Source organism: Pedobacter jejuensis, from assembly GCF_003725795.1.
GTDB lineage: Bacteria > Bacteroidota > Bacteroidia > Sphingobacteriales > Sphingobacteriaceae > Pedobacter > Pedobacter jejuensis.
The window spans coordinates 288,358-403,700 of sequence record NZ_RBEE01000023.1 but is presented as its reverse complement, the minus strand read 5'-3'; the positions used below and the strand labels follow the sequence as shown (position 1 = coordinate 403,700).

At 34.9% G+C, this 115,343-nt stretch carries 113 protein-coding genes, 1 tRNA gene and 1 riboswitch (2 of these 115 only partly in view); of the genes, 49 read left to right on the top strand and 65 right to left on the bottom strand.

Features of this window, described 5'->3' with window-relative positions; genetic code table 11:
- The 5 genes from D7004_RS12545 to D7004_RS12525 all read right to left on the bottom strand — a co-directional run.
- On the bottom strand, positions 1-133 hold the 5' end (the start) of the coding sequence (locus D7004_RS12545; protein WP_148042794.1) for a transporter family protein. It extends 818 nt beyond the left edge of the window; only the first 133 of its 951 coding nucleotides appear in the window; its start codon is at positions 131-133; its stop codon lies beyond the left edge, outside the window.
- Positions 123-1,160, bottom strand: coding sequence for a cytochrome-c peroxidase (locus tag D7004_RS12540; RefSeq protein WP_244214327.1), 1,038 nt, complete (start codon positions 1,158-1,160; stop codon positions 123-125). The genes D7004_RS12545 and D7004_RS12540 overlap by 11 nt, the downstream gene beginning before the upstream one ends.
- Positions 1,161-1,931 carry an MbnP family protein gene (locus D7004_RS12535; RefSeq protein WP_123206188.1) on the bottom strand — a complete coding sequence of 257 codons (771 nt, stop codon included), beginning with the start codon at positions 1,929-1,931 and terminating at the stop codon, positions 1,161-1,163.
- Positions 1,932-2,069: 138 nt separating this feature from the next.
- A complete protein-coding gene (locus D7004_RS12530) occupies positions 2,070-2,384 on the bottom strand; it encodes a hypothetical protein (RefSeq protein WP_123206187.1) in 315 nt (104 codons plus the stop codon).
- A 286-nt stretch (positions 2,385-2,670) separates the two neighbouring features.
- On the bottom strand, positions 2,671-4,407 hold the full coding sequence (locus tag D7004_RS12525; RefSeq protein WP_123206186.1) for a phospho-sugar mutase: 1,737 nt from the start codon (positions 4,405-4,407) through the stop codon (positions 2,671-2,673).
- A 333-nt stretch (positions 4,408-4,740) separates the two neighbouring features.
- Here D7004_RS12525 and D7004_RS12520 point away from each other — a divergent pair, with 333 nt between their 5' ends.
- Complete coding sequence (locus D7004_RS12520; protein WP_123206185.1) at positions 4,741-6,054, top strand: aspartate kinase; 1,314 nt, start codon at positions 4,741-4,743, stop codon at positions 6,052-6,054.
- Here the strand turns inward: D7004_RS12520 and D7004_RS20685 are convergent.
- The gene (locus D7004_RS20685) at positions 6,043-6,207 is read right to left on the bottom strand and encodes a hypothetical protein (protein WP_167459486.1); all 165 of its coding nucleotides are present in this window, start codon (positions 6,205-6,207) and stop codon (positions 6,043-6,045) included. The two genes, D7004_RS12520 and D7004_RS20685, sit on opposite strands and share 12 nt — an antisense overlap.
- Positions 6,208-6,372: 165 nt before the next feature.
- On the opposite strand from D7004_RS20685, the gene lysA reads away from it, so the two are divergent.
- Positions 6,373-7,539, top strand: coding sequence for a diaminopimelate decarboxylase (gene lysA, locus D7004_RS12515; RefSeq protein ID WP_123206184.1), 1,167 nt, complete (start codon positions 6,373-6,375; stop codon positions 7,537-7,539).
- A gap of 83 nt (positions 7,540-7,622) precedes the next feature.
- Here lysA and D7004_RS12510 read toward each other — a convergent pair whose 3' ends face one another.
- Genes D7004_RS12510 through D7004_RS12500 form a run of 3 tightly spaced genes read right to left on the bottom strand, consistent with a single transcriptional unit; the run spans position 7,623 to position 9,499 of the window.
- The gene (locus tag D7004_RS12510) at positions 7,623-7,835 is read right to left on the bottom strand and encodes a hypothetical protein (protein WP_123206183.1); all 213 of its coding nucleotides are present in this window, start codon (positions 7,833-7,835) and stop codon (positions 7,623-7,625) included.
- Between the two features lie 48 nt (positions 7,836-7,883).
- Positions 7,884-8,264, bottom strand: coding sequence for an SRPBCC domain-containing protein (locus D7004_RS12505; protein ID WP_123206182.1), 381 nt, complete (start codon positions 8,262-8,264; stop codon positions 7,884-7,886).
- Positions 8,265-8,308: 44 nt separating this feature from the next.
- Positions 8,309-9,499, bottom strand: a complete 1,191-nt coding sequence (locus D7004_RS12500; protein WP_123206181.1) for an acyl-CoA dehydrogenase family protein — start codon at positions 9,497-9,499, stop codon at positions 8,309-8,311.
- 113 nt (positions 9,500-9,612) lie between these two features.
- Between D7004_RS12500 and folB the strand changes: the two genes are divergently transcribed.
- The gene (folB, locus tag D7004_RS12495) at positions 9,613-9,981 is read left to right on the top strand and encodes a dihydroneopterin aldolase (RefSeq protein WP_123206180.1); all 369 of its coding nucleotides are present in this window, start codon (positions 9,613-9,615) and stop codon (positions 9,979-9,981) included.
- Positions 9,982-9,983: 2 nt separating this feature from the next.
- Entirely contained in the window at positions 9,984-11,387 is a 1,404-nt protein-coding gene (locus D7004_RS12490) for an FAD-binding oxidoreductase (protein ID WP_123206179.1), read from the top strand.
- A 227-nt stretch (positions 11,388-11,614) separates the two neighbouring features.
- Here the strand turns inward: D7004_RS12490 and D7004_RS12485 are convergent, their stop codons facing one another.
- Positions 11,615-12,100, bottom strand: a complete 486-nt coding sequence (locus D7004_RS12485) for an acyl-CoA thioesterase (RefSeq protein WP_123206178.1) — start codon at positions 12,098-12,100, stop codon at positions 11,615-11,617.
- A gap of 68 nt (positions 12,101-12,168) precedes the next feature.
- On the opposite strand from D7004_RS12485, the gene D7004_RS12480 reads away from it, so the two are divergent.
- Positions 12,169-12,603 carry an Hsp20/alpha crystallin family protein gene (locus tag D7004_RS12480; protein WP_123206177.1) on the top strand — a complete coding sequence of 145 codons (435 nt, stop codon included), beginning with the start codon at positions 12,169-12,171 and terminating at the stop codon, positions 12,601-12,603.
- A 171-nt stretch (positions 12,604-12,774) separates the two neighbouring features.
- On the top strand, positions 12,775-14,091 hold the full coding sequence (locus D7004_RS12475) for a nicotinamide mononucleotide adenylyltransferase (RefSeq protein ID WP_123206176.1): 1,317 nt from the start codon (positions 12,775-12,777) through the stop codon (positions 14,089-14,091).
- Positions 14,092-14,094: 3 nt separating this feature from the next.
- Here the strand turns inward: D7004_RS12475 and D7004_RS12470 are convergent, their stop codons facing one another.
- The 4 genes from D7004_RS12470 to D7004_RS20680 form a co-directional block, all read right to left on the bottom strand.
- The gene (locus D7004_RS12470) at positions 14,095-14,376 is read right to left on the bottom strand and encodes a Txe/YoeB family addiction module toxin (protein ID WP_123206175.1); all 282 of its coding nucleotides are present in this window, start codon (positions 14,374-14,376) and stop codon (positions 14,095-14,097) included.
- Positions 14,358-14,567 (bottom strand): DUF2683 family protein, encoded by a 210-nt coding sequence (locus D7004_RS12465; protein WP_123206174.1) that lies wholly within the window; start codon positions 14,565-14,567, stop codon positions 14,358-14,360. Before D7004_RS12465 ends, D7004_RS12470 begins: the two co-directional genes overlap by 19 nt.
- A gap of 123 nt (positions 14,568-14,690) precedes the next feature.
- Complete coding sequence (locus tag D7004_RS12460; protein WP_123206173.1) at positions 14,691-15,713, bottom strand: S66 peptidase family protein; 1,023 nt, start codon at positions 15,711-15,713, stop codon at positions 14,691-14,693.
- 403 nt (positions 15,714-16,116) lie between these two features.
- Positions 16,117-16,188: transfer RNA gene (locus D7004_RS20680), tRNA-Met, on the bottom strand.
- 517 nt (positions 16,189-16,705) lie between these two features.
- Between D7004_RS20680 and D7004_RS12450 the strand changes: the two genes are divergently transcribed.
- Positions 16,706-18,004, top strand: coding sequence for a DEAD/DEAH box helicase (locus D7004_RS12450; RefSeq protein WP_123206171.1), 1,299 nt, complete (start codon positions 16,706-16,708; stop codon positions 18,002-18,004).
- 448 nt (positions 18,005-18,452) lie between these two features.
- On the opposite strand, the gene D7004_RS12445 is transcribed toward D7004_RS12450, so the two are convergent.
- From D7004_RS12445 to D7004_RS12435, 3 genes are all read right to left on the bottom strand, one after another.
- The gene (locus D7004_RS12445; RefSeq protein ID WP_123206170.1) at positions 18,453-19,736 is read right to left on the bottom strand and encodes an OmpA family protein; all 1,284 of its coding nucleotides are present in this window, start codon (positions 19,734-19,736) and stop codon (positions 18,453-18,455) included.
- A 240-nt stretch (positions 19,737-19,976) separates the two neighbouring features.
- Positions 19,977-20,507, bottom strand: a complete 531-nt coding sequence (locus D7004_RS12440) for an RNA methyltransferase (RefSeq protein WP_123206169.1) — start codon at positions 20,505-20,507, stop codon at positions 19,977-19,979.
- 93 nt (positions 20,508-20,600) lie between these two features.
- Positions 20,601-21,752 (bottom strand): galactokinase, encoded by a 1,152-nt coding sequence (locus tag D7004_RS12435; protein ID WP_123206168.1) that lies wholly within the window; start codon positions 21,750-21,752, stop codon positions 20,601-20,603.
- Positions 21,753-21,816: 64 nt separating this feature from the next.
- Here D7004_RS12435 and D7004_RS12430 point away from each other — a divergent pair, with 64 nt between their 5' ends.
- Positions 21,817-22,857: an aldose epimerase family protein gene (locus tag D7004_RS12430; protein ID WP_123206167.1), complete on the top strand. Its 1,041-nt coding sequence runs from the start codon at positions 21,817-21,819 to the stop codon at positions 22,855-22,857.
- 2 nt (positions 22,858-22,859) lie between these two features.
- Entirely contained in the window at positions 22,860-23,276 is a 417-nt protein-coding gene (locus D7004_RS12425) for a DUF1398 domain-containing protein (RefSeq protein WP_123206166.1), read from the top strand.
- Here the strand turns inward: D7004_RS12425 and D7004_RS12420 are convergent.
- Genes D7004_RS12420 through ribD form a run of 4 tightly spaced genes read right to left on the bottom strand, consistent with a single transcriptional unit; the run spans position 23,251 to position 26,645 of the window.
- Complete coding sequence (locus tag D7004_RS12420; RefSeq protein ID WP_123206165.1) at positions 23,251-24,111, bottom strand: nucleoside phosphorylase; 861 nt, start codon at positions 24,109-24,111, stop codon at positions 23,251-23,253. The genes D7004_RS12425 and D7004_RS12420 overlap by 26 nt on opposite strands.
- 11 nt (positions 24,112-24,122) lie before the next feature.
- Positions 24,123-24,737, bottom strand: coding sequence for an IMPACT family protein (locus D7004_RS12415; RefSeq protein ID WP_123206164.1), 615 nt, complete (start codon positions 24,735-24,737; stop codon positions 24,123-24,125).
- A complete protein-coding gene (locus tag D7004_RS12410) occupies positions 24,727-25,596 on the bottom strand; it encodes a DMT family transporter (protein ID WP_123206163.1) in 870 nt (289 codons plus the stop codon). The genes D7004_RS12415 and D7004_RS12410 overlap by 11 nt, the downstream gene beginning before the upstream one ends.
- Complete coding sequence (gene ribD / locus D7004_RS12405) at positions 25,593-26,645, bottom strand: bifunctional diaminohydroxyphosphoribosylaminopyrimidine deaminase/5-amino-6-(5-phosphoribosylamino)uracil reductase RibD (RefSeq protein WP_123206162.1); 1,053 nt, start codon at positions 26,643-26,645, stop codon at positions 25,593-25,595. Before ribD ends, D7004_RS12410 begins: the two co-directional genes overlap by 4 nt.
- 61 nt (positions 26,646-26,706) lie before the next feature.
- Here ribD and prmC point away from each other — a divergent pair, with 61 nt between their 5' ends.
- Complete coding sequence (gene prmC / locus D7004_RS12400; RefSeq protein WP_123206161.1) at positions 26,707-27,552, top strand: peptide chain release factor N(5)-glutamine methyltransferase; 846 nt, start codon at positions 26,707-26,709, stop codon at positions 27,550-27,552.
- Here prmC and xerD read toward each other — a convergent pair.
- Complete coding sequence (gene xerD / locus D7004_RS12395) at positions 27,549-28,448, bottom strand: site-specific tyrosine recombinase XerD (RefSeq protein WP_123206160.1); 900 nt, start codon at positions 28,446-28,448, stop codon at positions 27,549-27,551. The genes prmC and xerD overlap by 4 nt on opposite strands.
- A 130-nt stretch (positions 28,449-28,578) precedes the next feature.
- Between xerD and aroQ the strand changes: the two genes are divergently transcribed.
- Entirely contained in the window at positions 28,579-29,004 is a 426-nt protein-coding gene (aroQ, locus tag D7004_RS12390) for a type II 3-dehydroquinate dehydratase (RefSeq protein WP_123206159.1), read from the top strand.
- Between the two features lie 77 nt (positions 29,005-29,081).
- The gene (locus tag D7004_RS12385) at positions 29,082-29,807 is read left to right on the top strand and encodes a TlpA family protein disulfide reductase (RefSeq protein WP_123206158.1); all 726 of its coding nucleotides are present in this window, start codon (positions 29,082-29,084) and stop codon (positions 29,805-29,807) included.
- Here D7004_RS12385 and D7004_RS12380 read toward each other — a convergent pair.
- Positions 29,804-30,814, bottom strand: coding sequence for a glycosyltransferase family 2 protein (locus D7004_RS12380; RefSeq protein ID WP_123206157.1), 1,011 nt, complete (start codon positions 30,812-30,814; stop codon positions 29,804-29,806). The genes D7004_RS12385 and D7004_RS12380 overlap by 4 nt on opposite strands.
- Positions 30,811-31,695: a lysophospholipid acyltransferase family protein gene (locus tag D7004_RS12375; RefSeq protein WP_123206156.1), complete on the bottom strand. Its 885-nt coding sequence runs from the start codon at positions 31,693-31,695 to the stop codon at positions 30,811-30,813. Before D7004_RS12375 ends, D7004_RS12380 begins: the two co-directional genes overlap by 4 nt.
- 39 nt (positions 31,696-31,734) lie before the next feature.
- Between D7004_RS12375 and D7004_RS12370 the strand changes: the two genes are divergently transcribed.
- The 6 genes from D7004_RS12370 to bioB all read left to right on the top strand — a co-directional run bounded on the left by D7004_RS12370 (position 31,735) and on the right by bioB (position 36,602).
- Positions 31,735-32,346, top strand: coding sequence for a WbqC family protein (locus D7004_RS12370; protein WP_123206155.1), 612 nt, complete (start codon positions 31,735-31,737; stop codon positions 32,344-32,346).
- Positions 32,347-32,349: 3 nt separating this feature from the next.
- Complete coding sequence (corA, locus tag D7004_RS12365; protein ID WP_167459485.1) at positions 32,350-33,471, top strand: magnesium/cobalt transporter CorA; 1,122 nt, start codon at positions 32,350-32,352, stop codon at positions 33,469-33,471.
- Between the two features lie 53 nt (positions 33,472-33,524).
- A complete protein-coding gene (locus D7004_RS12360) occupies positions 33,525-33,776 on the top strand; it encodes a type II toxin-antitoxin system ParD family antitoxin (RefSeq protein ID WP_123206423.1) in 252 nt (83 codons plus the stop codon).
- A complete protein-coding gene (locus D7004_RS12355) occupies positions 33,769-34,068 on the top strand; it encodes a type II toxin-antitoxin system RelE/ParE family toxin (protein ID WP_123206154.1) in 300 nt (99 codons plus the stop codon). The genes D7004_RS12360 and D7004_RS12355 overlap by 8 nt, the downstream gene beginning before the upstream one ends.
- A gap of 72 nt (positions 34,069-34,140) precedes the next feature.
- On the top strand, positions 34,141-35,490 hold the full coding sequence (mgtE, locus tag D7004_RS12350) for a magnesium transporter (protein ID WP_123206153.1): 1,350 nt from the start codon (positions 34,141-34,143) through the stop codon (positions 35,488-35,490).
- A gap of 107 nt (positions 35,491-35,597) precedes the next feature.
- Complete coding sequence (gene bioB, locus D7004_RS12345; RefSeq protein ID WP_123206152.1) at positions 35,598-36,602, top strand: biotin synthase BioB; 1,005 nt, start codon at positions 35,598-35,600, stop codon at positions 36,600-36,602.
- A 99-nt stretch (positions 36,603-36,701) separates the two neighbouring features.
- Here the strand turns inward: bioB and D7004_RS12340 are convergent, their stop codons facing one another.
- Positions 36,702-37,112, bottom strand: coding sequence for an organic hydroperoxide resistance protein (locus D7004_RS12340; protein ID WP_123206151.1), 411 nt, complete (start codon positions 37,110-37,112; stop codon positions 36,702-36,704).
- 107 nt (positions 37,113-37,219) lie between these two features.
- Positions 37,220-39,379: an FUSC family protein gene (locus D7004_RS12335; protein ID WP_123206150.1), complete on the bottom strand. Its 2,160-nt coding sequence runs from the start codon at positions 39,377-39,379 to the stop codon at positions 37,220-37,222.
- Positions 39,380-39,809: 430 nt separating this feature from the next.
- Here D7004_RS12335 and D7004_RS21155 point away from each other — a divergent pair, with 430 nt between their 5' ends.
- The 4 genes from D7004_RS21155 (at position 39,810) to D7004_RS12320 (ending at position 42,847) form a co-directional block, all read left to right on the top strand.
- Complete coding sequence (locus D7004_RS21155; protein WP_279634753.1) at positions 39,810-39,944, top strand: hypothetical protein; 135 nt, start codon at positions 39,810-39,812, stop codon at positions 39,942-39,944.
- 161 nt (positions 39,945-40,105) lie between these two features.
- Positions 40,106-40,483 carry a GxxExxY protein gene (locus D7004_RS12330; protein WP_123206149.1) on the top strand — a complete coding sequence of 126 codons (378 nt, stop codon included), beginning with the start codon at positions 40,106-40,108 and terminating at the stop codon, positions 40,481-40,483.
- A 213-nt stretch (positions 40,484-40,696) separates the two neighbouring features.
- The gene (locus D7004_RS12325) at positions 40,697-42,049 is read left to right on the top strand and encodes a PhoH family protein (protein ID WP_123206148.1); all 1,353 of its coding nucleotides are present in this window, start codon (positions 40,697-40,699) and stop codon (positions 42,047-42,049) included.
- A 33-nt stretch (positions 42,050-42,082) separates the two neighbouring features.
- Positions 42,083-42,847, top strand: a complete 765-nt coding sequence (locus tag D7004_RS12320) for a hypothetical protein (RefSeq protein WP_123206147.1) — start codon at positions 42,083-42,085, stop codon at positions 42,845-42,847.
- Here D7004_RS12320 and D7004_RS12315 read toward each other — a convergent pair.
- A complete protein-coding gene (locus D7004_RS12315) occupies positions 42,844-44,055 on the bottom strand; it encodes a TCR/Tet family MFS transporter (protein ID WP_123206146.1) in 1,212 nt (403 codons plus the stop codon). The genes D7004_RS12320 and D7004_RS12315 overlap by 4 nt on opposite strands.
- Positions 44,056-44,332: 277 nt before the next feature.
- On the opposite strand from D7004_RS12315, the gene gyrA reads away from it, so the two are divergent.
- The 4 genes from gyrA to D7004_RS12295 all read left to right on the top strand — a co-directional run bounded on the left by gyrA (position 44,333) and on the right by D7004_RS12295 (position 50,104).
- Complete coding sequence (gene gyrA / locus D7004_RS12310; protein WP_123206145.1) at positions 44,333-46,927, top strand: DNA gyrase subunit A; 2,595 nt, start codon at positions 44,333-44,335, stop codon at positions 46,925-46,927.
- Between the two features lie 30 nt (positions 46,928-46,957).
- Positions 46,958-48,046 (top strand): tetratricopeptide repeat protein, encoded by a 1,089-nt coding sequence (locus tag D7004_RS12305; protein ID WP_123206144.1) that lies wholly within the window; start codon positions 46,958-46,960, stop codon positions 48,044-48,046.
- A 159-nt stretch (positions 48,047-48,205) separates the two neighbouring features.
- Positions 48,206-49,276, top strand: coding sequence for a tetratricopeptide repeat protein (locus D7004_RS12300; RefSeq protein WP_244214326.1), 1,071 nt, complete (start codon positions 48,206-48,208; stop codon positions 49,274-49,276).
- Positions 49,277-49,405: 129 nt separating this feature from the next.
- The gene (locus tag D7004_RS12295) at positions 49,406-50,104 is read left to right on the top strand and encodes an endonuclease V (protein ID WP_123206142.1); all 699 of its coding nucleotides are present in this window, start codon (positions 49,406-49,408) and stop codon (positions 50,102-50,104) included.
- Here the strand turns inward: D7004_RS12295 and hemF are convergent.
- From hemF to D7004_RS12280, 3 genes are all read right to left on the bottom strand, one after another.
- Positions 50,101-50,994, bottom strand: coding sequence for an oxygen-dependent coproporphyrinogen oxidase (gene hemF, locus D7004_RS12290; protein ID WP_123206141.1), 894 nt, complete (start codon positions 50,992-50,994; stop codon positions 50,101-50,103). The two genes, D7004_RS12295 and hemF, sit on opposite strands and share 4 nt — an antisense overlap.
- Before the next feature lie 115 nt (positions 50,995-51,109).
- On the bottom strand, positions 51,110-52,342 hold the full coding sequence (locus tag D7004_RS12285) for an MFS transporter (RefSeq protein ID WP_123206140.1): 1,233 nt from the start codon (positions 52,340-52,342) through the stop codon (positions 51,110-51,112).
- A 102-nt stretch (positions 52,343-52,444) separates the two neighbouring features.
- The gene (locus D7004_RS12280) at positions 52,445-52,669 is read right to left on the bottom strand and encodes a coproporphyrinogen III oxidase (RefSeq protein ID WP_123206139.1); all 225 of its coding nucleotides are present in this window, start codon (positions 52,667-52,669) and stop codon (positions 52,445-52,447) included.
- A gap of 313 nt (positions 52,670-52,982) precedes the next feature.
- Between D7004_RS12280 and D7004_RS12275 the strand changes: the two genes are divergently transcribed.
- From D7004_RS12275 to D7004_RS12265, 3 genes are all read left to right on the top strand, one after another.
- The gene (locus D7004_RS12275; protein ID WP_123206138.1) at positions 52,983-53,468 is read left to right on the top strand and encodes a PaaI family thioesterase; all 486 of its coding nucleotides are present in this window, start codon (positions 52,983-52,985) and stop codon (positions 53,466-53,468) included.
- An 8-nt stretch (positions 53,469-53,476) separates the two neighbouring features.
- On the top strand, positions 53,477-54,106 hold the full coding sequence (locus D7004_RS12270) for an AlbA family DNA-binding domain-containing protein (protein WP_123206137.1): 630 nt from the start codon (positions 53,477-53,479) through the stop codon (positions 54,104-54,106).
- A 122-nt stretch (positions 54,107-54,228) separates the two neighbouring features.
- Positions 54,229-55,608, top strand: coding sequence for an MATE family efflux transporter (locus tag D7004_RS12265; RefSeq protein ID WP_123206136.1), 1,380 nt, complete (start codon positions 54,229-54,231; stop codon positions 55,606-55,608).
- A 23-nt stretch (positions 55,609-55,631) separates the two neighbouring features.
- On the opposite strand, the gene D7004_RS12260 is transcribed toward D7004_RS12265, so the two are convergent.
- The 8 genes from D7004_RS12260 to D7004_RS12225 all read right to left on the bottom strand — a co-directional run bounded on the left by D7004_RS12260 (position 55,632) and on the right by D7004_RS12225 (position 61,891).
- On the bottom strand, positions 55,632-56,366 hold the full coding sequence (locus D7004_RS12260) for a hypothetical protein (RefSeq protein ID WP_123206135.1): 735 nt from the start codon (positions 56,364-56,366) through the stop codon (positions 55,632-55,634).
- 38 nt (positions 56,367-56,404) lie between these two features.
- Positions 56,405-57,088, bottom strand: a complete 684-nt coding sequence (locus D7004_RS12255; protein WP_123206134.1) for a pseudouridine synthase — start codon at positions 57,086-57,088, stop codon at positions 56,405-56,407.
- Between the two features lie 34 nt (positions 57,089-57,122).
- Positions 57,123-58,025: a histone deacetylase family protein gene (locus D7004_RS12250; RefSeq protein ID WP_123206133.1), complete on the bottom strand. Its 903-nt coding sequence runs from the start codon at positions 58,023-58,025 to the stop codon at positions 57,123-57,125.
- A complete protein-coding gene (locus D7004_RS12245; protein ID WP_244214325.1) occupies positions 58,025-58,810 on the bottom strand; it encodes a bestrophin family protein in 786 nt (261 codons plus the stop codon). Before D7004_RS12245 ends, D7004_RS12250 begins: the two co-directional genes overlap by 1 nt.
- Before the next feature lie 88 nt (positions 58,811-58,898).
- Complete coding sequence (kynU, locus tag D7004_RS12240) at positions 58,899-60,185, bottom strand: kynureninase (RefSeq protein ID WP_123206132.1); 1,287 nt, start codon at positions 60,183-60,185, stop codon at positions 58,899-58,901.
- A 65-nt stretch (positions 60,186-60,250) separates the two neighbouring features.
- A complete protein-coding gene (locus D7004_RS12235) occupies positions 60,251-60,739 on the bottom strand; it encodes a pyridoxamine 5'-phosphate oxidase family protein (protein ID WP_123206131.1) in 489 nt (162 codons plus the stop codon).
- A gap of 53 nt (positions 60,740-60,792) precedes the next feature.
- Positions 60,793-61,398, bottom strand: a complete 606-nt coding sequence (locus D7004_RS12230; RefSeq protein WP_123206130.1) for a DNA-3-methyladenine glycosylase — start codon at positions 61,396-61,398, stop codon at positions 60,793-60,795.
- 13 nt (positions 61,399-61,411) lie between these two features.
- Complete coding sequence (locus D7004_RS12225; protein ID WP_123206129.1) at positions 61,412-61,891, bottom strand: GAF domain-containing protein; 480 nt, start codon at positions 61,889-61,891, stop codon at positions 61,412-61,414.
- A gap of 176 nt (positions 61,892-62,067) precedes the next feature.
- Between D7004_RS12225 and D7004_RS12220 the strand changes: the two genes are divergently transcribed.
- Together D7004_RS12220 and D7004_RS12215 are read left to right on the top strand one after the other, a co-directional pair.
- Positions 62,068-62,802, top strand: a complete 735-nt coding sequence (locus tag D7004_RS12220; RefSeq protein WP_244214324.1) for a DUF3291 domain-containing protein — start codon at positions 62,068-62,070, stop codon at positions 62,800-62,802.
- A gap of 24 nt (positions 62,803-62,826) precedes the next feature.
- Entirely contained in the window at positions 62,827-63,078 is a 252-nt protein-coding gene (locus tag D7004_RS12215; protein ID WP_123206128.1) for a hypothetical protein, read from the top strand.
- A 297-nt stretch (positions 63,079-63,375) separates the two neighbouring features.
- Here D7004_RS12215 and D7004_RS12210 read toward each other — a convergent pair whose 3' ends face one another.
- The 7 genes from D7004_RS12210 to D7004_RS12180 form a co-directional block, all read right to left on the bottom strand.
- Complete coding sequence (locus D7004_RS12210) at positions 63,376-63,723, bottom strand: Dabb family protein (RefSeq protein WP_123206127.1); 348 nt, start codon at positions 63,721-63,723, stop codon at positions 63,376-63,378.
- Positions 63,724-63,815: 92 nt separating this feature from the next.
- Positions 63,816-64,316 carry a YMGG-like glycine zipper-containing protein gene (locus D7004_RS12205; protein WP_123206126.1) on the bottom strand — a complete coding sequence of 167 codons (501 nt, stop codon included), beginning with the start codon at positions 64,314-64,316 and terminating at the stop codon, positions 63,816-63,818.
- 131 nt (positions 64,317-64,447) lie between these two features.
- Positions 64,448-65,167: an adenine nucleotide alpha hydrolase gene (locus tag D7004_RS12200; protein WP_123206125.1), complete on the bottom strand. Its 720-nt coding sequence runs from the start codon at positions 65,165-65,167 to the stop codon at positions 64,448-64,450.
- A complete protein-coding gene (locus D7004_RS12195) occupies positions 65,157-65,846 on the bottom strand; it encodes an SIR2 family NAD-dependent protein deacylase (RefSeq protein WP_208646833.1) in 690 nt (229 codons plus the stop codon). The genes D7004_RS12200 and D7004_RS12195 overlap by 11 nt, the downstream gene beginning before the upstream one ends.
- Complete coding sequence (locus D7004_RS12190) at positions 65,846-66,778, bottom strand: ABC transporter substrate-binding protein (protein ID WP_123206124.1); 933 nt, start codon at positions 66,776-66,778, stop codon at positions 65,846-65,848. The genes D7004_RS12195 and D7004_RS12190 overlap by 1 nt, the downstream gene beginning before the upstream one ends.
- A gap of 153 nt (positions 66,779-66,931) precedes the next feature.
- Entirely contained in the window at positions 66,932-67,522 is a 591-nt protein-coding gene (locus D7004_RS12185) for a DUF6580 family putative transport protein (protein WP_123206123.1), read from the bottom strand.
- 37 nt (positions 67,523-67,559) lie between these two features.
- A complete protein-coding gene (locus D7004_RS12180; RefSeq protein WP_148042793.1) occupies positions 67,560-69,422 on the bottom strand; it encodes a TonB-dependent receptor plug domain-containing protein in 1,863 nt (620 codons plus the stop codon).
- A gap of 97 nt (positions 69,423-69,519) precedes the next feature.
- Positions 69,520-69,707: riboswitch (cobalamin riboswitch) on the bottom strand.
- Between the two features lie 84 nt (positions 69,708-69,791).
- Here D7004_RS12180 and D7004_RS12175 point away from each other — a divergent pair.
- A complete protein-coding gene (locus D7004_RS12175) occupies positions 69,792-71,042 on the top strand; it encodes a serine hydrolase (RefSeq protein ID WP_167459484.1) in 1,251 nt (416 codons plus the stop codon).
- 68 nt (positions 71,043-71,110) lie between these two features.
- Here D7004_RS12175 and rplT read toward each other — a convergent pair whose 3' ends face one another.
- The 9 genes from rplT to D7004_RS12130 form a co-directional block, all read right to left on the bottom strand.
- Entirely contained in the window at positions 71,111-71,455 is a 345-nt protein-coding gene (rplT, locus tag D7004_RS12170) for a 50S ribosomal protein L20 (RefSeq protein ID WP_123206121.1), read from the bottom strand.
- A 77-nt stretch (positions 71,456-71,532) separates the two neighbouring features.
- Positions 71,533-71,733 carry a 50S ribosomal protein L35 gene (gene rpmI / locus D7004_RS12165; protein WP_123206120.1) on the bottom strand — a complete coding sequence of 67 codons (201 nt, stop codon included), beginning with the start codon at positions 71,731-71,733 and terminating at the stop codon, positions 71,533-71,535.
- 29 nt (positions 71,734-71,762) lie between these two features.
- The gene (gene infC / locus D7004_RS12160; protein ID WP_123206119.1) at positions 71,763-72,332 is read right to left on the bottom strand and encodes a translation initiation factor IF-3; all 570 of its coding nucleotides are present in this window, start codon (positions 72,330-72,332) and stop codon (positions 71,763-71,765) included.
- A gap of 15 nt (positions 72,333-72,347) precedes the next feature.
- On the bottom strand, positions 72,348-74,273 hold the full coding sequence (thrS, locus tag D7004_RS12155) for a threonine--tRNA ligase (RefSeq protein WP_123206118.1): 1,926 nt from the start codon (positions 74,271-74,273) through the stop codon (positions 72,348-72,350).
- A 173-nt stretch (positions 74,274-74,446) separates the two neighbouring features.
- On the bottom strand, positions 74,447-75,577 hold the full coding sequence (locus D7004_RS12150) for an acyltransferase family protein (RefSeq protein WP_123206117.1): 1,131 nt from the start codon (positions 75,575-75,577) through the stop codon (positions 74,447-74,449).
- Positions 75,578-75,689: 112 nt separating this feature from the next.
- Positions 75,690-76,589, bottom strand: a complete 900-nt coding sequence (locus D7004_RS12145; RefSeq protein ID WP_123206116.1) for a hypothetical protein — start codon at positions 76,587-76,589, stop codon at positions 75,690-75,692.
- Positions 76,590-76,809: 220 nt separating this feature from the next.
- Positions 76,810-77,547, bottom strand: coding sequence for a (Fe-S)-binding protein (locus tag D7004_RS12140; RefSeq protein WP_123206115.1), 738 nt, complete (start codon positions 77,545-77,547; stop codon positions 76,810-76,812).
- 21 nt (positions 77,548-77,568) lie between these two features.
- Positions 77,569-78,876 (bottom strand): MFS transporter, encoded by a 1,308-nt coding sequence (locus tag D7004_RS12135; protein WP_123206114.1) that lies wholly within the window; start codon positions 78,874-78,876, stop codon positions 77,569-77,571.
- A gap of 194 nt (positions 78,877-79,070) precedes the next feature.
- The gene (locus tag D7004_RS12130; RefSeq protein WP_123206113.1) at positions 79,071-80,963 is read right to left on the bottom strand and encodes a RecQ family ATP-dependent DNA helicase; all 1,893 of its coding nucleotides are present in this window, start codon (positions 80,961-80,963) and stop codon (positions 79,071-79,073) included.
- 72 nt (positions 80,964-81,035) lie between these two features.
- Between D7004_RS12130 and D7004_RS12125 the strand changes: the two genes are divergently transcribed.
- Positions 81,036-84,263 (top strand): amidohydrolase family protein, encoded by a 3,228-nt coding sequence (locus D7004_RS12125; protein ID WP_167459483.1) that lies wholly within the window; start codon positions 81,036-81,038, stop codon positions 84,261-84,263.
- 127 nt (positions 84,264-84,390) lie between these two features.
- Here D7004_RS12125 and D7004_RS12120 read toward each other — a convergent pair whose 3' ends face one another.
- On the bottom strand, positions 84,391-86,586 hold the full coding sequence (locus D7004_RS12120; protein ID WP_123206112.1) for a B12-binding domain-containing radical SAM protein: 2,196 nt from the start codon (positions 86,584-86,586) through the stop codon (positions 84,391-84,393).
- A gap of 136 nt (positions 86,587-86,722) precedes the next feature.
- Between D7004_RS12120 and D7004_RS12115 the strand changes: the two genes are divergently transcribed.
- On the top strand, positions 86,723-87,439 hold the full coding sequence (locus D7004_RS12115; protein WP_123206111.1) for a hypothetical protein: 717 nt from the start codon (positions 86,723-86,725) through the stop codon (positions 87,437-87,439).
- A gap of 110 nt (positions 87,440-87,549) precedes the next feature.
- Here D7004_RS12115 and D7004_RS12110 read toward each other — a convergent pair whose 3' ends face one another.
- The 3 genes from D7004_RS12110 to gatB all read right to left on the bottom strand — a co-directional run bounded on the left by D7004_RS12110 (position 87,550) and on the right by gatB (position 90,912).
- Entirely contained in the window at positions 87,550-88,239 is a 690-nt protein-coding gene (locus tag D7004_RS12110; protein ID WP_123206110.1) for a response regulator transcription factor, read from the bottom strand.
- Between the two features lie 103 nt (positions 88,240-88,342).
- Positions 88,343-89,455, bottom strand: a complete 1,113-nt coding sequence (locus D7004_RS12105; protein ID WP_123206109.1) for a TlpA disulfide reductase family protein — start codon at positions 89,453-89,455, stop codon at positions 88,343-88,345.
- Positions 89,455-90,912: an Asp-tRNA(Asn)/Glu-tRNA(Gln) amidotransferase subunit GatB gene (gatB, locus tag D7004_RS12100; protein WP_123206108.1), complete on the bottom strand. Its 1,458-nt coding sequence runs from the start codon at positions 90,910-90,912 to the stop codon at positions 89,455-89,457. Before gatB ends, D7004_RS12105 begins: the two co-directional genes overlap by 1 nt.
- Positions 90,913-91,135: 223 nt before the next feature.
- On the opposite strand from gatB, the gene D7004_RS12095 reads away from it, so the two are divergent.
- The 3 genes from D7004_RS12095 (at position 91,136) to D7004_RS12085 (ending at position 93,014) form a co-directional block, all read left to right on the top strand.
- A complete protein-coding gene (locus D7004_RS12095) occupies positions 91,136-91,765 on the top strand; it encodes a hypothetical protein (RefSeq protein ID WP_123206107.1) in 630 nt (209 codons plus the stop codon).
- Positions 91,766-91,876: 111 nt separating this feature from the next.
- Complete coding sequence (locus D7004_RS12090) at positions 91,877-92,389, top strand: hypothetical protein (RefSeq protein WP_123206106.1); 513 nt, start codon at positions 91,877-91,879, stop codon at positions 92,387-92,389.
- A 121-nt stretch (positions 92,390-92,510) separates the two neighbouring features.
- Positions 92,511-93,014: a hypothetical protein gene (locus D7004_RS12085; protein WP_123206105.1), complete on the top strand. Its 504-nt coding sequence runs from the start codon at positions 92,511-92,513 to the stop codon at positions 93,012-93,014.
- A 75-nt stretch (positions 93,015-93,089) separates the two neighbouring features.
- On the opposite strand, the gene alaS is transcribed toward D7004_RS12085, so the two are convergent.
- The gene (gene alaS, locus D7004_RS12080) at positions 93,090-95,705 is read right to left on the bottom strand and encodes an alanine--tRNA ligase (RefSeq protein WP_123206104.1); all 2,616 of its coding nucleotides are present in this window, start codon (positions 95,703-95,705) and stop codon (positions 93,090-93,092) included.
- Between the two features lie 114 nt (positions 95,706-95,819).
- On the opposite strand from alaS, the gene D7004_RS12075 reads away from it, so the two are divergent.
- Positions 95,820-96,155 (top strand): MerR family transcriptional regulator, encoded by a 336-nt coding sequence (locus D7004_RS12075; protein WP_123206103.1) that lies wholly within the window; start codon positions 95,820-95,822, stop codon positions 96,153-96,155.
- On the opposite strand, the gene D7004_RS12070 is transcribed toward D7004_RS12075, so the two are convergent.
- A complete protein-coding gene (locus D7004_RS12070; RefSeq protein ID WP_123206102.1) occupies positions 96,150-96,542 on the bottom strand; it encodes a type II toxin-antitoxin system VapC family toxin in 393 nt (130 codons plus the stop codon). The genes D7004_RS12075 and D7004_RS12070 overlap by 6 nt on opposite strands.
- Positions 96,527-96,754, bottom strand: coding sequence for a hypothetical protein (locus D7004_RS12065; protein ID WP_123206101.1), 228 nt, complete (start codon positions 96,752-96,754; stop codon positions 96,527-96,529). Before D7004_RS12065 ends, D7004_RS12070 begins: the two co-directional genes overlap by 16 nt.
- Before the next feature lie 138 nt (positions 96,755-96,892).
- On the opposite strand from D7004_RS12065, the gene D7004_RS12060 reads away from it, so the two are divergent.
- The 6 genes from D7004_RS12060 to D7004_RS12035 all read left to right on the top strand — a co-directional run bounded on the left by D7004_RS12060 (position 96,893) and on the right by D7004_RS12035 (position 105,523).
- Positions 96,893-97,693 (top strand): PorV/PorQ family protein, encoded by an 801-nt coding sequence (locus D7004_RS12060; protein ID WP_148042792.1) that lies wholly within the window; start codon positions 96,893-96,895, stop codon positions 97,691-97,693.
- Positions 97,683-99,713, top strand: coding sequence for a ComEA family DNA-binding protein (locus D7004_RS12055; RefSeq protein ID WP_123206099.1), 2,031 nt, complete (start codon positions 97,683-97,685; stop codon positions 99,711-99,713). Before D7004_RS12060 ends, D7004_RS12055 begins: the two co-directional genes overlap by 11 nt.
- A gap of 37 nt (positions 99,714-99,750) precedes the next feature.
- Complete coding sequence (locus D7004_RS12050; RefSeq protein WP_123206098.1) at positions 99,751-101,802, top strand: ComEC/Rec2 family competence protein; 2,052 nt, start codon at positions 99,751-99,753, stop codon at positions 101,800-101,802.
- 1 nt (position 101,803) lies between these two features.
- Positions 101,804-102,580: an enoyl-CoA hydratase/isomerase family protein gene (locus D7004_RS12045; RefSeq protein ID WP_123206097.1), complete on the top strand. Its 777-nt coding sequence runs from the start codon at positions 101,804-101,806 to the stop codon at positions 102,578-102,580.
- Between the two features lie 22 nt (positions 102,581-102,602).
- On the top strand, positions 102,603-103,259 hold the full coding sequence (locus D7004_RS12040; RefSeq protein ID WP_123206096.1) for a DUF4412 domain-containing protein: 657 nt from the start codon (positions 102,603-102,605) through the stop codon (positions 103,257-103,259).
- A 95-nt stretch (positions 103,260-103,354) separates the two neighbouring features.
- Positions 103,355-105,523, top strand: coding sequence for a S9 family peptidase (locus D7004_RS12035; RefSeq protein ID WP_123206095.1), 2,169 nt, complete (start codon positions 103,355-103,357; stop codon positions 105,521-105,523).
- A gap of 269 nt (positions 105,524-105,792) precedes the next feature.
- Here the strand turns inward: D7004_RS12035 and D7004_RS12030 are convergent, their stop codons facing one another.
- Positions 105,793-106,503, bottom strand: a complete 711-nt coding sequence (locus D7004_RS12030; RefSeq protein ID WP_123206094.1) for a DUF3307 domain-containing protein — start codon at positions 106,501-106,503, stop codon at positions 105,793-105,795.
- On the bottom strand, positions 106,503-107,114 hold the full coding sequence (locus D7004_RS12025; protein ID WP_123206093.1) for a SatD family protein: 612 nt from the start codon (positions 107,112-107,114) through the stop codon (positions 106,503-106,505). The genes D7004_RS12030 and D7004_RS12025 overlap by 1 nt, the downstream gene beginning before the upstream one ends.
- 153 nt (positions 107,115-107,267) lie before the next feature.
- Between D7004_RS12025 and D7004_RS12020 the strand changes: the two genes are divergently transcribed.
- The 5 genes from D7004_RS12020 to pdeM all read left to right on the top strand — a co-directional run bounded on the left by D7004_RS12020 (position 107,268) and on the right by pdeM (position 113,526).
- Positions 107,268-108,323: a ligase-associated DNA damage response exonuclease gene (locus D7004_RS12020; protein WP_123206092.1), complete on the top strand. Its 1,056-nt coding sequence runs from the start codon at positions 107,268-107,270 to the stop codon at positions 108,321-108,323.
- Entirely contained in the window at positions 108,320-109,909 is a 1,590-nt protein-coding gene (locus D7004_RS12015; protein ID WP_123206091.1) for an ATP-dependent DNA ligase, read from the top strand. Before D7004_RS12020 ends, D7004_RS12015 begins: the two co-directional genes overlap by 4 nt.
- A gap of 160 nt (positions 109,910-110,069) precedes the next feature.
- Entirely contained in the window at positions 110,070-110,225 is a 156-nt protein-coding gene (locus tag D7004_RS20675; RefSeq protein WP_167459482.1) for a hypothetical protein, read from the top strand.
- On the top strand, positions 110,206-112,683 hold the full coding sequence (locus tag D7004_RS12010; protein ID WP_123206090.1) for a ligase-associated DNA damage response DEXH box helicase: 2,478 nt from the start codon (positions 110,206-110,208) through the stop codon (positions 112,681-112,683). Before D7004_RS20675 ends, D7004_RS12010 begins: the two co-directional genes overlap by 20 nt.
- Before the next feature lie 204 nt (positions 112,684-112,887).
- Entirely contained in the window at positions 112,888-113,526 is a 639-nt protein-coding gene (gene pdeM / locus D7004_RS12005) for a ligase-associated DNA damage response endonuclease PdeM (RefSeq protein WP_123206089.1), read from the top strand.
- 201 nt (positions 113,527-113,727) lie between these two features.
- On the opposite strand, the gene D7004_RS12000 is transcribed toward pdeM, so the two are convergent.
- Together D7004_RS12000 and D7004_RS11995 are read right to left on the bottom strand one after the other, a co-directional pair.
- Positions 113,728-114,342, bottom strand: coding sequence for a hypothetical protein (locus D7004_RS12000; RefSeq protein ID WP_123206088.1), 615 nt, complete (start codon positions 114,340-114,342; stop codon positions 113,728-113,730).
- A 48-nt stretch (positions 114,343-114,390) separates the two neighbouring features.
- A protein-coding gene (locus D7004_RS11995; RefSeq protein ID WP_123206087.1) for a dihydrolipoamide acetyltransferase family protein crosses the window boundary here: on the bottom strand, positions 114,391-115,343 show its 3' portion. Its footprint extends 391 nt past the window's final position; 953 of the gene's 1,344 nt are visible here — the last part of the coding sequence; its start codon lies off the right edge, out of view; the stop codon is at positions 114,391-114,393.

Below are 115,343 nucleotides of genomic sequence, written 5' to 3'. Positions count from 1 at the left end.
GATAACGGTATAAGAGACTGATGCTGTTGCGATTATAGTATGGCGTAATCCCCATAAAACAACCGCAAATATCGCAGGCAAAAACATTGCTACTTACTAAAAGCAAAGCTAAAACCAATAATTTACGATTCACTATATAATGTATTTTTGATAAATTCATTGTCTGTTAAAGTTTTTAAAAATGCCTTGATTTGTGATTTTTCTAAGCTGTTTAATTGGATACCACTTTTTAATTCAGCATCTAAGTTCTCAGCTGCTTTTACGCCAGAATTGTAGTGTTCCAAAACTTCATCTAAACTGTAAAAACGCCCATCATGCATGTATGGACTAGTATATTCAATGTTTCTTAAGCTTGGTACGCGAAATTTTCCGAAATCAGTTTGAACGCCTGTAATGTGCGAACGTCCTTCATCTATAGTAACCAAATCCAAACCATTATTACGATAAGAGAAATCGGTAAAGAAAGGCTCTGCGTGGCAAGAAGTACATTTTTGCTTAAATAATGTGTAACCGGCTAGTTCGTCTGAAGTGAATGAAATCCCACCTTCTTTACGCATTACTTTATCATATTTAGAATTGCCAGAAACCAGCACTCCCAAAAACTGGGTAATAGATTTTAAAATGAATTGTGAGTTAATTTCTGTAGAGCCGTAGGCTTTTTTAAACATTTCGGGATAAGGTGTAGTGTTTTTCAGAGTGGTGATAATGGTTTCGATATTCGTTCCCATTTCGCAAGCATCTGTAATTGCGTTTAGTGGTGATGTTTCGATATTCTTCACGCCACCATCCCAAAAGAAAGCCTTCTGCCACACCAAATTGAAAAGGGGCGGAGCATTTCTTTTACCCTGGCAATTGTTTACGCCGTGACTAACCTTATGGTCGAGGTTTGCAAAGGCAGCGAATTGTTGGTGACAACTGCCGCATGATACACTTTTATCAGCCGACAAACGAGCACCATAAAAAAGCTTTTTGCCCAAGGCGAACCCTGCGTTGCTAAGTTTATTTTGTTCAAAATTATATACCGGAGCAGGGAAATTTGACGGAACAGAAAAAGTTATTGCTTTTTCTTCTGGCATAATTTCATCTTCATTTTTACTACAGGCATACATCAACGCGATGCTTATAAAAAGCACTGCGAAGACGGTTAATTTCCTTATCATTTAATTGTGAATATGGTCTAAACGGAATAAACCTTTCGCGTAATTATTGGCCACGATTACTGAATTCGCTCCACCCATCGTGAAATTTAACGTTGCAAAACTCACATCGGTTGTACCTGTAAATAAAGATGCTGCATTTACCATAAAGTGCATATCCGGTTTAGAATCCATTCTGATTCTCAATGGATTAGCTGCATTAATTTCAGTAGAATAGGTTCTGATGGTGTTATTTGGGTCGACAACGCCGCCAATATGGAAAGTTAAAAGGTTATTGGCTGCTGTAGATTGTGGCGAAGTTCCCTCGAGTTTAACAAAAATATAACCACTATTCCACGTCCAAAACATGCCGTTTATGGGGTCTAGAGCACCTGTTTGGGCACCAGCAAAATTCCTGGCGTAATCTACACCAATGGTATACTCAATTTTTGTATAATCCCCTGTTGGTACATCATTTACTGTAATTAATTTCGATGCTGGTTTTGATTCATCAATTAAAAAGTAACTCTCTGGCAACAAATAAGTTGTACCATCGGCCTTGCTTAATTTAATATTACTAACGTAATATTTAAATACGTTGATTTTAAAATCTTCGCCTTTAGCATTTTTGTAAGTTGTTGTATTTAAAGCTAATGGCGAACCATTTACTTGGTGCTCGAATTCTAAAGTGAAACTTGATTTTGTATCTGTTGCAACATCGTCATCGCTTTTGTTACACGATGATAAAAGGATAATAGGGCATAGCAATGCCAATAAGTATTGTGATATTTTCATTTTTTGAAAATTGGATAAGTGAAATAAGAAGAATAGGGTCGCCATGCTGAATTTATTTCAGCATCTTCAATGTAAAGCCAAATAGCCATTGATACCTTGAAATGAGCTCAAGGTGACGAACCGTAAAATAAAATTTGCTTAAACCGTTTTCGGTGGATGAAAAATAGAAATCGAAAGGTTTTTGATTGGTTTTTCTAAATAACCACTTTCTGATTTAATAATAAAGTAAGGTACGTTATAGTTGATTGCAATAACCTTAAATTGAGGTTCTACCTCAATAATTCTTTTTAAATTATCTTGAGTTTGTTTGTTTCTACCATCCAAATCTTTTAGCTTCTTAGCTAAGAAACATTGCCCATCGCAATGCAATTCTGGATGTGCCTTATTTATACAAAATACAGAGGTAATGTATTCCTTATTCATTTGATAACCCGAAAACACAATTAATTGCATGTAGCAATTTGAAATTGTACAGATTACGAGAAAAAATATAAGGGCTCTTTTTAACATTGTATTTCGCTGCAAATGTACAAACGAAATTGAGGTTGGCAAGTAATATGTATAAATATAATAGTCTGTGATTGAAATAAATGACAATGCAATTTGTCGATTGGAATTAATATCTACTATAGAAATGCTCTCCTTAATATTGGGGAATTGCCGTCATTTTCAATTTACTATAAAAAAAGCACAGATAAAATTCTTCATCTGTGCTATCTAAAATATGCAATTTAAAAATCTAAGCCTGCAAATCGGCCATTACCTTTTTAATTTTATCACCAAGTTCTCCGTTTACTTTAGCAAAATCTGCTCTATCAGCTAATGGTGCGTTAACACTGCAATAGAATTTAATTTTTGGCTCCGTACCACTCGGACGGGCAGAAACTATACTTCCATCTTCAGTGATAAATTGCAGCACATCCGATGCCGGATAATCCAATTTAGTTACTTTTCCACTTGCTAAATTAGTTTCCTGACTCAATTCGTAATCCTTCAATATCGAGACTTTAGAACCACCTAAAGATACTGGCGGATTGTTTCTAAACTTCTCCATCATGGCTTTAATTTCTTCAGCACCTGTTTTTCCTTTTTTTGTTAACGAAACTAAATCCTCCTTGTACAAACCATATTCCACATACATATCCAACATAGCATTGTACAAACTCGCACCTTTATCTTTGTAATAAGCCGTCATTTCAGAAATGAAAGCAGCAGAAACCACAGCATCCTTATCGCGAACTAAATCACCAATTAAGTAACCGTAACTCTCTTCACCACCTGCAATAAAAGTTTTTTTGCCCTGTAAATTGGTAATCACTTGCCCAATCCATTTAAAACCTGTCAAAGTATTGAAGTATTCCACGTTTTTAGCATCGCAAATTGCTTTAATTAAGCTTGTAGTTACAATGGTAGAAACCACATATTCTTTACCAGTCAGTTTACCTTTTTCTTCCCAAGCCGAAACAATGTAATTGATTAATAAACTTCCGGTTTGGTTACCGTTGAGTAAAACCCACTCGCCATCATTATCTTTAACTGCAATACCAACACGGTCTGCATCAGGGTCAGTTGCCAGAACCAAATCAGCATCAATTTCTTTTGCTTTATTAATGGCTAAAGTCAACGCATCTTTTTCCTCCGGGTTTGGATACACAACTGTAGGAAAATTACCATCAGGCGTACTTTGTTCTTCAACTAAAGTAACGTTTGTAAAACCGAATTGCTCAAGAGCTTTTGGTACCAACGTAATTCCGGTCCCGTGGATAGGAGAGTATACAATTTTCAAATCGTGTTGCCTTTTGATGGCATCAGGCGATATTGAAAGTGCAGTAATTCCATCTAAATACAGTTTATCAACAGCCTCACCAATCAACTCCACATTTGCATCAACTCTGTCAAATTTCACTTCGTCAATGCTTTGAATTTTATTCACTTCATCAATTACCAATTTATCATCTGGCGAAGTAAACTGACCACCATCTGCACCGTAGGCTTTATAGCCATTATATTCTTTCGGATTGTGAGATGCGGTTAACATTACGCCACTTTTACAACCGAAATGGCGCACCGCGAATGATAATTCTGGCGTTGGTCTTAAAGCCTCGAAGAAATAAACATGTATTCCATTCGCTGAAAAAACGTCAGCTGTAATTTTCGCAAAATAATCAGAATTGTTTCTGCTATCATGCGCTATGGCTACGCTAATTTTTTCTCCCGGGTATTTGTTATTCAGGTAATTTGCTAAACCTTGAGTTGCCGTTCCGATGGTGTATTTATTGATTCGGTTTGAACCTGCACCCATAATCCCACGTAAACCACCTGTTCCAAATTCTAAACTTTTATAAAATGAATCGGTAAGTTCGGTGGTTGCATCCTGGTCGACAAGGGCTTGAATTTCTGCCTTGGTTTTTTCGTCGTAATTGCCGCTTAACCATTGGTTAATGGTAGCTTGTGTTGATTGGTCAATTGCTTGCATTGAGCTTTATTTTAATTTAATATCTGGTGTTGAACAAAAATTACTAGGTGGAAGTTTGCTTGTTATCAAAATAAATTAAACTTTCCCAAATTTTATTTTGTTGAGGTTGTTGCTTTTAAGCTTGTTTTGCTTATTTTCACGCCCCGATACAATAATAAAGAAAATCCGGTATTAATGATGATACCATCCTAACTTTTTCAATATCGCATTAAATAATGAAAAGTTGAGGTCGTCTTTAAATCGGGTAGGGCAAAAATTAGCAATTGCAAGCATCATATTTATTCGAACCAATAGTATGATTTTGCACAAGCATTAAATTTCAATAAACACTAAATGAAAATATTAAAATTTGGGGGTACTTCAGTAGGTAGTCCCGAGCGAATGACGAAGTTATTGGATATCATTAATCCAAATGAAGAACAGATTGTAGTTTTATCAGCCGTATCTGGTACTACAAATAGTTTGGTAGAAATTTCTAATTATTTTTTGGCTGGCGATAAGAAAAAGGGCAGCGAATGTGTTGAAAATTTATACCAAAAATATAAGGATTTTGTTATCGAACTTTTACCTGCTGCTGATTTTCAGGAGATGGGAAACGAAGTAATTGATTATCATTTCAGCTTTTTAGCGGTTTTAACCAATGATATTTTTACTTCAATTGAAGAAAAAGTGGTTTTGGCGCAAGGCGAATTATTATCAACAACCTTATATCACATTTATTTAAAATCTATCGGAGTAGAATCTGTTTTACTGCCGGCTTTAGATTTTATGAAAACCGATGAGGATAACGAGCCTGATATTCCATTTACAACCAAGCATTTAACGCCATTGCTAGAAGCAAACAAAGGCAATAAATTATTCATCACACAAGGATTTATTTGTAGAAATAGCTTTGGTGAAGTTGATAATTTGCGCCGCGGAGGTAGTGATTATACTGCGTCTTTATTGGGTGCTGCAATTATGGCCGAAGAAGTTCAAATATGGACAGATATTGATGGCATGCACAACAACGACCCTCGTATTGTGAAAGGAACAAAACCAATTGCACAATTATCTTTCGATGAGGCGGCAGAATTGGCTTATTTTGGTGCGAAAATTTTGCATCCGCAATCGGTTTTTCCGGCACAGAAATATAAAATTCCGGTTCGGTTATTAAACACCATGGAGCCGAGCGCTGCCGGAACTTTAATTACCCATGATAGCGAAAAAGGCAAAATAAAATCCATTGCTGCGAAAGATGGCATTACGGCAATCCGCATTCAATCGAGCAGAATGTTGCTGGCTTATGGTTTTTTACGCCGTGTTTTCGAAGTTTTTGAGCGTTATAAAACACCAATCGATATGATTACTACTTCGGAAGTTGCGGTATCGTTAACGATTGATGAAACCGGAAATCTTCCAAAAATTATCGAAGAATTGGAAAGTTTTGGTACCGTAGAAGTGGATACCAACCATAGCATTGTTTGTGTAGTTGGCGATTTTGGCTCAGAAAAACATGGTTTTGCAAGTCGTGTTTTAGAAGGCTTAAAACACATTCCTATTCGCATGATTTCTTACGGAGGAAGCAACTACAACGTTTCTTTATTGATTTTAAGCGAGTACAAAACAGAAGCTTTGAGGAGTTTGCACAATAGATTATTCGAATAGAAGATAAAAAGCACCTGTAATTACAAGCAAGCCAATAAGCAGATGAAAAGCTAAAAAGTTTGATGGTAATAATTCGTTTTTATATTTTTTGTAGGAATTAAATAAGCCTAAAGAGATAATGAGAACGATGAATATGGCAGCAATAATCTTCATTTTTTGATAAATATAAGGAACAATAAAATCAGTAATAACACGATAGAAAATCGGATTTTGCCGTTATATTGTTTCTGGGTAATTCTTCCATGCTTTAAATCGAGGTAATTGCCCCAATAAATTAGCCCAAAAAATAAAATTAAAAATATTATAAGGAATTTGAACATGTTCGCCGATAAAGATATATCAAAGTTTAACAATATAGAAACACCATTTTACTATTACGATACCGAATTGTTGCAGAAAACTTTGCACACTTGTGCTGATGCTGCTGCTCCTTTCAAATTTCACATTCATTATGCATTAAAAGCAAACTTTAATTCGGTTTTACTCGAGCAAATTAAAGGCATTGGCTTTGGTGCCGATTGCGTAAGTGCAGGAGAGGTTAGAAGAGCTGTTGAAGTGGGTTTCGACCATAAAAAAATCGTATTTGCTGGCGTTGGTAAATCTGATAAAGAAATAAATGATGCTTTGGATTTGGATATTTTCTGCTTTAATGTAGAATCCATTCAGGAACTGGAAGTTTTGAATGAACTTGCTGCTGCAAAAGGTAAAACTGCCCAGGTAGCCATTCGCATTAACCCAAACGTTGATGCGCATACACATCATAACATCACTACAGGTTTGGATGAAAATAAATTTGGTATCAATTCCTGGGATTTGCCGGAATGTGCCGAAACTTTAAAAGCATCGCAAAACCTTAAATTTATTGGGATACATTTTCATATCGGTTCGCAGATTACCAACCTCGATGTATATAAAAATCTTTGCGTTCGTGTAAACGAATTTGCGAAATGGTTTGAAGATAAAGGCTTTACTTTAGAAGTTTTAAACGTTGGTGGTGGTTTAGGTATCGATTATTATAACCCTGATAATCAAATACCTGACTTTAACGCTTACTTTAATATTTTTAATGAATTTTTAGAGGTTAAACCCAATCAAGAGGTTCATTTTGAGTTGGGAAGAGCGTTAGTTGGTCAATCTGCATCCTTAATTACAAGAGCGTTGTACATTAAAAATGGTAAGAAGAAAAACTTTGTGGTTTTAGATGCAGGCATGACAGAATTAATGCGTCCGGCTTTATATCAAGCTTACCATAAAATCGAAAACTTGAGTCAATCTAAAATCGTACATCTAAAATCTCAAATTAAATATGATATCGTAGGTCCAATTTGTGAAAGCACAGATTGTTTCGGTAAAGAAGTTGAGCAGCCAGAATCTTTCAGAGGTGATATTTTTGCTATCCGTAGCGCAGGCGCTTATGGAGAAGTTATGGCCTCGAAATACAATTTACGAGACGAGATAAGGTCGGTTTATAGCAACGATATATAATAATTACTATAAGTCGTCATTGCTAGGCACGAAGCAATCTTGTGAGAAAATAGATTGCTTCGTGCCTCGCAATGACGTTTTAATTATTTTCTTTTCGATGCTACAAATACAAAAACGCCAGCTACCAAAATTATCCCACCAGCATAAGGCGGCCAATTAACTGATTTTTCTCTGTCGGCAGAGATTTGTATCGGTCCAGCATCTACAATTTTTTCTTTTCGTGTGTATGTAAAGCCGGTCCAAACCAGCATTGCGATTCCAACAAGAATTAATATTAGTCCTATCGTCTTATTCATGATTTTATTTATTGGTTAAAATCTAAACAGCAATAAGAAGTTAATGTTTTATTCGTCAAAAAAATCAACCAATCCACCGATAAAATACTCTTCAATTCCTTCAGTAAAATCTTTATAATCTTCCTCTGGTATGTTGGTTTGCTTAAATTCTAAAGAAGTTCCAGACTTATCTGCATGCAGTTTAATGGTAACGATAGATGGTTCGCCCTCTTCACCAAAATACCACTGTTGAACAATTTTTTTATTGGTTTCAAACTCTATGTTTTTCCCTACGATGTCGCCATCCCAAAAAGAAAATTCGGTATCGGGTTTCTCTTCAAATTCAACTTCTGCACCCGTCCAGAGTTTAATGCTGATGTCTTTTGTAAGCGCTAAATAAACCTCTTCAGGAGTTGCTGGTATGTATGTGTATTTTTTGTAATCTCTCATCAACTGTTTATCTTGAAATTCCTATTATCCTAAAAATCCTATTTTTACTTAAATGCATTCAGTCCCGTCACATCCATTCCTGTAATTAGTAAGTGTATATCGTGCGTTCCTTCGTACGTTACCACAGATTCTAAATTCATCATGTGTCTCATAATTGAATATTCTCCAGTTATCCCCATTCCACCAAGCATTTGGCGGGCATTTCTGGCAATATCTAATGCAATTTCAACACTGTTTCTTTTTGCCATCGAAATTTGTTCTGCTGTAGCACGGTTCTCACTTTTCAGCACACCTAAACGCCATGCCAGTAACTGACCTTTGGTGATTTCGGTAACCATTTCTGCCAATTTCTTCTGTTGCAATTGAAAACCACCAATTGGTTTTCCGAACTGAATTCTTTCCTTTGAATAACGCAGTGCCGTATCATAACAATCCATTGCAGCACCAAGTGCACCCCAAGCAATGCCATATCGTGCCTGGTTTAAACAACCCAACGGACCTTTTAAACCACTAATGTTAGGAAGAATATTTTCTTTAGGGATTTCAACATTATCAAAAACCAATTCTCCGGTTGCCGATGCTCTTAAACTCCATTTATTGTGCGTTTCTGGTGTAGAAAAACCTTTCATTCCACGTTCAACAACCATTCCGCGTATTTTACTTGCTTCATCTTTAGCCCAAACAACTGCAATATCTGCAAAAGGAGCATTGCTAATCCACATTTTAGCACCATTCAAAATGTAATGCGAACCGGCATCTTTTATATTGGTAACCATTCCGCCTGGGTTTGAGCCATGGTCTGGTTCAGTTAAACCAAAGCAGCCCATCATTTCGCCGCTGGCTAATTTTGGTAGATATTTTTTACGTTGTTCTTCACTTCCATAAGCGTAAATAGGATACATAACCAAAGAACCTTGAACTGATGCAGTAGAACGAATGCCAGAATCGCCACGTTCAATTTCCTGCATTAAAATTCCATAAGCCGTGTAATCCAAACCTGCTCCACCATATTCGGCCGGAATCGTGGGACCGAAAGCACCAATATCCGCCAATCCTTTTATTAAATGTTTAGGAAATTCTGCTTTCTGAGCGAAATCTTCAATAATCGGACTCACTTCTTTTTTTACCCATTCGCGTGCTGTAGAACGTATAAGTTTATGTTCATCCGTTAACAATTCATCCAAAAAATAGTAGTCTGGTGCCTCGTACAGGTCTTTTTTTACTGATTTGCTCATGTAATTTCGTATTATCTAGTTAAGAAATCCGTTCAATTTCAAAGGTAACAATTTACGGCAAGGGGCATGATATTCATGAATAAAAATATAATTTTACACCACACAAATTATACATGGGTCAATTTAAACAAACAGTAGCTTTAAAAGATGTAAAATGCTTTGCTTTGCATGGTTATTATCCAGAAGAGCAACTTATTGGAAATCATTTTATTATCGATTTAATAACTGAATTTTCACCTCATGGTTTTGATGATGAACTTGCTCAAACGGTAAATTATGAAGATTTGAATAAAATTATTCGAGAAGAAATGAAAAATACCCAAAAGCTTTTGGAAACCGTTTTGAATAATATGATTACCAAAGTTATTGAGCTATATCCTTTTGTACAAACAATTAATGTCAGTATAAAAAAATTAAATCCACCAATGCCAGGACAAATCGGCCATTCTTTTGTTCAATTATCCTACACATCAGCGAAATAGAAATGAATTTTACCAAAATAAATGCAGCAATTTTAGCAGAAATTAAATCGGCCATTGGCGATGACAAAGTATTTACCGACTCGGAAAGTTTGGATAATTACAGTCATGATGAAACTGAAGATTTGCGTTACCAGCCGGAAGTTGTGGTGAAACCAACTTCGACAGAGGATATATCTGCTTTGCTAAAAATATGTAATGCACACCGTGTTCCGGTAACGCCTCGTGGTGGCGGAACGGGATTAAGCGGGGCAGCTTTACCAATTTACGGTGGGGTTTCTTTATCGATGGAAAAATTCAAATCGATACTTGATATTGATACAGAAAACCTGCAAGCAACTGTTGAACCTGGTGTAATTACCGAAGAATTTATCAATGCTGTTGGCGAAAAAGGATTATTTTATCCTGTTGACCCAAGTAGTAAAGGCTCATGTTTTATTGGTGGGAATGTGGCACATGGTTCTGGCGGTCCAAGAGTTGTGAAATACGGAACCATTCGCGAATACATTTTAAATCTGGAAGTTGTTTTACCAAACGGTGATATTATATGGACTGGTGCAAATACCTTAAAATATGCATCGGGTTATAACTTAACGCAATTGATGATTGGTTCAGAAGGGACGTTGGCTGTGGTAACTAAAATTGTAACCAAGCTTTTGCCAAAACCGAGTCAGTCGGTTTTAATGATGGGTTCTTTTAGCACAAATGAGGATGCTTGTGCCGCTGTTTCAGCAATTTTTAGGGCAGGCGTAACGCCATCAGCTTTAGAATTTATGGAGCGAAAAGGAGTGGAGTGGGTAATTAAATTTGATGATATAAAATTTGATTTGAAAGACGATGTTGCTGCCTTATTGATGATTGAATTTGATGGCGATGATTTAGATGATATTTTTAAGAATTGTGAGAAAACAAATATCGTTTTAGAAGAACACAATTGTACAGAAGTTTTATTTGCGGATACGGCATCGCAAAAGGAAGAACTTTGGAGAATGCGTAGAACAATGGCCGAATCTGTGAAGGCAAATTCAGTTTACAAAGAGGAAGACACTGTGGTTCCTCGGGCTGCTTTGCCGAAATTAATTAATGGCATTAAAGAAATCGGGGCAAAATATGGCTTCGATAGTGTTTGTTATGGTCATGCAGGTGATGGAAACCTTCACGTAAACATCATTAAAGCAGGCATGAGTGATGAAGATTGGAAAAATAAACTCAAATTTGGTATCGCTGAAATTTTCGAATTAACAACAGCTTTAGGTGGAACGTTATCTGGTGAACACGGAATCGGTTTGGTTCAGAAAGAATTTATGCCAATTAAATATTCTGAAATACATTTGAACTTAATGCGTGGAATTAAAAAAGTTTTCGACCCGAATGGAATTCTAAATCCTGGAAAAATTATGCCAGATTAGTTTAGTTAATATAGGCTGTCTCATAAATCAATTTATCTTTAAATCTTCTTACGTTAGGCTAAAAGCCTGTACTGAGCTTGTCGAAGCATCAAATACCCCAAATGGTAGTTTTTGCAGGTTCTTCGACAGGCCCAACATGACGCTTCGTATTTATGATACAGCCTGCTTAATATTTTTATTATATAATTAAGATGCTGAAACAAGTTCAGCATGACGAATCAAATTTGTTAGCTTAATTGCTCGAAACCTAACATTTTTTGTTTCTCTGCCTCTGGAATAGTTGTAGGTCTACTTGTACTATAATCTACTGCTATACAAACCGTTTTTCCCTTACTACAAATTACTTCTTCTGTTCCTTTAATTTTCACAATTTGATAATCTAAATCAAAACTGGTGTTCCCAATTCTTGAAGTTTTAACGTGAATTGCAATTTTATCATTCATCACTATAGGCTGAATGTAGTCCAATTCTGCATGAGCAATCACGATTCCGGTTTTCTTCCAATCCCATTTTATAATTTCCTCCCAATATTTGGTTCTGGCAATTTCTAAATAAGTAAAATAAACCGAATTGTTTACGTGACCCATTAAATCGAAATCAATAAAACGTAGATGAATGTTGGTTTTGTAGTTGAATTTGTCGGAAAAGTTTCTTATTTCTGACAATTTGTCTTTTGATTTAGTAATACTTTGCCATAATGTCTTAAAAATCATAAATATTTGGTTTGGTATATAAGTTGAATAAAGGATAATATCAATTAAAAAAATAAAAAATCAGAGATATGACACTTGTAAATTTTAACAACAGAACCCGTAACACAGCTCCTTATTACAACAACGTTTTCGATTCATTGTTTAGTGATGCTGTAACTAAAAACAAAATGGTAGATAAATCGCCAAATGTTAATATTTACGAAAATGAAACAGCTTATGTTATAGAATTAGCGGCTCCGGGTTTAAAGAAAGAAGATTTTCAAATCAACTTAAAAAAAGATACACTTTCTGTTTGGGTAGAAGTTAAAAAAGATGAAACCCAAGCAGCAAAAGATTTTACCCGCAAAGAATTTGACTATAGCTCATTTGCTAGGTCTTTTAACTTGCCAGATACAGCCGATGCCGATAAAATTACAGCCGAATACAAAGAAGGTATTTTACATATTAGCATCAATAAAAAAGATGATTCGAAATTACAACATAAAGAAATTGTAGTTTCTTAATAAAAAATTTCTCGAGAGAAAGTTTTCATAATAGTTTAAGTTTAGGTTTTATAAGGTCAACGTTGGATAACGTTGACCTTATTTGTTTTTTCAGGTATAGTTTATTTTTTACCCAACTAAACAATAAGTCAATGATACCAATGAACTAATGATTTTTGCTATTTTTGCGCCATGGAAAGAGAAATTTTAGATACTAAACGTAAAGCATTAAAAGTGAATCTCGACCCAAGGATTTATGGCACATTTGCCGAAATTGGAGCGGGACAAGAGGTTTCTAGAAACTTTTTTAATGCTGGTGCAGCATCTGGAACTGTAGCTAAAACCATGTCGGCCTACGATATGACTTTTAGTGATGCCATTTACGGAGCAGAAACCAATGGTAGATATGTTAGCCAGAACAGGCTTTTACAAATGCTCGACCATGAATTCGGTTTATTAAACGAACGTTTATCTGGTGAAAAATACGAGAAGCGAACATTTTTTGCATTTGCTGATACAGTTACTACATTAAATTATAAACGTACCAATGAGCCTCATGGCTGGGTCGGAATTCGTTTTCAAAACGAGCCTGGTGGTTTCCCAAATGAAATATTTTTCCATGTTCGTTTGCTCGATACTGATGTTAATATGCAGCAACGTGTGTTGGGCATTATCGGTGTGAATTTGCTATATGCGGCTTTTTATCATTATCAAGACCCAAAATTAATGGTTGAATCTTTAGCAGATAATTTAACCATTGGTTCCGTAGAAATTGATTTAATTTCGGTTAAAGGTCCGGCTTTTCCCGAAGTTGATAATATCTTGCTTAATCTGTATATGATTATGAAAGATTTTTCGGCAGCGGCAATTTTTGATTCAGACGCACATCCCCGCCAGGCTAAAGATTTGTTGTATAAAAAAGACATTATGATTTTGAGAACCAAATATGGTCAGAAATCATTACCAAACTTTAACTTATTTAACAAAGCAACAGACCAGTTTAAGCGCACCAATAAGGTAGAAGATGGTAATTTGGCCGTGATGATTGAAGTCTTACTAACCAATGTGCTAACCGGCGAACAGGAAACCCCTGATGATATTGATTTGGAAACGGTAGCAAAGAGGGCACAAGAAATGTGTGATACCGGAAACATTGTAATTGTATCTAACTTTACCCGCCATAACCGATTAGCCAAATATTTAGCCCGCTGCAAACCTAAAAGTGTGGGTTTAGCAACAAACATAAACAACTTGAAGTTTGTGTTCAATTCATCAAACTTTAAAGGTGAAAATTATGCCGGGCAGTTATTGAGTTATGTAAACGACATGTTTAATACCAATGTCCGTTTATTTGCATATCCGTTTTTAGATAAGAAAACCAATGAGGTGATTAATACTTCCAATATGCCGGTAACTCCTGAGGCGAAACCGTTGTTCGATTTTCTGTTAATTAATGGCTATATAACTGATATTGAAGATTATGCTGAAAGCGAAGTAAAAACTGTTTAACTTTTATTTATCATCGTAATGACCTAAAGCTGAGATAACTGTAACGGTTACAATATCGTCTTCGATTTGATAAATCATTCTATCTTTCCTGTTTATTTTCCTAGACCAAAGACCTGTTAAATCGTATTTTAATTTTTCTGGCTGACCAATTCCTGTTTCTGGATGTTCTGATAACTCTACAAATATCTGGTCGATGCGTTTTATAGATGCCTTATCACCAGATTTAAATTGAGCTTCTAAGTGTTTTTTAGCTTTCTTTTCAATATCTATAAAATACTTTCCCATATATTATTTGGGTCTTCTATTCGTGTAACATTTCCCTTTTTCACCTCGGCTAAACTTTGTTTCACTTTAGCTACAAACTCAGGATTGTAAGGACTTTTATCTTCCTTATCAAAAGATACATTTAAAGCTTTCAAAACAGCCTCTATGGCAGCCTCTTGCTTTTTATTTTTTGGATGTGCAATTATTGTCATAACCTTTTCTTATTAATCAAAAATACAAAATTATTAATCAACTTTTAATTGTGGTACTCATTCTATTTGCAATAGCTTTGATGGCGCTTAAGGTTATCCTTCGCATCATAAATTTGGACAAACCTATACTTCCGTTAAGGTAGTGCCACTTGCACCAACTTCCAAATTATGACTTACACCGCACTTCAAAGCAAAATTATTTCGTTGATGGCCAACTGGAAAATCAAATGCAATAGGGTAGTTGTATGTTGAAACTTTTTCCAATACAATATCATAGATTGATTTTCCAAATTCTTCACCCACATCATCGAGTTTAACTTTAAAACCACCTACAATTAAGCCTTTTAAATTTTTTAGTTTTCCACTTCGTTTTAAATTCCACAACATCCTGTCGATACTGTAGAGGTATTCGCCTGTATCTTCGATAAACAAAATTTTATTTTTGGTATCCAAATCAGAATCACTTCCGGCCAAAGTTTCAATAATGCTTAAATTACCACCAACTAATACTCCATTTGCCTTACCTATGCGATTGTAAATATTGCTCGGCGCAGAATAAATCATTTGTTCACCAACTAAAGCATTTTTTATCGATAAAATGGTTTCAATTTGTATGGGTTCCGCTTTGCTCCAATCATCTGGAAAACTATTACACATTTTAGAATGTATGGAGGCAATTCTATAATTCTTTGCCAGGTGGCAATGCAAAACGGTAATATCGCTAAAACCAATTATCCATTTCGGATTACGTTTGAAAGCGGTAAAGTCCAGTTGCTCAATAATTCTTACGAAGCCATATCCACCACGAGCACACATTATTGCTTTAATATTAGGATCATCGAGCATCTCCTGAAAATCATTCAATCGCTCTGTATCTGTACCGCCATAGGTAAAGTCTCTTTTGCCAATGGTCGAACCAATCTTAATATTGAAACCCCAATTCTGCATCTGTAAAATCGATGGCTGTACCTGTTCTAATGTAATGTATCCAGCCGGACTGGTAATTCCTATTGTATCTCCTGGGTTTAAATAAGATGGGATTTTAAATGAAAATTGCTCATCTTCGACAGAATGTGCTAAACTTTTAAACGTGGGTAAGACTGTTGCTGCTGCAATAAATGAAGAAAGGAAATGTTTTCTGTTCATCTAAATTTAGAATTTGATGTTGACCAGAACGAATATAGGATTTAAAAACTTGGTGTAAAAGAAAAGGGATTTATATCCATAAATCCCTTTTTTAAACCAAACAAATTAATCTGTAAAAGATTAGTATAATGTGAATTATATAAGTAACCAAGAAGCAAATAAAATGTTTTAAGATTTTTAAGAAAAATATTTTAGAGCTGAAATATTATATCATTTTGATGTTCTTTGCTCCGACATGCCAACATCAATTAATCAATTCTTAGCTAGATATTTGCAAAGGATAGAAAAAGAAAAGGCTATCCATCGCGGATAGCCTTCACTAACAACAAAACAAATATAAGATAACCAAATCTTACCTGATTGAGCAGAATCAGGTTAAGTGCATTTTAAAAAAAACACTTAGCGGCAAAGTAGTGGATTCGAACCACTATGCAAAGGTTTATGAAACCTGAACCTTCCAATCGGTCAACTGGCCAAAATATCAAACAAGCTTTAAGGCTAAAAAATCTTTTAAATTCTTCAATATGTTGCTGATTAATTCTATCTTCAACATCATTGTTTCGCATTTCAGTGTTTTCTGTTTGAATTAAATAAATTAAGTTCTCATACTCATTTATGTTAGGATATTGAAAATAGATTGACATGATTTTAGCACTTATTGGTTGACATATTATTGGTTAATGATAAATGTTGAGCAAATATATAAATAAGTATATAAAATCTATAGATTTAGTAGTTAAATATTTATTTAATATATAATTTTCTGTATTACAGATGATTACTTTTTTTTAGGAGTGTAGTTTTTTCTATGAAAAAATAAACATTGCTAAATAAATCTAATAGAAATGAGCCTGATTTTTATTCGGGCATATTGGGTAGGAGCACTGAAGTATCTAAGAATTGGCGGCACTCGTGTCCAAACCTCAAAATTCAATTTCTTAAAAGCTAATTATTTTGAGGATATTTGCATTTTAAACATTAAAATTTAAGCAGTGTCTTTAGATAAATTAAAACTAAGCAAACCACTTGTTGCGGCAATGACTGAAGCAGGATTTTTAACTCCAAAAGAAATCCAACTCAAAACAATGTCGCGTATTTTAGGTGGTCAGGATGTGATAGCAGTAGGACCAGAGGGTTCAGGAAAAACAACTACTTATGTTTTAGCTACCTTAATGAAGTTGAAATATGCTTTTGAAGAGGCACCTAGGGCTTTGATTTTAGTGCCTGATGCAGAGCATGTTGACCATGTTCTAGAACAATTTAAATTACTAAACCGAAATAATACTTTTAGAATTTTAGGCATTGATAGTCGCGGTGCGGTTGATACGCAGATGAATGAGATTACCGACGGTTGCGATATTATTGTCGCTGTGCCAGATAGAGCCCGTGCACTATACTTAAAATTGGCCCTTAACACCAATAAAATTCAATTGTTTATTGTAGATAACGCCGAACTAATCGTAAAAAAAGGTTTACAACTTCCTGTTGTTGAGTTGGCCAATAGTGCATACAAAGCACAACACGTAGTATTTACAGAGTTGATTCATGAGAAACTGAACTTGATGATTTCGCCTTTTATGAAAGATTCTACCACAACAATTGAGGTTGATGAAATCGGCGAAAAACAAGCAGAAGTTTATCAGCAGATGCTATACCAGGTGCCAAATTTTAGAACTAAGCTTAACCTGCTTACATTATTGATGAATGATATGGAGTTTTTTGATAAGGTTGTGGTTTTCGTAAATACACGTTTAACGGCTCAAACGGTTTATAAAAACTTTAATCATACCAACGAAGAAGAATTTACCATTTACCGCTCTTTGTTTTTTGATGATAAAGGATATGATGATATTGAAGATTTCAAAGCCAACCCTAAATCTAGAGTTTTAATTGTAGCCAATGAGAATCTAGAAGATTTAGATATTCAAGGCATTCCTTTTATTATTCATTTAGAATTACCCGAGCAAAAAGAAACTTTAATTCAACGAATAGTTAAACAAGGTGATGAAGAGGTTGTTGCCATAACTTTTTCTACTGATATTGAGCTGATTGAAGTGAAGAAAATTGAGCAAGCGATTGGGCAAAGAATGGATGTGATGGAATTGCCTGAAGATTTGAAAATTGTTGATGCCGCATCTAAACCAAAGAAAAAGAAAACCGAAGAGGATGAAGATGCATCGGAACGTGGCGCCGCTTTTCATGAAAAGAAGGCCAGTAATTTAAAGAACTATAATTACAGCGCCGGTACTAAAGCTAAAATGACGTATAAAAATAAGAAGGGCTTATCTTAATTTATTGTTACCTGATTTGAAAATCAAGAGTTATTTGTTTGTCAGGAAACAAAATACATTGAAGAGCTGAACATTTGAATTTTACCACGGCATTCTCAAGAGAGATTTATAAAGTAAGCAGAGTTTGGCTATTAATAACCTTGGTTCGATTCATAAATTTAATATTTTGCTCTTCATTGCCGTATTGTTTGTATGACACGTCTTTCTGAATTTATTTCAGCATCTTTCCTGCGAAAAAGACCCTGAAATGAATTCAGGGTGACGTAAATTAAAAAAAACAGCTTATCAATAATGTTGAGGAAAATAATAATCGAACTCAGTTAATAATATGCTTAACTAACATTTCTAATGTTGGGTCAGTAGATTAATTCAACAGCAAAATACTATGACAAAAAAAAGGTTCTCAGAATTAAATCTGAGAACTTTTTTCTAATTAGTTATTTACCTACTAGTATAATGTAAATTCTACACGACGGTTTTCTTGACGACCAGCTGCAGTTTTGTTAGTAGCAATTGGTTGGTCAGGTCCGTAACCTGTAGCTTCAATTCTTGATGCATTTGCACCTTGAGAAACTAAATAAGCTTTTACAGCTTCGGCTCTATCTTTAGATAAACTTAAATTCAATTCTCTACCACCAGTATTATCTGTGTGACCAGCTAATTTTAAGCTAAAGTTTTTCTCTACTAATAAGTTAGCAACTCTATTTAAAGTAGCGTAAGATTTAGCACGTAATGTAGATTTACCTAAATCGAATTCTAAATTAGAAATCGCATCTTTTACTACTTTACGGTCAGCTTCTGTAATTACAGTAGTTTCTTTAATTACTTTAGTAGTTGGAGCAGCTAATGGACAACCAGAACCATCTACAACTGTACCTGATGGAGTACCTGGGCATTTGTCAAATTTATTTGCAACACCGTCGTTATCATCATCAGCTAAGTCTTTAGCATATTGTTCTCTGTCTCTAGCAGCATTTTGCTCAGCAGTAGATAATGCTCTTCTTAATTCAGCACTTTCTTCAGCACTTTGTTTGCGTAAATCTGCAACAGCGCTGTAGTTTTGCAATTGAGAGTTTTCTTTGTTACCCAAAGCAAATTCTAAACCTACGTGAGAATAAGAATATCTGCTTTCTAAATAAGCACTTTTAACAGTTGGAGAAGATTTGATGAAGTTGATATCATAGCCTAAATCGATATTGATTCCTTTAGATACACCAAATTTAAATCCAACTCCAGTTGGGATGTACCAACCTTCTCTGTCTTGGAAAGCCTGAACGTTTCCTACTTGAGAATCAGAAGACATGTAACCAGCACCTGCTTTAATGTATGGAATTAAAACTGCATTTTCAGTATTTAAGCTGAAGTTAGCAATGTTTAAAACTGCTGTTAATGATCCAGCCCAGTTGATGCTGTTAGTTTGTAAAATTGTACTGTTACTGTTTAAAGTTTTGATTTCACCACGTAAGAAATCAGCTTGTAAACCTAAAGCAGGTAAAATTTGCTTTTTAACGAAAGCACCATAACCAATACTTTTAAATTCATCAGCTTTTACGCTTCCACCACCTAAAATAGTGTTTTGGCTGAAGATACCACCTTGAGCACCAATGCTCCAAGTTCTTAATGGTTGTTTACCGAACCTACCAGAAGTGGTAGGAGTTTCTTGTGCAAACAATTGTGTAGATAAGCCTAATAAGGCAACCAACATAGTTGATTTTGTAAATTTCGAATTCATTTTATTATTAATTTGTAATTATATCCATAACAGCTTTTTTTCAAATCTGTTTTGCCTCCCATTAGAAAATATCTTGCCAAAAATATATCTCAGCTTGCAATTGTCATATAATCAATAGATTAGATATTAAAATAAATATTTCAAAAATGTTACCAAAGGGATATTATTACATAATTATGTGTATACTATAGTGTACAAATAACACTATCTATACATAAGATTTCCTAATGTAGGGGATATTTACAGTCTTAGTTTGGCAAAGAAATCCCAGAAAACTATGCCGGCAGAGATTACAATATTGAAAGAATGTTTGGTTCCGAATTGAGGAATTTCGATGCATTCATCTATTTTTGCCATCACTTCATCACTTACTCCGTCAACTTCATTCCCAAATATTAAAGCGTATTTTTTTGTAGCACTTGGTGTAAAAGTGTTTAACATGGTGCTATTTTCAGCTTGTTCTATAGCTACAATTTCATAACCATCAGTCCTCAATTCATCTATAGCCTTTAAGGTGCTTTCATAATGCATCCAATCTACCGATTGTGTTGCACCTAATGCAGTTTTCTCAATTTCCCGATGCGGTGGTTGGGCAGTGATGCCGCATAAAATAACTTTTTCCAAAGCAAATCCATCGGCAGTTCTAAATATCGAACCTACATTGTGCATGCTTCTAACATTATCTAAAACCGCTACAACAGGCAATTTTTCCTGGGCTTTAAATGCTGCAAGATCAGCACGATTCAAATCATCTAAGGTTAATTTTTTCATTATCAGTAACCGAAATGGCTTTCAATTAAATGTTAAAAACACGGAATATTTAGAAAATCTATATATTCCGTGTTTTGCTACTATATATTGTAATTAAAGTTTTATTGGTCCGTTGCCAATTTCGCTAACATAAATTTCTGCGGGATAACCTATTTTATCAACGTAATAATCGGTTAAATGCTTTGCAAAATCTTCTTCATAACCTTTTTCAAGAAGTGCAATTGCACATCCACCAAAGCCTGCGCCTGTCATTCGAGCTCCAATAACATGTTCGTAATCCGAACAAAAATCAACAACAGCATCTAGCTCTTTTCCACTAACTTCGTACAATTCTTTTAGTGATTGATGAGAAGCATACATTAACCGCCCAAATTCTTCTAACTGACCAGCATTTAAGGCTTTCGCTGCTAAGTGAACACGACCATTTTCTTTAACAACGTGTGTGGCACGATTAAGAATGGTTTCATCCTTAATTAAATGATTGTGTAAAGCAAATTTTTCCGCAGTTAATTCGCAAAGATTATTTAATTTTATTTCTTCATTAAGTAAGTTTAAAGCGGTTTTGCATTCTTCAACACGCTCATTATACTTTGAATCTGCAAGTTCTCTAGGTTTTTTTGTGTTGATAATTGCAAGCACATAATTTCCCAAATCAACATCAACCATTTTATATTTTAATGTTTCGCAATCCAGTACAATTGCCTTATCCTTTTCTCCAAAGGCAACAGCAAATTGATCCATTATACCAGAATTTAATCCAATAAAGTCGTTTTCAACTCGTTTGGCAATTTTTACCAATTCCAGATTATCATAACCCAAATTAAGGTAATCGTTCAGCGCAAAAGCAGTTGCAATTTCTATAGATGCTGAAGAAGAAAGCCCCGAACCGATTGGAATATTGCCGAAGTAAAGAAAATCCATTCCAGGTATTTCCTTACCGTCATTAATAAATTCATTAATAACACCAATTGGATAATTAGCCCACAAACTACCATTTTTTGTGTAGATTTGATTGCTCTCTACCTCAGTTTGAGCCTCAAAATTTAAACTTTTAAACCTTAATTTATTTTCGGAATTCGGTGCAATAACAAGCCATGTACCTAATGTAATTGCACAAGGCATAACCAAGCCGCCGTTATAATCAATATGCTCGCCAATTAGGTTAACACGCCCCGGCGTAAAATATACTGCATCAGCATTTTTATGGTATTGCTCGGCAAATTTTTCTTCAAGTTTAATCTTCATTTGGTAGAAAATATTTAAATAATGTTATGTTTGTTTTGGAAACAAAGGTCCTAAGTTACAATTTATGAGCGTTCAGCAAATACCTACAGGAAAAATTATTAATGGCGAAGAAGTTATCGCTATCCATTTAACCAATACTAAAGGCACATTTGTAGAGATATTTACTTATGGTGCGATAATCAATAAATTTATAGTTAAAAATATCAATGGCAATTTACAAGATATTGTTTTAGGCTTTGATGATGTTGAGCAGTATTTGGATGAAGAATATTTGGAAAACAACCCACACATAGGCGCTGTGATTGGCAGATATGCAAACCGAATCAAAAATGCTGCTTTTAATATTGATGATGTAAACTATCAATTGGCAAAAAATAATGGACCGGATTGTTTACATGGTGGTATTATAGGCTTTGATAAGAAGGTTTGGGATATTGTGGAAGAAGGCGATACTTTTGTTACGCTTGAATATGAAAGTGTTGATGGCGAAGAGGGATTTCCTGGAAACTTAATTATTGGTTTGACCTTTGAATTAACAGAAAATGACGAACTGATTTTAAGCTATGAAGGAGAAACCGATAAAGCTACCGCAGTTAATTTAACTCATCATAGCTACTTCAACTTAGCCGCAAACGGTGGAAATATCGGTAAACATGAGCTACAAATTTTTGCATCAAAATATTTGGAACAGGATGAAAATTATTGTGTTACTGGCAAGTTGATAACTGTAAAAGATAGCCCATTAGATTTTACGGAGTTGAAAGAAATTTCACAGGATTGGAACCCTGAAGAAGGTTACGACCAAACTTTTGTACTGGATAAAATTTACGGAGATTTATCATTAGCTAGCAAAACAATCGAAAAAGAAAGCGGACTCGTTTTAAGTGTTTATACAACAGAACCAGTAGCGCACTTATATACCTCGAAATATTTAAAAGTTAAAAACGGAAAAGGAGGAAGGGATTATGGAGCGTTTGAAGCTTTTTGCATTGAAACGCAGCATCATCCAAACGCAATAAATATTGCCGAATTCCCATCAACAATTTTGCGACCAGAAGAATTATATTCGCAAACCACAATTTTTAAAGTTTCCTTAAATAAATAATTATGTTTAGCATAGAAGAGATTAAAAAAGCAGAATCTAAAATTGTAACCGGAGCCGATTTTCCACAATTTATTAAACAAATTAAGACTTTAGGCGTGGTTCGCAATGATGTTTATGTGGCTAACGGATTATCAATTTATTATGGCGATGATGACCAAACTGTACAAGCCAGCCCAACAGAATATCCAGATTTAATCATTAATGACGAATCATCTGAAGATAAGTTGATGCATGCTTTAGAAGTTCATCAAAAGGGAGAAACGGATTATTTTACTTTTTGCAAGCAAGCAGCTGATGCTGGTGTAGAAAAGTGGGTTATCGATTTAAAAGACATGACTTGCACATATTTAAACAATGAGCAAAAAGAATTGGTGCAAGAAAAATTCCGACTGTTTAAATTCTTTCCAAAACCAGTTTAATGGCTTTTTCAACAATTTTATTTGGTTCATTGCTAAATTCAAATTTCACCCTACTGGCCAAAATTGCATTTACAGATAGTGCTTTGTGACCTAAAACTTTTGCTAAGGCATAAATGCCTGCAGTTTCCATTTCCAAATTTGTAATTCTGTTTTGATTGTTGTTGAAGCTGTTAAGTAAATGCACAAAATCAGGAACTGAGTTTTTAGCACGAACTTTTCTACCTTGCGGTGCGTAAAAACCTGGTGCAGTAACGGTTATTCCATGTACCATATCTTTTCCAATGCTATTTAAAAGGTATTCATTAGCGGATGTTAAATATGGATTGATATGCTGCAAATGTCCAAAATGTGTATTTACAGCATCTAATAAATTTCGTTCATCACCGGATAAATCTTGAACATAATAATTCATTAAAGCATCCAAGCCCAATCCATATGATGAAGCTAATATTGTTCCCATAGGGATATCTTCTTGAATTGCGCCAGAGGTGCCAATACGAATAATATTTAAAGATGTTAACTGCTCCTTTATCTCTCTGGTTTCAAAATCGATATTAACCAAAGCATCCAACTCATTAAAAACGATGTCAATATTATCTGTCCCAATGCCGGTAGAAAGTACCGTCACCCTTTTATTTCCAACAAAACCTGTATGCGTTATAAATTCACGCTTACCTTTTTTAAATTCTATACTATCAAAATATTTACTTACTTCACCAACACGGTCAGGGTCGCCAACGGTAATTACAGTATCCGCGATATCGCCTGGCAATAAATTAAGATGATAAATGCTTCCATCCGGATTAATAATTAAATCACTTTCTGCTATTTTCATAAACGAGATATTTAAATGGTGTAAAGATATTTTAGCTTTAATCCTTCGATTTTATCAAACCTACTTAAAACATGATTAAGTTGTGCCTTTCTAACCTCAAATTTCAGCATGCAGCCAATATCAAAATCTTGTGCTAAAACTGCCAAATACTCTTCCTTTATCAGTTTCATAACATCATTCATTTGCAGGTATTCAAAATTAACTTCGTAAATACCGTTAACCGTTTTTGTAATTATTGATGATGCTTTAAGTGCTTCAATACTAGCAGTTTTATAAGCATTAATTAAACCTGGAACACCCAACAAAGTACCACCGAAATATCGCACAACAACTATTAAAATATTGGTTAAATCTTCTGATAAGATGCAATTTAAAATTGGTCGACCAGCTGTACCAGATGGTTCTCCATCATCATTTATTCTGAAAATAGATCTATCAGGCGTTAATCTGTAAGCATAGCAAAAATGCCTGGCTTTTCCATGTTCGGTTTTTAAATTTTGGATTAGCGGTTTTATTTCTTCTTCCGATCGAATAGGATAGGCATAAGCTAAAAACTTACTTCCTTTATCCCTGAAAACCCCTTCTGCATGGCCTGCAATTGTTCTATAAGCATCATCAAATAGCATTTAACTGAGATAAGGTGATTAAAATTACGGCACAAATAGCAAGCAGAATACCAAAATAGTTTACTAAGGTTAGTTTTTCTTTAAAAGCAATTAGTCCAACCAGCGTTCCTAAAACAATAACGCCCAAGTTCATCGCTGCGAAAACAGTAGATGGATTTGATGATAATGCTTTGTGAGCTTTTAGGTAGAAAAGTATGTTTCCAAAATTAAATAAACCCAATATTAGTCCACAACCTAAATTTACCAACTGAATTTTTGTTTCTCTTTTAAAAATCATTAGGCTAACAATAACTAAGGCAACAAAAAAAGAAAGACAGAAGACGACAAAAAGTGAAGTTGTGTACGGAAGTTCTTTGTATAGGGCAATTTGTTTAAAAAGTACATCTATAACACCAAAACCAACAAAAACCATAACTGGATAAAGCCATTTGCTTGAAGTTGATTGTTGTTCTCTTTGTTTCCTAAGAAAAGTTAAGATAATAGCGGCAAAACCGATACCTAGTCCAATAAATTTTAGCTGATTAAAATCTTCTTTAAATATAAAATAAGCTGCTAAAATGGGTATGAATAGCGATAATCTTTGTGCAATATCAGTTTTAACGATTCCTAAATTTTTTACTGACGCAGCAAGGAATAAAAATATGGTGGGCAATAAAATAGCCAAAGCGATGTAAATTGTCCACGGTGCAGATGAATGGATGAGATTTACATCGGGTTTAAAAAATAAATAACATAAAATAAGTGCTGTTAAATAATTTACTGTTACAGCCTGAATAATACTAATTTGGTATCTCTTTGCAAGTTTTAAAAGTATCGCAACTGTAACACTACAAAAAATGCTTAAAACGATGTAAATCATTTATTTATATTATTATAAATGGTAAGTTTATCCTCACCAATATTAATTTGTTCTATCACATTGCCATTTATTATTGGAGATGGCACACCCTCGTCCCAACTATTATGCGAAGTAAAAATTCGTGCTTCGTCCCAAAGGTCGGCTTGTAAAAATTGATTTAAAATGTTAGCGCCACCTTCTATGATTACCGATTGAATGTCCATTAGGTAAAGCTGAAAAGCAATTTTTTGGGCAAGATAGAAGTGCATATCTTCCATTTGGATGTAGTGAACGTGTTCAACAACATCAGTTTTAATCTCATTAAAAATAATCGTTTTGGCTTCCTTATTAAATATGTGGTTACTTGATGGAATTTGTAAACTTTTATCAATAACCAACCGAACTGGATTTTTACCTGGCCATTCTCTGCTGGTAAGTTGTGGATTATCCATAATGGCGGTGTGCTTCCCAATCAAAATTGCATCTTCTTCGGTGCGCCATTGGTGGGCTAAACGTTTGGCCAAGCCTCCACTAATCCATTTTTGGTGACCATCCAAAGTAGCAAAATAACCATTTGCAGTTTCTGCCCACTTTAAAATTATAAAAGGTCGCTGCTTTTCTATCCGGGTAAAAAAACGGCGGTTAAAATATCTACACTCAGTATCTAAAACACCACTAATTACTTCAATTCCAGCGTTTTTTAACTTCTCAATACCTTTTCCGTCAACTCCAGAAAACGGATCCCGATTGCCAATAATTACTTTTTTTATTTGATGCTTGATAAATAAATCTGCACAGGGCGGCGTTTTACCAAAATGGGCGCAAGGTTCCAAATTTACGTATGCAGTAGCTTGTTTCAATAACCGTTCAGCATCTTGGCCATGGTTCTCAAATACAGCTTTTACTGCGTTAGGTTCTGCATGTGCTTCACCAAACTTTTGATGATATCCTTCTCCAATTATCTTGTTATCTGCAACTATAACACAACCAACCATCGGGTTAGGATTTACATTCCCAATAGCTATATTAGCCAATTCTAAACAACGTTTAATATAAAATTCATCGCTCATTAACACAAAAGTAGTTAAATTATGACAAGGATAGTGGTTCGGTTTATTACTTTTGCAATCGATGAATATTAAAGCGTTACAAAAAGAATATATACAAAGTTTAAGTCGTTTTTACGATGCTGATGAAGCTAAGGCCATATTTAATTTATCTGTAACCAGCGTTTTAAAGGTTAATCAAAGCGAATTGCTTCTTCCAACAGATAAGGAATTGGACACCAAAGACTTGGATAAGCTCAACAAAGTTTTAAAAGAACTTAGTACAGGAAAGCCAATACAGCAAATTTTAGGAGAAACGATTTTTTACAAATTGCCATTTAAAATAACTGCTGATGTTCTTATTCCAAGACCAGAAACCGAAGAGCTGGTAGATTGGATAATAACTGAACTTAAGGATAAAAATAAATCGCTTTTGGATGTTGGTACAGGTTCTGGATGTATTCCTATCACATTGAAAAAAAACTTGCCTCAACTGGATGTTTCTGCATTAGATGTATCTGCCAATGCACTTAGTATTGCAAGAGCAAATGCTTCATTAAATAAAGTTGAGGTAAATTTTATCGAGGCCGATATTCTTAATTACACAAGTGATATTAAGTATGATGTTATCGTAAGCAATCCACCTTACATCCGCGAACTGGAAAAGGCTGATATGCATGAAAATGTATTGGCTCATGAACCACATTTAGCCCTATTTGTGAGCGATGAAAATCCATTAATATTTTATGATGCCATTTCTGATTTTGCCTTAAAAAACCTAAATCCTAATGGTTATTTGTTCTTTGAAATTAATGAATATTTATGGGTAGAAACGCTTCAAATATTAATGGATAAACGATTTAAGAACATAGAGTTAAGAAAAGACATGCAAGGAAAAGACCGTATGGTTTTAGCAAGGACTAACCCTTAAGCCCTGGGATGAAATTGAGTAATTACTTCCCGTAGATAATCTCTGTCTATGTGTGTATAAATTTCGGTTGTTGTGATGCTTGAATGTCCAAGCATCTCTTGTACAGCTCGCAAATCTGCACCACCTTCTATTAAATGCGTTGCAAAGGAATGGCGTAAAGTATGCGGACTAATTGCTTTTTTCAGTCCAGTTGAGGCGGCTAAAGTTTTTATTAGGTTAAAAATCGAAATTCTAGAAAGCTTCGTACCTGACCGATTCAGGAAAATAAAATCTTCATTGCCTTTTTTAATTTTAGCATGAACCCTAACTTGTGTAATGTAAATGTCTACAAGTTTTAAAGCGGTGCCGCCGATTGGTATCAATCTCTCTTTATTTCCTTTGCCAATTACTTTTATAAATTCTATTTGTGGAAAAAGGTTAGAAATTTTTAATTCTGTTAATTCACTAACCCTCAAGCCGCAACCATAAAGTACCTCTATAATAGCCTTATTACGCATTCCCTCTGGTTTTGAAGCATCAATCGCATCGATTAAAGCATTAATCTCATGAATATTTAAAGTATCTGGTAATTTTCTAATTAGCTTCGGTGCTTCGATTAAAGCTGTTGGATTGTTTTCAATAACCTCTTCAATCATCAAAAAAGAAAAGAAGGCTTTTAAACCAGAGATTACCCTAGCTTGTGTAGTAGCCAACATTCCAAGATTATGAAGCCAGCTGATAAATGATTTGATGTCACTTATGGTGATATCATTTAGGTTTGGCGTTGCATTAATAGAATTGAAATATTGTCTTAACTTATCAACATCGCTTAAATAGGCATCAACAGAATTACCGGAAAGTGAGCGCTCTAATTTTAAATAAGCTTTAAAACCTTTGGTATATGATTGCCACAGCATGTTTCTATTTAAGTTTTTTTTAATAACATTGCAACGTTACAAATTTAACGTCGAATCATACAAGAAAATTGAAAGCGATTTAGAGAAAGAAAACATTATTATCTTGAAATAAAATTTACCTTAACATAAAATGAAAATACAAATTATAAATGGACCAAATTTAAATCTTCTAGGCGTACGTGAGCCTTCTATTTATGGAAATACGAGCATTGAAGATTATATCAAAGAATTAAAAGACATTTACACCATTGTAGAAATAGAATATTTTCAAAGCAATGTAGAAGGTGAATTGATTAATAAACTTCATGAAGTTGGCTTTAGCTTCGATGGCATTATTTTAAATGCCGGAGGTTATACCCACACTTCGGTAGCTTTGGCGGATGCAATTGCGGCTATCAAAACTCCGGTAATTGAGGTTCACATATCGAACATTTATGCTAGAGAAGAATATCGCCATGTTTCTTTAACGGGTAAAAATTGCAAAGGCGTTTTAACTGGTTTTGGAATGACTGGATATCGATTAGCCTTAGAAAGTATATTGATTAATGCTAAGTAATTATGATATTTCTGTTTTACAACACCTGAAGTTAATTGTCGCGAGATATTAAAAATCAATTCTAACAGCTCCTCAAAATGATAAAATCTACATTATCTATTTTTCTTATTTTCTTCGCTTTGCTTTGTAACGCTCAAAAAAATGCTGGTAAAAAGACATCAATGTTTAACGACAAATCGATAGTTAGGGGTGAAGATGGCATGGTTTACACTACTGATATTTGGAAAAAACTTTTGCGAACGGGAAAGTATTCTATTAAAAGTAGAAATACTGTTGCAGAAAATGGCGAGCCAGAATGGCTTATTTACCAACTTACAGATAAAGATCATCAAATTTTGATGGATAAAATGCCAAAACCAAGAGCTAGTGATTCGTTTGTAGAAGGGTCGAAATTTAATGGTTTTAAAACATCTGATATGAATGGCAATAGATACGATTTAGAAAATGCAACAGGAAAAGTGATTGTACTTAATTTTTGGTTTATCAATTGTCCGCCTTGTAAGGCAGAAATTCCTGAATTAAACAACCTGGTAGATAGTTATAAAACAAATACTGATGTGATATTTTTAGCGATTGCTTTAGATGATAAATATGAATTGCAAGATTTTTTAAAACTGACGCCTTACAAATATAACATCGTAAATAGTGGGCGATATATAGCAGAAAGGTATGGCGTAAAGTCTTACCCAACCCATGTTGTGATAGATAAAACCGGCACTATAAAATTTAGTACTTTGGGTTTAGCACCAAACACAATGACATGGATTAAAAAATCTATTGATGAATCTTTAAATCCCAACTAAAGTTTAGAAAAGTACTGGATTTTTTTTATAAAGAATGCCCATACAACGCTGTTTTTGTAAACTCCCTTATGTTCTGAATATGGCTTTTGATGCTGCTTTCTTTTGGCAGCAGTTTTAGCCAAATCTTTTATAAAGTGCCAGTGGCCTTTGCTAACAGCAAATGTAAATTTCGGTTTTCCAGATAATAGGAAATGCCACCAGGCTATAAAATCTATAAACATCCTTAGGGTAATGCGAAAAATTGCATCGCCGGCTGGAAGATTTTTTTGCATGATGATAAGATTATTCCTAAAATTTAAATAGGTTTTAAAAGGGTTTTCTGTTTGCAAAGTACCTCCACCAACATGGTAAACTTCAGCATCAGGACAATAAACAATTTTATAATCTAAGTTCTTCAACCTCCAGCACAAATCAATTTCTTCCATGTGGGCAAAAAGGTCGGCATCTAAACCACCTGTTTCTTTCCAATATTTACTTTTGATGAAAAATGCCGCACCACTTGCCCAAAAAATTTCTTCAGTTTCGTTGTATTGATTATTATCCATTTCGTAAACGTTAAATAAACGTCCGCGGCAAAAAGGGTAGGCATAAATATCTAAGAAACCACCAGCTGCACCAGCATATTCAAATTGATTTTTATCGAGTTGCCATTTTATTTTTGGTTGTGCAGCAGCAATTTTATCATCGCTTTGCATTAAATCGATAACTGGTCTTATCCAATTCGGCGTAACCTCAACATCCGAATTTAAAAGAATAAAATAGTCAGCTTCAACACGTTCTAAAATTTTGTTATAACCACCAGCAAAGCCATAATTAACATCATTTTTTACAATTTTAACCGTTGGAAAATTCTGCTCAAGAAACTCAACCGAGTCGTCGGTTGAGCCATTATCTCCTACGACAACTTGCAGACTGTCATATTCAGACAGTAATACTCCAGGTAAAAATTCTTTAAGAAATGATTTTCCGTTCCAGTTTAAAATTACAACCGCTACTGATGGGCTCATGTATTATTTAATTCAGGTTTAAATTTCCAGCGTTTGTGGCTCCAAAGCCAAAATTCAGGTTTGTCTTTAATTATTTTTTCTAAGTACTCAAAATGTAAACTGGTAATCTCTCCATCAGCAGTTAGTGATGGATTTGAGCACATCGGCAAAACTTCCACATCGTAATAACCCATTTTTACTGGGGTTACTTTAAAATAATAAATCGGTCGGTTAGTGGACTTGGCAATTTTCTCCACGCCCAATAAAGCTGCAGTTGGTTGATTTAAAAAGTTTACAAAATGTTTATATTCTGAAACGATTGGCGATTGGTCACTAGCGAAGCATAACAAACTTGGCTCAATTTTGTACGTAGCTACAGCTCTTAATGTTTGCTTCATTGCCACAAAGATATTTCCATATTTTGTCCGGAATTTATTAAACCAGGCTTCAAAAATTTTATTATTTATTGGTTTAAAAATAACGATTGTTTTTCCTGTCAAGTTTAGGCCTAACGCTAATGTCCCCAATTCCCAATTTCCATAATGCCCAGTACAGGCTAAAACACTTTCACCTTTTTCAAAGTGTTTTTCAACTTGTTCTAAACCCGTAAAATGTACTCTTTTTAATGTTTCAGTCTCAGTAATGGTTGATAATTCTATAATTTCAAAAATCAGTTGTGCTAAATATTTAAAGTAATTTTTTTCAATCCTTAGAATTTCTGCAGCAGATTTTTCAGGAAAAGAATTTGTTAAGTTAGACCTTACAACTTTTTTTCTATAACCAATTACGTAATAAAGAAGATAATATAGTAATCTTGCAAAAAAGAACAATACCCAAAGAGGAAGCAAAGATACCAGGTATAAAAAAAATACGCCAAGATGCGCAAAACCTCTTTTTATCATTAATTTTAAAACGTTTGAATTACAAACATATATCTTCAAATGCAAAATACCGCTATACTTCCATTATTTTATCTTCCGCCAGTTAGCTATTTCTCTAAAATACAAGAACTTAATCCCGATTTTTTATTAGAGAAATTTGAGAACTTTCCAAAGCAAACCTATCGCAATAGGGCAACTATATTTTCTCCAAATGGAAAATTAGATATAACCGTTCCAGTGGTACGTGGTTCGAAAATGAGAACGCCATTAAAAGATGTTAAAATTAGTTATGATTTTAATTGGCAGCGACTGCATTGGCTAAGTTTAGAAAGCTGCTACAGAAGTTCTGCCTACTTTGAGTTTTATGAGGATGATTTATCTGTTTTCTACACTAAGAAGTACGATTTTTTGTTTGATTACAATTTTGAGATTTTAGAATGGCTGACAAAAAAGCTTAAACTGAGCATTGATTTTAAGTTTACATCAGAATATATTGATGATTTAGAGCCCGAATTAAATTATCGGGAAATGATGAGTCCAAAGAAAAATGATGAATACGTAAACAATAAACCCTATTATCAGGTTTTTGAGGATAGACATCAATTTATGCCAAATTTAAGCATTGTTGATTTATTATTTAATCAAGGTCCGCAGGCCCGATTATACCTATAAAGTATGGCAAAGAATAAACCTAAAAACCGACATAAGCATTATAAAGTTCCTGAACCTGGCACAAGCCCTGGTTTGTACACTATTGATGAAAATGCTTTAAAGCCAAAAATTACGCTTCATACTTATAACGCAAAGACATATAAAAAAGAAGAGTTAGAAAATATAGATAACATTGATAAGCTTACAGAAAATACGGATTTTTACTATTGGTTTGATATTAAAGGTTTAGCCGATCCGAATATCTTTGAAACTTTATATGAAAAATTAAACATCAGTAGGTTAGTTTTAGAAGATATAACAAGTTCATACCAGCGGCCAAAATTGGATGAATATGATAGCGATAACTACGTTTTCGCGGTAAGCAGACATTTGTATTTGAGTGAAGAAAATCAATTATGTAATGATCAGGTATCTTTTATACTTACCTCAAAATGTTTAATCACTTTTCAAGAAAATTATGAAGACTGCTTTAACCCGGTTCGAAAACGATTGGAAGTAGGGAAAGGAAACATTAGAATTGGAGGTGCAAGTTACTTGATGTATGCCATAATGGATGTTATTGTAGATAATTATTTTACACTATTAAACCATTGGGGCGAGGAATTGGATGCAATAGAAGACAGGCTTTTTGATAATCCTGACAAGCGTATAATGTATGATACACAGGGAATTAAGCGCTCATTAATTACGATTAGAAAAGTAACCTGGCCCGAGCGTGATAAATTGAATGACATTCTGCGAACCGATAGCAGCTTAATTACCGATTTAACTAAAACCTATATTAAAGATGCTTACGACCATTGCATTCAAATAATCGATTTTATTGAATCGTTAAAGGAAATTGCATCGGCAAATATTGACATGAACCTTTCTATCATTAGCAACCGCATGAATGAAATTATGAAGGTGTTAACAATCATTTCATCAATTTTTATTCCGCTAACCTTTATTGCCGGTATTTACGGAATGAATTTTAGTAGGGAAGACCCTGTGACCGGAAAAATCTTAAAAGATAACATGCCCGAACTATATGCCGAACATGGTTATTTGTATACGTGGTTGGTTATGTTGGTTATTGCCATTGTTCAGGTGATATACTTTTGGAGACGCGGTTGGTTTAAATAAAACTTTTGCAATTGTACCAAATTTTGGTACCTTTAATTGAAGAGCAAATTACAATGGGAAGAAATACATCTATGGTTTTAGGAAACCATTTTGAAAGTTTTGTTGAAGATAGAATTGCCGAAGGAAGATTTAAAAATGCAAGTGAAGTTATTCGTGCAGGATTGAGGCTGCTGGAAGAAGAAGAACATAGAATCTCAATATTAAAAAATGCAATAAAAGCTGGATTAGATAGTGGTGCAGCACATGATTTTAATCCTGAAGAACATCTTAAAGCTATGAAAGCAATAAAGATAAAGAATGGGTAAATTTTCTTTGTCGAACAAGGCCGTTGAAGATTTAACTGCTATTTGGAATTACACCTATGATAAATGGTCTGAAATTCAAGCTGATAAATACTATCACCAACTTATAGATTGTTGTGATCAACTCTCAATCAAGCCTGAAATTGGCAGAAAATATAACGAAGTAGACAAAGATCTGCTAGGTTTTAAAATATTAGAACATATCATTTTCTATAAAATAATTTCATCGAAAGAAATTTTCGTTGTTAGAATTCTTCATTCAAAAATGGATTTGAAGAATAGGATAATTGATTAAATATTTAATATTCGAATTTTCAAGATGAAATATTTAATATTAGTAGATTAGGGCTTTTAGATCAGGCAATTAATGCAATCATTCGAAATAGATAAAAGCGACGTACTTAAAGTTAAAAATGCAATTTTAGCTGGTGATGAAACCTTAAAAACCGTTTTAGAAGATTACCATGCGTCAGAAATTGCAATTCTATTTGAGCGTTTAGATAAATCTGAGCAGCAATACATTATCAATTTATTACCAGCCGAAATAGCGTCAGAAATTATTTCTGAAATGGATGAGGAATCTCACCCGGAGGATCTGCTATTTCAAATGCATCCTGATAAACGTACCGAAATTGTCGAAGAATTAGATTATGATGATGCAACGGATATTATTTCGCAACTGGAAGACCATGAGCAGAAGGAAATTTTAGAAGATTTAAATGAAGAGGATGCATCCAACATTCGAAATCTTTTAACTTACGACGAAAAAACTGCCGGTGGCTTGATGAATACAGATTTAATCTGTGTTAACATTAATCTCACTAAAAAAGATGCAATTGATGAAATTATCCGCCAAAGCGAAGAAATGGAAGAGTTTTATACCATTTACGTTGTTGACGAGAATGATATTTTCAAAGGAATTGTATCTTTAAAAGATATTATCAAAGCAAAACATAACGCTCAATTAACCGAATTGGTTAAAACAGATGCAGTTTATGTTCATCCCGATACAGACCAGGAGGAAGTAGCTAATTTAATTTCTCAATACAATTTAACCAGTATTCCTGTTATAGATGAACACCAAAAATTATTAGGTCGCGTAACCTTCGATGATGTTATCGATGTAATGGAAGCGGAGAGTACAGAAGATATCTTAAAAATATCTGGTGTTTCTGAAGATGAAGAATTAAGTGGTAATTGGGTTGAGGCTGTAAAATCTCGCTTGCCATGGCTGGTTATTAATTTAGGAACGGCATTTCTAGCCTCATCAGTTGTTCGTTATTTTGATCCAACCATAAAACTAATTCCTTCGCTTGCAGCATACATGACAATAATTGCAGGTATGGGAGGCAATGCTGCAACCCAGGCTTTAGCGGTAACTGTTCGTCGTATATCACTTTATGATTTATCTGATAAACAATCTTATAGAACAGTTTTGAAAGAATTTACAGTTGGCTTAATCAATGGTGCCGCAAATGGATTAATTGTATTTCTTTTCGCATATTTTTTTGATGGCAATCCAATGTTAGGCTTAGTTATCTTTCTGGCAATGACGGGTAATTTGGTGATTGCAGGTATAACCGGAGCCGGAATTCCGCTAATTTTGAAGCGTGTTGGTATCGATCCTGCCATTGCATCATCTATAATTATTACTACTTTTACCGATGTTTTTGGCTTTATGCTTATTTTAGGCCTAGCCAGTAAACTTTTACTATAATAATTGGTGTTCATATTGATTTAAGTATTTTTAGGTTGCTTAATCAATCGCGAATTATGAAAATATAACCATGTTAAACCTTATATCCAAAAAATCCTGACCCGACAATGCAAACTACCAGACACGATTGGAGCAAAGAAGAAATATTAGAAATTTATAACAGACCATTTTTAGATTTGGTTTATGAAGCCGCCAGCATCCACAGAGCAAATAAAGATTACAATGAAGTACAGGTAAGTTCATTAATCTCCATTAAAACAGGTGGTTGCGCAGAAGACTGTTCTTATTGTCCGCAAGCAGCACGATACCATACAGAATTGGAAGTACAGCCTTTAATGCAGGTAAGCCAGGTTGTTAACGCCGCAGTTAAAGCGAAAGAGGGTGGAGCATCTCGCCTTTGTATGGGTGCAGCGTGGAGAGAAGTACGCGACAACCGCGATTTTGACCGCGTAATTGAAATGGTTAAAGCTGTTAATGATATGGATATGGAAGTTTGCTGTACTTTAGGCATGCTAACTGAAAACCAGGCACAACGTTTAGCAGATGCAGGTTTATACGCTTATAACCATAATATCGATACCTCTGAAGATGACTACAAAAGAATAATTTCCACCCGTACTTATGATGACCGATTAAATACCATCAAAAATGTTAGAAAAGCAAAATTAACAGTTTGTAGCGGTGGAATAATTGGTTTAGGTGAAACGGTAGAAGATAGAGTTTCTATGCTTCAAACGCTATCTAATATGGAGAAACACCCTGAATCAGTTCCGGTAAATGCATTGGTGCCTGTTAAAGGCACGCCATTAGAAAATCAACCGAGAGTACCAATTTGGGATATGGTTAGAATGATTGCTACAGCTCGGATTGTAATGCCAAACTCTGTTGTACGTTTATCTGCAGGAAGAAATGAAATGAGCACTTTAGAGCAAGCTTTTTGTTTTATGGCTGGAGCAAGTTCTATTTTTGCTGGCGATAAATTATTAACTACACCAAATCCTGCATTTGTAGATGATATGGCAATGTTTGAATTATTAGGATTAAAAACCAGAGATGCCTTTAAAAACGGGCGACCAGAAAATACTAAATTGTTGCAGGAAGAATCTATATAAATTTTTGTAGCAAAGAAAAAGGCTGTATTATTAATCCAATCGTTTAATATTTGGAATTAATAATACAGCCTGATTTTTTTTGTAATAACGCTGCAATAACTAAATTGCTGTTATTCTAACTTCTATATTGCCTTTTGTTGCCTTTGAATAAGGACAAGCTTTATGTGCTTTTTCAGCTAATTCTTGTGCTTCCTCTTGAGAAATACCAGGAATGTGTACGTCTAAATCTGCGGATAATACAAATGCATTTCCATCTTGATTGAAAGAAACCAAAACGTTAACATTTGCTTCACTCACATCAACACCAGCTCTTTCTGCAATTGAACCTAAAGCGCCTAGGTAACATGGTCCCCATGCAGCAGCAAATAATTGCTCTGGGTTTGTAGCGCCACCTTGACCACCCATTTCTTTAGGTTTTCTTAGTTCAAAATCTAACTGACCATCGCTCGATTTAATATGTCCGTCTCTTCCACCTGTGGCTGTAACTTCAGCCGTATATAGCTTTTCCATAATTTTATATATTGTAAGCTATTGGAACAACTAGCAAACGGCTTTGTTTTAATTGATGGGTTTATAGTGTGGCTAATTTTATTAAAATACTGATTATCAATAATTAACTAAATCTTAATTTTAACAGATAGTTTATATAAATCATAAGCAACTTTCTGAATCAAATCAAACTGTTCTGGAACCAAATCCTCACCTGATTTAATATTTAAAGTGTTATCGTTTAATCGAATAAGCGGAACATTTTCAACTGTATTTTGTCCTTTCTCCAAATTATTAATACAGGTATCCAATAAATAAATTGTGTTGTTAGCAACTGGTTTTAATGCTTCAAAATTTTCGAAGTGGAAATCATGCTCCTTATTGTAAAGTGATAAAGTTGCCATATACGAGGAACTTAAATGGCATAAAGCTGTAAATTGATGAACTTCCTTAATAAAAAGTTGCTTGCTTTTTGGTTCTGAAAACATTCTTTGAAATAATGAAGCCAAGTTTGCAGTGCTCACATATACTTCTTTTCTTGCCAATTTATAATCTGTGCGATTGTAACTTTTTTCAAAGTATAACCTAACAACTTGTTCAAAATAAGCCTTATTTGCTTTTAAAATATTAACCATAGCTTCTTTAAGTTTTTCATGCTCCCAAGTCGGGAACAAAGAATAACTGGCTAGAAGTGCTATGCCTGAACCAATGAAAGTGTCGTAAATTCTTTCTCTTGCCAATGCCAAAGAACCCATTCCAAGAAAATCAAAAAGAATGAGAATATAGGGTGTCATAAACAGCACGCTAACCACATAATTCTTCCTTTGAAAGCTGTAACAGCCAATCATACAAATCAGTAAAATAGCGAATAATGAGTTTCTATCATGTATGTAAGTTAATACGCCCATTCCAATAAAAGCACCAACAGTAGTTCCGATTAGTCTTTGATAATTGCGTTGTTTGGTTAAACTAAAGCCTGGTTTTGATATAACAAGGATGGTTAACAATATCCAGTAACTGTGAGAGAAATTTAAGAGTTGCGAAATAATAAAACCTAGAAGCATTACCACGGTAACCCTTAAAGAATGCCTGAAAGTTGATGAACTATAAGTTAAATTTTCTGTAAAAAGATTAAAATCGAATTTTTGACGAGTAATAAATTTCTCTGTATCTACTTCAGCTTTGCGAATTTCTTTGCTATTCCTAAGTTTAAAATAACTGTTTATCGTTTTAACCCGACCAAGAATATTTTCAATATTAACTTCTATATTTTTTAAAGCTATAATACCAGAGGTGCTGAACTGCTTTTTGTCATTGTTTTTCTCAAAATCGTTTATTTTGATTTTCAATTTTTCTATTTCAATTAATAACCTTTTAGTAACAACAGGTGTTCCACCACTTTTCAAGGCAAAAGCAATATCATCTAATGCATAAGAAATTCGTTTAATTGCCATTTCATAATCTGGCAAAATTCCTGCTGCATCAAATTGTTCGTGAAGTTGCTTGTAATTGTAATAGGTTGACATTACTTGTTCAAATAAATCAACCATATCTACAAAAACGAGCATTAAAAACCTTCCTTCAGGCGTAGAATCTCTAATAATTTCGCGTGTCTTAAATAATAATTCTCTAACCGCGTCTTGCTTCTCGTGTACAGAAACTTGTAGTTGAAGCAAATCTGCGTAAGTCTTATCATAATTATTATTGCGGTGATAAAATTTGGCTTTTTCCCGTAAGAATTCTGCTACCTCAAAAATAGATTCACTTAAGGCTTGTTGCACCAAACGAAAAGGTCGAAGCCTATATACGAAATAACTTAATGCGGTGTACCATAAACTACCTGCTAAAACCATTAATGAATGAATGATGACTTCTTGCCAAGGGCGAACATCATCAATACTCAAAACCATTATTAATAAAGTAGCAGTACCAATTGCGGCGGCCCTAACTCCATAAATGTAAAACATGGAGAAAACAAAACTCGATATAGCTAATAAAAAACCAATAAAATAATGGCTTTTGTTTGTTAATCCTGTTAAGATCGAGAAAACGAAAATTAAACCTGTTGTAACCAACATAGCATTTCGTCTGTGAACCATTGGTCCGGGTGTATCTACAACACTAACACATAATGCCCCTAGAGATAGAGTCATGCCATACTTTAGCATTCCAAACTGTGCTAAAATTAACGAAGGCAATAAAACACCAACAGTTATACGCAACCCATCTGCAAAGTATGTGCTAAGCAAAAAATCTTGTACATTTCTTATGGGTTGCCTTATTTGCATGATTGCAAAAATAACATATTACAAAGGCTTTTGTTGCAGGATTTATTTTAACTTTTCTATTATATTTTAGTTTTTAGGCTTAAATCGTACTATAATTGATTGCTATTTTTTTAAGTTATTGTTAATAAGTTAATTACACCCAAATGTTAATAACATTAATGGTTCTTTATTTAATTACGTTATAGGCCAAATTCCTACAATTTAACTGTTTATAACTTTGATATTGAGGTTAATAACTATGTTCAAAAAAACTACAATATTTATATTGAAAAATAGTCATTTACAGCCTATATTAGATTATATCAAATACGGAGTAATTTGAAAGTCTGATAAGAAAATTCAAAAGAGAAATAGAACCGAAAGGGAAAATTTTTCGAATTATCTTAATAAGAATAGATTGTTTTTAGCGGGTTAAACCAATAAAATATGAATGAAGAAATCGAAAGATGGAAACATCAGAAAATCAAAAGGCTTAGCAGACATTATTGAAAATGGCATTATTTTACGGAATGTTGCTATCAGAAATAATTTCTTAAAGATTTACAAAAGTTGTAAAACCAAGTAATATCGAAGAAATTCAATTTACAGATGTAATAGATGCTTTTTTAGCGACTACGGTTGTTATAAAAGTTAAAGCGGGGAACTGAATCGAAAGAAGAAGAACCCCGCTTTTGTTTTTAGATAATCCCCATTCTTTATCATCCCAAATTAATTAATCAGAATTATTTGGATGAAAATCAAATTTCTTACCTTGTAAGGGGATGCATTTACAGCGTATATAAGGCTCTTGGACCAGGTCTTTTAGCATCAGCATATCACGCTGTTTTATTGCATGTACTTAGAGAGGAAGGTTTAGAGGTTCAATCAGAAGTATTCTTACCAATAATTTATAATGGGATTATTTTTGATGCTGGCTACAGAATAGATTTACTGATAGAGAATTTAGTACTGATTGAAATAAAATCTGTAGAGAATCTTTTGCCTGTTCATCACAAACAGGTGCTTACATATCTAAAATTATTAAATTTAAAATTAGGTTTATTAGTCAATTTTAATTCTTCAGATATTTCGACAGCAATTGTGCGAAAAGTAAATGGTTTATAATTGCTTCAGCATTAGAAGTTTTTGGGTTCTCGCTGATTGGATTATTTTTCATAAATGATAAAATAGAGATTCTTAATTCTGCGTAAATCTGTGAATTCAGGGGGAGAAATTTTCTAGAGTAATATTCTCCGGCAGGTTACGCAGAAAAATTAGTTATCCATTGCGAGAAAATTTTTTAGCTGGTGATTTACCAAAGATATCTTAAATTTACAAATGGCAAAAAAAGTTAAATCAAACATCAACTCGTCAAAAAAAATATTTGTACTAGATACCTCTGTGATTTTGTACGATCACGATGCCATTAATAATTTTCACGAGCACGATGTAGCCATACCCATTCAGGTTTTAGAAGAGCTAGATAATTTTAAAAGTGGTAACGATACCAGAAACTTTGAAGCTAGAAGTTTTATCAGGCTAATTGATATAGCATCGAAACAACAACTGATAAACGATTGGGTAAATTTGGATTCACCCAATCTGGGCAAATTCAAAGTCGTGTTAAACGAAAAGCCTTTAAAAACTAATGCTGAAGAGATTTTCGGAGTGGGCAAAACCGATCATAAAATTCTAAATGCAGCTTTAAGCCTAAAAGAGGAAAATCCTGATAAGAAAGTTATATTAGTTTCAAAAGATATTTGCCTACGATTAAAAGCAAAGGCTCTTAACTTAAATGCTGAAGATTACGAAACAGGTAAAATAAAAAATGTTGATGAATTATATGCAGGTAAAACCGAACTTAATGCATTTTCAGAAACACTAATTGATAAACTGAAGCACAATCATAAAATCGATGTTGATGAGGCTGATTTACCATCAAAAAAAGCCAATCATTTTTATATCCTTAAAAATAAAAGAAAAACGATTAACGCTTTTTACAACCATGCTAAAAAAACGCTCACAGAAGTTTACTCTGATGAGATTTTTAGAATTAAACCAAAAAACCCCGAACAAGCTTTTGCAATTCATGCTTTGTTGAATGATGATATTAAATTGGTTAGCATACAAGGCAATGCTGGAACAGGGAAAACACTTTTAGCATTAGCAAGTGCGCTTGAGCAACGAAAAGATTTCAGACAAATTTACATTACCCGACCAATAGTTTCGTTAAGCAATAAGGATATTGGATTTCTTCCTGGAGATGCAAAATCTAAAACAGATCCTTTCATGTCTCCAATCTGGGATAACTTACGTTTTATTAAAGAGCAGTTTAGCGCAGATGATAAAATGTCTGCAAAAATTGATGAATTAGTTGCAACAGAGAAAATAGCAATTGCGCCACTAGCTTTTATCAGAGGTAGAACTTTAACAAAGATTTTCTTCATTATAGATGAAGCCCAAAATTTAACCCCTCATGAAGTTAAAACAATAATTTCGAGAGCGGGTGAGCATACAAAAATCATTTTTACAGGAGATATTTATCAAATTGATACGCCTTATCTTGATTCTGAAAGCAACGGACTTTCTTATCTAATCGAAAACGCTAAGAATCACCCACTTTATGCACACATTACTTTGCATAAAGGCGAAAGGAGCGAGCTGGCTAATTTGGCAAATGAGTTGCTTTAAACAATATATTCAATAAATACTATACCCTTTAATATGTTTTTTTTTCCGATATTTCTTTTGTTCGTTGTTGTAAATCTGGTTAAAAAATTTAAGATAGAGGAGGATAACAATACACCCTTACATTATGTTGCAGAGCAAAATGTAATACTAAATTACTATCCATTTCTATTTCACTCGTTAATCGTTGTTTTATTACTTCTTTCTGTTCTTACGAGTACAGTACTTACAAGCAATGGGATACATATTTTAGTTAGTGATGGCATTTTCCAATTCTTTCTATCGATTTTAGTATTCATTATTAGCATTTTAAATCCCTTTACACCAATTTCAGAAAAAACTAAAACAGTGCTAACTTATGCTATGCAAAAGGAACCAAATCCGATCATGAGATGGTTAATAACCAATAAGAACTGGCAACTTTTAGAATTAGGATTGTGTATTATAGTTATTTGGGTTTTTATTCAGCAAAAATTATTGGTTCTTCCACCACTTAACAGTGGAATGTTATCAAACGTATTTTTAGTACTTATCGCCTTTTTTATAATCACAAGCATCGTACAACTAATAAATGCACCAAAAATTTTTAAAAGAAATACCTTATTTAGATTATCTTTACTATTAAAAACTTTTAGAGTATCTTTTTTTATCTCTGTGGGATTGATACTGTTTATCACTTTATCCTCAGTAATTTTCAAATTAAACTTAGATGAAAAAATTAATTACGAAGGAATAGTATTATTAGTGTTTAACGTAGTAATGGCCTACAATGAATACAAAATTTTAAATCCTGCTAATTAATGATATTTCCTTAATGCTCTTATCGCTATAAATAATCCTATTAAAGTTAAAAATGCACTTAAAATAAATGGTGCGCCAGGAAAATATAGTGGTGTTCCATCCTGAATAAAATAAACGAAAATATGGCTTGCCAAAAAAGGACCGATTATGGCAGCTAAGCTTTGCAAACTTGTGGTAATTCCTTGAATTTCGCCTTGGGCATTTTCGGGTACTTGATTGGAAATTATACTTTGCATGGCTGGTCCACCGATACCTGCAAGGCAATAAGGGATAATGAATAGCATCATCATAAATCCATTTGCCGCAAACGCGAAACAGACGAAACCTATAACATAAAGTATTAAGCCAAAGTAAATGGCTTTCCTATTACCGATTTTTGGAATTATTACCCTGATTAAACCACCCTGAACAATTGCAACCATCAAACCAACTACACCTAAAGAATATCCAATCATGGTCGAATCCCATTTAAATTTTTCAATAACATAATAAGACCAGTTTGATTGTACCGAATGGCTTGCTACATATAATAGTAGGAGTGTAGCTAGCAAACCCAAAATTGCCGGGTATTTGGATGCATTGATAAATGAACCAATTGGATTTGCTCGTTTCCATGAAAATTTTCTACGGTTTACAATTGCTAAAGATTCTGGTAGAATAAAATAGCCGTACAGCCAGTTAATTAATGCTAAGCCGGCTGATATCATAAAAGGAACACGCAATCCAAATGTGCTAAATATACCACCTATAACCGGACCTAAAATAAAACCAACGCCAAAAGCTGCTCCAACCAGACCAAAATTTTGAGCTTTCTTTTCAGGTTCAGAAATATCGGCGATGTATGCCATAGCTGTTGTAAAGCTAGCCCCTGTAACACCTGCGATTATCCTACCTATAAATAACCAAAAGATGGAAGGTGCAAACGAAAGGAAAATATAATCTATCCCTAATCCAAATAATGAAAACAATAAGATTGGTCTTCTACCATATTGATCACTTAATCCACCCATAATTGGTGAAAATATAAATTGCGCCAAAGCGAATGCTACCATTAAATAGCCTCCATAATCTGCAGCAACACTGACACTACCGCCTGTAAATTCTTGAATTAGCTTAGGTAAAACAGGTATTATAATTCCAAAACCTGTAAAATCTATCAGGAGTGTTATCATGATAAATACCATTGCTGATTTTTTTTGCTTGGCCATTATTAATTAGATTGATACACAAAAGTATCAGAAACAATATTAAATCAAGATTTTATTTGAATCACTAGAATAAGAATCATAAATAAACAAAATTATGGATGATTTAAAATCATTTAAACATCACTGTAAGAACGTATAAAAAAGCAGCCATCTCAAAACCTACCTTAATAGTCAAAACTTTTCCACAATGCCTTAATTCGGCATAATTTTGTTAAATTCGCAAGGTTATAATAATACCTTTTTTAAATATCGTTTTTAATAGCGAGAATAATAATTTATGGCAGAAGATTTAGAAAATCAGCAAAACGACAAAATCATTCAAATAAATATTGAAGAGCAAATGAAATCGGCTTACATTGACTATTCAATGTCGGTTATCGTATCAAGGGCTTTGCCTGATGTACGCGATGGATTAAAACCGGTACACCGCCGTGTTTTATATGGTATGCTCGATTTAGGTGTAACAAGTAATAAACCACATAAAAAATCTGCCCGTATTGTAGGTGAGGTTTTGGGTAAATATCACCCACATGGTGATGCATCGGTTTATTTTACCATGGTACGTATGGCTCAGGATTGGAGTTTACGTTACCCAATGGTAGATGGACAAGGAAACTTCGGACACATCGACGGTGATTCGCCGGCTGCGATGCGTTACACGGAAGCACGTTTCGCTAAAATAGCTGAAGAAATGCTTGCCGATATCAATAAAGATACGGTAGATTTCCAGTTAAACTTTGATGATACCTTACAAGAACCAACAGTTTTACCAGCTAAAATACCCAACCTTTTAGTTAATGGTTCTTCGGGTATTGCGGTTGGTATGGCCACGAATATGGCGCCACACAACCTAACCGAAGTGATTGATGGTGTTGTAAGTTATATCGATAACAGAGATATCACTATTGAGGAATTAATGAAGTTTGTAAAAGCCCCTGATTTCCCTACAGGTGGTATCATTTACGGCTATAATGGTGTTAAAGAAGCATTTGAAACTGGTCGCGGTCGTATTGTTATGCGTGCTAAGGCCGAAATTGAAAATGTTAAAGATCGTGAAGTAATCATCGTTACCGAAATTCCATATCAGGTAAATAAAGCCAATATGGTTGAGCGTACTGCTGAACTGGTTAACGAGAAAAAACTAGAGGGAATTTCTAATATTCGTGATGAATCTAATAAAGATGGTATCCGCATTGTTTACGAAATTAAACGTGATGCAAATGCATCAATTGTTTTAAATAACCTATATAAATATACAGCCTTACAAACCTCTTTCAGTGTAAATAATATTGCATTGGTAAAAGGTCGTCCTCAGATGCTAAATCTTAAAGATTTAATTGTGCATTTTGTAGACCATCGTCATGATGTAATTGTTCGCCGTACAAAATATGAATTAGCAGAAGCGGAGAAAAGAGCACATATTTTAGAAGGTTATTTAATTGCTTTAGATCATTTAGATGAAGTTATTAAATTAATTCGTGCTTCAGAAACACCAGACGAAGCACGTGTTGGCTTAATGGAGCAATTTGGTTTGAGCGACATCCAGGCTCGTGCCATTCTGGATATGACTTTACGTCGTTTAACAGGACTAGAAAGAGATAAAATTAAGGATGAATATGCTGAATTAATGAAAACTATTGAGCATTTGAAATCTATCTTAGCTGATGAAGGTTTGCGTATGCAAATCATCAAAGATGAATTGGCAGATATCCGTCAGAGATTTGGTGATGAGCGTAGAACAACTATCGTTCATTCAGCTGAAGACATGAGCATGGAAGATTTCATCGATGATGAAGAAGTTGTAATCACCATTTCACATGAAGGTTATGTAAAACGTACGCCAGCAACAGAATTTAGAGCGCAGGGTAGAGGTGGTAAAGGCTCAAAAGGTAGTAATTCAAGAAATGAAGATTTTATTGAACACATGCTTATTGCCACCAACCATAATTACATGTTATTCTTTACAGAAGCCGGAAGATGTTTCTGGTTAAGGGTTTACGAAATTCCGGAAGGTTCTAGAACGAGTAAGGGTAGAGCGATACAAAACATCATCAATATACCAAAAGAAGAAAAAATTAAAGCCTACATAAAGGTTAAAAATTTAAAAGACCAGGAATATTTAGAGAACAATTTCATCATCATGTGTACTAAGAAAGGTACCATTAAGAAAACTTCTCTGGAAGCATATTCTCGTCCTCGTGTTAACGGAATAAATGCAATAAACATTAACGATGGCGATGTGCTTTTAGAAGCATGTTTAACCAATGGATCGAGCGAAATTGTAATGGCTTTACGTTCTGGAAGAGCAATTCGCTTTAACGAAAGCACCGTTCGCCCGATGGGCAGAACTGCTACAGGCGTACGTGGCGTTAGGCTTGCACATGATAAAGATGAGGTTGTTGGAATGATTGCCATAAACAATCCTGAAGTTACGGTGTTAGTAGTATCAGAAAAGGGATATGGAAAACGTACGGATATTGAAGATTATCGCGTTACAAACCGTGGTGGTAAAGGTGTTAAAACCATAAATGTTACCGAAAAAACAGGACAATTAGTTTCCATTAAAGACGTTACCGATAGTGAAGATTTAATGATTATCAATCGTTCTGGTATTGTTATCAGGATTCCCGTTTCAGCTTTAAGGGTAATGGGTAGAGCAACTCAAGGTGTTCGTTTAATATCTTTAAAAGGTGATGATGAAATTGCTTCGGTAACTAAAATTGACCACGAAGAGGATGAAGAGGAAACAATTGATTTAGAAGATGTGTTGGTAAAAGATGGCGAAGAAGTAGAAGCAGATACCACTCCAGAAGCTGAAGATACAGACGAAGAAGCTGATGCAGAAGATAATAAAGAGGAAGACGAAAATTAATCCAATAATTAAGAATAGAATAATAATTTTATGAAAAGAGTAGTTTTAAGTATAGTTTTAGCAGGTGTAGTTAGCTCTGTATTTGCTCAGAAAGGTGAAGTTACCGAGGCAAAGAAAGCTTGGGGAATATTCCAGATTACGGGCCAAAGTGCTTCCGTTCCGGTAGCTAAAAAATTAGAAACCATTTCAGCAGGTTTAGCTCATACTGACAAAGCAATTGCTGATGAAAAATCTAAAATTATGCCCGAAGCATGGTCATATCGTGCTTTATTTGCTTCATCTGCTGCTTTAATTGATACAGTTAATGCGCAAAATTCTGATGCAAATTTAAAGATTGCTATGGATGCAGTTGCTCAGGCTAAAACAATTGACACGAAAGGTACTGAGAAAGAAAATATCACTTTAGCGGAAAACAATATTGCTAATGCGGTAAGAAATGCTGGTGTTTTGGCTTACAATAAAAAAGATTATAAAACTGCTTATGGTAAGTTTGTTCAAGCGACAGTTATAAATCCTGCAGATACAGCAATGTATTTAAACGCCGGTATTGCTGCTAGGAATTTGGATGATTATCCAAACACAATTACTCAATTCAAAAAGGTAATATCGCTTAATTCGCCACAATCTAAAGACTTATACGGAGAGATTATTGGCATAGTACTTAGCAAGCAAAAAGATACTACTGCTGCTTTGGCTTTGATTAAAGAAGCTGCTGCAAAGTTCCCTGAAGATCCAAACTTTATTAAAACAGAAACTCAAATCTACATTGATAAAGGTGATGCTGCAAAATCAGAACAAATGCTGAACACCTTAGCGGCTAAAGAACCAAATAATCCTGCATATCAAGTATTATTAGGTAATATTTATTTTAGTCAGGCATTAAAAATGCAAGCAGACCGCAACAAAATCGATGCGAAAAAAGTTAAAGAATTTAACGAAATAACTGCAAAAATGAACGGCTTACTAGATAAATCTGTTCCTTATTACAAAAAAGCCTTAGATGCTGATCCAAAAAATGCTGGCGCTTTAGAGACGCTTAAAACCATTTATGCATTTAGAAATGATACTAAAAATTACGATGAAATTAAAAAACGTTTAGACGCTTTGCCTAAACAATAATCGTTTTTCCAATCAAAAAGAGCTCTGAAATTTCGGGGCTCTTTTTTTTATGTTTATTTTTACGATTGTATCATTAAATATATTATGCAATATTGTTCCCGAATTCTTATAGTAGCTTTTGTATTATTATCATTTAAAGGATTTTCGCAAAAAAGCCAGATGCTGATAGCAAGAAATGCTGTTGGGAAATTACAAGCATCTTTTGCAGGCAAAGATGAACCCAAAAAACAACTAGGCATTATCTCAGAAGGGTTAAAGGCAATAGAATCTGCTGATAAGGATAGTAAAACAAAAAACTGGACCGAAACCTGGGCTATAAAATCATACCTAACATCTTATGCTGCATTGATAGAAACAGATGCTACTGCATCTTTCAAATATTTTGACACAGCAGTTGTAGCCATAAAAAAAGCCAATAGCTTAGATAAATACGAGGATCCATCTGGTTTAATAAAGGCTTCAGAACATAACATTTTGATTAAAAAGCAGGAGCGAGGCAACCTGTCATATTTCAATAACGACTTTAAAGAAGCTTTAGATGATTTGCGAGAAGTAAGTGATAATTTTCCTGGTGATTCTACCTTAGCCTTAAATACAGCTATTTGTGCTCAGAATGTACAGTTATATGATGAATCTTTAAAATACTTTAAGCGAGCAAAAGAAGATAGCATTAAAAACCCGGCTGTATTTCAAAAAATGGCGCAACTCTACTTATCTAAATATGATAATGAAAATGCTATAAAAACTTTAGAAGATGGTTTAAGATTAAATCCATACAATCATTATTTAACCAACGATTATATAAATTTATTACTGGATACCGAAAACTTTACTAAGGCTCAGAGTTTAATTGAAAATAACTTAAAGGTTGAAAAAGGAAATAAGCTTTTATTTTTTCTATATGGATATTTGCAACAAGTTGGCGGGAATAACTCAACAGCAATTTTAGCGTACAATAAAGCTTTAGCAACTGACCAAAATTATTTTGACGCATTATACCAACTGGGTCTAGCTTATGTGAATACGGCTAACGACGCATTAAAAAAATCTGATGCGGATAAGAATGTTCAATACAGTTCATTAATTAACAGAGCACAATTTGCATTACTTCGTGCCAATGAAATTAATCCTAACGACAAGCAGACTGTACAATTGCTTGTTGAAATTTACACTCGTAAAAAAGCACAAGACAAAGTGCAAGAATTAAATCGCAAACTTCAGGAGCTTTAGCAATACCGAAATAGTTAAGATAGGGGTTTTAAAATATACAACTTAACATAATATTAATTATAAGACAAATCATTTAATTTTTGTACCACCAGACTTAAACTTTTTATTACATAATAAGGTTATCTAAATATGTACGATAATTTTTCTTTTGCTGATGCGATTCAATTACAAAACGATCTTGCCAAGCACTTGAGTTTTATCCCAGTGAACAATATTGCAACGATTGCTGGCGCTGATATATCATTTGATAAAGGCAGTACAACCATGTATGCAGGAATTGTTATTTTAAGTTACCCAGAACTTAAGCTTATAAATTATGCAATAGAAAGTTTTGAAACTACGTTTCCACACGAGCCAGGATTTTTGGGATTTAGAGAAGTTCCGGCATTATTAAAAGTTTGGGATTTAATTCTGGATAAACCCAGCGTTGTTGTTTTAGATGGAAATGGGATTTTACATCCAAGGCGCATGGGTGTTGCTTCACATTTCGGAGTTTTAGCAAATCAATCCACTATAGGTTGTGCCAAAAGCATCTTATATGGAGAAAATCATATTCCTGAAAAAGCAAAATACAGTGCAACAGAAATTAAAAGTAATCAAGAATTATTAGGTTTTGCACTTAGAACAAAAGATAACTGTGCGCCAGTTTATATTTCAGCTGGCCATTTAATTACGCAACACCAATCGCTTGATGTAATGAAAAAATGTATTGGAAATTATCGAATTCCTGAACCAACAAGATTAGCTCATGAAATCGTAAACGATTTCCGAATAGGAAAATTAAAGGCCGGATTCCATAAAGTAAATCAGCCTTTAACTTTATTTTAGATCCAGTTAATTCCTTTTTTAAGCCATTGTTGTGTTATAAACTCATCAGAATTTATTTCTGGCTGAACATTATAGCCCCAATTTGCCTGTGGTGGCAAACTCATCAAAATAGATTCAATTCGTCCGTTGGTTTCTAAACCGAATTTTGTTCCAGAATCGTAAACCAAATTAAATTCTACATATCGGCTACGACGCTGATATTGCCATTCCTTTTGTATTTCAGTAAAATCTTTATCTCGGTTTCTGTCAATTAGTTCAGTGTAAATTGGCAAAAATGTCTCACCAATATTGATTGAAAAATCTAAAATATCTTGCCAAGATAAGTTGGTATTATCTGGCTTCAATCTATCATAAAATATTCCACCAATACCGCGGGTTTCTTCACGGTGCTTAATAAAAAAATATTCATCAGCCTGGCTTTTGAATTTCGAATAAAATTCTGGATTGAAATCATCACAGGCTTGTTTTAATTTATGATGGAAAAAACGAGCATCATTTTCAAAAACATAATGAGGTGTCAAATCAATTCCGCCACCAAACCATCTTGTTTCTTCATTCAATTCAAAATATCGAATATTCATATGAATTATTGGAACTAAAGGATGATTTGGATGAATTACAATGGAAACACCCGTAGCAAAAAAATCTTCTTCCGTTACGTTAAAAGCCTTTTTTATAGCGTCAGGCAATTTGCCATGAACTGCAGAAAAATTTACACCGCCTTTTTCTATTATTGCACCATTTTGCATAATTCTGGTACGGCCACCTCCCCCACCATTTCTCTCCCAAACTTCCTCTTCAAATTTTCCTTTGCCATCTGCAATTTCTAATCCTCTGCAAATTTCATCTTGTATTTGCTTATATCGCTCTGCTACTTCTTCCTTAAACATGGTCAAATTCTTAATTCAAATCAAATTTAAAGCTAATAATAGAGCTTATCTTATTTAAGTTTTTATAGTACATTTTGTTGACATTAAAGATTTACATCTCTTTTAGGATCAGCGATTATTCTTCTAAATAATCTAAATCTTTATTGAAGCTTTCTTTTAGCTGACTTAGTCCAAAAATAGCAATGATGGTTAAGATCGCCATGACAAGATAACCTGCAGTTATTAAACTGTATTTTTCTGATAAATATTCGAAAAGGATCGTCATTGGAATGAGCGCACCCCTTACAAAATTCGGTGCAGTTGTAGTTACAGTCGCCCGAATGTTTGTTCCAAACTGTTCTGATGCAATGGTTACAAAAGTTGCCCAATAACCCACAGAAAAACCCATGAATAAGCAAATCCAAATGAAAGATGAACTATTTAAACCATAACTAGTTAGATAAACGATAACACTCACAACAGACAGTAAATGAAAAATAAATACTGTTTTTCTCCTTGATTTTAACATTTGTGATAGAAAACCGGTTACCACATCGCCAATTGCTATACCAAAATAAGTAAACATAATGCCAGTTCCTGCCTTTAACGGCTCGGTTGCTCCAAGAGCTTTCCCAAATTCCGGAGCTAAAGTCACTAGTATACCAACAACAAACCACAGCGGAATACCAATCAAAATACAATACAGATATTTCAAGAATCGCTTTCTATTATTAAAAAGAATGAAAATATTTCCTTTTGAAATTTCTGATTGATTTGCAGCATGCTTAAACATACCTGATTCAAAAGTACCAACGCGTAACAGTAAAAGGGCTAAACCCATTCCGCCTCCTACAAAATAAGAAGTTTGCCAGGTATAATCCGATGCTACGGTGGCAGCTACTGCAGCGCCCAATAAACCAATGGCACCCACAACCATAGTTCCATAACCACGTTTTTCTTTATCCATTGTTTCGGCAACGAGCGTAATTCCAGCGCCAAGTTCACCAGCTAAGCCAATACCTGCGATGAAACGAATAATTGCATAACTATTTACAGAGTCAACAAAACCATTTGCAATATTTGCTAAAGAATATAAAAGAATTGAACCGAAAAGAACTTTAATGCGACCGAGTTTATCACCCAAAATGCCCCAAAGTATTCCACCTAATAAGAGGCCAAACATTTGAGAATTGATAATGGTAAACCCGTCTGCCTGCATTCTATCAGCTGGGACACCGATTTCTGTCAAGCTTTGTACGCGAACAACGGAGAATAAAACAAGATCGTAAATATCTACAAAATAGCCTAGAGCAGCTACAATAACTAAGAAAACGACATTACGATTGTTTGTTTTGATTTGGGTATCCATTTAATATTTGGTTTAATTGCCTGAAAGTACAAATAAGCACAAATAAATAAAATAGATTATAAAAATAAAAGCCACTCTTGGTGAAGAGTGGCTTTCAGTTACCTACATTGGAGGCATTTTCTTTGTTGTATCAGGTGGCATTGTTGTTTTTGTAGTGTCCGGTGGAGTTGTTGTAGTTTTTGCTGTATCCATCGGAGTTGTTGTAGTTGCTGTTGAATCCGTCGTTGTACTGTCTGTTGAACCAGCCATATTTTTAGACGAATTGCATGCTGAAGTGGCTATCATCAGAGAGCCAGCAAACGCAAGACTTAAGATTAATTTTTTCATAGTTTTAATTGTTATATACAGTAAGCAACAACCTTAGCATGATTTGGTTTTAATTATTTGATAAAAAATAATAAAATTGGTGATTAACTAACAGATGGACAGGTAATTATAAAAATAAATTTTCTCATTTTTAGCGCCTAAATTACAGATGATACCAGTGTAAATGGTAAATTTTGTAAAAAGAGATAATTATAAATTACATTAAACAAGGAAATTACAATCTTTACAGTTCAAACCTTAATTACCAAAATATTACTAAATCATCGAAGTTAAAACTTTAAAAGGTGGTAAATCTTTCTGATATTAGTGATATATGATTATTTCTCAAAATACTTTAAAATGGGTCATGCGCTTATATCCACCCTTATTTTTTCAGCGCATTTGGGTACAAAAATTTGAGAATGAATTTAAAACTGCTACAGTAAGAATTAGCAAAAGCTTTTTAAACAAAAATTACAACGGCTCTATCTTTGGTGGAACTATATATGCCGCTACAGATCCATTTTATGCGTTATTGTTCGACCAGTTAATGCAACGTAGAGGTTTAAAAGTTAGGGTTTGGTTAAAAAGTGCTTCGATACAATATTTAAAACCTGGTCGGGAACATTTGTATTTTACAATAAATGTTACTGATGAAATGATTGCAGAAGCCGAATTGGCATTAAAAACAGTTGGTAAGTTTGTAAAAGCATACCCAATGGAAATTACAAATAAAAGCGGTGAGCTTTGTGCTACCGTAATGAATGAAGTTTATATCCGTAACCTGCACCAGGGCGAAACGCCAACGGTTGCTTATTAAGATGTTTTATGCCCAGTATAAAAAGTTTGATTTTGCAAGGCGAAGGTGTTAGGCTCGATTTTAAGAAAACCATAACCAATACCGAAAAAATTGCAAAAAGCCTCGTAGCTTTTGCAAATAATAAAGGTGGTAAACTTTTAGTTGGCGTAGCCGATGATGGAACAATTAAAGGCGTAAAATCAGAAGAAGAAGAAAAATACATGATACTTACTTCTGCACATCAATTTTGCAAACCAGCAATAGAACCTTCCTTCGAAGAAATTTATGTTGATGACAAACTGGTTTTGGTGGTTAATATTCCTGAAAGCGATACCAAACCACATTATGCTTTAGACGATAATAAAAAATGGTGGGCATACATTAGGATTGATGATAAAAGTGTTTTGGCAAGCAGAATAATATTGGAAGTTTTAAAACAAGACCATAAAAATTCAGGTGTACTTATCTCCTATTCTGATAACGAGAAAAAGCTATTGCAATATTTAGATGAGCATGAAAAAGTAACGCTTAAAGAGTTCTCAAAACTTTTGCGCTGTTCTTATCGAAAAGCACAAAAAATATTAGTCAATTTGATTTTAACTAACGTAATTAGAACTAATACAACCGAGAAAGAAGAATATTTTACAGCCGTGAAATAGATTTTTAACCAATTTATTCATAAGGAATAAATATTCGAAAATTGGCAAAAACTTATATAGATTTAGCAAAAGATAGTACGAAATGAACATTTTAGGATTAAAAATCCGAACTTTGCATTCCTATGCTCGCTACCATCTACGCCAAATATAAGCCCTATTATAAAGAAAATCTTCATTTAGCCTTACCAATTGTTGGTTCACAAATTGGACATACCTTGGTTCAAATGGCAGATAGTGTTATCGTTGGGCATTTTACTGATACCACTCAACTTGCAGCTGTTTCTTTAGTGAATAGCATTTTTATCCTTATTTTGGTAACTGGCTTAGGCATTTCTTATGGCTTAACACCCTTAATTGCTCAAGAAAATGGTCGCAAAAACTATGAAGAATGCGGCAAGCTTTTATCCAGTAGTTTAATCATAAATATTATTGTCGGCATATTTCTTTATGCAATCGTTCACTTTGGTGTTTTGTTGGTCATTGATAATATTAATCAAACTCCGGCCGTAGTAAAATACGCTAAACCTTATTTAGGTTTGCTTTCAGTTTCAATTATTCCATTGTTAATATTTCAAACCTTTAAGCAATTTGCAGAAGGACTTGGCTTTACAAAACAAGCCATGTATATTTCAATCTGGGGAAATGCCATCAATATTATTTTAGGAATTATTTTCGTAAAAGGGATGTTCGGTATTCAATCAATGGGTGTAAGTGGTGTTGGTTGGAGTACGCTTATCGATAGAATTTTGATGGCAACTGTAATGGGATTTTACGTGCTGAAATCTAACAACTTTAAAAAATATTTGATTTCGTTTAAGGCCACATTTATCGATAAAGATAGTGCAGTTAAAATTATTAAAATAGGTGCTCCGGTAGCTTTACAATATTCTTTTGAGATTAGTGCCTTTAGTGGTGCAGCTATTTTAATCGGTACAATTGGAGAAACCGAGCAAGCCGCACATCAAATTGCAATTAGTTTGGCCGCAATGACTTACATGATTGCAAGCGGTGTTGCATCTGCAGCAACAATTAAAACAGGAAACAACTTAGGAAGAAATAATTTTGATGATTTACGTAAATCGGCTATTGCCAGCTATCATGTGATTTTGTTGTTTATGAGTTGTACAGCAATACTATTCGTTGTTGCGCATAACATAATGCCATTTATTTATACGGAAGATTTAAAAGTAGTACAAATCGCCGCCCAATTATTAATTATTGCCGGTTTTTTCCAATTATTTGATGGAACACAGGTTGTGGGATTAGGAGTTTTAAGAGGTTTGGGTGATGTAAACATTCCAACATTCATCACGTTCTTAGCGTATTGGGTTGTTGGTATTCCTGTTGGCTATTTGCTGGGCTTTAAATTTGGATTGGGTGTTAATGGAATCTGGTATGGATTAACCTTTGGATTGTTAACAGCCTCTATCCTATTATTTTTTAGATTTCAAAGTAAAACAAAATCTTTGAACTCGAAGGTTCAATCAAATGAACTGGTTTAAGAGTAGTTAAAAGTCGTTTGAACTTATTTGCCTCCAACATTAACTACTACACCGATAGTAAAAATAGAATTACCTGCAGACATATATTTTCTGCTTTTTAAACCGATATTACTGCTCGTAGTATATTGAAGTTGTATATTCTTATTCAAACCCATACGCGTGAAGAAAATAGGCTCGAAAAATACATTATCCTCTTTAGGTTGTACAACGCCATTGATAAAAAATCTATCCATGGTTAAATGACTGATTCTTAGCGCCGTTCCATAGTTTATAGGAAAATCTGTACCAAAAATTCTAAAATTATTTTTCTTTTTTGAGCTATAATTTACTTGTAAAAAGGCCTTCCTGTAATCAACTTCCTGCTTTTCGTTGCTTATTAAAATGTCGTTTTTATAATCTCTATAAGTGATATCACTCCATCCCTTTCCTACACCTGCATAAATCTCAATAATACGGTTATTATCTGGTCCAAAAGTATCAAAATAACCACCTCCAATCTCAATCAGTTTATGGTCAAAATCTTTCCCTTTTCTATCATTACTCATTTTAGAGCCACTAAATAGCACTCCAACATGATTTGAAACGGCATAAGCACCATTAATACTAGCATTACCTTTAAGTGAAATATGTCCGCCGCCACTAAATTCTCCTTGCTGACTAAGCATTGGTGTATTTGGTACATTTGGCATGTAAACTGAAGAACAACTGCTGGCAAAGAGTACTAGAGCAGGAAAAATTAATCGTAAGTATTTATTCATGGATGATTTATAAACAGATTTATGAGGTAAAAATTGTGCTAAAGGCTAAATTTCATAATTTCCACGACCCTTTTAAATTCGTCGTGCAAATCTGCCTTTAAGTTTATTCTTACTGAAGTTTTTGGATGTGTGAAACTTAATTCAGAAGCATGTAATAACATTGTACTCATATTCCACTGTTCTAAAAAAAACTTATTTTGCTTATTGCAACCATGAGTTCTGTCGCCAATAATTGGATGAAGAATATGACTAAAATGTTTTCTTAACTGATGCATTCTGCCAGTTTTTGGTGCTGCCTCCACAAGAGAATACCTGGAAGTGCTGTGTTTACCAAATGGTACATCAATTTCGGCGGTTTGTATTGTCTTAAAAGATGTGTAAGCATCCTGTAAGGTGCCATTTTCTTTTGCTAGAGGATAGTCAATATCCATTGAAGCTGGTGCAAAACCTCTCAAAATAGCTAGGTATTTTTTAGCAGTTTCTGCATTCATAAATTGCTGTTGCATAGCGATTTCGGATTCTTTATCAAAAGCAAATAATAAGATACCGCTAGTCTTTCTGTCTAGCCTATGAACCGGACTTACTTTTTTACCAACTTGGTCACGAAGCATTTGAAGTGCAAATTCAGTTGCATCTCTGGCAATAGATGATTGATGTACCAATAAACCATGAGGTTTATTTATAGCAATTAAATGTTCATCCTCATAAATAATCTCCAACATTCGGCGAAGATAAACAAAATTTTAGCCTTCGGTTTTATTCGAATAAACCAAACGCTAATCTGTATGTATTGCAATGCGCATCCACAATATCTTTAATATCTGCAGAATAACCACCACCCATGCTTATTTGCAATGGTAGATTTTTTGTTTTACAATACTGAAGCACAAGCCTATCACGTTCCTTGCATCCAGCTTTAGTTAAAGATAACTTCCCAAGCTTATCAGTCGAAAGCACGTCAACCCCAGCCAAATAAAAAACAAAATCAGGTTGCGACTTTGCAAAAGCTAACTGTAAATTCTGTTCTAACAAGGATAAATATTCTTCATCACCAATACCATCATTTAAAGGAACATCTAAACTTGAAACTTCCTTTCTGAAAGGAAAATTTTTATCGCCATGCATTGAAAACGTAAAAACCCGGCTTTCATTTTTAAAAATTTCCGCAGTTCCATTTCCTTGGTGTACATCTAAATCAATAATTAAGATGCTATGTGATAAATTATTATTTAGCAAGTAGTTGGATGCAACTGCTTGGTCATTTAATATGCAAAATCCTTCACCCCAATTTGTACCTGAATGATGTGTTCCACCAGCTACATTAAAAGCAACCCCGTTTTGAACCGCAAATTTAGCTCCGTCTATTGTGCCTTGAGTAATTCTACGTTCGCGTTCTACAAGCTCAGCATTTAAAGGAAAACCTATTCTTCTTTGTTCTTGTGGTGATAATTCTAAATCTCTAACGCGTTGCCAGTAATCTTTTGAATGGGTTGAAAGTATAAGATCCTCGTCAATAATTTCCGGGCTAAACAAATTTTCTTGTACTATAGTTCCCTCATGCAGCAGTTGGCCAGGAATCAGTCCGTATTTTAACATAGGAAATCTATGACCTTCAGGCAGCGGATGAGCATATAATGGATTCCATGCTATTTTAATCATTAGCTTAAAATTTCCTCAACATGTTTCTCAATATTATTGCAAATTTGATCTACTGGTAAATCGTTTGCATCTTCACCAAATGGGTTTTCTATTTCTTCAGCTATCAGCTCCAAACTTGCTAATACATATAGGATAAAGGGAACAATTAGCACCAAATAATATCCTAAACTAAATACCCATCCAATTGGAATGGTGAGCACATATATAAAAATAAATTTCTTTATAAAGGCGCTATACGAAAATGGAATTGGTGTATTTTTAATGCGTTCACATCCTCCGCATATATCGGTGAATTGATTCACATCATTGGTTAAAACGATCAGTTGCTCCTGGGAAATTAGACCTTTAGAAGTCAAATCATATAATCTTGAAATCATGCTGCTAGCAATTTGATTTGGTATGTGTTTACCAGCTTCAACTTCTATAAGAAAACTATTTTTACCGAAATAAAGTTTTTCTCTTAAATGTTCTTTTAATGCAAAAGCATATTTAGGAATGCCATATTCAAAAAACCGAACATCATCATCACTAAGCTTTAACGCTTTAATTTTCATTGCAAAGTTGCGACTAACATTTGTAAGTGAACCTAAAAGTTTTCGTCCGTCCCACCATCTATCGTACGAGGTATTGGTTCTAAAGACAAGCAACATGGAGATTACAAAACCAAGCAAACTATGCATCATGCCAATATTGCTAACATAATCGCTCTTTGATAATTTAAATACATTTAATTCCAAAAAGGCAACAAAAGCTGAAAAGATGGAAACACTAGCATTAAAGGCCAAAGCTTGCGTATAGTATCGCCTTTATGAACATGAAATATAAATGTGAACCAATCTTTGGGATTGTAGTTTATCATTATTCTTCTTTTTTTTATAAAATGGATTTGCTTATGCTAAGCAGAGCTTCTCCTGTTACAAATACATCCTCAAATGAGTTGTAAAGCGGAACCGGACTTAATCGAATTACATTTGGTTCACGCCAATCGCCAAGTATATGATTTGCAACTAAACCATCGAAAATCCGCTTTCCTTGCTCCTTAGCTATTATAGATAATTGTGCGCCTCTACTATTGAATTCCTCAGGAGTAATAATTTTATATTGCTGATAATCCAGCGCTATATTTACTTGATTTATAATAAATTCCAAATATTTTGTTAAAGTAATACTTTTCAATCTGAGTGCTTCTATAAAGCCAGCTTTTTCAAAAATCTGTAGTGATGCATGATATAAAGCCATTGGCATAACTTGGGTACAGCTTATCTGCCAACCATCTGCACCAGCTTCAGGAACAAAACCCTTTTCCATTTTAAAGCGCTTGTTCTCTTGATATCCCCACCAACCAGCAAAGCGATTTAAATCTGTATCACCAAAGTGTTTTTCATGAACAAATATGCCACTTATGCCACCCGGACCTGAATTCTGATATTTATAAGAACACCAACATGCAAAATCTACATCCCAATCATGAAGCTTAACCGGAACATTTCCTGCAGCATGTGCTAAATCCCAGCCAACGATTGCACCTATGGAATGTCCAGCTTTAGTTATGGCTTGCATATCGTACCATTGACCGGTATAATAATTAATACCGCCAAATAAAACCAGCGCTATCTCCTCACCGTTTTCTTCGATTTTAGCGATAATATCTTCGGTTCTAAGTATATCTTCACCATCACGAGGAAAAACCTCTATAATCGCTTCTTTAGGGTCGTAACCGTGAAACCTTACCTGACTTTCAATGGCGTACTGGTCAGACGGAAATGCTCCGCCTTCCATAATAATTTTAATTCGCTTTCCTTTTGGCTGATAAAAACTAACCATTAGCAAATGGAGATTGACGGTTAAAGTATTCATTGGACAAACCTCAGAAGGTAAAGCCCCAACGATAGGCGCCATCAGCTTTTTTAATTCTTTATGATAATACATCCAAGGCTCATCACCATCAAACCAACCATCCACAGCGTAGTTTGCCCAATTATCCAACTGACGAGTTATAACCTCTTTAGCAACTTTAGGTTGCAATCCTAAAGAGTTACCGCATAGGTATATAAACTCTTTATCATTATGCTTAGGAAATATAAATTGTTGCCTAAAATCTCTTAAATTATCGGCGCTATCTAAGGTCTTGGCGAAAGCCAAATTATTTTCAAACTTCATTGCCTCAATATTACAAAAAAAGCAGGTATTGTTGCCAATCCTGCTTTCAAAAGAAATTTAATATTTTAAAATTTCATTGTATCATGCTTTCCCATGTCTGGTGTATCACCGGTTACAACAGCTTTTAAAATACTAAAAAGTACAACTATTTTCGATGATGAAGAATCCCAATATTCTGCTTCATCAGGTGTAACTTTAATTAATATCAGGCTTGGGTCTTCAATTCCATCAGGAAACCATGCCTTTACAAATGGAGAAAAATAAGCTTCTTTTCTAACTTTATCATCAACCAATTCTGCTTTCCCTTTAACCGTTAAGTATGTATTTTTAGATGGGTCGCTATACGCCAATAAAACATTATCATCTTTAGATATTTCTTTAGACTTTGGCGAATATTCATTGGTAAAAAACCAGATTGTTCCGTCATCCTCTATTTTTGCCGTACCCATTGGGCGACTACCAAATTCATCCTTTGCTGTAAAAGTTGTGAACATACATGTCCGCACACTTTCTGCCATTTCTTTTAAAATCGATATATTTTTTTCGTTCTTCATGTTATTTTGTATATAAACGAAAAACAGGTCAAAAGGTAAAATGTTTGATTGCTTTAAATCTTATTTGGCTTGCTAACGTATTTATTTCCTTTAACAAAAAAGCGAAGCGGCAATAAAGCATGTTCTTGTGCATAGGCGATGCCTACTCTTGGCGTGACAGCAATTTGTTCTTCAGGATATTTGATGTTATGATCCTCTATCCAAATTTCATTACCGGTTAAACTTTTTGCATTGAATGAACGGTCGATACCTAAAGCTTTAGCCGCAGAACCTGGTCCGGAAGAAATTGCAGATTTTGTAAAAGGCATTTTTCTACGCTCTTCAATAATCTCTAATCCAATTAATGGCTCAATAGCTCTGATTAGAATCGCGTGAGGTTCGCCGCTTGCAGAACTTACCACATTAAAAAGATTGTGCATGCCGTAGCAAAGATAAACATATGCAACCCCACCTAAATTGTACATGGTTTCGGTACGATTGGTTCGGCGACCGCAATAAGCATGAGATGCTTTATCTGCTACACCAAAATATGCTTCAGTTTCTACAATAATTCCAGCTGTGATATTACCATTAATATTGGAGTAAAGTACTTTACCTATAAGATCTTTAGCGAGCCAAATAACATCGTCATTTAAATAATAAGCAGCATCTAATTTCAAAATAATATAGGTATTATTTGTTTAATAAGATGGATATAACTTGCTCTAAATAAGATTTGTCTGTTGTATCGAAGTGATTTAAAAATTCGCTATCAACATCTAACACGCCTATTACTTTTCCCTCATTAATTAACGGAAGTACAATTTCAGATTTAGATGCAGATGCACAAGCGATATGACCAGGAAACTTATCAACATCAGGTACAATTAATGTTTCCATTTTTTCCCAGGATGAACCGCAAACGCCTTTTCCCTTTTTAATTCTTGTGCATGCAACCGGGCCTTGAAACGGACCAAGAACCAACTCATCATTTTTAACCAAATAAAATCCTACCCAAAACCAATTGAATTGTTCTTTAAGTGCAGCAGCTACGTTTGCCATGTTTGCCACAAAATCAGTTTCACCATAAAGCAAACCTTCAATTTGAGGTATTAAGGACTTATATTGTTCCGATTTAGTTGTATTTCTATTTATTGATAAATCTTCTGCCATAATAAACAAAGTTAGTCAGGATTAAATTGATTCAAAGATTTTCGTGATGATAATGACGAAAATGTGGTAAGAGAAATTGTACCGGATTGATTTGTAAATACGGAGATGAATTTTAAACCTAAAAAGTTAAAATGTTTTTATCACTTTAACAAGATTAATGACATAATTTTGAAAAGATGCTATCAGTAAAATCATTAGTTTTGAAACCATTAACCACATCTAACATGATTGTAGCTTTAACCATTACAAAATTCCGTACGCGTAGCATTATCTTTGGGTTTATTGGGATGGCCATTTTGCGAATCCCATTATTTTTGAATAAAAAATGCAAGTTTTGGAAATTAATGGGAAGCGGAAAAGATGCACAAGTTGATTTACCTCCTGATTTTAAGCATTGGGCTATATTGACAACATGGAATGATAAAGCTAGTTGTGATGAATTTTATAGTAAATCTTTTACCATTAAATGGTTTCGATTTTTTGGATTTGAAGAATTAACCATCTTACTTAAGCCTTTATCATCACATGGTTTATGGTCAGGTAAACAGCCTTTTATATTTGATAAATCAAATCAAATTCACACAGGTAAAATTGCAGTTATAACCAGGGCAGCAATTCACCTTAATAAAGTAAAAGATTTTAGAAATAATATTAAACGAGCCGCCAAATCGATGCGTGAAGCTCCTGGTTATTTATTGTCAGCCGGTGTGGGAGAAAACCCATATTTAGATCAAGCTACATTCTCGATTTGGGAAGATGCCGAGAGCATGAAAAACTATGCTTATAAATCATTTGACCACTCGGATGTAATTAAGCTAACTCGAGAGCGCAAATGGTATTCAGAAGAACTTTTCGCCCGCTTTGCAATTGTAGAAAGCCAAGGAAGCTTGAACGGACAATCCATTAACTAAATCACACCATCCAATTTTTATAACATGAGAGTTATTGCTGAACTACCACATCCTGAATGTAAAATATCCATCTTTTCAATGAACCAAAAATATATCGTAAAATTTGAACAAGGCACTTTTGAGCAAAGCTTTAAATTAGCTGAACTAGACCTGAGTGGAGGAGGTGTTAATGATGTGTTCGAAATTTTGGATGAAGATTTTATAGCTACCGTTATTGAAAGATTTAAGACAATGAGGACGGACTTTAATGCTGCGTATAAAAGGCATCAATATTGAGCAGATAAACACTTTAACTACCTGATATATAAGTCAATAATATCAATAACCAAATTTTATTTTTAATAATTACACTTAATTATATTTTAAAATTGCGTTATACTAAATAAACACATCACCATTCATTTACTAAAGTATTGAATAATAGATATTTAAATACGTTAACAATATATAATTTTGTTATTAAAAAGTGCCAAATATCTGAGAGGTTTTGCCTAAATCCATAATTTTATCATAAAAAAACCTCTAGCTAAATTAGCCAGAGGTTTTCCAAATTCTAAGTGTCGTTGTTATCTCTTATCCTTTCGTACTTGCAACAACAATATCATGTACTACAACTCTATACCAATTTTTCGAATATTTTTCTACTGCATCTAAATGCGTTTTATCTTCCTGGTATGCATTGTGGTCAGCTATGTTTGCAAAGGTAATTGTAAGCGCATAAGTAAAAGAGTTATCAGTTACCGGGCGTACTGGTGTTGGGGCAGCTAGCCCATAATTAAGTGTTTTAATAAACTTTATTGGTTTCAGCGCTTCGAAGAATCCGGTGAATTCGGCAATTTCTGCTTTCGTAAGTTGAGGCTTTAACCAGAACATTACAAAATGTTGTACCTGGCCTGGTTCTGCTATATTATTTTCGGTCATGATTTTTTTAACTAATATATAAGGAATTTATGAGACATAAAAAAAGCGCCCCGATGTAAAATCGGCACGCTTTTTTAAAATATTATTAAATTTTAGTTTTTAGGTTGTACGCGACCAGATTTTCTGTCTTCGCCTCTACCGATTAAGTAACCACCACCAGCACCAACTAATCCGCCGATAATTGCACCTCTACCTTTTTTCTTGTCGATTAAAGCACCACCAACCGCACCAGCGGCACCACCAATTACAGAACCTTTAGCGGCATCACTCCAGCCAGTTTTTTTAGCTGTTGGTTGTGTACCTCCGTAAGAACTTGAACTGCTACCACCAGAGCTTGCAGCGTATGATCTTGATGATTTTGCTCCAGCTTTACGTGCTGCTGCTAATTCAGCCTGACGTTGCTCTTCTGCAGCTTGTTCTTTTTTAGCAATTTCAACTTTTTTAAAGCTATCTAAACGTAAGCTATCTTTTACAGCTTTAACAGCCAATTGTTTTTCAGCTTCTTTTTGTTTAAGTGCTGCTTCTTCTTTTGCTTTATTGTTACAAGCAAACATAACCGAGCTTAGTGCTAATACAACTAATATCTTTTTCATAATGTTTAATTTTTGATTACTCTATCCTAATTACCTAACTAACTAAGATGTTTCATTTGGGATGTATAATTTAGTTAATTACCTACACTAAAGAAAAAATGATGCCAAAATATTTTAGCCAATAAAAAAATTTAAATCAAGTCGATAAACCAATACCCTAACTTATCTTCATCTAAAATTTTCGTATCCTCATAATTATTTATTGAGGGCTGGTTATATGTTCTAAATACCTTCTCTCCGAGTTCAAAATCTATCTTTTTAGCAAATATTGGTCCTTCATAAGCAAATGTATGAAACTCTCCATTTTCTCCACAGGGGTCTACATCTACAGGTAACTCGCTGATTAATTTACTATTAATAATTTCTCCACATATTGATTGAAGATTCTGTTGGGCACAAACAATGATGGTTTTATAGTTCAACTTTAGGAATTCTGCGATGAGCTTGGTAGTATTCTGTCCCCAAAGTGGAAAAATTGCTTTTAAACCAAGTTCGTTCAACTTCTGTTCTCGATAAGCCCTTAAATCTGCTAAAAAAATATCACCAAAAATAGAATGTGTTATACCTTCTTCCTTAAACTTTCTCAAATGTTGGTTCATTACGTCATCATAGGTTTCCATATCTGGCATTTCAGGTAGCCGTATGATATACAAAGGTATGCCGATACTTGCTGCTTGTTTGATAAGCAATGCTTCGCGAACTCCATGCATAGAAACCCTATTAAACTTTTCTGTAACCGTAGTAACCAAGCATTTAATTTCTACTAATGGATCTTGCATCATATAATGAAGTGCAAGCGTACTGTCTTTGCCACCACTCCAATTGAAAATACAAAGTTTTTTACCTTCCATCTAATAGAATTTTCTTCAGTTCAGCAAGACCGGATATGGCTTGTTTTTCTATTGAGATTACATTTTGGTAGCGCTTAACATTTGGTGTTACTGGATCGATGATATATTTTGGGGTTAATCGTGGCACAAAATCAATTAGTCCGGCGGCTGGATAAACTGCCAAAGAAGTACCAATAAGCACAAATACATCGGCTGTAGTGCAAATTTTTGCAGCAACCTCTATCATTGGTACTGCTTCGCCAAACCAAACTACATGCGGTCTTAATTGCGAACCATATTCACATAATTCACCCATGTTTATCTCTGTACCCTCAATTGGATAGGTTACGTCTGGTCTTATATCTGATTGTGATTTAGTAATAATACCGTGAAGGTGCGTAACCTTGGTAGAGCCTGCCCTTTCATGCAAATCATCTATGTTCTGAGTAATAATTTCAACATCAAAATATGCTTCCAATTCAGCAAGGATTTCATGGCCGCGATTTGGTTTTGCAGCCAAGACCTGCCTACGCCGCTCATTGTAAAATTCTTGCACCAATTCTGGATTTCTTTCCCATGCCTCGGGTGTTGCAACATCATAAACATTGTAACCTTCCCACAGTCCGTCAGAATCTCTAAAAGTTTTTAAACCACTCTCTGCGCTTATGCCTGCACCAGTCAAAACTACCAACTTCATCATCACTTAAAAACCTCAATTTTAGAATAATTTAAAAATTTAGCACTGATTCTTTCATCAGCTTTAAAAATTTCAGGATGAAACATGCAAGATAATGACGTTATTCCATCAACCAAAGTACCAATGCTTGGCTGTGTAAACATATCAAAATCAGCTAGATAAACTTGATTGTTCTTAACAGCTTCTAAATCGTTCCATCCGCTTTTGCTTGTTAGCAAGCTCATTTCCTCCATGCTTCTGGTTATATCAAAGCCACATGGAGCAATTACCAAAACTTGTGGATTGTACTTTAACACCTTATCCCACTGGGTAACAATTGAATCACCAGCGAGGTTTGAAAGCATATCTACACCTCCGGCAGCTGCAATTTGAAAAGGTATCCAATGTCCACAATTGTAAATCGGTTCAATCCATTCCATTAACATCACGCGTTTCAATGGTGCTTTGTTCGCCCGAAGCTTATCTAAAATATCATCTGTTTGCTTTTGAAGTGAAGCCAAATAATTTAAGGCTATTTCTTCTTTTCCAATTGCCCTGGCTATTGTTATAGCGCATTCAAAAACATCTTGTAAATTATTTGGAGATAAAGGAACCAATTTTGGTTGCTTTGTCAGCTTCATTACGGCTGTCTCTGTACAAACCGTATCTATGTTACAAACCTCACAAATATCCTGAGTAAATACGATGTCTGGTGAAATGCGCTCCAATAATTCATCATCAACCCAATACAAGCTTTTTCCTTGAGCTTTGGAAGCGGAAAAAATTTTATCTATTTCTATACTCGAATAATTTTTTCCTTCCAAAATACACCTTACCACTTTCGGCATATCAGCGGCTTCTTTCGGGCATTCGAAAGTTACTCCGTAAAGATATTCTTGCAAACCCATATCATAAATCATTTTGGTTGCGGCAGGTAAAAAGGAAACTATTTTCATACAATGGAATTTAAACCGTCATGTTAAACTGGATTCAGAATCTTATTTAAAAGATGCTGACTAAAATGAAGCACGACAGCAGATTATAATTTTAAAAAAAATCCCCTTTTGAATTTGAAGTCAAAAGAGGATTTACATGTCTTGTAATTAACTTTAAAGTTTTTGTGTTTGTAATTTAAGTACCGGATATTTCGCTTTAAGAATTTCAAAAGCCCCGAAAAGTATTGCTCCATAAACAATTGTTCCTTCTAAAAATCGGATTTCGAATGGAATTGCTTTTTCTAGTACTAGCCAAAAGCCTGCTAAATTTTGAGCATAAGCTGGATTTCCATACCAAATAGGGAAATCAGTAACTATCCAGTGGATTAAAACAATTGTTAGCGTTGATGCCAATAGGTTAACAACATTTACATTCTTAAGCATTAAGCGTCCAACCAAAACCATCAAAGCAAATGCGCCATAAACCCAATACCAACCCTCGTATAAAAAGCCACTACTATATTTACTAAAGATAGTTGTAGAGAGTACGAAATCACTTAAAAATAAGCTTAACAGCGGAAACGAGAATGCTTTTAAGTTATCTTTAAAATATGCACCACCAAATAAAGCAACAGCTCCGATAGAAGAAAAATTAGCAAATTGTAACTCATCAGAGTTAAATGTTACCAGCAAACGGAAACCCGTTAAAACCAATATCATTAATAACAATATTAAAGTACGTGGATTGAATTTTAAATGAGACATTTTATTTTGGTTATTTATTTACAAATCTAGTATTTTCTTATCGGATATTAAAAGTTACACCTGTATTAAAGTTGAAACCTAAACTATTGTAGCCAATAATTTCATTGTATTTTTCGTTTAATACGTTTTTAGCATCAAAAAATATTTTAACACGTTTTTTGGCTAAAGCATATTCTGCATAGGCACTTAATAATTTATACGCAGGTAAAGTATCAACAGTATATGTTACAAAATTACCATCGGTTCTGTTACCGAAATAACGGTAATTTGCACTTACAAATAAATTATCTGTTGCTTGCAAACCAGCATTTACACCAAAAGTGTGCTTCGGCCTGCGGAAAAGATAATCTGCAATTGCGTTATCAACGAAGTTAAATTCATTACCCTCTACATAAGCATAATAACCGTTGATGTTAAGTTTACCTAATTTTACAGCAGGCTCAACTTCAAATCCTTTGGTCTTCTGACTAACCTGGTTTACGTAACCTGCCGGAAAAGCATAAATGATTGCATCTTTCAAATCTCTTTTGAAGCCAGCCACACGTAATGAAAATCTATCTTCAGCAAAACTGAAGTTCACTCCTGCCTCATAGTTCTGAGATTTTTCTGGTTTCAAAGCTAAATTTGCTCCGAATTGTCCAAAAAGCATATTCAAAGTTGGAACTTTAAATGCAGTAGAAACGGTACCAAACAATTTTATTTCTTTTAGGATGTTTATTGTTGGTGTAATTGAATAGGTATAATTTTCTCCATATTGTTCGTGCTTATTGTAACGACCACCAACCTCTAAATTAAAAATGCTTAAATCGTGTAAAAACAATGAGCTATAAGCTGCAAAAATGTTGGATTTCGGAGTTGAACCAGCGGCAGAAAGTTTCATTACTCGGTTATCTATACCGGCTAATAAATCTAGCTTACTACCTAACTTTTGGTTATAAAATAAATCGATGATGTTCACTTTACCTTCAGTAAAACTTGGAAACGAGCTGTGCGCATCGTTCGATGTACTTTCATAGCTATAATTCAAAGTAATTTTACCGGTTTCAAATTCATATTGTGCATTTGTACCTGCAGCTACATTTTTCAAAATCGAATAATTTCCTGCATCGGTAAAGGCGCCACCATCAAAACTGTAATTACCATAGTAATAACGAACAAAAGGATTAATGGAAAAATGATCATCCAATTTAACGCCAAAATTTGCGTTTAAGGCACCGGTTCTAAATCCATCTTTATCTAATTCTGCATTGTTTCCAACAGGATTAGCAGCTTCTGAAATACCATCAGTTTTATTTTGAGTATAATTGATATTATAATTAAAACCTTCAACGCCACCATTTAAACCGATGGTTCCTTTATAACTTTCATAACTCCCTGCGCTTGCTACACCGTAAATGGTGTTACCTTTTGGTCCGCCTTTTTTTGTAATGATGTTAATAACACCAGCAACGGCATCCGAACCATAAATGGTAGATTGCCCACCTCTTAAAATTTCTATACGATCGATTTGGTCGATTGATAATAGACGTAAATCAAAAGCCCCACTATTTCCTGATGGGTCATTTTGAACAATGCCATCAATTAAAACAACAGCGTAAGCACTTCCGGCACCACGAAAAAATACAGATTTATTTAGACCAGGATTACTGCTCGAACCGGCAACAATTATTCCTGCTTGTTCGCTAATTAAATCGGGCAAAGATTTACCATGACTTCTTTCTAAAATTTCGCTACCAATAATTGTAACAACTTTACCTGTCTGCGATTGTTTTTGGTCGTTTTTTGTTGCCGTGATAACAACATCTTTAAGCCTTAAACTGTCTTGCGCCTTAGCCGAATAACTAAGCGTTAATTGTACAAACCCCAGGCTTGCGACAATTAGAATTCTTTTTTTGTTCATTTGATTGTGAGTTTTGCCCACAGCCAACAGATTAGAAAGGAAATGAAAATACGAAAATCGTTAAGTACCTCAATCCTAGCTTCAATCCCCGAAAGCTATGAAATTATACGCTAAGGCAGGTCTTCTGACTTACTCCCGGTGGTTTCCGCCTTCCCGTTTATAAAACAGTGGCTTTAGATTGAAATACCGTTATGGAGCTTACAGCTGCGGGACAGTTGCAGAATTACACTGCATTCCCTTTTAATTCCGGATGTAAAGCCGGAAACCAAAAGCGCTGCAAAAGTAGTAAAATAAAGCAAGATGTAAAATGGATGATTGAAAATGGCTTTTATCATACAAAAAGCTAACTTTAAGAATCAAATCTTCGCTATGAAATTATTAATTACATCAATCTGTTTGGCAATGAGTTTAACAGCAATGGCACAAAAAACTGATACCGTTTTTCTTAAAAAGTTGATGGAAACTAAACCTGATATGTTTAACGCTGTGTTGAATCATCCTCAGAAAAATGAAATACAAATTTTATATACGGAGATAAATCGAGATGCTGCAAACAAACCACATTTTAAAAGCTACAGCTATAATTTAAATCCGAAACACTATTTCTACCCTGCTAGCACGGTTAAACTTGCAGCAGTAATTTTTGCTTTAGAGAAAGTTAACCGATTGAAAAACTTGGGATTGAGTTCAAAAAGTGTAATGATTACCGATAGTTCTTTTACAGGTCAAACAAAAGTTTTTAAAGATTCTACATCAAAAAATGGATTGCCATCAATTGAGCATTACATTAAAAAGATTTTGCTTATAAGTGACAACGATGCATTTAACAGACTATACGAATTTATTGGTGGTGCTGAAATAAATTCAAAATTGAAAAAGAATGGATTAAAGGACAGCAGAATTTTAAATCGCTTAGCGATTGGCGACGCGGGTGAAAGTGCAAAACATACAAACCCAATCAAATTTTACAATGGTGATAAATTAGTTTACGAACAACCCGCACAATATGATCCAAAAGAATATAACCTGGTATTAACCAACACCGTTATGGGCAAAGGATATTTAGACAGCGCAGATAAATTGGTTAACAAGCCTTTTAGTTTGGAGAATAAAAATGCATTTGCCATTAACGACCAACAAAAATTAATGCAAAAATTGATTTTCCCTGAAGCTTTTCCGATTAATGAACGATACGATTTAACTCCCGAAGATTACAAATTGATTTACACTTACATGAGCAAGCTGCCAACAGAAAGTGATTATCCTAAATATGATCCTAAAGATTTCTGGCCAACTTATGCAAAAATGCTTTACTATGGTAGAGAAAAAAATGTAGAGCCCGACAAGAATATCAGAATTTTTAATAAGTATGGTGACAGTTATGGTTTCATCATCGATAATTCTTATTTCGTTGATTTCGAAAATGGAGTTGAATACTTTTTAACTGCAGTAATACAAAGTAATGAAGATGGGATTTTTAATGATAATAAATATGAATACGAAACGGTTTGTTATCCTTTTATGAAAAACTTGGGAAGAACAATTTATGAATATGAAATGCAAAGAACCAAGAAACACAAGCCAGATTTAAACAAGTTTAAGATGGATTATAAAAATTAGCACAAAAAAAAGTCCCGATTTACATCAGGACTTTTTTAAATATGATTAATCGCTTTAGGCGAAAATTTCTATTTTACTGCATCAATTACAGCTTTGAAAGCTTCAGGATGATTCATTGCTAAATCTGCTAAAACTTTACGGTTTAAACCGATTTCTTTTGAAGCTAATTTACCGATTAATTGAGAGTAAGATATACCGTGCTGACGAGCACCTGCATTAATACGTTGGATCCATAATCCGCGGAATTCTCTTTTCTTAACTTTACGGTCACGGTATGCATATTGCAAACCTTTTTCTACTGTGTTTTTAGCAACAGTATAAACTTTACTTCTTGCTCCCCAATAGCCTTTGGCCATATTAAGGATTTTCTTTCTTCTTCTTCTCGAAGCTACTGCGTTTACCGAACGTGGCATGTTGTTGTTGTTTTTTGGCAAGCGGCGTTCCGTTTACTCCGGAAACTTAAAGCCTGATACCTGGTGAAATTAATAAATTACTTTCCGATGCAAAGCATACGTTTAACGTTACCTGAATCTGCATCACTTACAATGCTAGTGTTTCCAAGCGCACGTTTACGTTTAGTACTCATCTTTGTTAAGATGTGACTTTTGTATGCGTTGTTTCTTTTGATTTTACCTGTTCCAGTAAGCGAAAAACGCTTTTTAGCACTGGAATTGGTTTTCATTTTTGGCATAACCTGTTTTTTAATTTATAAACCTATTTTTATTTTTTTGCAACTTTAGGCGCAACTGTAAGAAACATGCGTTTACCTTCTAACTTAGGTAACAATTCTACTTTTCCTACATCTTCCAAAGCCTGAGCAAATTTTAATAATAAAATTTCTCCCTGCTCTTTATATACAATTGCTCTACCTTTAAAATGCACATAAGCTCTAACCTTCTCACCGCTCTCTAAAAAGCTTACTGCATGTTTTAATTTAAATTGAAAATCGTGGTCGTTGGTATTCGGACCAAAACGAATCTCCTTGATTACAGTTTGTTTAGCATTTGATTTAATCTCTTTCTGCTTTTTCTTCTGCTCGTAAACAAACTTGCTATAATCAATAATTCTACAAACCGGAGGAACAGCATTTGGCGAAATTTCTACCAAATCTAATTCCAGTTCATCAGCAAGTGCCAAAGCTTTTGCCAAAGGATAAATCCCTGGTTCAACATTATCGCCAGCCAAACGCACCTCGGGCGATTTAATGTACTGATTAATGTTATGCTCTGCTTCTTTTTTCTTAAAAGGTGGACGTGGTCCCCTGTTAAATCCTGGTCTTCCTAATGCCAAATGTGTACTATTTAATTAAACTGTTATTTCTTTTATTAATAAATTGTTGAATTCTTCCAACGTCATTTCACCTAAATCTCCCTCGCCGTGCTTACGAACCGAAACTTTTCCTTCGGCCATCTCTTTATCACCGATAATGAGCATGTAAGGGATTTTTTTAACTTCCGCATCACGGATTTTTCGTCCAATCTTCTCATCACGAAAGTCAATCAGCCCGCGAATATCGGAATTATTTAGTTCATCTAAAACTTTTTTTGCATATTCTTCATATTTTTCTGAAATAGGAAGGATTGTAAATTGCTCGGGACTCAACCATAAAGGGAAATTACCTGCACAATGTTCGATTAAAACAGCAACAAATCTTTCGAGTGAACCAAATGGAGCTCTGTGAATCATTACAGGGCGATGTTTTAAATTATCACTTCCGGTATACTCCAACTCGAAGCGCTCAGGTAAGTTATAATCAACCTGAATGGTACCCAACTGCCATTTTCTACCTAAAGCATCCTTAACCATAAAATCTAGTTTAGGACCATAGAAGGCTGCTTCGCCATATTCTATAACGGTATTTAAACCCTTTTCGGCTGCAGCTTCAACGATTGCACTTTCGGCCAATTTCCAGTTTTCATCAGAACCAATGTATTTCGATTTATTATCCGGATCTCTTAGAGAAATTTGAGCAGTATAGTTATCAAAACCCAAAGATTTAAATACGTAAAGCACCAGGTCTATTACTTTTTTAAACTCATCTTTAACTTGTTCAGGCATGCAAAACAAATGTGCATCATCTTGCGTAAAACCACGTACACGAGTTAAACCATGTAACTCGCCACTTTGTTCATAACGATAAACCGTACCGAATTCTGCAAAACGTACTGGAAGATCTTTATACGAACGCGGTTTAAATTTATACATTTCGCAATGGTGAGGGCAGTTCATCGGTTTTAAAAAGAACTCTTCTCCTTCCTGCGGGGTTTTTATTGGCTGAAATGAATCTTTACCATATTTATCCCAGTGACCTGAAGTGACATATAGATTTTTATTTCCGATATGAGGCGTTACAACCTGTTCGTAACCTGATTTAGATTGTGCTTTGGTTAAGAAATTAACCAAACGTTCTCTTAAAGCGGTTCCTTTAGGCAACCACATTGGTAAACCTGCGCCAACTTTTTCTGAGAACATGAACAGCTCCAATTCTTTTCCTAACTTTCTATGGTCGCGTTTTTTAGCTTCCTCTATCATTAACAGATATTCTGTTAACTCACTTGCTTTAGGAAAAGTCACACCGTAAATACGTGTTAACTGTTTTTTGGTTTCATCGCCTCGCCAATAAGCACCGGCAACATTCATTAACTTTACTGCTTTAACAAAACCTGTATTCGGAATGTGTGGTCCGCGGCATAAATCAGTAAATTCTCCTTGAGTATAGAAAGTAATTTTCCCATCTTCCAAACCGTCAATTAAATCAAGTTTGTATTCATCGCCTTTTTCTGTAAAATATTTTATTGCATCAGCTTTGCTTACACTTTCACGAGTAAAAGTTTGTTTTTGCTTGGCCAATTCAATCATTTTGGTTTCAATAGCTTTGAAATCATCCGAAGAAAATTCTCTATCACCAAAATCAACATCGTAATAAAAACCGGTTTCAATCGCCGGACCGATACCAAATTTAGTACCCGGATAAAGTGCTTCTAAAGCCTCGGCCATTAAATGGGCTGATGAATGCCAAAAAGTTGATTTTCCTTCGGCATCATTCCAGGTTAACAATTTAACCGTCGAATCAGATTCTATCGGACGTGTTGAATCCCAAACCTGGCCATTAACTTCTGCAGCTAAAACGTTTCTTGCTAAACCTTCGGAAATTGACAATGCAATTTGATGGGCAGAAGTGCCCTTTTCATACTGACGAACCGAACCGTCAGGTAAAGTAATATTAATCATCTACAACTATGATTTTACCCCTAATCCCTTAAAAAGGACTTTAAAGTAGTTTATAAAATTTGTTAATTCTAAATCACATACAAAGCGATTTTATTTTGTGCAAAGATGCTGTTTTTAAGCTTAAAATGCAAGTTTAGCTCGAATAATAGATTATTGCAGATTGGCCTGGAAGGTTATGGATTTGTTTTAAGCCACTTTTCTTTTAAGTATTTTCGTATCGGAATATCCAACATTACCATTACTAAATATGCAATAGCGATAAGTACTACAACAGAAATAGGGATAATCCATACCAAGATGTTCATACTTGGCTTTGTTGTCATTACAAAAGTTAAAAAAATCCAAATAAAAGGGTAATGCGTCATATATAATGGATATGAAATTTCTCCAGATAGTTGGCATATTTTTTTAACCGAAGGTGATAAAGTAGCACCAGCACCTAGCGCAACCAAAAATGGAAAATAAATTAAAACGATTAAAGGTTCGCTTATCCAGTTAAAATCTTTAGAATAAGGCATTAAAAATGCTAAAAGCAATAAAATAGATATTCCCAAAAATCCCAATTTATTTTTGATAATCCAATTGGAACGATAAACCAACATTCCTGCTAAAAAGGAGTAAAAAACCCTGGCACCACCATCCCAAAAGGAAGCTCCACCCCATCCACCGGATAAATTAGTCGAGTTTATTGCAACATAAATGATTATTGCAGCTGCGATTGAAACCAAAATCCATAAATACTTTTTCCCAATTTTGTACAGTACAATTATATAAAGTATATTGGCAATATATTCCCAAAATAACGACCAGCTAGGCGCATTTAAATTAAACAAGTTAAAAAATCGCTCTTCTACAACAGGATATTGAATAAGAAAAATTGAGGATAAAAATATCATCGCAGTTTTACCAAAACCATAAATAGCGTACAAGTTACTGAAAGGATCGAATAGGAAAGTTAGCAAACCCAATATAGAACCAATTATAACTAATGGATGCAAACGAATAAGCCGAAGCTTAAAAAACTGTTTTAAGCCAATGTCTTTAGCTCTTGTATCATAAGCATAAGCAATTACAAAACCCGAAAGGCAGAAAAAGAAATCAACAGCGAGATAACCATGAGCGATGAAATTATTGGAGTAATCTAGAATCGCGATTTCCATGAAGTGAAAAATGACTACAGCTATAGCAGCTACACCTCTTAAACCATCCAGAATTTCGAAGTGTTTTTTTGTGTTTAAAAGTGTGTGGCTTGTAGATTGTTCAATCACTCTGTTTAATTTATATTTCTCTTCAATGATAAACATTTTGTTCTAAGCCACAAAAATCATCACTTTTATGTTGCATAGTAAGATTTAATAACCAAAAAAAAGCCTGCTCAAATTAATGAGCAGGCTTAATAACTATTTTCAAAAAAAATTATCCTCCAAAACCACGCACTACAACAGCACCACCTGGTCTGCCATTGCCGTTTCCTCTAAAGCGTTTCATCATATTTTCCATTTTGATTTTATATTCAGCTTCAGTAATTGGAGTAGCTTTTTTTGGTGCGGTTACATCTTTAGTGCTAACGTTTCTATATTCGATACTTTTAGCAATTGTACTTGTACCACGACCTTCGATAGCTAATACGGTACCTTCAGTCCACATATTTGGATTTGGAGAAAAATCAAAACCCAATTCTTTTGTATACCAAATATGAGTTTCTTCAGTAACATTTCTATCCATATCTAAAATTTTCATCGTTTTAGTAGATTTTACAATAGCTTCATTGCAAGTAATACCACAAATTTGCTTTGTAGCATCTGTTTTAACCACTTCTATTACTGGCGGAGCAACAGCTTTAGCCTTTGTAGTATCATTTTGATTTCTTCCCATTCCGCCACCAAAGCCCAAGCCTGCAGTTGCATTAAGTTTTAAACCACTTTGCATTACATAGGTTGTATCGCTTAAATCGAATACTTCAACTAATTTTTTATCTGCAAATGTGTAGTAGTATTCTCTATTACCGCCAGCGCCACCAAATCCTCTCATCATACGGCCCATGCCTCCACCGCCACCAGCGCCATTGCTATCTTCAGTTTCTTCAACAGGCATATAACTAGCATTGGTTGCGTTAAATAATAATTCGAAGTTAGATTTACTGCTTGACGGCATTCTTGCAGCCATTTGTTCAGGAATTTTAACTCCACTTGCGGCCATCATAGCAGCAGGATCGATAGTAGTTTCGAATTGAATTGCTCCAGAAGTTTTCTTTTGCGCATTAGCTATTGATGCGATGGACATTACTCCAAGTAAAGCGAATATGATTTTTTTCATTGTTTTGTTGTTAAGTTTTTGCTGTTCTTAATGATTTAAAATCATCAGAATTTAATTTTAGATGTTGAATTTAGATAAAGGTTTAACAAATGTATCGCACATAAATTGCTTAACCTGTTAAAAAATGTTAAACCCGATTTGAAATACCGTTCAATAGACATTTAAGCAATGAAAAAAAGCTATTGTAATGCTTCTTTTACATAAATATCTAATTCGTTTTTTAATACTCCGTACTTTCTAACCAGCCATTGCACAAAACATCGGCTATGTGCATGGTTTTGATAGGAAGATTATTTTTATCGATATAACCTTGAAGATGCAACAGGCATGATAAATCTGTAGATATAATATAATCAGCTTTTTGAGCTAAAGCATGGTTGACTTTTTGTTCGGCCATTGCCGATGAAATGGCATCGAACTTTACAGCAAATGTTCCGCCGAAACCGCAACACATATCAGTATCTTCCATCTCGAGCATCTCTAAGCCATGAACTTTTGATAGCAGTTGACGAGGTTCGTCTTTTATTTTGCATTCGCGTAAAGCACTGCAAGAATCGTGGTAAACCGCTTTTCCTTCTAGTTCAGCTCCGAAATAATCTTTCTTAGCTACATTAATTAAAAAATCAGACAGCTCCCAGATATTTGACTGTAAACTTCTGCATTTATTATGAACGATGGTATTGGTAAACAAATCGTTAAAACCGCCCTTAACCATCCCAACGCAAGATGCTGATGGAGCAACCACGTAAGTATTTTCGGTAAAATCGTTTAAGAATTTTGTCCCAACCTCTTTAGCTTCATCCCAGTAACCCGCGTTATAAGCCGGCTGACCGCAACAGGTTTGTTTTGAGTTGTATGACACTTTACAGCCCGACTTCTCCAATAATCTTAAAGTATTAAATGCGGTTTCGGGATATAACTGGTCGACAAAACAGGGAACAAACAATTCTACTTTCATAATTTTTTTCAGAGCACAAACTTACAATTTTACTAATTCTTTGCGTTCTGTTTTTTTCAATAGTGCTAAAAACACTAAACCAACAATAAAAAATGATGCCAATGCGATAATAGAGAAACGGATATTTCCTGTTAAATCTTCAATGTATGCAAAACTGAAAAGACCAATTACAATGGCTAGTTTTTCGGTAACATCATAGAAACTGAAAAATGAAGTAGAATCAGGTGTGTTTTGCGGCAAATATTTGGAATAAGTAGAACGAGATAAAGATTGAATGCCGCCCATGATTAAACCAACAATAGCTGCTAAGGAATAAAACTGGTATTCGTTTGTGATGTTATAACCGTAAACGCAGCAACCAATCCAGATGACAACAACCATCATGAGCACGTTAACATTACCCCATTTTTTCGCTAAAAACGACATCAACAATGCACCTGGAATTGCTACCAACTGGATGATTAAAATTACAGCGATGAGTTTTGCTGTTCCAAGTTTTAATGTTTTCTCTGCAAAGCCAGCCGCCGCCAACATAATCGTTTGTACACCCATGGAATAGAAAAAGAAGGAAAGCAAAAATCCTTTCAGCTTTTTAATTTGCTTTAACTGTTCCCAAACTTTAGCCAACTCGCTAAATCCATCTTTTATAATATTGGTGGATACCTTATCCGTTTGAGGTTTCCCATTGGGCAATACCGAAAATGGAATTTGCGAAAATGCTATCCACCACACACCGACTAAAAGAAATGATAATCTCGGTGGGAATGATGCATCAACAATACCGAACCATTCAGGCTTTAGCACAAATAAGAAACACACCAGCTGCAATACTACCGAACCAATATATCCATAAGAAAAACCCTGAGCACTTACCCTATCTTGATGTTCTTCAGTTGCAATTTCTGGTAAATAGGAATTACTAAATAAAACTCCGCCTATATAACCCATTGCTGCCAATGCAAAAAAGATGACGCTCATTTCTAGCGTATCCAGTTTGAAAAAATACAATGCCATACAGGCCAAACCACCCATGTAGGTAAAAAATTTCATGAATGATTTTTTATTGCCTCTTCTATCTGCAATTGATGATAAAATCGGCAATGCAAAAGCCATAATTAAATAAGCAAAAGACAATGCATAGTTGGATAGCGAAGTGTTTACAAAGGTTCTTCCGAAAAACTCAACCTTATCGCCATATTCTTTTGTTGTGGTAATGATGGTGTAATATGCCGGAAAAATAGTTGATGTAATGACCAAATTATAGGCCGAGTTTGCCCAATCGAAGAAAGCCCAAGAGCGGATGGTTTTCTTATTGTTTTTTTCTATCATTTGTTTTTTTCGCTTCGCGGATGATTACATTAATTAGCGCCACACCAACCCTCCTAAGAATGGAGGGAGAGCAAAGCGATTAAATTATTTTTTTAGACTTCGCAAATAGTTACTGTTCACAAAACTAACATTTTATTGATAATTTAAGACGCATCTTTATACCATATCCCCTCATCCATTTTAACATTTTCCATTTACAAGTAGTATTTCTTCCCATCAGTTTTAATCTTGCTGGCATCTAATAATTCTCGAATAGCGTTGATGCGTTCATTTTCAGTACCATTTTTAATACTGGTAACCAAATCATCTAAACTTAAAGGTTGCTGTTGTAGCAACGAGATGATTTCGAAATCAATTTCATCACTTGTCTGACTTTTATTTTCGGCTCGTTTCTCGGCTAAGCAAACATCACAAACACCACACTTTGAGGCATTGTGTTCATCAAAATAAGTTAACAATTGAATGCTTCTGCAAACATTTGTTGATGCATAAGCAATTACGGCATTAACTTGTTTCAGTAAAACTTCTTTACGTAGTTCGAGATATTTAACATCTAAATCAAAATGTTCCATATCTACCCTTGGTCTTATATACTGCAACTGCGGCTGGTCGGTTTGTTGAAGGTAGGTAAGCAATTCTATGGATTGCAATTTATTGAGCAGGGCAATAATTTCTTTGTAGGATAACCCTGTTTTCTTTGCCAAATCGGCCTCGTTAATTTTAACAAAACCATCAAAAGCACCACCATGAGAGCGTAAAATGGTTTTGATAATCCCATCATAGGCTTTATTTTCGATTTGGAAACGATAAATATCTTCGTGATTGGCAATGAACATCATTCTCGATGGCAAAAAAACGCTTTCTGACAAAGTGATATACCCATCATGCTCTAAAAACTTTAAAGCTGATATGGTTTTTAACACGCTTATATTAAATTGTTTACAAAAATCAGCTATATCAAAAGTAAAGGTTAAGCCTTCGCCTGCCCCAAAGGCCAATTGAAAATAATTGCCTAAGTAGTGATATACTTTTCTGATTTCATCGGGATTGGGGAAACTATTTATGTAGCGGGTTTCCAAACTAGAAATATCAGAATTGTTGGCCAAAAGCACCGCGTAACTTCGCTTCTCATCCCTTCCGGCCCGGCCTGCCTCTTGATAATAGGCTTCCAAACTTTCGGGTAAATCAAGGTGCACCACAGTTCTAACATCGGCTTTATCAATCCCCATTCCGAAGGCGTTTGTAGCCACTATAATGCGGGTTTTGTTTAACTTCCAATCTTCTTGTTTTTGGAAACGAACATCGCGTTCTAAACCAGCATGGTAAAAATCAGCTTTAATTTGGTTTCGATTTAAAAAGTTAGCAACCTCTGCTGTTTCTCGCCGATTGCGAACATAAACCAAACCTGTACCATTTACATTCCTGCAGATTTCTATTAGTTTTTTATATTTATCTTCCTTATTAAAAACTACATAGCTTAAATTATCTCTAGCAAAACTTTTAACAAAAATCTGCGGATTTTTTAGCTCTAGTTTCTCAATAATATCCTTTCGAACAAAATCGGTTGCTGTGGCTGTCAATGCCAAGACAGGAACTTCAGGATGAATTTCTCTTAATTTTGCAATTTGTTGGTAAGGCGGGCGGAAATCGTAACCCCATTGAGAGATGCAGTGTGCCTCATCAACCGCAATTAAATTAACATTCATGTAGGAAATCCTCACCCGAACCAAATCCGATAACAACCTTTCTGGAGAGAGATACAAGAATTTTATTTTGCCATAAATGCAGTTATCCAACAGGATATCGATTTCTCGTTTACCCATCCCGGCATAAATGGCAATGGCCTCAATCCCTCTTGATTTTAAGTTTTCTACCTGGTCTTTCATCAAGGCAATTAAAGGCGAAACCACGATGCAAATTCCTTCTTTTACAAGTGCTGGTACCTGGAAGCAAACCGATTTACCTCCGCCTGTTGGCAAAAGCGCTAAACTATCATTTCCCTCTAAAACAGAGTTGATGATATCTTCTTGTAGTGGTCGAAAAGCTGGGTATCCCCAATATTTTTGTAAAATCTCTACTGCGGTCATAAATCAGGCGTATCAAAACTATAAAAAAGCTGTTGATATTACTAAATTGCACCACAATTAATCAAAATTTAGATGAAACATCTCTACGTCCTATCTGCCTTATCATTATTGTTTTTCACTACCAACGCCCAAGAAAAAAAGTGGGATGTAGAAAAATACATGGGTACAACTAAAAATTTCACCTTAAATACTGATGAAGGAACTTGGATGAACCTGGATGTTAGTCCGGATGGGCAGGAAATTGTGTTCGACTTACTTGGCGATATTTATACCATGCCAATTTCTGGTGGACAGGCAAAATTGATTAGTGGCGGCATCGCGTATGATGTTCAGCCTAGGTTTAGCCCGAATGGGAAATACATTTCTTATACCAGCGATAGAAGTGGCGGCGATAATATTTGGATAATGAGTCGCGATGGAAGCAATAAAAAGCAGGTTACTAAAGAATCTTTCAGGTTGCTGAACAATGCTACCTGGATGCCAAATAGTGAATACCTAATTGCCCGTAAACATTTTACAGCCGGTCGCTCTTTGGGTGCAGGTGAAATGTGGATGTACAACATAAATGGTGGCGATGGCGTTCAGCTAACTAAACGCAAAAACGACCAGCAAGATGCCGGAGAACCCAATGTTTCGCCAGATGGAAGGTATGTTTATTTTAGCGAAGATGTTACTCCGGGACCGAATTTCGAATACAGTAAAGACCCAAATGGAACAATTTACGCCATTCGCCAGCTGGATTTAACCAACGGAAAACTAACCACTTTAATTGATGAACAAGGTGGAGCTTGCAGACCGCAGGTATCGCCAGATGGAAATTTGATTGCATTTGTAAAAAGGGTTCGTTTAAAATCGACATTATTTGTGCAAAACATTAAGACCGGCGAAGAATGGCCAATTAACGAAGATTTATCTCACGACCAACAAGAAACCTGGGCAATTTTTGGTGTTTATCCAAACTTCGCCTGGATGCCAGATAGCAAGAGTTTAGTGTATTACGCGAAGGGAAAAATCAGAAAAACCGAAATTGCAACCTTAATCAATACAACCATTCCGTTTCAGGCAAATACCGTTCAAACCGTTCAGCAGGCGCTACATTTTGAACAGCAAGTGTTTAAAAATGAGTTTTCTGCTAAAATGTTGAGGCAGTTAAAAACATCACCTGACGAGAAGACAATTGTTTTTAACGCAGCAGGATATCTTTACAAACAAGAATTGCCAAACGGTGCGCCAGAAAGATTGACAAATGGTTTGGATTTTGAATTCGAACCAAGTTTTAGTCCGGATGGAAAATTTGTGGTGTATACTACCTGGAGCGATGAACTTCGCGGAGCGATAAAAAGAACAGATTTAAAATCAGGGAAAACAATAACAATAAGCGATGAAAAAGGATTTTATTATTCGCCACAATATTCTACAAAAGGAGATAAAATTGTTTTCAGAAAAGGAAGCGGAAACGATGTTTTAGGTTATAATTATGGCCGTGGAACGGGAATATTTACCATGCCGGCAAATGGTGGAGCAAAAACATTGATTTCTGAAAATGGTATTCGTCCGCAGTTCAATAACACCGATACAAGAATTTATTTTCAAAGCTATGCCGATGGCAAAAAAGCGTTAAAAAGTATCGATTTAAATGGTGCTAACGAAAGAACGCACTTCACTTCGCAATATGCCAATCAATTCGTCATAAGTCCTGATAATAAATGGGTAGCTTTTAACGAGCTTTTTAATGTTTACATCACACCGATGATAAGCGTTGGCGTTGCGCAAGATGCCTCGGCGGGAAACAAAGCAATTCCGGTTGCAAAAGTTACCACCGATGGTGGAACGTATATACAATGGAGTGCTGACAGCAAAAACTTACATTGGACTTTAGGACCGAAATATTATACCATAGATGTAAACAAAGCATTTAATTTTGATGGCAGTACACCAAAAACTCAGGCTACATCAATTGATGTAAATTTGGTTTTAAAATCTGACAATCCAACTGGAATTGTTGCGCTAAAAGGTGCCAGAATCATCTCCATGAAAGGAGATGAAGTTATCGAAAATGGAACTATTCTAACTGATGGAAATAAAATCACAGCTATTGGAAAGGCTGATGCAGTAACCATCCCATCGAATGCAAAAGTGATTGATGTTAATGGCAAAACCATTATGCCGGGAATCATTGATGTTCATGCACATTTGCGTACCAGCCCGGATGGAGTTACACCACAAAACGATTGGAGTTATATGGCCAATCTAGCTTTTGGCGTAACTACCGCACACGATCCATCGAGCAACACCGAAATGGTTTTTAGCCAGAGCGAAATGTTGAAAGCAGGCAGAATGATTGGCCCACGAGTATATTCTACGGGTTCTATTTTATATGGTGCCGATGGTGATTTTAAAGTGGTAATTAACAGTTTAGATGATGCTTTGGCCAACCTTAAAAGATTGCAATCCGTTGGCGCATTTTCTGTAAAATCTTACAATCAACCCCGCAGAGAGCAACGTCAGCAGATTTTAGAGGCTGCCCGACAGTTAAAAATGGAAGTAGTGCCAGAAGGCGGTTCAACGTTTTTTCATAACATGAATATGATTGCCGATGGACATACAGGAATAGAACATAGCATTCCGGTTTTGCCAGTTTACAAAGATGTTACCACGCTTTGGAATAACACAGAAGTTGGCTACACACCTACCCTAATTGTGGCTTATGGTGGTCAATGGGGTGAGAATTATTGGTACGATAGAACCAACGTTTGGGAAAACGAAAAGCTAATGACTTACACCCCGCGTTCGATTATAGATGCAAGGGCGAGACGTAGAACAACTTCAGAATACAGCGATTACAATCATATCGATATAGCAAAGGCGGCGAAACAAATTGCTAATGGCGGTACAAAAGTTAACCTTGGTGCTCACGGACAAATACAAGGTTTAGGTGCGCATTGGGAATTGTGGATGTTTGTTCAGGGTGGTTTCACGCCAATACAAGCCATCAGAAATGCCACTTTAAATGGAGCACATTATTTAGGCATGGATAAGGAAATTGGCTCGTTAGAAGTTGGAAAATTAGCAGATATGGTTATTATGGATGCCAACCCTTTAGATGATATTAGAAACTCTGAAAAGATAAAATATGTAATGATTAATGGTCGTTTGTACGATAGCGCAACCATGAATGAAGTTGGAACAAGAGAAAAGCTTCGTGGTAAATTGTGGTTTGAAAATGCAAGGGGTAATGGTTTTGTGGTACCAAATGGCGAATCAGAAACCTGGACATATACGGTTCCGCATTGCGATTAATTTTGTATCTTCCATATAAGGAATATAGGACTTTGCGCATCTATGGCTCTTACATTTCTTATATGGTTAATTTATTCTTGACAATAATATGCTGAAATGAATTCAGCATGACGATAAGTGAAGATAATTACAAAACCAACAACCCAAATTCCCTCAACGTATTTATTGGTTTAGAAAACCAGAATAATTCGAAATTTTCCATTTCGGTTTCAAAATCTGCTTTTACATCTGCAAAGGTCAAAACTATTTCATTTGAAACATTTATTTTCTGCAACATCAAAGCCAACCACTCTCCCTCTTCTTTATTGGTTTGAATAGTAAAACTTTCTCTTTTATCATGAAATGTTAGTGATGCCGTTTCCCAGGTGTTGCCTTTTTTTGATTTTATAAAATATTCAGTTGACGGTTTTCCTCCTATCCAAACCACTTTTGCTGTCGGTTTAGTTTGAAAGTTATTATCCTCTTTTAAAGCCTTTTCAATAAAATCATATGGAATTCTTGTTCTTGGGATTTTAAAATCGAACCAGTCTTGCAGTTCATAATCAAAACAAATTCCATGCATAAAATTGAATAGCGACTTTTTCAAACCGAAGCTGAATTTATTATGGTCGATGCCGGTTTTATCGATATAATTAATGTCGTTATTGGCAAAACTACCAATGCTTTCTGTTTCCTTTACTACACCAAATTTTTCTGGGTACATCCCTACCGGACTATGGGCGGTCATGGCAAATTGATGCCAGAATCCAGACTGTAAAACCCCCGCTTCAAATAATTGCCGAACCATTTCTAAACTATCTACAGTTTCTTGAATGGTTTGAGTGGGATAGCCATACATTAAATAAGCATGTACCATGATGCCGGCCTCCGTAAAATTTCGGGTAACTCTAGCCACTTGCTCAACAGTAACGCCTTTTTCAATCAGTTTTAGCAGCCTATCAGATGCTACTTCTAAACCGCCAGAAACGGCAATGCATCCCGATGCCTTGAGCAACAAACATAAATCTGCAGTAAAACTTTTTTCAAAACGAATGTTGGTCCACCAAGTAACAGCCAGTTTTCTACGAAGAATTTCTAAAGCAACCTCACGCATTAAAGCTGGTGGAGCTGCCTCATCTACAAAATGAAAACCATTTTGACCGGTTTTAACAGATAATTCTTCAATTCTATCTACAATTTGTTTCGCCTGAACGGGTTCGTAAACCTTGATGTAATCCAAAGAAATATCGCAAAAAGTACATTTTCCCCAGTAACAACCGTGCGCCATGGTGAGTTTGTTCCATCGGCCATCGCTCCACATGCGGTGCATTGGGTTTACAATTTCAATTACAGAAATATATCTATCCAATACCAAGCCCGAATAATCGGGTGTACCAACGTCTGCCTGTTTATAATCTTTTCTAAACGAATCGTCTTTGTAAACTACTTCATTGTTTTCGAGTAAGAAAGTGCGTTTGTACATCTGCATTTCAACAGGAACTACACCGCTAATATTATGTATGAGTAATTCTATGGGCAATTCGCCATCATCCAGAGTAATAAAATCAAAAAATTCAAAAACTCTTTTATCAGATAGTGAACGTAATTCCGTATTCGGAAAACCACCTCCCATCGAAATTTTTATTTCTGGAAAATGTTTTTTAACCCACTGTGCAGAACGGAAAGCACTATATAAATTCCCAGGGAAAGGAACAGAAATCAAAAATAGCTTTGGTTGAACGGTTACGATATAATCTGTTAAAACCGAAATCAGAATATTATCAATGTAACTTGGCTCTTGTTGTAACGCCTGATAAAGTTCATCAAATGAATTTGCACTTCTGCCCAAACGTTCGGCGTAGCGACTAAAACCGAAGTTTTCATCAACACATTCTATAATAAAATCAGAAATATCTTCCAGATAAAGGGTTGCCAAATGCTTGGCTTTATCTTGCGTTCCCATCGCTCCGAAAGCCCAATCTAATTCTTCCAATTGTGCAAATCTTGATGCTTGAGGTAGAAAATCATCTCCACATATTTGCAGCGCCAACGTTGGATTTTTACCTTGCAGGAAAGCAATTACAGCATCAATCGTTTTTAAATATTCATCGCCAAGCGCTAAAATTCGTTTTGAATTATCACTTTTTGGCTTATGATTGTCAAAAGAAAATAAATTCTCAAGACCTTTCTTTGAAAACATTTTCAGGATTACTTCAATACCTAAATCAGCCTGAGTAGAACTTATATTTTTAGTATTTAAAAAGCCTTTTATATACGCCGACGCTGGATATGGTGTATTCAGTTGGGTAAATGGCGGCGTAATGATAAAAATGTCTGTCTTCAAAAGGAATATTTAAAATACAAAAGTACGGGAATTTTAAGACTTAAAGGTCGCAATTGAATTCCCAAGCATGATATTATTTAGCTAAACTAAATATTCGATAATCACGTTGTATAAGTACATCAACGCCGTGTATTGAATGAAATTTTTCTTATCCTTTTTATTGTTAATTTTTTGTGAGTCTTCTTTTGCTCAAAAACCATTCATATTTCCTAAAATTAACGCACAGGGTTTATCTCAAGCGCAACTTACGCCTGCCAATTGGACTATTATAGAAACCGCAAATGGCGATTTAAATGATGATGGCGTTAATGACTTAGCGATGGTTTTCGAATCGGATAAAATTACTGATGAAACCCGAACCTACGGCGATAATAACACAGAAATTATAAAGGAAACCCAAAAGCCCCGAATTTTAGCGATTTATTTTAAAGATAAATCAACCGGAGCTTATCTCTTATCAGCTCAAAATAATGATTTTATTTTACGTTCTGAAGAAGGTGGTAAGCTTGGTGACCCATTGCAGCGCATTGCAATAAAAGACCAGCAATTGTATTTGAGATTTCAAGGTGGTGCAGAATGGCGTTGGGAGCTTGGTTATACTTTTAAATTCGAGAACAAAGATTGGTTTTTAACTAGTGCCATAAATCTCTATTTCAATCAAAATACAGGGGATATGACTGAACGGGTTTACGATTTTAAAACCAGAGAATTATTTACAACGGTAGGCAATTTGCACAAACGAGATATTTCTAATCAAAGAACCAGTGAAGTTTTATATTTTTCGCAATTAAGAACTTTTAAAACATTTAAAAAGCCTTGGGCTTGGGAAATTATGCCAAATGTTTATTTGTAATTATTTCATTAGCCTTGAAAAAATAATACATAAAAAAACACAGATTAATTTTCAAAAATCTGTGTTAATTACTTTGTAAAAGTATGTTGAGTTAATCCTTTAATAATCTTTTAAGATAGCTCAAACTTATAACCAACTCCTTTAACCGTTGACACATAAGTTTCGCCTAATTTTTCACGTAGTTTACGAATATGAACATCGATTGTACGGTTTGTTACCACAACTGAATCTTCCCAAATATTTTTAAGAATCGATTCGCGTGTGTAAACTTTACCGGGTTTAGAAGCTAAGAGATACAACAATTCGAATTCTTTTTTAGCCAAAACCACTTTGTTACCGCCTTGAAAAACCAAATAGGCCTCGCGGTCGATAACTAAATCGCCAATTTCTAATTTATTTTCAGATACTTCTTCTGAGCTTGTGTTTCTTCTTAAAATAGCATTTATACGGCTGATTAAGGCTCTAGGTTTAATAGGTTTTGCGATGTAATCATCAGCACCAACATTAAAACCAGCAATTTCAGAATACTCTTCGCTCCTGGCAGTTAAGAAAACCATAAATGTATTTTTGAATTCAGGAATTGCCCTCATTAAGCGGCAAGCCTCAATTCCGTCCATTTTTGGCATCATAATATCCAGAATTATTAAATCGGGATGAACCTTTTTGGCAACCGTAATTCCCTCTTGGCCGTTTGATGCAGTGAAAACTTGGTAGCCTTCCTTTTTAAGGTTATATTCTATCAATTCCAGAATATCTGGTTCATCATCAACAATTAATATTTTCTGACCTGCGTTGTTCATAGTTAAATATTTGTTACGAAAGTAGTGTCTCTGATGTAATTTTCAGTTAACACTAAGTTAAGAAATTGTTAACGACTTAAATTAGTTTAACATTGAGTTTCTTTTATCGTAACGTTTTTGCTAAAAATGCTTCCAATTCATCACCACGAAGGTTTTTTGCAGCGATTTTACCTGTTGGGTCAACAAGGTATGAAGTTGGAATTGCCTGAACCTGATATCTCTTAACCGTTTCTCCATTAAAATCTTTCAATTCTGAAACCTGTGTCCACATCAGTCCATCAGCTTTTATAGCACCTAACCAGGCAGCTTTGTCCGTATCTAAAGAAATACCTAAAATATCGAAGTTTTTGGTTTTATACTTGTTGTAAACTTTCACCACATTTGGGTTTTCCTGGCGACAAGGTTGACACCAAGATGCCCAAAAATCGACCAAAACATATTTCCCTTTGTAATCTGATAAGTTTACCGGTTTTCCATCGGCTGTGTTTATTGTAAATGATGGAGCAACCTGCCCTACTTGAACCGTTTTTAGCAAAGCCATTTGTTTTACAAAAGTATCTACAGTAGCATTTCCTTTAATTTCCTCTTTAACCTCATCAGCAAATTTTACCAATTCAGCCTCAAATTCTTGCGGACTCAAAGTGTTCATTGCATAAAAACTTGCCAGGGTACCTTTATTATCTTTCGCGAATTTTATAATTTGAGCATTCAATTGATTGATGTAAGACTCGTATTGAGGTTTCATTTGTTCTAAAATTGCTGCTCTGTTTTGAGGTTGGGTAGCAACTTTCGACTCGAAATCTGCTTGCAATTTTTCTACTTGTTTGGCAAAATTGTTTCTGATAGCGTTTAACTCAGATAATTTCTCTACTTCGTTAGCACCAGAAATTTTGTAAGCCATAGTTTTATCGGCTAAATCAGCCTCTAATTTAATTTCATCACCATTTTTTGCAATAAGCATAAATTCGTGATTGCCAACAGATACACGGAAAAAATCGACTGATGGCGTTTTACGGATAAATTTGAACTCGCCCTTTTCTGATAAGTTAGTAGAATCGATTGCAACCATTTGGCTGCTTTGCATTCCATATAAAAATACCTTCTTCTCCGCACCCGGATTTTGGAAGGTCCCGTCAATAGTAAAGTTATCTTTTGGTTTACAAGCGGTGAAAGCAATCGCGATTAATACGATAAGGCTTAAGTTTTTCAATCTCATTATTTTAGTTTTTCTAGTATCAATTCATTTAATTTTTTAGCATCGGCTTTACCTTTAGCCAGCTTCATTACATCGCCGACAAACAAACCTAAAACGCCTTTTTTACCTTTTTTATAAGCCTCGACTTGTTGAGGATATTTATTCAATACATCATCAATAAAGCCACCTAGTTCGTCAGTATTTTCTGAGATAAGTAAATTCATGGATTGCGCCAAAGCCGCTACATCACCATTTTCATGTTCTTCTACAGCAGGTAAGAGTTGTTGTATGGCTATTTGCTGGGTGATTTTTTTATCATCAACTAAATTAATGGCAACAGCCAATTGCTTTGGTGAAACCTTATAATTGCTGATGGCAATACCTTTCTCACTTAAAACAGCTCTAATTGGACCAATTAACCAATTAATCAAGGTTTTCTTATGGTTTACAATTGGCATTGCCTGATTAAAGTAATTCAGCAAGTCCAAATCTTCTGCGAATAGTGTTGCATCAGCTTTGCTGATACCAAACTCTTCTACCATTTGTTTGGAAATTTCATTTGGTAAAGCGGGCATAGCTGATTTAATTTCTGCTAACCATTCATTAGAAATATAAATGGGTTGCAAATCCGGATCAGAAAAATAGCGATAATCGTTTGCTTCTTCTTTGGTTCGCATTGGCGATGTTGTACCCTTATCTGCATCGAAATTTAGCGTACTTTGAACAATTGTTCCACCATTGCTAATCACCTCAACTTGTCTGCCGAATTCAAAATCCATAGCCCTACGTACGTTACGCATGGAATTTAGGTTTTTCACTTCACAACGCGTTCCGAATTCAGTTGTTCCATTTTTACGGATGGAGATGTTTGCATCGCAACGCAAACTGCCCTCTTCCATATTGCCATCGCTTACATCTAAGTGGCGCACAAGTTTTCTAATCTCACTTAGTAAAGCCGATGCCTCTTCCGCACTGCGGATATCAGGTTCAGTCACAATTTCTATCAAAGGAACTCCAGCACGGTTTAAATCAACTAAAGAATAATTTTCATCCTGGTCGTGTATGCTTTTGCCGGCATCTTCTTCTAAATGAATTCTGTTGATTCCGATTTTTTTTGTAGAACCATTAGCAAGTTCGACTTCTAAAAATCCATTGATACAAATTGGCTGATTATCTTGCGTAATTTGATAGCCTTTTGGCAAATCAGCATAGAAATAATTTTTCCTATCGAAGTGATTAATTTGATTGATAGTACAGTTTAAAGCTAAGCCAATTCGAATCGCTTTAGCTACTACTTCTTTATTCAATTTTGGTAAAGCACCAGGTAAAGCCAGAGAAACGGTAGATATATTTTGATTGGGTAAAGCACCGAAAGATGCACTATCAGCAGAGAATATTTTGGTATTGGTATTTAACTGAACATGAATTTCCAGTCCTGAAACGAGTTCGTAATTGTTTTGGTTTGTACCTAAACTCATATAAAAATGATGCCTTTGATGTATTGCGCTCGCAAATATAGTTAAAGAATGTTAAAACGAATTGCCTCCATTAAACTACTATGTAATGGTTCTGTCTATTTCAATAATTAACACACAAAAGAAACCTTTAATTTAAAAACGTTATGCAATCTTCATTGGCTAATCACAAGTTACAACACACAGCTAATGTTCGCTTCATGAAAATTAAAACAAAATTAAGATTATGAAAAAGTTATTTCTATTTGCTGCAATTCTGATGGTTTCATTATTCAGCATTAACAATGCGAAAGCACAAGTTAGCTTAAATATAAATATTGGCTCACAACCAGTTTGGGGACCAACAGGCTATAACCATGTGGATTATTATTACTTCCCGGATATCAATGCTTATTATTATGTTCCATCTGGACAGTACATTTATTCAAATGGCGGCCGTTGGGTTTGGGTAAATAGTTTACCTGCTCAATATGGTAATTTCGATTTATACAACTCATATAAAGTTGTTGTAAACGAACCAAGACCCTATTTAAGAAACAATGTTTACGTTACAAAGTATAGTAAATTTAAAAATTACAATGGTCGTCAAGCCTTAATTAGAGATAGTCGTGATGCGAAATATTACGTGGTTAAGGGACATCCAAACTATAACAGCAACAAAACGGTGGTAATAAATAACAATAATAACCGACCTAGCCGTACACAAAAAACTGTTGTAAGGGTTAATCAAAACTCAAGACCAACTCCAAATATTGGTAGAGTTGTACCTAGAAATGATAACAGAGGCGTAAATAATAGCAAAGGTGAAAATAATCGTCCTGAAAGAGGTGGTGAAAAAGGTAATGGCCGTCATTAGTAATATAATTAGTTGTGGTAAAGGGAGTTTCGAAAGAAACTCCCTTTTTTATTTTAATTTTCTGGCATGAGATTTGGATTTAGATAAATCAACACCCGAATTAAATCGATTATGAAAAAATTATTTTTAATGGCTGCAGTAATGATGGTTTCATTATTCAGCATGCCAGCTAAGGCTCAATTAAATGTGAATGTTAATATTGGTTCACAACCATTATGGGGTCCTACAGGTTATGATCATGTAGATTACTACTATCTTCCTGATGTAGAAAGCTATTATTATGTTCCCAAAAGGCAATTTGTTTACTTGAATGGAAACGATTGGGTTTTTGCAAATAGTTTACCAGCTAGATATGGAAATTATGATTTATACAATGGGTATAAAGTTGTAATTAATTCTCCAAAGCCTTATTTAAACTTTAAAAATGACAAAGTAAAATACGGAAAATTTAAAGGCAATAAAGGTCAGTTGGTTATTAGAGATAGCCGTGATAGTAAATACTATGTCGTGAAAGGTCATCCACATGGAATGCCTCCTGGCCAAGCTAAAAAAATCTATGGTAAAGGAAACAATGGAAACGGAAATAACGGAAAAGGCCACGGAAATGGTAAAGGGAAACACTAATCCCTAGTATAGTATCTATAGGAAGTTTCGAAAGGAACTCCCTTTTTTTATATCTCTTTTACAATACAAATTTTGGCACAGCGTTTGAATTTATAATTGTACACACAAAATAAAAACGATTATGAAAAAGTTATTAATCATCTCCGCGATTGTAGGTATCGTGGCTTTAACATCTAATCAATCTAATGCTCAAGTAAGTTTAAATGTTAACATTGGTACGCAACCAAGATGGGTTCCGGCAGGGTATCAAAATGTTAATTATTATTATCTTCCAGAAGTTCAATCTTACTATTCTGTGCCGACAAGGCAGTTTGTTTATTTAAATGGTAACCGTTGGACCAGGTCGAGGTATTTGCCAGCTAGATACCGTGGCTATAATTTAAACCACGGAAGAAAGGTAGTAGTGTATGGAAATAGCCCGTACCGCAGTTACAATACACACCGTACAAGATATTCGAATCGTGTAAATGTTATTCGTTCATCATATGGCGGTCGTGGGCCGGTTAGATACAATTCTCCAAGAAATCATTATAAGCCACAACGTGTTGATTACAGAAACCACGATAGAAGAGTAAATTCTAGCTTATTCTCAAAAGGACATAGAGAAAAGCATGGCAGACATTAAAACAAAAAAAAGAGGCTTTAGGGCCTCTTTTTTATTGCTTAATTTATTTGAAATAACAGCATATCTGATAGTGATTTACTTTGTTATAAATCCCTCTGCTTTTTCCAAGACAGTTTGCAAACCAGCAGGATTTTTACCCCCAGCAGTTGCATAAAACGGCTGACCACCACCACCACCTTGAATTTCTTTACCTAATTCACGAACAATGTTCGATGCGTTCATACCTTTCTTAACCAAATCATCAGACAGCATTACTGTAATTCCAGGTTTGCCGTCAATTTCTGTAGTGAAAACCAGAAACAAATTATCAATCATATCTTTTAATGAGAAAGCAAGATTTTTAACTGCATCAGCACTTTGTAAATCAATGTGTTTTGCAATTAAGTTTACGCCATTTATACCTCTAACGTGATGTACAATTTCATGCTTTAAAACATTAACACGCTCTAAGGTAGATTTTTCAATCTCTTTCTTCAGCTTTGCATTTTCATCTATCAAAGCCTGAACCGATGCTGATAAATCTTTAGAACCGTTTAGCAAAGCTTTCAAATGTCCAAGTTCCTTACGTTGGTCTAAGAAATATTGTTCAGCTTTATCAGCGGTAATTGCCTCAATTCTACGAACGCCAGCAGCAACCGCACTCTCTGAAATAATTTTGAAAGAACCAATCTGACCTGTTGCTTTTACATGTGTACCGCCACACAGTTCTTTTGAAAAATGGTCATCAAATGTTATCATACGAACAAAATCACCATACTTTTCTCCGAATAAAGCAGTTACTCCACTTTCAATCGCATCTTGATATGGAACATTTCTTTGTTCTTTTAATTTGATGTTCTGTCTTATTTTTTGATTCACAATTACTTCAATTTGAGCCAACTCTTCATCCGTTACCTTAGCGAAATGAGAAAAATCGAAACGCAAATAATCAGCATTCACTAGCGAACCTTTTTGGTTTACATGCTTGCCTAAAACATGTTTCAAAGCGGCATGCAATAAGTGCGTAGCGGAATGATTGTCTTCTGTTAAAACACGTTTATCTTCATCAACAACTGCCCAAAATTTACCTTCCAAATTGTCAGGAAGAATATCGGCCAAGTGAACTGTTAAGCCGTTCTCTTTTTTTGTATCGGTTATGTCAACCCAAAACTGGCGACTATGGTCTTCCAAACGACCGGTGTCTCCTACCTGACCACCACTTTCAGCATAAAAAGGCGTTTGGCGCAAAACAATTTGATATTGCTCTTTACCTTTAGCTTTAACCTGACGGTATTTTACAATCTCTGTTTCAATTTCCAAATCATCGTAACCTACAAATTCACTTTGGTCATCTGCGTTTACGATAATCCAATCACCAGTATCAATTGCAGTGGCAGCACGACTATCATCTTTTTGTTTTTTAAGCGCTTGTTCATATCCAGCCAAATCCACACTCCACCCTTTCTCTCTAGCCATTAGCTCAGTCAAATCAATTGGAAAACCAAAGGTATCTGATAATTCGAAGGCAAAATTTCCTTCCACTACATTATCTGATGCCTGATATTTCTCAAAACGTTGAATACCGGTGGATAAAGTCCTCAAAAATGAAACCTCTTCTTCTAAAACTACTTTCTGAACAAAATCCTGTTGCGAAATCAATTCATCAAATACACCTTTAAATTGTTCAGCCAATAAAGGAACCAATTGATTTAAAAATGGCTCTTTGAAGTTTAAGAAAGTATAAGCATAACGCACAGCACGACGTAAAATCCGGCGGATTACATAGCCAGCTTTATTATTTGATGGCAATTGTCCATCTGCAATTACAAACGAAATGGCACGTATATGGTCGGCCATGACACGCATGGCGATGTCCGTTTTTTCATCAGTACCGTATTCAATTCCAGATTTTTCAGCAATAAACTGAATCATTGGTTGGAAAACATCAGTGTCGTAATTAGACGTTTTTTCTTGTAAAACACGCACCAAACGCTCGAAACCCATTCCAGTATCTACGTGTTTTGCAGGCAAACTTTGCAACGAACCATCTTTTAAACGGTTAAATTGCATAAACACATTATTCCAGATTTCAATAACCTGTGGATGATCGGCATTTACCAAAGTAGCACCATCAACTAAAGCTTTTTCTTCATCGGTACGGCAATCTACATGGATTTCAGAACAAGGACCGCAAGGACCCGTATCGCCCATTTCCCAGAAATTATCTTTCTTGTTCCCAGGCAAAATATGGCTTTCATCAACGTATTGCTTCCAAAGGTCGTATGCTTCCTGATCTTTTTCTAAACCTTCTTTTTCATCACCTTCGAAATACGTAACATATAATTTTTCTTTCGGAATTTTGTAAACTTCGGTTAGCAATTCCCAACTCCAATCGATAGCATCTTTTTTGAAATAATCGCCAAAACTCCAGTTACCTAACATCTCAAACATGGTATGGTGATAGGTGTCAATTCCTACCTCTTCCAAATCATTATGTTTTCCAGATACGCGTAAACAACGTTGGGTATCAGCAACACGAGGGTATTTGATAGGTGCTTCTCCTAAAAACAAATCCTTAAACTGGTTCATTCCAGCGTTAGTAAACATTAACGTTGGGTCGTTTTTCACTACAATTGGTGCAGATGAAACGATATGATGTTGTTTTTCCTTAAAAAAATCAAGGAATGCTTGTCTTATCTCTTGTGCTGTCATTAGTATATTATTGGAGGAACAAAATTAAAATTTTATTGCGTTAATCAGGAAAAATCGAGCTACATTTGAATAATTAATTAAACGATATAAAGCACTCATAATCAAGCACAAATAATGCCGTATAAAGAAAGAGACATTAATAAAATGTATTATACCATGGGCGAAGTGACTGAAATGTTTAATGCAAACGCATCACAAATCCGTTTTTACGAAAAGGAATTCGACATTCTTCAACCCAAGAAAAACAAGAAAGGCAACAGATTATTTACTCCTGAAGACATTGAGAATTTAAAGATTATTTTCAATTTGGTTGATGAGAAAGGCTTTACTTTAAAAGGTGCAAAAGAGCATTTGAAAAATAACAAATCGGGTGTAAAAGAAAACCAGAAAATTATTGATTCACTTGAAAAACTTAAAGGATTTTTAGTGAATTTATCGCAGGAATTATAGATTTAAAATATCTAAGCTTTTAATGCGTTCGAAATGTTTGGTGTTTAATGTAGCCAATGATAAATTGTTTGAAAGTGCCGTTCCAGCGATGAATAAATCTGCTACCGCTAATTGATTCCTACTCTTTTTTAACTCATTGTTAATTTCTACTGATGCCTTGGCTGCGTGTTCATCAAATGGCAAAACATCAATTTTTAACAATAATTTATTCCAAAAGTTAAGTTGATTTTCATTTGCGCCAGAATAAATTTCGTAATATGTAATGGCAGAGATTACAAAATCGTATCCCTTATCAAATAAAGCAATCAATTTAGAATTGATTTTATCAGATTTCCTAAAATAATCGATAAGTATAGAAGTATCAATTAGTATTATTTTATTCGCCATTCATTAATTGCATTTCTAGTATTTTCTAAAGATTCTAGCTGTTCAGTTGAAAAAACTGGCCCATTCAATAATAAATCCTTATAATCTTCACGATCTTGTTCTGCTAAAGATTTTTCTTCAACTTCCTTTTTAAGCTTTAGCCACTGTTTTTGAGGCATACCTTTTATCAACTTAACTAGTTGCGCAAAACCGATGTCAACCTGTACTTCCATATCATCAATTTATGTAAATCAAATTTAATCAATTATTATCTCAACAACAATCTTTTTGTTTTAGATTTAAATTTCTCTATTTTAGAATAACCAATCAACAATCACCCCTATTTTTTTTAACTGGTTTAACGCCCTTTTATGAAAATATGGAAAGTATTGTTAATCTCCCTCACGCCTTTTTATTTATTCGCTCAAAACAATTTGGGTCCGCGGCTTACGGCTATGGGCAACAATGGCGCAGCTGTTACCGATGTTTGGGCTTTGCAGGCAAATCCATCTGGAATCACCTCGATTGAAAAACCTACTGCTTCAATAAACTACATCAAACATCTCTTTAGCAACGAAATAAGTACCCAAGCCTTGGTTGCAGTTTTACCGTTTCAAAACAACTTTGTTGGTGCCAGTTTTCAGCGCTATGGTTTTTCAGAATATAATGAAAGTAAGGTTGGTTTTGCTTATGCCAAGAAGTTTGGCGAGAAATTATCGCTTTCGCTAAATGGAAATTATCATCAGCTTAAAATCAATAACTACGGCACCTCGACAGGCTTTTCTGTAGTTATAGGCGCCTTGTATCAATTTGATAATTACTTTACTTTTGGTGCATTTGTTAGCAATCCATCAAAGCAAAAGTTCAGCGCTACTCAAATCTCCATCGAAATACCTACAACTTTCAACGTTGGCGCAAGTTATTTTGCATCGGATAAAATCTTAATTGCCACATCAGTCAGCAAAATACTTAACCAATCTATCGATGTTAGCCTAGGTATCGATTACAGAATTATCGATTTACTCAGTTTACGCGGCGGATTAAGTGCAAAACCCTTTAAACAATACGCTGGCTTCGGTTTAAATTATAGAAAATTCTTGTTAGATATGGCAACTACGTACGATGCCAATCTAGGTTATGCACCTCAAATCGCGATTGGTTATGCGTTTTAGAATTTTAACAACTGTATTTGTATTGATGGCTTTCATTGCAAATGCCCAAATTGCCGAGCAAGAAGTTGATGTTCGTGATATTTTGGAAAGTGTGGCCGAAAATATCCCTGATGATTACGACATGACAGAGCTGATAGATGTGCTAACCCGATATCGTAAACATCCGATAAATCTGAATAAAACATCGCCAGAGGAATTGAAAACTTTGGTTTTCTTATCACCATTGCAAATCAGTAGTTTTTTCAACTACATTAAAAATAACGGCAATTTTGTTGATGTTTTGGAACTGCAAACCATTGATGGTTTTGATGTTAGAACCGTTCAAACTTTATTGCCCTTTGTTACTTTAAACGCTACTACCGAATACGAAAAACTTACTTTTAAGAATATTTTCAGTTTAGGTGAAAATGATTTGGTCATGCGTTTTGCGCAAACTTTACAAAAGCAAAAAGGTTTTACCGATTTACCGGGAAACCGATATTTAGGTTCGCCTGAAAGGTTTCAAACCCGCTATCGTTATCATTATGGCAGTATTTTATCAGCAGCAATAACTTTAGATAAAGATGCCGGAGAAAAATTTATTGGTAAACCGTTCGATTTTTATTCTGGAAACATTGCTTTAGCCAAGCTTGGTCGTATTAAAAAATTGGTGGTTGGCGATTATACTTTACAATTTGGCCAGGGTATTACCATGTGGTCGGGTTTTGCGTTTGGTAAAGGACCAGATGTAACCAGCGTAGCCAAAAAAGATTTAGGCTTACGTCCTTATACTTCTGCCAATGAATATTCATTTTTACGTGGTGCATCAGCAACTGTTAATCTTTACAAAAATATCGACCTCACGCCTTTTGTATCATTTAGAAATTTGGATGCTAGCCAGGATGTAGATTTTGATGGAAATCTGGTTCAAGCTACCATCAACCAAAGCGGATACCATAGAACACCTTCAGAACTTAGAAATAAGAATTCTTTAGGTCAGAAGATTTTTGGTGTGGCATTGCAATACACTAAAAACGGGTTAGGAATTGGTGCCATTGCCTACCACACCAAATACAGCAATAATTTTATAACACAAACAGCTATTTATGATAGGTTCAGTTTTACGGGCAATTCGTTAACCAATGTAGGTGCATATTACAATTATACCTATCAAAATATTTATTTCTTCGGGGAAATTGGTAAAAGCTTAAATAGTGGTTTAGCGTATGTAAATGGTGCGTTAATCAGTTTATCACCAACGGTTTCGGCTGCAATAACTCACCGAAGTTATGGTAAAAATTACCATAATTTCTTTAACCAAGGTTTGGCGGAGGGAAGCGAAGCAGTAAACGAAAACGGCTTGTATGCAGGCTTGAACATTACACCAAATAAACGATGGGCATTTTCATTTTATGGCGATTATTTTAAGTTTCCATGGTTGAAATATCGGGTAGATGCGCCATCAAAAGGTTACGAAATTTTAAGTCAGGCCGTATATACGCCGAGTAAAACCTTTAAAATTTTAGCCAGATTTAAAACTGAAAATAAGCAGCAGAATACAGATTTAGAGGTTCCGATTAATTTTTTAGATGATGTTAAAAAAGAGGCTTATCGTGCTGAAGTAAGCTGGCAACTGAACAAGAAATGGAGTTTTCAAAACCGTGTAGAAGTTTCTCAATACAAAAAAGGAGACGCGAATCGAGAATTTGGTTATTTGATTTATCAGGACGTGGATTACTCGCCAATGTTTTCAAAAATCACAGGAAATTTAAGAATCGCCTACTTCAATACGCCGAGTTACAACAGTAGAATTTACGCTTATGAAGATGATGTTTTGTACAGTTTTGCTTTTGGAATGTACAGTGGAACAGGATTTAGGACCTACTTAAACTTGAAATACAATCTCGCTAAAAAATTAAATGTTTGGGCAAGATATGCCATGTTTATGTATAAAGATGTGGAAACTGTTGGCTCTTACCTTGATGAAATACAGGAAAATAAGAAATCAGAAATAAAAATTCAGTTGAGGTATCAATTTTAAAAATGTTTAAAGCCGAATACGTTTTGCAAGGATTCTTTTGCCGTTCATAATTGGTATTGGCATATTCTATTTTTTCTCCAGCGAAAAAACGGTTTGGATTTTAGCTGGAATCTCTGCTATACTTTTTCTAACAGTATTTTTCATCAATATCTTTTACAAAAAGCTAAATGCTTATAGGTTTAAAGGTTCCACGGGTGTTTTAATCTTCCTGTTCTTTTTCGCTTTTGGAGGGTTGCTTTGCTTGCTGAATAATGAAAAATTAAAAGCCGATTATTTTGGCAGGAAAAATTATACCTATTTAAAAATTTGGGTAAATGATGAGCCTGAGCAAACAAACGATATTTTAAGGTTTAAAGCAAGAGTAATTTCAGGCTATGAAAGCTCAAAACAAATCAAGCTTAGCGGGCAGCTTTTATTAGCATTAAAATTAGATAGCATCCATCCTGCAAAGCTAAAATATGGAGATGAACTTTTTATATCCACTAAATATTTAGAAGTAGAGCCACCATACAATCCTGCAGAATTTGATTTTAAACGTTGGTTAGCCAGTCAAAATATTTATGAGCAAACTTTCATCAATCAAAATCATTTGTTAAAGACAGACCGAAATATAGGCAATCCAATTATCAAGTTTGCGTTAAAGCTAAGGGAAAATCAAATTGCAAAGTATAGAAAGCTAATAAAAGATGATGAAGCTTTTGCTGTGGCATCAACGCTAATTTTAGGTTATCGGGCCGATTTAAGTAAAGAAACTTTAGCGGCCTATTCAAAAACAGGAACCATTCATGCGCTATCCGTTTCTGGCAGCCACGTAGCGATAATTTTCTTCATTCTCGACTTTTGCTTGGCATTCCTGAACAAAAAGCGATTGCTCAGAATATTCAAATTTGTATTGATTTGCAGTTTAATATGGACTTACGCATTAATCACTGGTTTATCGCCATCTGTAGTTCGGGCAGCGATTATGATAACAATCTTCATCTTTGCTAAAACATTTGCTAAAAACAAAAACGGATACAACACGCTCGCTTTTGCAGCTTTTTGCCAATTGGTTTACAATCCATTTTTAGTTTGGGATGTAGGTTTTCAGTTATCTTACGTTTCGGTTTTCGGCTTGATATATCTTCAACCAAAAATTTACAAATGGCTATATGTTAAAAATAAATGGTTGGATAAAATTTGGGAGTTGATTGCGCTTTCACTTTCTGCTCAAACGGTTACTTTTCCACTTTGTATTTATTATTTCCATCAGTTTCCTGTTTATTTCTTGATGGGAAATCTATTTATTTTTCTTCCGTTAATCGCCATTATGATTTTAGGAATCACGGTTTTGATTCCTATTTTAGATAAACTATCACCCATTTTTAAATGGATAATTGTGCTTACAAATTCTGTTTTAAAGTGGATTGCTGACTTGCCTTACGCTACCTTTTCGTCGGTTTGGATAATTTTACCAGAGTTGGTTTTGTTGAGTTTAGCTTTGGGTTTGTTTATTTACGCACTCACAAGGTATAACGTAAGAATGCTCATGACATCCATGATAGTCTATTTATTATATTCGACATTAGTTTTTTACAACGATTGGACGGCTATCCACCAAAAGAAAATTATCTTTTTTTCCTTAAGAAAAAATTATGCTGCGGCTTTTATAAATGGAAAACAGACCACTTTAATTACCGATTTATCTGTTGATGACAAAAATTACCAATACTTTGTTCAACCTGCATTAGAGCAATCTCAAATTAACAAAATCGATTTTATCAGTTTATCAAAAGATACCGTTTCAACTCAATTCGTTAAAAAGGATAATCAAATTGTTTTTGATAAATACAACATCCTAATTGTAAACGAATCTTTAAATTATAAAACACTACAGATAAAAGGAAAATTTTCAAGTCTTTGGTTAACAGGTAATACTAAATTTAAGTTAGAAAATCTCCCAAAAAATCTTAAATATCGAAACGTATTAATTGATGCAACAAATAAAGATTACAAAATCAAAATCTTTAAAACTTTTGCAGAAAATAATAAAGCTGAGCCACATATTTTAAAGAAAAATCCTGCATATTTGGTGCACCTAACCCAATAACATGGAACCTCTGGTTTTGTATAGCGTAGCAGATAGAATTGCTACCATCACCCTTAATCGACCTGAAAAGCGTAACGCATTAAATCCAAATTTAATTGCTGAATTGACTAATGCATTTATTCGGGCAGAAGAAGATGATTTAGTTAAAGTTGTAGTTTTAAAAGCCAATGGAGGTACATTTAGTGCAGGTGCAGATTTAGAGTATCTTCAACAGTTGCAACACAACACTTTTGAAGAAAACGTAGCTGATTCTAATCATTTAAAAAGGCTTTTTACAACTATTTATTACTTACCAAAAATAGTAATTGCCCAAGTTGAGGGTCATGCAATTGCAGGTGGCTGTGGTTTAGCAACCATTTGCGATATTGTTTTTGCAACTCCAGAGAGCAACTTCGGCTATACTGAAGTGAAAATTGGATTTGTACCCGCCATCGTTTCTTGCTTTTTAGTGCAAAAAGTAAACGAAACCGTTGCTAAAGAAATTTTGCTAACGGGCAAAACGTTCCCAGCAGAGCAAGCATTAAAATATAATTTGATAAATTTTGTAACGAATTCATCAGAAATTAATCAAACTGTTAAAGAATTTGCGTTAAGTTTGTGTACAGGAAGTTCTGGCAATTCATTAATGATTACAAAACAGCTGATTAGCCAAACTACAAATCCTTTGTTAGAGAAAACATTGGAAACTGCCGTTCAAATTAATGCCCGTGTTAGAGAAAGTGATGAATTTAAAAAAGGAATAGCGTCATTTTTAAATAAAGAAAAAATTAACTGGTAAAAAACTAAATTGAAATAAAAACATGTTAAAATCAATCAAAACAAGCGTTGTCGCTTTAATCTTCGTAAGTACGGCAATTATTGCTCATGCCCAAAAGAAAATGTCTGAAGGTACTATTGTTTATGGTATCAAATATAAAATTGAAGCACCGGGTGCTCCAGAAGAACAAAAAGTAAAATTTAACGGAGATATTTCTAAGTTAGAAATGGAATTTGGTCCGGCTGCAATTGGTGTTTTAATGGATAGCAAATCTCAAACCGGGATGGTTTTGGTCGATATTCCTGTAGCTCAAAAACAATATGCTGCAAAAATGACTAAAGCAGACATGGAAGAATCTAATGCTGCTAAACCAAAATATTCTGATTTTAAAGCAACTGGAGAGAAAAAAACAGTATCTGGTTACAATGCAGAAAAATACACATTTAAAGATGATAAAGGTGGAACAGGAGAATTATGGGCTACTTTAGATGTTGAAGTTCCAGCAAATATTGCAACTGCTGATTTTAAGGATGTTAAAGGAACAATTGTTTTAGTTGATACTCCACAAGCAACAATTACATTAAAATCTTTAACTGAAGGTAAAGTTGGTGAACTTTCTGTAACTAAAGCACCTGCTGGTTACGATGAAATCACATATGCTGAATTAAAAGCGATGCAACAACAAGGTGGCGGTGAATAATTAACCACTTTCAATTAATATTAGGCTTTTTAACTGCCGGCTTTTTATTTAAATTAGCCCAAAAGTTAAAAAGCTTTTTTTATGCCTTATTTTTTATGATAAAAAATTTATTATTTAGATTATCAATTACTTGCATAGCCTTATTTGCAATTTTTGATGTACAAGCCCAAAGTATAAACTGGGCAAAAGATGGAAATTCTTACTACCAAATTGCTGGTGGCGAAATTATTTCTGTCACCCTTCCAAAAAGTGATAAAAAAACAGTTATTTCTAAAGCTTTATTAACTCCTGCTGGAAAAGATAATGCCATAGCAGTTAGAAGTTTTCAGCTTTCTGATGATGGTAAAAAAGCATTAATCTATACCAACAGTAAAAAAGTTTGGCGTTACGATACCCGTGGTGATTATTGGTTGGCCGATTTAACAACAAACAAAATCACTCAAATCGGTAAAGATAAGCCTGCATCATCTTTAATGTTCGCCAAAATATCTCCTGATGGAACTAAAGTAGCTTACGTTAGCAAACATAATTTATATGTAGAAAATGTTGACGGAACCGGTTCTAAAGCTTTAACAACAGATGGAACCGATAGAATGATTAACGGCACATTTGATTGGGTTTACGAAGAAGAATTCGATTGCCGTGATGGTTTCAGGTGGAGTCCGGATAGCAAAACCATTGCCTATTGGCAAATTGATGCTACCAAAATCAAAAATTTCTTGATGATAAATAACACCGATTCCATCTATCCTTATACCATTCCGGTAGAGTATCCAAAAGTTGGCGAAAATCCATCAGCTTGTAAAGTTGGTGTGGTTGATGTAGCATCGGCAAAAACAAACTGGTTAAATGTTCCGGGCGATAACATTCAGCACTATATTCCCCGCATGCAATGGGTACCAAACAGCAATGAAATTATTTTACAACAGCTTAGTCGTGAGCAAAATGAAAGTAAGGTTTTCCTTTGTGATGCTACTTCTGGTACAGCAAAAGCAATTTATACCGAAAACGCAAAAGCTTGGATTGATGCTCAAGATGAATGGAAATGGTTAGCCGATAATAAAGAATTTACCATTCTTTCTGATAAGGATGGCTGGAATCATTTGTACAGAATCAGTCGCGACGGTAAAAAAACAACCCTGGTTACCAAAGGAAATTATGATGTAATCGATGTTAAACTAATCGACGAGAAAAACAATTATGTTTATTTCACTGCATCACCAACCAATGCTACGCAGAAATATTTGTTCAAAACTAAATTAGATGGAAAGGGCAAACTTGAACAGGTTACGCCGTCTATCCTACCAGGAACGCACAATTACGACATTTCTCCTAATGCGGCATTTGCCCGCCACACGTACAATAGCTCTACAGTTAGACCAATTACCGAGTGGATGAATTTTACTACCGGCAATCCATTTACTATGGATGGCAGCTTAACTACGCAATTATCTAAACAAGAAGCGCCAAAAAATAAGGTAGAATTTTTCAAAGTAACTACCGAAGATGGAGTTGAAATGGATGGTTGGATGAAAAAACCGGATAACTTTAATCCTGATAAAAAGTACCCGGTTGTTTTTTACGTTTACGGCGAGCCAGCCTCACAAACCGCTGCCGATACTTATGGCGCTGGGCGTAATTTTTTATATGCAGGCGATATGGCTAAAGATGGCTACATCTACATTTCGATGGATAATCGTGGTGCTCCGGTTCCAAAAGGTGCAACTTGGCGTAAAAGTATTTACAAAAATATTGGTGTAATTAATATCCGCGACCAAGCTATGGCAGCTAAAAAATTATTGGCAACAAATGCATTTATGGATAAAGACCGCGTAGCCGTTTGGGGTTGGAGCGGTGGTGGTTCATCAACCTTAAATCTGATGTTCCAATATCCCGAAATTTACAAAACAGGCATCGCCATTGCAGCGGCAGGTAACCAACTAACGTATGATAACATTTATCAGGAGCGTTACATGGGTACACCTTTCCCAAGCAAAGAGGCCTATGTAAAAGGTTCGCCAATTACGTATGCTAAAAATCTAAAAGGCAATTTATTGTACATTCACGGTACTGGCGATGACAATGTGCATTACCAAAACGCCGAAATGCTAATTAACGAGTTGATTAAAAACAAAAAGGTTTTTCAGTTAATGAGCTATCCAAATCGCACACACAGCATATCCGAAGGTGAAGGAACAAGTGAGCATTTATCGCTTACCTACACCAAGTTTTTAAAAGATAATTGCCCACCAGGAGCAAAATAAATAGATTTTGTAAAGCAATTACAGCGGGGAATCGGTTTCGATAGCCCCGCTTTTTATTTCAATCTTTTTAAACCTATAAGGTTTTAAAAACCTTATAGGTTTAAGCTAAAGTATCCATATCATAGGGTTCGAAACGCAAATATTTTAGGTGAAAAGATATCTCCTTCTGCTTAAAAAGCATTATAAATGTAGATTGTTTTATTACCTTCGATAGAATATTTTGAAAAGTTGAATACAATAAGAAGATATGAAATTTTTGTTTATCTAAATTACTTCAATAATCCTGAAATCCCGAACGATACAACTATTGCAATTCCAAAACTTAGCAGCGTTCCAATTAAAACATATTCCGTTAATTTCAAATCATGTGCCTCTTTTAAATCTCCGAAACGGAAGATAGATTTAGCGGCAAGTAGAAAACCAACAGCCTCAAAATGATTGGTTAGAATAAAAACAAAAATCAAAACACGTTCTAAAATACCAATATACTTACCTGCGTTTTGCAGCGATTTCGGACTTTCGTCGTCACTTTCTGGCAGCCATTTCGCAATTATTACTTTCATAATGATGGAAGTAGGCATAGTTAGAAATAACGCTCCTGAAATTAAAAACCATGTTTTGGTTTCACTTAAAAAACTGATGTCTAAATAACCTTTGTAAAATATATGCCAAACCAATACAATCGAACTGATATGTAAAATCTGGTCGGCAAAAAATAATATACGAGCGTTTTTCTTGGTTTGAAATAATGATTTTAAAGCATCAATAACAAAATGCAAAACACCAATGGATAAGGCTACTTTCCACACATTAAAACTTAAGAAAACAACAAATATCAAAACTACATGCAGCAGTACATGTAAATACAGCTTAGCTGATTTAAGTTTTTTCCTTTCCTTATCTTTTACCCAAGCATTTGGCTGCAAAAAGAAATCGCCAATTAAATGAGCAATAATAATTTTGATTAAATAGATTTCCATTATTTAGAGCGCATTTGGTTTAATTTTTTTCGGTATAGTTTATCCATTTCCATTAGCTCCGAATAGTTGGCACGTTTTAAAGCTCCACTTACCAGCGGCTGTGTTCTTCCTGAAAGTGCAGCCAATTCATTTTGCGATACATGCTCATGCTCTAAAGCTAGTTTAACCATTTCGGCAGCCACCACGCCCCAACCGTTCATAGCAATTAGAGCCAATTTAATTAAAATATTAATTTCTTCATCAAAATCCGGGTAATCAGTTTTGATTGCAAGATTAACTTTAGCCTGTTTTAAACCATCGAAAGCAATTCCCGAATTTACAAAAGCATCACCACTTGATTCAGAAAGCTTTTTACGTTTATTTTTTGCCTCGCCAAGGCCAATTCCCATCCTTACATCTGCAGGTTTATTTATTTTGATGCAAGCCTTTAAATATGCGACAGTTCGGATGGCATTTTCTGGTTCAACTTCTATTTGAAAACTATCTCCACGAAATATTTCCCACTTATCATTTTGTCCCGAAACAGTTTGTAAAGCTTTTTTTAAACTGATTAACCAGCTATCTTTAATCTTTCTTGAGCCTATAATATCGCCTGTTATAATGCAAATCATAGTACAATATCCTACTATTTTATCAAACTTCAAAAAATATCTGCTAATTACCAGATATTTTAATTTATCTGCTAATTAGCAGATATTTAGATTTATCTGCTAATTAGCAGATATTAATAAAAAACTTATATTTCAATCTGTTGTTATATAGCCATGGCATTAATCGAATTTACCAAAAGAGGCATTTATTGTAAGCAAGGAGATTTTTACGTAGACCCTTGGTGGCCAGTAGATTATGCAGTAACTACGCATGGCCATAGCGACCATGTTCGTTTTGGCAATAAACATTACCTCTGCCATACACTTACCAAACCGATTATTAAACGCAGAATTAGCGAAGATTTAGACGTAGAAACGCTTAATTATGGCGAAAGCATTGTTCGAAATGGAGTAAATATTTCATTCTTTCCGGCAGGGCATATTATTGGTTCTGCACAAGTTCGGTTAGAGTATAAAGGAGAAATTTGCGTAATTTCTGGCGATTATAAAACAGAAGACGATGGCATTAGTGATGTTTACGAACCGGTAAAATGCCATTCATTTGTATCTGAAAGCACTTTTGGCTTGCCTGTTTACAAATGGCAAAAGCAAAATATTGTGTTCGATGGCATTAAAAGCTGGATTAGCGACAATATTCAAAATCAAAAAACCAGTGTGTTAATTGCTTACAGCTTAGGTAAAGCGCAACGGCTAATTAAAAATTTGGCTGGCGATGTGCCAATTTATGTTCACAACAGTATTGCTAACCTAAACGAGGTAATAATTAATGCTGGTGTAAACTTACCAGAAACCATCAGAATTACCCCAGAAACTACAAAGGATGAATTACAGAAAGGCATTGTAATTGTTCCGCCGGCCATGAGGGATAGCCGTTGGATTAAAAACCTATCGCATCCGGTTACAGGTGTATGTTCTGGCTGGATGCAGGTTCGGGCGCATCGTCGCTGGCAAAGTGCCGATGCAGGTTTTGCATTAAGCGACCATGCCGATTGGACAGGCTTAATGGAGGCAATTACCGCAACCGAAGCAGAAAAAGTTTATGTTACCCATGGTTTTACTGCAGCTTTCAGCAGGTTTTTAAATGATAGCGGCATCGAATCCGAAGAAGTCATTACTAAATTCGGTCAGGAAGATGATGAAGAAAATAAGGTTGATTTAGCTGATGCTGAAAATCAAAATTCTGAAACCAATAATCAAAAATCAGAATGAAACGTTTTGCAAAACTTATCCAACAGCTCGAACTGAGCAATAAAACCAACGATAAAATTGCAGCGCTGGTAGATTATTTCAATTATGCAGATGATAAAGATAAAATTTGGGTGGTGGCTTTATTTACAGGTAAAAAACCCAGGCGACCAATAAAATCGGCTTTACTAAAATATTGGGCCATTGAAATTACTCAAACACCCGAATGGTTATTTTCTGAAAGCTATTCTAATGTAGGCGATTTAAGCGAAACCATTGCCCTACTCCTTCCACCTGCCGAAAACACATCTGATTTTCAACTCCACAAATGGATTGAAGATTTGCATGACTTAGAAGGAAAAGACGACGAAACCAAAAAGAATTTTATTTTAAACGCCTGGAATACACTCGAAACACAAGAACGTTTCATCTTTAATAAACTCATTTCTGGTAATTTTAGAATTGGTGTTTCTAATAAAATGCTGGTAAATGCACTTGCCAAACAAAGCAGTTTGGATAGCGCTCAAATTATGCACAGCATTATGGGTAAATGGAATCCTTACGAAATTACATTTACCGAGCTGATTAATGGTGTACATGTAAATACCGATAATTCGTGGCCATACCCATTTTGCCTGGCCTATGCGTTAGAGCAAGAGACAGATAAACTTGGCGATATTTCTGAGTGGCAAGCCGAATGGAAATGGGACGGTATTCGCGGGCAAATTGTAAAGCGAAACGGCGAACTTTTTATTTGGAGTCGTGGGGAAGAATTGGTGACAGAGCAATTCCCAGAATTGCATTTTTTGATTGATGTTTTACCCGATGGTGTGGTTTTAGATGGAGAAATTCTTGCCGTTCAAGATAAGCAGGTTTTATCGTTCAGCACTTTACAACAGCGTTTAAATCGTAAAACGATTAGCAAAAAACAATTGGAAGATGCGCCAATCGGATTTTTTGTTTATGATATTTTAGAATTTGAAGCCAATGATTTTCGTGAGCAAACCCTTAGCGAAAGAAGAAAAATATTAACACAATTAATTGGCAGTTTAGAAGAAAGTGCGGTTATCCTCTCTCCTGTTATCGAATGTAAAAACTGGGAAGAACTTGCCGAATTAAGGCAAACCTCACGCTCCATTAATAGTGAGGGAATTATGCTTAAAAAGCTTAGTTCTCATTACCACAGCGGCCGCAAACGTGGCGATTGGTGGAAATGGAAAATTAATCCTTACACGGTTGATGCGGTGATGATTTATGCACAAAAAGGTAGCGGACGTAGAGCCAACTTTTTTACAGATTATACTTTTGCAGTTCGTGATGGTGAAAATCTGGTTACCATTGCGAAGGCATATTCTGGTTTAACAGATAAAGAAATTAAGGAAGTGAACTCGTTCGTAACCAGAAATGCAATTGAAAAATTCGGTCCGTTGCGAACCGTAAAACCCGAATTGGTATTCGAAATAGCCTTTGAGGGAATTGCCGAAAGTAAGCGACACAAAGCAGGATTAGCCCTTCGTTTCCCCAGGATTTTACGTTGGCGAAAAGATAAAAAAGCCGCAGAAATTAACACTTTAGAAGATTTAAGACAATTGCTGGCGTCGACAATGTAAAGCTTTCGTCATTGTGAGGTACGAAGCAATCTCTTAAGTAGATGTTTCGTTCACACTGCTGTCAGGTTTAAATTGCTTAGGTTTACCTTGCTACCTTAAACCCGACAGACGCGTAAATACTTTTTGCCGCGTTTAACTGAATGAGATTGTACCATCTTTAATGGTTGCAACAGCAATAAAGAAAGTACAATTAGGCAAAAAGATTGCAGCAAATGGCGGGACTGATGCAACCGAAGAATTACTGCAATTGCTTTTCTTAAAATTAAATTTAAAAAATATCAGCGCAACATTTAAGCATGGACCAAACCAAAACTAAGGGTTATAAAAAGATAAAAACTTGGCTTAAAGCCAATAAGCGTAAGCCTTTTCAGTTTCAGGAAGATGCTTGGCAACATTACCTCAACGGTTATAGTGGTTTGGTTAATGCTCCTACAGGTTTTGGTAAAACATTCTCTTTGTTTTTGGCGATAGTAATTGAGGCTTTAAATGCATCGGAAGCGAGCAACAAAAAAGCAAAAGACCGTTTGCAATTGGTGTGGATTACGCCATTGCGTTCTTTAGCCAAAGATTTAGCCAGAGCCATGCGAGAAACTTTGCTAGAACTGGATTTAGATTGGCATATTGGCGTTAGAAATGGCGATACTTCGCAAGCAGAAAAGGTTCAGCAGAAAAAATCGATGCCCGAAATTTTATTGATAACGCCCGAAAGTTTGCATCTGCTTTTGGCTCAAAAAGGTTCATCGTTATTATTTAAAAACCTTAAATGTATAGTGGCTGATGAATGGCATGAACTTTTGGGCAGCAAACGTGGCGTGTTGGTAGAACTTGCAGTTTCGAGAATAAAAGGGTTGCAAAAATTAGAAAAAAACCAATTTTTGCGTGTTTGGGGAATTTCTGCGACCATTGGAAATATTGATGAGGCTTTGGATGTTTTAGAACCTGACGAAACCGCCAAAAGAATTATTATTAAGGCCGATTTAGAAAAGAAAATTATTATCAAATCGATTTTACCAGATGATATTGAAACTTTGCCCTGGGCCGGGCATTTGGGTTTAAAATTGGCTTACAAACTTTTACCCATTATTGAGAAAAGCAAAACCACATTAATTTTCATCAATACCCGTGGGCAATCGGAAATGTGGTACCAGCATTTGCTTAATTTAGAACCCGAATTGGCCGGTAGAATTGCCATTCACCACGGCTCTATAGATTTTGAACTTCGAAACTGGATTGAAGATGCGCTGCATACTGGTCAGTTAAAGGCTGTTATTGCAACATCATCGTTAGATTTAGGTGTTGATTTTAAGCCTGTAGATACGGTTGTGCAAGTAGGTTCGCCGAAAGGTGTTGCCCGGTTTTTGCAACGGGCTGGTCGCTCGGGGCACTCACCTCACGAGGTTTCAAAAATTTATTTTCTTCCTACTCATGCCTTAGAATTAGTAGAAGCTGCTGCAATTAAAGAGGCTGCAAAAAACAACAATATAGAAAGTCGCGAACCTTTTATTATGGTTTTTGACACCTTAATTCAGTACCTGGTTACCCTTGCCATTGGCGATGGCTTTGATGACAAAATTATTTACGAAGAAATTAAAAACACCCATGCTTTTAAAATGATATTGCCCGAAGAATGGACTTGGGTGATGCAATTCATTACTTCGGGTGGAGATAGTTTGAGCGCTTACACCGAATTTAAAAAGGTTACCAAAGATGAAGATGGGCTGTGGAAAGTAAAAAGCAGGCAGCTTGCCATGCGCCATCGTTTGCATATTGGTACCATTGTAAGCGACGCAATGCTGAAAGTAAAATTCCTTTCTGGTGGTTACATCGGTATGGTGGAGGAGTATTTTGTTACCCGGTTAAAAGCCGGCGATAATTTTCGCTTAGCAGGAAGGGTTTTAGAATTTATACATGTAAAAGATATGACGGTGATTGTTCGCGTAAGCAAACAACATAATGCAATTTCACCTAGCTGGAATGGTGGTAGGCTACCTCTATCTTCTAATCTTGGCTCGGTTTTGCGTAAAAAATATAATGAGGCTTTAGATAAAACCCACCAAGACGAAGAACTGGATGTGGTTTATCCTTTGTTTTTACTTCAACAAAAACGCTCTCATGTACCAAGAAATGATGAATTATTAATTGAGCTCATCAATAATAAAGAGGGATTTCATCTTTTTGCTTATCCTTTTGAAGGCAGATTGGTGCATGAAGTTTTAGCCGCTTTAGTGGCTTATCGATTAAGTAAGTTGCTGCCCATTAGTTTTTCTATAGCGATGAACGATTACGGTTTTGAACTTTTAAGTGATATTGAAATCCCCATGGATGGATCAATTGCCTATGAAGTATTTTCGCCAAAAAACTTAACGGAAGATATTACATTGAGTATTAACTCTACTGAAATGGCACGACGGAAATTCAGGGATATTGCTTGTATTTCTGGTCTGGTTTTTCAAGGTTACCCTGGCAAATATGTTGCAAATAAACATCTACAGTCATCTGCAGGTTTATTTTTTAATGTTTTTAGCGATTACGACAAACATAATTTACTTTTGCGACAAGCATACGATGAAGTTTTTTATCAGCAATTGGAAGAACCAAGACTGGCTGCAGCTTTAGAAAGGATTCAGAATAGTGAGGTGATTATTACCAATCCTAAAAGCTTTACACCACTATCTTTCCCGATAAAAGTAGATAGTTTGAGGGAAAATATGAGTTCGGAAGAATTGGAACAAAGAATTGCGAGAATGAAAGCAGAATCGGAGAAAATAAAATAAGTATTTGGTCCTGGCCGGACAGGCTTTTTTCTTTTGGCAACAAAAGAAACAAAATTGCCGGCTGAAAATTTTTGTATTAAAGTAAGTGAGTAGGCCTTGCATCTACTCTCCCAAAAATTTGTTAGGCCGGTTCAAAGTTGAACGAAGATTTTCTACTCAGGCTTAGCTGGGATGGAATGCATCACTTAGAAAAACGAATAATTAATGACCATAACAAGCCACGGTGAAGAACTGATTTTAGATAAAGAAAGGGCTTTATATTTACCACAACATCAACTTTTAGCCATTAGCGATTTGCATCTGGGCAAATCTGCGCATTTCCGTTCGGCTGGTGTTCAAGTCCCATCTACCATTGCACAAAATGATTTGCAAAGATTAGGTTTGCTTATCGAAAAATATCAACCCAAAACATTATTAATTAATGGTGATATGTTTCATCATGGCCTAAACACCGACATTGATGAGTTTTCTGAATGGAGAAAGCACTATAAAGATTTAAATTTCCTACTAGTGAAAGGCAATCATGATAGATTAGCCAATGCTGATTATGCATCAATGAATATTGATATCCACGAGCCAAGTTTTTGTCTGGGTCCTTTTTGTTTTATTCACGACGCCCCAAAATGTACGGAAGAAGAATTGTACCCCATTAGCGGGCATATTCATCCGGGTGTAACTATTGTGGGTAAAGCAAAGCAACGGTTAAAATTCCCATGCTTTTATTTTGGTAATGAATATGCTGTTCTACCTGCCTTCAGCACATTTACAGGTTTATATAATATTTACCCTAAAGCCAGCGAAGAAATATTTGCAGTAACGCCAAATAGTGTGGTAAAGGTTTAATGCTTTAACTAACTTGTAAAAGATTGTGATTAATTCTTCTGCTGGAAAATCCTTCTCACAATAACGACCAACTACACAATTATGATATAATTTTGAACGCCCAACTTTACGTTTCTCTGCGCATCTTCTTCGTGTACTTTGCGGTTAACTATAAAATTATTTAATGAGTTTTGTTGATATAAATCCCAATCACAGGAAAAATTAAGCTACAACGCCCAAATCTTCTTGTATTGCTTCAACCCAAGTATCAAATAAACTCTGCTCAATTTTAATTACTTCAGCTGCATATTTTTCCCAATCACTAGAAAAGCCAGCCAATTGATTAATCATTTCCTCTAAATGTCCTTCTTCTTCTAAAATGATTGATTTCACATTTACTTTACTTTTTGCATCATCTAAAACAGATTGGTAAATTGGATAAAGTTCATCGGCACGAACTTCAATTGCATAAGTAACAAAAAGATAGGCAGCAAATTTTAGTTCGTAGCCTGATAAATTAAATTCTGCTTTTAAATACCTACAAACGGCAATGTCCAATGCACGTAAATAGTATTTGGTTTGATTTGGTGAAAGCAATTCTGCATTGGTATATGTTCTACAGAGCGATTCATCCAATTTAGAAAGTTGTTTTTTTAGATAGTATGCGTGCCTATGTTCTTCAGCAGCGTGTTTAAGAATAATCAAATTAACATTTTCTTTATGCTCAGATGCTGAAATCTTTTTTGCACCTGCATTTTCCATATAAGATAAAGTATTTAACCATTTGGCATGCAACACGTTATCTGAAACTATCGATTTTAAAATTGAATCTAGCATTTTATTGTTTAAAATATTAACGGGCTTTTGAAATCTTTAAATTCCTGATTAAATCTCTCTGTTGAAATCCCAATTTTCTAAATAATCGGCTACTCTACGTACAAACATTCCACCTAAAGAGCCATCAACAACTCTATGATCATACGATAAAGATAGAAACATCATGTGGCGAATTGCGATAACATCACCATGTTCGGTTTCTAATACAGCTGGTTTCTTTTTAATGGCTCCTACCGCTAAAATGGCAACTTGTGGCTGGTTAATGATTGGTGTTCCCATCACATTCCCGAAAGTACCCACATTTGTTAATGTGAAAGTTCCACCTTGAGTTTCATCTGGTTTTAGTTTAGAAATCCTTGCTCTTCCAGCCAAATCATTTACAGCTTTAGTTAACCCTACAAGATTAAGCTGGTCGGCATTTCGAATTACCGGAACGATTAAGTTACCACTTGGTAAAGCTGCTGCCATTCCTATATTAATATCGCGTTTTTTGATGATTTGCGTTCCATTAACAGAAACATTTACCATCGGAAAATCTTTTATTGCTTTAGCTACGGCCTCTACAAAAATTGGTGTGAATGTAATTTTTTCATTCTCACGTTTTTCAAAGCTGTTTTTTACTTTGTTTCGCCACAAAACCATGTTAGTTACATCGGCTTCAACAAATGAAGTTACATGCGGAGAAGTTTGTACACTCATCACCATATGGTCGGCAATAAGTTTACGCATTCTATCCATCTCAATGATTTCATCGCCACCGGAAACAGATGTTACAGACGTTTTATTTGGTATTGGTGATGGACTTGGAGCTGCCTTTTCTACAACAGTTTGAGCTGGTTTAGCCTCTTCAGTTGTTTTAGCAGAAATTGCCTGACCACCATTTTTACTTGCAACATAACTTAACAAATCATCTTTATTCAAGCGACCATCAGCACCTGAACCTTTTATGGTATCAAGTTCCTGCATAGAAATATTTTCTTGTGCGGCAATGCTTTTTACCA

What these genes read in the sequence shown, in the direction of transcription:
- D7004_RS12540 (WP_244214327.1), bottom strand. Translation starts at nt 1,160, where the DNA reads ATGATAAGGAAATTAACCGTCTTCGCAGTGCTTTTTATAAGCATCGCG.
- D7004_RS12535 (WP_123206188.1), bottom strand. Translation starts at nt 1,931, where the DNA reads ATGAAAATATCACAATACTTATTGGCATTGCTATGCCCTATTATCCTT.
- D7004_RS12530 (WP_123206187.1), bottom strand. Translation starts at nt 2,384, where the DNA reads ATGCAATTAATTGTGTTTTCGGGTTATCAAATGAATAAGGAATACATT.
- D7004_RS12525 (WP_123206186.1), bottom strand. Translation starts at nt 4,407, where the DNA reads ATGCAAGCAATTGACCAATCAACACAAGCTACCATTAACCAATGGTTA.
- D7004_RS12520 (WP_123206185.1), top strand. Translation starts at nt 4,741, where the DNA reads ATGAAAATATTAAAATTTGGGGGTACTTCAGTAGGTAGTCCCGAGCGA.
- D7004_RS20685 (WP_167459486.1), bottom strand. Translation starts at nt 6,207, where the DNA reads ATGAAGATTATTGCTGCCATATTCATCGTTCTCATTATCTCTTTAGGC.
- lysA (WP_123206184.1), top strand. Translation starts at nt 6,373, where the DNA reads ATGTTCGCCGATAAAGATATATCAAAGTTTAACAATATAGAAACACCA.
- D7004_RS12510 (WP_123206183.1), bottom strand. Translation starts at nt 7,835, where the DNA reads ATGAATAAGACGATAGGACTAATATTAATTCTTGTTGGAATCGCAATG.
- D7004_RS12505 (WP_123206182.1), bottom strand. Translation starts at nt 8,264, where the DNA reads ATGAGAGATTACAAAAAATACACATACATACCAGCAACTCCTGAAGAG.
- D7004_RS12500 (WP_123206181.1), bottom strand. Translation starts at nt 9,499, where the DNA reads ATGAGCAAATCAGTAAAAAAAGACCTGTACGAGGCACCAGACTACTAT.
- folB (WP_123206180.1), top strand. Translation starts at nt 9,613, where the DNA reads ATGGGTCAATTTAAACAAACAGTAGCTTTAAAAGATGTAAAATGCTTT.
- D7004_RS12490 (WP_123206179.1), top strand. Translation starts at nt 9,984, where the DNA reads ATGAATTTTACCAAAATAAATGCAGCAATTTTAGCAGAAATTAAATCG.
- D7004_RS12485 (WP_123206178.1), bottom strand. Translation starts at nt 12,100, where the DNA reads ATGATTTTTAAGACATTATGGCAAAGTATTACTAAATCAAAAGACAAA.
- D7004_RS12480 (WP_123206177.1), top strand. Translation starts at nt 12,169, where the DNA reads ATGACACTTGTAAATTTTAACAACAGAACCCGTAACACAGCTCCTTAT.
- D7004_RS12475 (WP_123206176.1), top strand. Translation starts at nt 12,775, where the DNA reads ATGGAAAGAGAAATTTTAGATACTAAACGTAAAGCATTAAAAGTGAAT.
- D7004_RS12470 (WP_123206175.1), bottom strand. Translation starts at nt 14,376, where the DNA reads ATGGGAAAGTATTTTATAGATATTGAAAAGAAAGCTAAAAAACACTTA.
- D7004_RS12465 (WP_123206174.1), bottom strand. Translation starts at nt 14,567, where the DNA reads ATGACAATAATTGCACATCCAAAAAATAAAAAGCAAGAGGCTGCCATA.
- D7004_RS12460 (WP_123206173.1), bottom strand. Translation starts at nt 15,713, where the DNA reads ATGAACAGAAAACATTTCCTTTCTTCATTTATTGCAGCAGCAACAGTC.
- D7004_RS12445 (WP_123206170.1), bottom strand. Translation starts at nt 19,736, where the DNA reads ATGAATTCGAAATTTACAAAATCAACTATGTTGGTTGCCTTATTAGGC.
- D7004_RS12440 (WP_123206169.1), bottom strand. Translation starts at nt 20,507, where the DNA reads ATGAAAAAATTAACCTTAGATGATTTGAATCGTGCTGATCTTGCAGCA.
- D7004_RS12435 (WP_123206168.1), bottom strand. Translation starts at nt 21,752, where the DNA reads ATGAAGATTAAACTTGAAGAAAAATTTGCCGAGCAATACCATAAAAAT.
- D7004_RS12430 (WP_123206167.1), top strand. Translation starts at nt 21,817, where the DNA reads ATGAGCGTTCAGCAAATACCTACAGGAAAAATTATTAATGGCGAAGAA.
- D7004_RS12425 (WP_123206166.1), top strand. Translation starts at nt 22,860, where the DNA reads ATGTTTAGCATAGAAGAGATTAAAAAAGCAGAATCTAAAATTGTAACC.
- D7004_RS12420 (WP_123206165.1), bottom strand. Translation starts at nt 24,111, where the DNA reads ATGAAAATAGCAGAAAGTGATTTAATTATTAATCCGGATGGAAGCATT.
- D7004_RS12415 (WP_123206164.1), bottom strand. Translation starts at nt 24,737, where the DNA reads ATGCTATTTGATGATGCTTATAGAACAATTGCAGGCCATGCAGAAGGG.
- D7004_RS12410 (WP_123206163.1), bottom strand. Translation starts at nt 25,596, where the DNA reads ATGATTTACATCGTTTTAAGCATTTTTTGTAGTGTTACAGTTGCGATA.
- ribD (WP_123206162.1), bottom strand. Translation starts at nt 26,645, where the DNA reads ATGAGCGATGAATTTTATATTAAACGTTGTTTAGAATTGGCTAATATA.
- prmC (WP_123206161.1), top strand. Translation starts at nt 26,707, where the DNA reads ATGAATATTAAAGCGTTACAAAAAGAATATATACAAAGTTTAAGTCGT.
- xerD (WP_123206160.1), bottom strand. Translation starts at nt 28,448, where the DNA reads ATGCTGTGGCAATCATATACCAAAGGTTTTAAAGCTTATTTAAAATTA.
- aroQ (WP_123206159.1), top strand. Translation starts at nt 28,579, where the DNA reads ATGAAAATACAAATTATAAATGGACCAAATTTAAATCTTCTAGGCGTA.
- D7004_RS12385 (WP_123206158.1), top strand. Translation starts at nt 29,082, where the DNA reads ATGATAAAATCTACATTATCTATTTTTCTTATTTTCTTCGCTTTGCTT.
- D7004_RS12380 (WP_123206157.1), bottom strand. Translation starts at nt 30,814, where the DNA reads ATGAGCCCATCAGTAGCGGTTGTAATTTTAAACTGGAACGGAAAATCA.
- D7004_RS12375 (WP_123206156.1), bottom strand. Translation starts at nt 31,695, where the DNA reads ATGATAAAAAGAGGTTTTGCGCATCTTGGCGTATTTTTTTTATACCTG.
- D7004_RS12370 (WP_123206155.1), top strand. Translation starts at nt 31,735, where the DNA reads ATGCAAAATACCGCTATACTTCCATTATTTTATCTTCCGCCAGTTAGC.
- corA (WP_167459485.1), top strand. Translation starts at nt 32,350, where the DNA reads ATGGCAAAGAATAAACCTAAAAACCGACATAAGCATTATAAAGTTCCT.
- D7004_RS12360 (WP_123206423.1), top strand. Translation starts at nt 33,525, where the DNA reads ATGGGAAGAAATACATCTATGGTTTTAGGAAACCATTTTGAAAGTTTT.
- D7004_RS12355 (WP_123206154.1), top strand. Translation starts at nt 33,769, where the DNA reads ATGGGTAAATTTTCTTTGTCGAACAAGGCCGTTGAAGATTTAACTGCT.
- mgtE (WP_123206153.1), top strand. Translation starts at nt 34,141, where the DNA reads ATGCAATCATTCGAAATAGATAAAAGCGACGTACTTAAAGTTAAAAAT.
- bioB (WP_123206152.1), top strand. Translation starts at nt 35,598, where the DNA reads ATGCAAACTACCAGACACGATTGGAGCAAAGAAGAAATATTAGAAATT.
- D7004_RS12340 (WP_123206151.1), bottom strand. Translation starts at nt 37,112, where the DNA reads ATGGAAAAGCTATATACGGCTGAAGTTACAGCCACAGGTGGAAGAGAC.
- D7004_RS12335 (WP_123206150.1), bottom strand. Translation starts at nt 39,379, where the DNA reads ATGCAAATAAGGCAACCCATAAGAAATGTACAAGATTTTTTGCTTAGC.
- D7004_RS21155 (WP_279634753.1), top strand. Translation starts at nt 39,810, where the DNA reads ATGAAGAAATCGAAAGATGGAAACATCAGAAAATCAAAAGGCTTAGCA.
- D7004_RS12325 (WP_123206148.1), top strand. Translation starts at nt 40,697, where the DNA reads ATGGCAAAAAAAGTTAAATCAAACATCAACTCGTCAAAAAAAATATTT.
- D7004_RS12320 (WP_123206147.1), top strand. Translation starts at nt 42,083, where the DNA reads ATGTTTTTTTTTCCGATATTTCTTTTGTTCGTTGTTGTAAATCTGGTT.
- D7004_RS12315 (WP_123206146.1), bottom strand. Translation starts at nt 44,055, where the DNA reads ATGGCCAAGCAAAAAAAATCAGCAATGGTATTTATCATGATAACACTC.
- gyrA (WP_123206145.1), top strand. Translation starts at nt 44,333, where the DNA reads ATGGCAGAAGATTTAGAAAATCAGCAAAACGACAAAATCATTCAAATA.
- D7004_RS12305 (WP_123206144.1), top strand. Translation starts at nt 46,958, where the DNA reads ATGAAAAGAGTAGTTTTAAGTATAGTTTTAGCAGGTGTAGTTAGCTCT.
- D7004_RS12300 (WP_244214326.1), top strand. Translation starts at nt 48,206, where the DNA reads ATGCTGATAGCAAGAAATGCTGTTGGGAAATTACAAGCATCTTTTGCA.
- D7004_RS12295 (WP_123206142.1), top strand. Translation starts at nt 49,406, where the DNA reads ATGTACGATAATTTTTCTTTTGCTGATGCGATTCAATTACAAAACGAT.
- hemF (WP_123206141.1), bottom strand. Translation starts at nt 50,994, where the DNA reads ATGTTTAAGGAAGAAGTAGCAGAGCGATATAAGCAAATACAAGATGAA.
- D7004_RS12285 (WP_123206140.1), bottom strand. Translation starts at nt 52,342, where the DNA reads ATGGATACCCAAATCAAAACAAACAATCGTAATGTCGTTTTCTTAGTT.
- D7004_RS12280 (WP_123206139.1), bottom strand. Translation starts at nt 52,669, where the DNA reads ATGAAAAAATTAATCTTAAGTCTTGCGTTTGCTGGCTCTCTGATGATA.
- D7004_RS12275 (WP_123206138.1), top strand. Translation starts at nt 52,983, where the DNA reads ATGATTATTTCTCAAAATACTTTAAAATGGGTCATGCGCTTATATCCA.
- D7004_RS12270 (WP_123206137.1), top strand. Translation starts at nt 53,477, where the DNA reads ATGCCCAGTATAAAAAGTTTGATTTTGCAAGGCGAAGGTGTTAGGCTC.
- D7004_RS12265 (WP_123206136.1), top strand. Translation starts at nt 54,229, where the DNA reads ATGCTCGCTACCATCTACGCCAAATATAAGCCCTATTATAAAGAAAAT.
- D7004_RS12260 (WP_123206135.1), bottom strand. Translation starts at nt 56,366, where the DNA reads ATGAATAAATACTTACGATTAATTTTTCCTGCTCTAGTACTCTTTGCC.
- D7004_RS12255 (WP_123206134.1), bottom strand. Translation starts at nt 57,088, where the DNA reads ATGTTGGAGATTATTTATGAGGATGAACATTTAATTGCTATAAATAAA.
- D7004_RS12250 (WP_123206133.1), bottom strand. Translation starts at nt 58,025, where the DNA reads ATGATTAAAATAGCATGGAATCCATTATATGCTCATCCGCTGCCTGAA.
- kynU (WP_123206132.1), bottom strand. Translation starts at nt 60,185, where the DNA reads ATGAAGTTTGAAAATAATTTGGCTTTCGCCAAGACCTTAGATAGCGCC.
- D7004_RS12235 (WP_123206131.1), bottom strand. Translation starts at nt 60,739, where the DNA reads ATGAAGAACGAAAAAAATATATCGATTTTAAAAGAAATGGCAGAAAGT.
- D7004_RS12225 (WP_123206129.1), bottom strand. Translation starts at nt 61,891, where the DNA reads ATGGCAGAAGATTTATCAATAAATAGAAATACAACTAAATCGGAACAA.
- D7004_RS12220 (WP_244214324.1), top strand. Translation starts at nt 62,068, where the DNA reads ATGCTATCAGTAAAATCATTAGTTTTGAAACCATTAACCACATCTAAC.
- D7004_RS12215 (WP_123206128.1), top strand. Translation starts at nt 62,827, where the DNA reads ATGAGAGTTATTGCTGAACTACCACATCCTGAATGTAAAATATCCATC.
- D7004_RS12210 (WP_123206127.1), bottom strand. Translation starts at nt 63,723, where the DNA reads ATGACCGAAAATAATATAGCAGAACCAGGCCAGGTACAACATTTTGTA.
- D7004_RS12205 (WP_123206126.1), bottom strand. Translation starts at nt 64,316, where the DNA reads ATGAAAAAGATATTAGTTGTATTAGCACTAAGCTCGGTTATGTTTGCT.
- D7004_RS12200 (WP_123206125.1), bottom strand. Translation starts at nt 65,167, where the DNA reads ATGGAAGGTAAAAAACTTTGTATTTTCAATTGGAGTGGTGGCAAAGAC.
- D7004_RS12195 (WP_208646833.1), bottom strand. Translation starts at nt 65,846, where the DNA reads ATGATGAAGTTGGTAGTTTTGACTGGTGCAGGCATAAGCGCAGAGAGT.
- D7004_RS12190 (WP_123206124.1), bottom strand. Translation starts at nt 66,778, where the DNA reads ATGAAAATAGTTTCCTTTTTACCTGCCGCAACCAAAATGATTTATGAT.
- D7004_RS12185 (WP_123206123.1), bottom strand. Translation starts at nt 67,522, where the DNA reads ATGTCTCATTTAAAATTCAATCCACGTACTTTAATATTGTTATTAATG.
- D7004_RS12180 (WP_148042793.1), bottom strand. Translation starts at nt 69,422, where the DNA reads ATGAACAAAAAAAGAATTCTAATTGTCGCAAGCCTGGGGTTTGTACAA.
- D7004_RS12175 (WP_167459484.1), top strand. Translation starts at nt 69,792, where the DNA reads ATGAAATTATTAATTACATCAATCTGTTTGGCAATGAGTTTAACAGCA.
- rplT (WP_123206121.1), bottom strand. Translation starts at nt 71,455, where the DNA reads ATGCCACGTTCGGTAAACGCAGTAGCTTCGAGAAGAAGAAGAAAGAAA.
- rpmI (WP_123206120.1), bottom strand. Translation starts at nt 71,733, where the DNA reads ATGCCAAAAATGAAAACCAATTCCAGTGCTAAAAAGCGTTTTTCGCTT.
- thrS (WP_123206118.1), bottom strand. Translation starts at nt 74,273, where the DNA reads ATGATTAATATTACTTTACCTGACGGTTCGGTTCGTCAGTATGAAAAG.
- D7004_RS12150 (WP_123206117.1), bottom strand. Translation starts at nt 75,577, where the DNA reads ATGTTTATCATTGAAGAGAAATATAAATTAAACAGAGTGATTGAACAA.
- D7004_RS12145 (WP_123206116.1), bottom strand. Translation starts at nt 76,589, where the DNA reads ATGAAAAAAATCATATTCGCTTTACTTGGAGTAATGTCCATCGCATCA.
- D7004_RS12140 (WP_123206115.1), bottom strand. Translation starts at nt 77,547, where the DNA reads ATGAAAGTAGAATTGTTTGTTCCCTGTTTTGTCGACCAGTTATATCCC.
- D7004_RS12135 (WP_123206114.1), bottom strand. Translation starts at nt 78,876, where the DNA reads ATGATAGAAAAAAACAATAAGAAAACCATCCGCTCTTGGGCTTTCTTC.
- D7004_RS12130 (WP_123206113.1), bottom strand. Translation starts at nt 80,963, where the DNA reads ATGACCGCAGTAGAGATTTTACAAAAATATTGGGGATACCCAGCTTTT.
- D7004_RS12125 (WP_167459483.1), top strand. Translation starts at nt 81,036, where the DNA reads ATGAAACATCTCTACGTCCTATCTGCCTTATCATTATTGTTTTTCACT.
- D7004_RS12115 (WP_123206111.1), top strand. Translation starts at nt 86,723, where the DNA reads ATGAAATTTTTCTTATCCTTTTTATTGTTAATTTTTTGTGAGTCTTCT.
- D7004_RS12110 (WP_123206110.1), bottom strand. Translation starts at nt 88,239, where the DNA reads ATGAACAACGCAGGTCAGAAAATATTAATTGTTGATGATGAACCAGAT.
- D7004_RS12105 (WP_123206109.1), bottom strand. Translation starts at nt 89,455, where the DNA reads ATGAGATTGAAAAACTTAAGCCTTATCGTATTAATCGCGATTGCTTTC.
- gatB (WP_123206108.1), bottom strand. Translation starts at nt 90,912, where the DNA reads ATGAGTTTAGGTACAAACCAAAACAATTACGAACTCGTTTCAGGACTG.
- D7004_RS12095 (WP_123206107.1), top strand. Translation starts at nt 91,136, where the DNA reads ATGAAAAAGTTATTTCTATTTGCTGCAATTCTGATGGTTTCATTATTC.
- D7004_RS12090 (WP_123206106.1), top strand. Translation starts at nt 91,877, where the DNA reads ATGAAAAAATTATTTTTAATGGCTGCAGTAATGATGGTTTCATTATTC.
- D7004_RS12085 (WP_123206105.1), top strand. Translation starts at nt 92,511, where the DNA reads ATGAAAAAGTTATTAATCATCTCCGCGATTGTAGGTATCGTGGCTTTA.
- alaS (WP_123206104.1), bottom strand. Translation starts at nt 95,705, where the DNA reads ATGACAGCACAAGAGATAAGACAAGCATTCCTTGATTTTTTTAAGGAA.
- D7004_RS12075 (WP_123206103.1), top strand. Translation starts at nt 95,820, where the DNA reads ATGCCGTATAAAGAAAGAGACATTAATAAAATGTATTATACCATGGGC.
- D7004_RS12070 (WP_123206102.1), bottom strand. Translation starts at nt 96,542, where the DNA reads ATGGCGAATAAAATAATACTAATTGATACTTCTATACTTATCGATTAT.
- D7004_RS12065 (WP_123206101.1), bottom strand. Translation starts at nt 96,754, where the DNA reads ATGGAAGTACAGGTTGACATCGGTTTTGCGCAACTAGTTAAGTTGATA.
- D7004_RS12060 (WP_148042792.1), top strand. Translation starts at nt 96,893, where the DNA reads ATGAAAATATGGAAAGTATTGTTAATCTCCCTCACGCCTTTTTATTTA.
- D7004_RS12055 (WP_123206099.1), top strand. Translation starts at nt 97,683, where the DNA reads ATGCGTTTTAGAATTTTAACAACTGTATTTGTATTGATGGCTTTCATT.
- D7004_RS12045 (WP_123206097.1), top strand. Translation starts at nt 101,804, where the DNA reads ATGGAACCTCTGGTTTTGTATAGCGTAGCAGATAGAATTGCTACCATC.
- D7004_RS12040 (WP_123206096.1), top strand. Translation starts at nt 102,603, where the DNA reads ATGTTAAAATCAATCAAAACAAGCGTTGTCGCTTTAATCTTCGTAAGT.
- D7004_RS12035 (WP_123206095.1), top strand. Translation starts at nt 103,355, where the DNA reads ATGATAAAAAATTTATTATTTAGATTATCAATTACTTGCATAGCCTTA.
- D7004_RS12030 (WP_123206094.1), bottom strand. Translation starts at nt 106,503, where the DNA reads ATGGAAATCTATTTAATCAAAATTATTATTGCTCATTTAATTGGCGAT.
- D7004_RS12025 (WP_123206093.1), bottom strand. Translation starts at nt 107,114, where the DNA reads ATGATTTGCATTATAACAGGCGATATTATAGGCTCAAGAAAGATTAAA.
- D7004_RS12020 (WP_123206092.1), top strand. Translation starts at nt 107,268, where the DNA reads ATGGCATTAATCGAATTTACCAAAAGAGGCATTTATTGTAAGCAAGGA.
- D7004_RS12015 (WP_123206091.1), top strand. Translation starts at nt 108,320, where the DNA reads ATGAAACGTTTTGCAAAACTTATCCAACAGCTCGAACTGAGCAATAAA.
- D7004_RS20675 (WP_167459482.1), top strand. Translation starts at nt 110,070, where the DNA reads ATGGTTGCAACAGCAATAAAGAAAGTACAATTAGGCAAAAAGATTGCA.
- D7004_RS12010 (WP_123206090.1), top strand. Translation starts at nt 110,206, where the DNA reads ATGGACCAAACCAAAACTAAGGGTTATAAAAAGATAAAAACTTGGCTT.
- pdeM (WP_123206089.1), top strand. Translation starts at nt 112,888, where the DNA reads ATGACCATAACAAGCCACGGTGAAGAACTGATTTTAGATAAAGAAAGG.
- D7004_RS12000 (WP_123206088.1), bottom strand. Translation starts at nt 114,342, where the DNA reads ATGCTAGATTCAATTTTAAAATCGATAGTTTCAGATAACGTGTTGCAT.